The sequence below is a fragment of the Paenibacillus sp. BAC0078 genome, from assembly GCF_054483875.1.
On record NZ_JBTLRW010000010.1, the window covers coordinates 1 to 115,343 of the forward strand.

Genomic DNA, 115,343 nt, shown 5'->3' on the forward strand with positions numbered 1-115,343 from the left:
TTTGCTGTCGAATTTTTCTTTTTCCTTGTTGTATTCGGCCTGCTTGGCGCCGAGCTGCTTGTTCATTTCCGGGGCAAGTGACTTGTTGAGGCCTGCGGTCATCTCGCCCGGGATCGCCAAGCCCGGCAGCTTTTTGGCGGTGGGGGTGTTGCTGCCTTGCAGCTCTGCGCCCGCCTTCAGGGTCGAGCCATCTGGCTCGGGATAGATGTCATTTTCACCAAACGGGTTGTTGATCTGGCCCATCTCCGCCTGCTTCGCCGCACCTACTTGCTGCGACGCTTCCTGGCTGAAGCCCTCTACTTGAGAGGGATCAGCTTCGCCTGTCATGCTGATGCCTGGCGGCTGGGCTGCGGCGGAACGGATTTCGCTCATAATGGCTTCAGGATTTCCGTCCGAGCCGGAGGAGCTGATGTTCATCCGTTCGAGGTTCCCCGGAGCTGCGGCTCCCCCGGAACGCTCGCTCTTATAGCTCTCTGGAGTAGAGTGCTTCAGTGGCACCGGCTTTCTCCGGGCTTGTATTACTTTCCCCTTGAGTCCCGTCGGTGTGGGGATCGCCGGGAGAGACTGCTTCGTCTTTTGCTTCTGCTTCTCAAAAGCTCCTGCAGAGACCTCCACGGCCTGGGCATACGCATCGCCCATTTCGGTAGGCTGAACCTGGGTGAGCTGATCCAGGATTTGCCCCGGATCTTCACCGCGGATGTTGACCTTCTTGGCTTTGGCGGGGGCTTCCTTGCTGTCCCCGGCTATAGCGCCGAGGGCATCTCCCAGTGAAGGTTCCTTTGATGCGGCTTTTACGGCTTTTTCAGCTTTCTCCGAGGCGTCCTTAGCCCCCTTGCTCCCTTTGCCATCTTTGCTGCCCTTGCCGTCCTTAGTTTCCGCTGATTGTGATTCAGCCTGCTCTACAGCCGATTCTTTTACGTTACCCTTCTCACTTGAAGCAGCTCCCGCTCCTTTCTTCTGATGAACCTTTGCCGTTTTACCTTCTCCACCCGTTTGTCCAGCAGCCGAATTCCCAGCGCCTTCTACACTGCCAGCCGAAGCTCTCCCCTTTACAGAGCTTTCCAGCAGATTCTTCTTTAGAAACCCCATTATTTTCTCGCTTGGCATAGCTTTCTGGCTTGGTTGCTGCTCAAGAACAGCGCTGCTATGTTTCATAGCCGCCTGTGCCACACTCTGAGTCTGCTGCACCTGCGACTGCGCCTCACTTGCCGGCTCCACTTTAACCACCAGCTTCTCTTCCCCCTGTGCAGGCTGAGCGGGTTGTACGGGTTGAAGCGTTTCTGCAGCCTGCGCCCCCTGACTCTCGATGGGCTTTTCCAGACCTCCCCCTCCCTTCCCCTCCTGCTTTCCGTCTGCCTCGCTATCCGTCTTCTCCTCTTTCTTGCCGTTCTTCTTCAGCTCAGATAACAATTGAACGACGGCGCGATTGCCCAGGGTCCGCTGGAGCGCCATCTGATCCTCCCGGGTCAACGAAGCTGGGTTCTTGCGGATACGCCGGATAATCTCCACCGGGTCCGGCTGCCGCGCAGCTGCTGGCTTCACGAACGTCTGTGGATAGTTGTATGGTTTATGGTTAACGGAAGTATTCTCTTTTTCCTTGCTCACGGTTGCCTGAGTCTGCAAGCTAGGTCCCCCCTCTGTAAAAATCAGTCCTATAGAAGATGTAAATTCTATAGCGCTTTTTACAGCCGGGATTATTAATAAATCTATTTTGAATTGTTTTCAAAAAAAGCGCATGCCAAGAAGAAACTACTTTCTGTCCTCTGAAAGAGGCGGCGTTCGTTCTCAAAAAATAGAAGGATAAATTATATTCTGGAACCTACGTGACTTCGAAATGCAATACTCTGGGCTCACTTTGAAATTGGGGAATCCCTCCCTGTATAATCATCCAATCTACGACGGAAAGGCTACCAGCCCTTTATAAGGGGATACTTTCCTACTATTTTCCTAGAACCGTCTGTTCCTGCCCGGAATAGAGGGAGATTTTCCCGTTATCTTGATGTTCGCTTCTTTTTTTCACCCGTTCTGATGCTTGTTCGAAAATAGCCTTTTACTCTCTCTCGTTCAATCAATCACTAATTGTTAGATTGACCCTGAATATTTCGCATATTTATTCATTGCCCTTCCCTCCCTTCACTTCTTACACGCGCAAATAGGCGGCGCCCCCTCCGGGAGCAACCGCCCGTCTTACTTACGACGAAGCACTTCAATCTGCTTTCTTCATTAACAGAGGCTCGTTATTTTTTATCTACCTGCAATAGAGTGACAGTCTTCAGGGTATAAGTATGAGCGAGTTTGTCTTCCTGGAGGATATTAAGCTTGGTCAGGCTGGCGATTTTGGCCGGGTCCGCCCGGGAGAGCAGCCGCCATACCTCCGGATCGGATAAGGTTTGATACAGTTTCTCGTCATCATATTCTTTGCGGTTCTGTGTGACCAGCTTCACTCTGTAGGCGCCTATTTCGCTGTCCGTCTCCCCCTTTTCCGCGCAATAGTCCAGGATATCCTGGCGAAGCTCTGCCAGTTCCTTCTCAATCTCCTTCTGCTTCCCTTTGAGCTTATAATACTGCTGCACCTTTTTCTCCATGCGGCTTCACGCTCCTCTCCAGACATATGTATGCCGGATTGGCTCGTCAATTCCTTAATATTCACATTCTATTTTCACATGTATTGCAGGGATAAGGGCAGAGAAGAACGTCAAATGAGTGGAGGGCTCTCCATGAAGCTGATTCAGGATTACTGATGGTTTGGTGGTGAGCAGCTCACTACTATCATACACACGGCAGGTGGATCATGCTTCAACCTTATCTTTTTCCTATCTCTCACGCATTTATGTTTTTTCCGCTGGCGGCGCTGCTCTTCACGCTCCCCTTTCTTATTGTGCAATACCGGCGGCATGGTTATATCAACAAGGTCAGAGCGCTGGTGCTTTATCTGCTGCTGCTCTATTTGCTCAACGCGTTCTTTCTTATTATGCTGCCAATGCCTTCTTCACGGCATAACGCACCGCCTACAGGCTCAATGATTCAGCACATCCCTTTGCAGTTCATTCAGGAAATCAAGCAAAACACCGCCCTGAAGGCAAATGATCCTTCATCCTATCTGAAGCTTTTTAGCGACCCGGCTTTTCTGCAGGCAGCGTTCAATGTGGCCCTTGTCGTACCCTTTGGCTTGTTCCTGGGCTACTATTTCCGCACCCGATGGGTAGTTTGCATTTTGCTGTCCTTCGCATTGTCCCTTTGTTTTGAGGTTACACAGATTACGGGAATCTATGGATTTTTCGATTATCCTTACCGTATCTTTGATGTCGATGATTTGATTACCAACACACTGGGCGGCATTGTTGGGTACAGAATTGCGCTGTGGGTGTCGGGGCTGCTGCCGCGTATCGAACAGCTTGACAGCAAGGTGGATCTATCCGCCAAAAGAGTCACATATACGCGCCGGGGCATTGCTTTTATGCTGGATGCGATGGTCTGGATGCCTGTCGCTCTGGCGCTCAATTTGTGGTCAGTGCAAGGTGCCTACTGGATAACAACCGCCGTGTATTTCGTGCTGCTCCCCTGGTTGACTGGCGGGCGGACACTGGGAAAATGGATCGTACGCATTCGCATAAGCGGACTAGAGGGACGCAGCCGTTTAGGGGAACTTGTGGTGAGATACATCTTGCTGTATGGAATTCTGATTGGCGGAATCTGGTGGCCGGCCGACTTGCGGGGTCTGGCTCTCTTAACAGATTTTGTTTTTCTCTTCCACTTAATCATCCGAATTTTCAAGCGGAACCCGCAGCTGGTCTATGAAAGGTTAAGCCGGACCCGCAGCGTAATCACCTGGCCGGAAATGCCGCACAGTTCAGGCTCAGATACTTTAGCAGACTCCGCGTGATCATAGTTCCGCCTTGCACGGAGAAATTTCTTTTTACAAGACCTGAACGTATAATGAAATCTATAAGGCGTATCCTCTCAAACTACATATCTATTAGCAAATGTAATCACACGCTGAGCAGAGGACTCGCCCCAATAAATTTAGGGAGATGTAGATATGGGAACCGTCAGCACTGCAAGTCAATTGCCACGAAGCTTTCCAGAAGCGCAAGGAGTACCCTCAAGTGCAATATCCGCTTTTCTGAACGCCATTGAGGAACAAAACATCGAGCTGCACAGCTTCATGCTGCTGCGTCACCGCAATGTTGTAGCGGAAGGCTGGTGGTCACCTTACAAGCCAGAGCTGCCTCATACACTCTTTTCACTTAGCAAAAGCTTCACATCCACGGCAATTGGCATCGCTGTTTCAGAGAGGCTGTTATCACTGGATGACAAGGTAGTCTCCTTCTTCCCTGACGAGGCTCCAGCAGACATCTCCCCGAATCTGGCGGAAATGAAGATCAGCCATCTGTTAATGATGGGAACCGGCCATACCTTCGATACTACAATGGACATGCAGCGCAGCGCGGATGGCAATTGGGTCAGAGCCTTTCTGGAACTCCCTGTTGAAAAAACACCCGGGTCTCTGTTCCTCTACAATACCGGTGCCACTTACATGCTTGCTGCCATTCTGCAAAAAGTAAGCGGTCTCACGCTGCTGGAATACCTGGAGCCACGCTTATTTTCTCCGCTTGGCATCAAGAGCCCCACCTGGGAGTCCTGTCCACGGGGAATCAATGTCGGAGGATACGGGCTGAGTGTAACCACGGAGGAGATTGCAAAATTCGGCCAGCTCTATTTACAGCAAGGCATGTGGAATAACGAGCAAATCCTGCCTAAGGAATGGATCGCCGCCGCAACCTCCAAGCAGATTGAGAATGGAAACGGAAGCCCTGAAGCCAGCAGCAGTGACTGGTCTCAGGGCTATGGTTATCAGTTCTGGCAATGCCGTCATGATGCGTACCGTGCTGATGGAGCTTTTGGACAGCTATGCATGGTTATGCCACAGCAGGATGCGGTAGTTGCTATCACAAGCGGAACAAACAATATGCAGAGAATCATGGATGCCGTATGGGATCATCTCCTGCCTGCCATGAAGTCTGAGCCTGAGACTCTTCCGGACAACCCTGCAGCGGCAGCACTTGCAGATCAGCTTAACAGTCTGAGCCTTAATCCCCCAGAGGAGCAGCGGTCTTCAGAGCTGGAGAAGGTACTTAGCGGACAAATATATAAGCTGGAAGAAAATATGTATAATCTGGAAACCTTTGCGATTGCTTTCAGCGGCACTGAAGCAATATTGACGCTATACGGTATGTTCGGCGAGCAGACTGTTGCCTTGGGCCGTGGTAAATGGGCTGCAAGCACCGCCACAATTTTGGACAATACAGTCAACCTGATCATGTCCAGCTTTACCTGGACACAGGAGAATAAGCTGTTGCTGACCCTGCGGTTTGTAGAAACTGCTTTCTGCATCACACTGGAAATAGCTGTTGAAGAGTCTACTATTGTGGTTTCACAGCAATTTAATGTTTCCTTTCCACCGGAAGATCAGACAATAATTCTAGTGGGCCATCTGGAATAATCTATTGAATGCAGGCAGCAAGTCAAAGGCCATATCTCCCAATTACCGGGATGATATGGCCTCTATTTGTATCCACTGTTATAGCAATTATTCCTGTTAAGCTTCCAGCTCCAAAACTACCGGACAATGATCGCTGCCAAGTATGCTGGAATCTATTGCCGCCTTGGATAAACTCGGTGCAAGACGGGAGGAAGCGAGAAAATAGTCAATGCGCCAGCCGACATTACGCTCTCTCACCTTGGGCATATTGGACCACCAGCTATAGGCCCCTTCCTGATCGGGGTGGAAATATCTGAAGGTATCTATGAAGCCGGATTCCAGCAGAAGTGTCATTTTCCCGCGTTCTTCATCGGTAAATCCCGAATTTCCCCGGTTAGACTTGGCATTCTTGATGTCAATCTCCTGATGGGCGACATTGAGATCCCCGCAGACCAGCACCGGTTTATGCTTGTCCAGCTCCTGCAGATAGCTGCGGAACCGGTCCTCCCATTCCATTCTATAGTCCAGCCTGGATAAGTCGCGTTTGGCATTTGGAGTATACACATTGACTAGATAAAATCCATTGAACTCCAAAGTAATTATCCGGCCCTCAGGCTCCGAGTTCTCTTCCATACCATATCTAACGGAGAGAGGCTTGATTCTGGTAAAAACCGCAGTTCCTGAATAGCCTTTTTTGATCGCATAATTCCAATACAGTTCATATTCTTCTCCCAGCTCCAGAGCAATCTGCCCTTCCTGAAGCTTCGTCTCCTGCACACAGAAGATGTCCGCAGCAGTTTCTTTGAAATATTCATTGAAGCCTTTGCCTACACATGCCCTTAACCCGTTGACATTCCAGGAAACCAGCTTGATCATCGTCATTCTCCTTACCTATTAACTGAGTTATTCTCAGTTTACCATATTACAAGCTGTTTGGAGTTTCTGTCTACCAACTGATTCTAGCAATCTGCAAGCTATGAAGCCAGCCTATTAAATTGTGCTAAATTGAAGTTGCAATATCGGATTTCTAAAAAATGAGCTAGAGTATCACCTCATACTCTCATTATCATTCCCTGTTCAAGCATCTCCGGCTGGTAATCAGCCGGGGACGCTTTCTATATGTCCGAGCTTACATAGCAAATGATTCTTAAAACTCCGCTTCAGGCATCGGTCCGGTATAGACCGATTGCGGACGGAAAATCCGGTTGTTCTCTGCTTGTTCCATAATATGCGATGTCCAGCCGACGATTCTTCCGGCAGTGAAGGTTGGTGTGAAAATCTCTGGTGCAAGATGAAGCGCGCGCAGGATAGCGGCGGCATAAAATTCAACATTGGTGAACAGCCGGCGTCCAGGCTTATATTCATCAAGCAGACGGATCGCAGTTGCCTCCACATGAAGAGCCAGGTCAAAGGAAGCATCATTGCCAATCATCTCTTGAGTGGCAATCTGCAGCGCTTCGGCGCGCGGATCTTTGGTTTTGTAGATCCGGTGTCCAAAGCCCATGATTTTCGTTCCGCTGTTCAGCGCATGGCGGAGCCACGGTTCAGCGCGTTCCTTCGTTCCAATATCCTCCAGCATGGAGATAACCTCATAAGGAGCTCCGCCATGCAGCGGACCTTTCATCGCCCCAATAGCCCCGCTTACCGCCGCACACATATCCGATTCAGTGGAGAGAATCACACGGGCGGCGAAGGTTGAAGCATTCATGCCATGCTCCATGCAGAGGATCATATACGCACTGAGAGCCTTCATATGGGCATCTGTAGGAATTTCGCCAGTCAGCATATATAAGTAATTGGCGGCGTGCCCAAGCTCTGATAACGGTTCCACAGGCGTTAATCCGTTCAGCTTACGATATCTATAGGCAATAATGGTCGGCAGAACCGACGTCAGTCTCATCCCCTGCTTCTGTGTGGGCGGCCAGGCTGTGTTGCCTTCCCCCAAGGCAGCTACTGCGCTTTGGAGCACCAGCATCAGCGGCACCGATGCAGGCAGCAGGTCAATCATCCGGCAGAGATATTCCGGCATTGTCCGCGCCGCAGCCATTTCTTGCTTGAGCAGCTCCAGTTCTTCCGCTGACGGCAGATGCCCATTCCACAGTAAATGAGCTACTTCCTCGTAGCTGCGGGTCACTGCCAGCTCTTTGGCCCAATACCCCCGGTATACCAAATAGCCCCTCTCGCCATCCACCAAACCGATATCCGTCTCCCCTGCCACTACGCCTTCCAATCCGGTCACTTTTGCCATTGTTTGTTTGCTCCTTTTCCGGTTCAAAAAGTTAACATCATATTAGGAGTATAAACGCCAAATGTTACATTGCATATTTATAGTTTTTTATGAATTCATAAAATAAATTTATCATCACTCTAGCACATGCTGTTCCATAAGCTGTTTTAGCTTGGCTTCCGTGTTAGAATCCCCGGCAGGCGTATAAATGCTGCAACGCAGATCAGTGCTGCCCTGGACCTGGAGCGAGGTCAGATGAAACAGCATTTTCCCTGCCTTGGCATGACGGAATTCGAGCACCACATCGGGGGCTGAGCTGACCTGGCTCTCTTCCCACAGCGCATTGAACTCCGGATGCTGCCCCTTCATATCCGCGATGAAATCATCATACCAGCGGTCCTCCACATACTGCCCGTAATAGGCACGGAAGATGGCTAAATAACCTCTGACGAACTGCTGCCAGTTCACCGCCAGTCGCTTAAATTCCTTACGGGCGAATAATAATGCAATCATATTACGTTCCTCCGGCGCCAGCTTGGCGAAGTTCAGAAACACATGCGCCGCCGCCTCGTTCCAGCCCACAATACCGCAGCGTCGGTCTGAAATGATGGTGGGACAGGTGGTAAGCTCATGCAAAATTTTTTGCAAGGACGGACTGATAACAGATGGCTCCTCTTGCGGATAAGCGGCCGCTCCAGCGCTGTTCTCCAATGCTAATGCAAACAAATAGCTCCGTTCATCCTTGGTCAGTTGCAGAGCCGCAGCGATGCAATCCAGCACCGATGGCGATACCTTTATATCCCTGCCCTGCTCCAGCCATGTATACCATGTATTGCTCACTCCTGCGAGCTGCGCAACCTCTTCCCGGCGCAGCCCCGGGGTTCTTCTGCGTGTGCCCTCAGGCAGTCCCACGGAGGCGGGAGATATGGCCGCACGCCGTGATTTCAAGAAATCCGATAGTGCTTGAAGCCGCGTTTGATTGGACATGATGTTAACCCCTCTTCTTTATCCTATGCTGAGAATAGTAGTAATTATACTATGATAAATGACAACTTGTAATAGGATAAGATCCATGGAAAAATACAGGCATACCCCGTGCAGGGGATTTGCTTTCGAAGCTATTTAAGATGAACGTAAAAACCAGAAAATCTAAAGTTCAACTTATATCAAAAACTTTTAGGAGGATGCTTATGGAACGCGTAGTTATTACCGGTATGGGCCTCATTTCACCGCTTGGAAATTCTGTGGAGCAGTTCTGGAGCCGTCTGGTTGACGGTCAATCGGGGATTTCACCGATCACTTCATTTGATACAACACATTTTAAGACCAAAATTGCCGGAGCCGTGCGGGACTTCGATCCCGAGACAAGATTTGGGCGTAAGGAGGCGCGGCGGATGGACCGCTTCAGCCAGTTCGCGCTGGCTGCCGCAGAAGAGGCCTGGGAGCATTCCGGGCTTCAGCTCAGCAAAATTGACCGCGAGCGGCTGGGCGTATATGTAGGCTCCGGTGTTGGTGGCATTCAGACGCTAATGGAGCAGGGAGATTTGCTGCGGGAGCGCGGACCGGAGAGGATCAGCCCGACCCTCATTCCTATGCTCATCTCCAATATGGCGTCAGCAATGATTAGCATTAAGCTGGGGGCGCTAGGGCCGGCTCTATCTCCGGTTACTGCCTGCTCAATAGGCAATACAGCGATTGGCGAAGCCTTCCGGCTGATCCGCTACGGCAGCGCCGATGTTATCCTTGCCGGAGGTGCAGAGGCTGCGATTTCCGAAATCGCGCTGGCCAGCTTCGGAAATGCGACGGCATTATCCACGCGCAACGATGAGCCGGATAAGGCGAGCCGTCCTTTTGATGTCAGCCGCGACGGGTTCGTCATCGGTGAAGGCGCAGGCATAGTTATACTGGAGTCACTCTCTCATGCCTTGCGCAGAAACGCCGTCATTTACGGCGAAGTGATCGGTTATGGCGCAACCTCGGATGCCTATCATATGGTGGCTTCACATCCCGAAGGAATCGGAGCTTATCAGGCGATGAAGCTGGCGCTGAACGAGGCTGGCATCAAGCCCGCAGAAGTGGATGTGATCAGTGCCCATGCGACCAGTACTGTGGTCGGAGACCGCTCGGAGACGATGGCGATCAAAAAGCTGTTCGGTGAAGAGGCCTACCGTATCCCTGTGACAGCGAACAAGTCGATGACCGGACATGCTTTTGGCGCAGCCGGTGGCCTAGAGGCCATCGCACTGGTCAAAAGCATCCAGAACGGCATCATCCCGCCTACCATCAATCTGGAAGAGGCTGATGAGCTTTGTGATCTGGACTATGTGCCAAATGTTGCCCGTACCGCCAGCCTGAATATCGGGATATCCAATTCTTTTGGCTTCGGAGGCCACAACGCAGTTATTGTCCTGCGGAAATATGAGGAGGAATAACAACAAAAAACCTCCAGATTACCGCTCATCACGATAATCTGGAGGCATATAACGTACATTCCGTACTCAATAATGGGCTGCGCGACTAGCTGTTACTTTTTCTCCACAGATACATGACTTCCCCAAATGGAAATGCCTGCTTCCGACACCGCCGTGAACGTCATCACCTGGCTGCCCGTAGCCTCATTCCATTCCCGCAGGAAAACACCGCTGTACACAGCACCATCTATCGTCAGTTCCGCAGTATGCTCATCGCTGAGCTTCCAGGTTCCCGTTGCCGCTCCCGTTATCTTCCCGTCAGCCTTTAGCTCAATGAGCCGTGATTGAGCAATCTTCGCTGTGATCTCTTTGCCGTGATTCACAAGCTTGTACTCTCCAATGACGTCTTCGGCTGTGTACTTTCCTATCTTCTCGCCGCTGTAGCGGTGTGGAGCAACAACCGGCCAGCCGTCCTTGTTCATGAACATCTGATGCACGCGCACCTCATGCTCCTCTCCCCTTCCAGGGAAGCGGGTATGAAAAATCAAATAATATTTCCCGCTCTTGGCATCATAATATGCCGAATTGTGGCCGGGAGATACATAGCCTGCTCCGATTGCTGCCGGTTCGCCCTCCGTATTCAAGAATTCGAAATTGCCCATCAGCTTCACCCCGTAAGGCGAATAGGCCTTATCATCGAACAGCACTCCCTTTGTGCCTTGCGCATCTAGCATCGCTTTGCCTTCGGAATCTTCGAATGGACCGTCCGGATTCTTCGAACGGGCTACACGGATATTATAGCCTCCCTTCGCATCCAGCCCGCCGTAGGACAGAAAGAGATAATAGTAATCCGTTTCAGGACTGTACAGCATATATGGCCCTTCAATCCGGGCATGGTTGGCGCCGAGCAGCTTCTTGCCATACCCCTGGTCCGGCAGCGGAAAGCCAGTCGCAGCATCCAGTTCCATAATGAAGATGCCCCCGGAGTAAGACCCGTAGACCATCCACAGCTTGCCGTCCTCATCATAAAACACATCAGGGTCCACCACATTTGGCTTCATAGTGGCGTCGTACCTCTCTCCGTCATTGCCAATGCCAGCCATGCCGGACTTCAGAATGATCCCCAGATCCTTGTAGGGGCCTTCAATCTTGCTGGACACGGCGATGCCCATTGCTGACAACGGTGAATCTCCGCGGCAGGCATTATAATACATATAGAATTTCCCGTCCGCGAGTTGAATGACATCAGGCGCCCACAAGGTATCGGTCTGAGCCCAGTTCAGCGTAGCGCTTAATTCCTCGGTAACATTAGGAATGAGCACATTCCCGTCCTCCACTCCTGAAGAAATCTGCTTCCAGTCCATCAGGTCCTTGGATTTGGCCGAAGCCAGGTGGGAGCCGAATACATAATACGTATCATCCACCTTGATCACTGATGGATCATGTACGGATACATTATTAAACTCAGGGGCACTACTGCTGCTGCACGCTGTTAATAAGGATAAGGATAGCGCTGCGGTTAACGTTCGTTTTTTCATTTTCCAGCCTCCTATGTATACCCTTACATTTTGCTGTGAAAAGCTGAAATAGTCAATACTTTTATTTAGATATATTAGTACTATTTCATGTTTAATTAAACATAAAGGCTCCATTCTGCGCAAAAAAGCGCCAAGCCGACTTAACGGCCTGACGCTGATTCATCTGCAATGCTCCTGCAGCTCTAAATTAATATTCGCTGGGGTTTTCAACCAAAATCGGTTGAGGATAATTGTTCTTCAGTTCACGATGCTGCTTCTTCACCACTGCAGGCGGTTCTACCGCCGGCGCCATCGGGTGCATCAGCCAGGATTTCACCAAATGCGAATCGGATACCTTGTACATTGGCGGCTCCTTCTCCATATCAACCTTCATGGCGTAAGTGCTGCGAAGTGCAAAGGCATCCCCCTTCGGAGGTTTGATCAGATCGGGAGGTGTTCCGGGAATCGCTGTAAGCATGGAGCCCTTGCTTTCGAGACTTGGCATGGAGGCAAGCAAACCCCAAGTATACGGATGTCTTGGATCATAGAAAATTTCTTCAGCGGTACCCATTTCGACAATTTGTCCGGCATACATAACAGCTACACGGTCTGCCATTCTTGCTACGACCCCAAGGTCATGGGTGATGAAAATAATCGAGGTATCAATTTTCTTCTGCAGATCCTTCATCAGATCCAGAATTTGCGCCTGAATCGTCACATCGAGCGCGGTTGTCGGCTCATCGGCAATCAGCAGCTTAGGGTTCGCTGCAAGCGCCATGGCAATAACAACACGCTGGCGCATCCCGCCGCTGAACTCATGCGGATACTGCTGAAAACGCCGCTCCGGTGAAGGGATTCCCACCAGGCCAAGCAGCTCAATAGCACGATTGTAGGCGGCATCTTTGGACATGTTCTCATGCTTGAAGAGCACTTCTGTAATTTGTTTGCCGACCTTCATCATCGGATTGAGCGAGGTCATCGGATCTTGGAAGATCATCCCGATTTCTTTACCGCGAATCTTCTGCATCTGCTTCTCGCTTTTGTTAATCAGGTCTTGACCTTCGAACAGAATCTGTCCGCGTTTGTATTGACCCATCGGCTGAGGAACCAGCTTCATCACGGCCTGGGAGGTTACACTTTTGCCTGAACCGGATTCACCTACAATCGCCAGAGTTTCTCCTTTATTCACATGAAAGCTGACACCACGGATTGCTTGTACTTCTCCTCCGCGTGTTCTGAATGATATAGCCAGGTCCTTTACCTCTAAAAGGCGCTCCATCCTGTCACCCTCTCTACTTCTTTTCAAATTGTGATAATGATTCTCAGTACGCAAACAAGCAATAAGTATTATTTTATCTATGTTTATGCGCTTACGTCAAGATTTTTTCTGAAAACTACCATATTCCGCAACAATTTTGTCATGTATTCTTGTAACGTTCCCTGCTACCCATAAAAGCTAAACGCTCATGAACCTCTGCCAGCCCTCCAGCAAATTGCCGTGAGCCCATTCCAAATGCCCTTCACTGTCGTATTTGCGCGAATAACATTCGATGAAGTAAATCAAGTCAATGTACAGGTCGTACAGCTTTTTGCGGGCGGTCTCGTTCGGGCTGTCAAAGCCCCCGCCATAGCCGCGGCAGAAGTGCCTTGTATCCTCAACATAACGGAAGTAATATTCCATAAGATGGTCGCCCCAGAGCGCGCGCTCCCAATCAATTAGGGCAACAATCCGGCCATCGCGCACGAACACATTCCCATCCCATAAATCCCAGTGCACCAGACGCGGCTCTGTCACAGCATCGAGTGCGGGCAGCAGCTTGGCCATCTCCTCCTCAATCGTCTCTCTCGGGATTGGAAGCGGCGCATCCAGACGCTGTGCATCATCGAGCAGAGCTGTCACCAGACGGCCAAAGGTATCACGCCAGGAATCATCCGAAATATGAGAAGGCGCATTATACATGCCAAAACGCTTTCCGCGTATTTCATTAATGAACCGGTTATACCGGCCCAGCTCAGACTCAATCGCTGCTCTCGCTTCAGGTGTCAAGGTATCCTTGAGATCACTGTAAGGCTCGCCCCTGACCTTCTCCATGAAAAAAAAGTTGAACGGAATTACAGTCCGGCTGTTGTCGTAGATGTACACTTTGGGGACCGGCACTGTTCCTTTGGAACGAATCAGCCGCAGCAGGTCAACCTCCGCCATCATAATATTACGCTCATAGCTCAAAATCTCAGTATCATCTGACGGAGCAACCTTGAGAATCGTCTCTCTGCCATCCGAGAGGAGCAAGTCATACGCAGCGTTAAAATATCCGCCGGTCAGCTCCTTCCGCTGTAAGATGGTTACCCCGCTTCCAAAAGCGGACTTAACGATCAAGTCCTGCTGCTCAGAAGTCAGTTTGCTTTTTGTTGCGCTTTCCAGGAACATTCCCTCCATTGTCTATACAGGCAAGAAGGCCGGAGTCTCTGTAGAGAATCGGCCGCCTGTTTTGCTATACGGTTGTTTCTATATTACCATCAAAAGTCTTCAAGGTCTCTGTCAGATTATCGAACGCCCAGTGCACATGATTCTCGTCCTTGTATTGCCGGGAGTAACATTCAACAACCAGAATCAGATCAAGGTACAGATCATACAGCTTGATGCGAAGCTGTTCATTAGGACTGTTAAATCTGGCCCCATACCCCTCAAAGAAAGCCTGCGAGTTCTCAAAATGCCGGAAATAAAACTCCAGCAGCACATCTCCCCACATGGCCCGCTCCCAATCAATGATCGAGACGACAACTCCGTCTTTGACAAAAATATTGCCATTCCATATATCCCAATGTATCAGCCGGGGCTCAGTCACTTCTTCAAGCGCAGGGAGATATTTCTCAAGGCTCCGCTTGATCGAATCAATCGAAGCCGGCAACACGGCTTGCAGCCGTTCAGCATCAGCAAATACACTATCCATCATAGCCGTAAATGTCTCACGCCAGCCCGCACCTGTCTCCCCGTCGTGCTGGACGAAGAGGCCAAACTTGTCTCCCTTGATCTCATTGATCAAACGCTGATAACGGCCCACTTCGTACTCTATAGAAGCTCTTTGTTCCTCCGAAAGACTATCCTTCACTTCAGAGTAAGGCTGGCCTTCAACCTTTTCCATGAAAAAAAACGGGCACGGGATCAGCTCGCAGCTATCATCAAAGCTGTACACGGCAGGAACCGGAACAGTTCCTGCGGCCTGCACCATGCGAAGAGCTTCCACTTCGGCGTACATAATGTTCTTTTCATAGCTTAAGGTCTCTGTCTCCGCTGCAGGGGCAACCTTTAGAATGACATGCTGGCCATTGTTCATTTCAATATCATAAGCTGTATTAAAAAATCCCCCGGTCAGCTCTGTGCTGTTGATTATGGCCGTCTCCGTCCCAAAGGTGCTTGCTACTAAAGTACTTAGCTGCGAATCTGTTAATTTGACTTTAGTGAAGCTCTCCATGCTTTAGACCCACCACATTTCCGCAAGTGGTTCCTCAATCAGTACCTGGCGCAAATTGTTCACGGCTTTGGAGAAGCCCTCTTCAATGGACATCAGGCCATCCTCATGCTCAATGCTGACAACGTAGTCGTATCCGACCAAACGGAGAGCACTGATGATGTCTGCCCAGACCTTCACATCATGGCCGAAGCCGACCGAGCGGAACTGCCAGGCGCGGTCCAGCATATTCGTATAAGGCTGCATATCTGTCAAGCCGTACTTGTTCACATTCACCGGATCAATGACGGTATCCTTGGCATGGAAATGATGAATGGCGCCTTGACGTCCAAGAATGTGAATCGCCTGTACGGGATCAATGCCCTGCCACCACATATGGCTCGGATCAAGGTTCGCACCGATCACTTCCCCTGCCGCTTCTCTCAGACGGAGCAGGGTAGCCGGCGTATGCACAGAGAAGCCTCCATGCAGCTCAAGGCCGATCTTGACCCCATGCTCGGCAGCAAAAGCACCCCATTCGCTCCAATACGGTATCACCTTGTTTTCCCACTGCCAGGCCAGAATCTCCTGATAGTCATTCGGCCAAGGAGCTACCGGCCAGTTCGGATATTTCGCCCCCTCATGATCGCCCGGACAGCCGGAGAAGGTGTTCACAACGGGAACTCCCAGCTTCTGTGCCAATTTGACGGAGTTGACGAAATCCTCATGATCCTTGCGGGCAAGCTCCTTCTGCGGATGCAGCGGATTGCCGTGACAGCTGAGCGCACTGATCATAAGGCCGCGCGATTCCACCGCAGCTTTGAATTCCTTCAGCGCCGTCTCATTCTCCAGCAGCAGCTTGGGATCGCAATGGCTGTTCCCCGGATTGCCTCCAGTGCCGATTTCTACAGCCTTCAGCCCTTTGGATGCCACATAATCCAGCGCATCCTCCAGCTTGCGCCCCCCGAATAGTACCATAAATACACCAAGCTTCATATCCCTACCCCTTTCGTGGATAATTTGTTTCCTTTTTATGGTTAGATTAAGTTCATCTTATATCGGTTAGTTCCCGTATATGTCGAAATCCTTGATGGTCTGATTTGTCTCAGCAGCCGCGAAAATAGCTTCGATCAGCTTCAGCACACGCAGCACCTCGGAATTCTTGACGATAGGCTCTGCCGTGCCTTCAATGACGTCCGTGAAGTTGTCATAGAAGCTGGAAGGCAGCTCAGCCGCAGGCGGCAGCGCCTCGGTGATCGTTGACCCTTCCGAAGGAGGGGCCATCGTCTTGGTCAGGCCTACTCCGGCACGGATTGGCGTTGGCTCTAGTCTCTCGCTCTCATGGTTGCGGGCGACAATTCTTCCCGTCAAGGACCAGTCTTCGATAATCGCTGTTCCTTCTGTACCCTTCACATACCATCTTGGCAGTGTAATAAAGTTGGTGGTGCCTACTTCAACAATTGCTTTGATTCCATTCTCAAATTGCAGAACCGCATCAAAGCCATCATCCACTTCATTGCCGAGAATGAAACTCAGATTGCTGCTTACGCTGGCAACCTTGCTGTCAATCATGAACAGCAGCTGGTCCAGCAGATGTACGCCCCAATCCAGCAGCATGCCACCGCCCTGCTCCTTCACATGCCGCCAGTCACCGGGAATGCCGTTGGCGCCATGCACGCGCGATTCAAGCTGGAACAACGGGCCAATTGTCCCCTTGTCATACATTTCCTTAATGATCCGGAAATCCTCATCCCACCGCCGGTTCTGATGAACCATCAGCACACGTCCGGCTCCCTCTGCCGCCTTGACCATCTCGGTGAACTCATCCGAGGATAAGGCCACCGGCTTCTCGCAAATCACATGCTTGCCTGCTCTGAAAGCCGAGATGGCAATGTCCTTGTGCACATCATTCGGCGTAGCGATTAATACAACCTCAACACCCGGATCAGCCAGAACCTCTTCATAGCTGGCATAAGCGGGATATCCCGCCGCCTCCGAAGCGCTGCGGCGGTCCTGCAGCAGATCGAACGTTCCAGCCACCTTCAGGCGGCCGTTCTCTTCAATCAGTTGTGTGTGATAACTTCCCATTCCACCGTAGCCTACGATAACTACGGAATGTTTGTCTGAACTCATGGTCTCCACTCCTGTTACTAACAATGTGACTTATACAAGCTGAACTCAAAATCATCATAATAGGGGCTGGGCGTAACTGCGGGGAATGTTTGGACTTCCGGCCGCTGTTGTATCCAGATTTCTTGATTCATGCCGCTTTTAGCAGATGAAATCCGGATACAAAGGCGAACGCTACCGCTCCTCCAGTTCCAAACTTCCCCTCCGTCACTTCTGCCCCTATTAATTTTTTTCAGTTCGCTCGTACAGCTATCCCTTAGTTGTCCGAACTTCCGTCAAAATATACCGCGCGGCCCGTACGTGCCGACTCATAAATCGCTTCAAGAATTTGTGTTACAACAAGAGCCTGCTCCGGCTTAACGACCGGCTCTTTATCTTCACTTACCGCTTCCAGCCACAGGCGGGCTTCACGATCTGATTCATTTTCCGCTTCCCCGCTGTAGAAGGCTACACCACCGGTAGACAGGTCGACCTTGGTTTCATACAGGTGCCCGGCACGTTCGCCGTTGAGACGAAGACCGTCCTTCATGTCCGCGCCGCCTTCGGTTCCTGCGAGCAAAGTTTTAGCTTCTCCGAATTCGGATACATTAAGCGCCCAGCTGGATTCCAGAGTTATGGTAGCTCCGTTCTCCATAGTGATGTAACCAAACGCGGAGTCTTCTACCTTGAACTGTTCCGGGTCCCAAGGGCCGAAAGCATTGGCTGCATTTTTCCGCTGCCCCAGCTTGTGGAAGGTTGAACCGACAACCATATGCGGTTTGTAGTTATCCATCAGCCATAAGGTCAGGTCAAGCGCATGGGTACCGATGTCAATCAGCGGGCCTCCGCCCTGCTTCTCTTCGTCAAGAAACACACCCCAGGTTGGAACGGCACGGCGGCGCAGCGCAATCGCTTTGCCATAGTAGATATCGCCAAGCTCTCCGCTTTCGCACAGACCCTTGAGGTATTGACTGTCCGAACGGTAGCGGTTCTGGTAAGCGATGGAAAGCTTTTTGCCGGTGCGGCGCGCAGCGTCGAGCATTTCCTGAGCCTGCGCTGCAGTCTTGGCCATTGGCTTTTCACACAATACATGGTTGCCTGCTTCAAGCGCAGCTACTGAAATCACAGAGTGACTGTCATTCGGGGTACATACATGCACAATGTCAAATCCGCCTGCTGCCAAAAGCTCCCTGAAATCAGTATACACAGCGGCATCTTCTGTACCATAAGTTTTCGCCGCTTCCTGTGCGCGTTCCTCTATGATGTCGCAGAATGCCACCATTTCGGCATTTTTTTGACGGGACAAGCTTGGCATATGTTTACCGTTTGCGATACCACCGCAACCGATAATAGCAATTTTTAGTTTGTTAGACATGAATTTTTCCTCCTTGGCTTGCGTATGTTTTAACCCATTTCATGCTGTCCGTGACGCTCTCAAGCGGCGAACGGCTGCAATAATCCTGCTCCACTACCGCCCATTCCACGCCCGCTGCAGCAGCAGCCTCCACAATCGCGGCCAGATCCACTTCCCCTTCTCCCAGCACAACCGTCTCTGGCGAGCCGTCTTCACGTTTCTTCATATCCTTCAGATGGATGATCGGCAGGCGTCCCGCATACTTGTTGATGTATTCCACAGGATCATAGCCGCCGTAATACACCCAGCAGGTATCCATTTCCACTTGCAGAAGCTCCGCAGGCACTTCCTCGAAAATGCCGTCAAAAGCAGTGCGTCCGCCAAAATGCTCCGTGAATTCAAAATCATGATTATGATAAGAAAGAACAGCCCCGCGTTCTTTGCACTTCTCTCCAATAACCCGCAGGTTAGCAGCAACCTCTTCCCAATTACGCTGCTCTTCCGTCAAATAAGGCACAATCAGATTGTGGTTGCCTATTTCAAGGTTATAGCTGATCTCCTGCTCTGTATCATTCAGCAAGGCGTCATACGGACGGTGTGCTCCAATGGCCACCAGTCCCGTCTCCTGAAGCAGTGCCTTCACTTCCTCTGCCGAGCGGCCAAAAAAGTGAAAGAATTCCACACCGCTGTATCCCAGCGCCGCCACCTTGCGCAATGTTCCTTCGAAATCCTGTTCCAGTTCTTCTCTCAGCGTATATAGCTGCAAACCTATCTTTAGCATCTTCATCTCACTCCTACCTGGGTTTAAATTCACTTAACCTGAACAAAAGGGTTGCACTGCCCGAATGTTCCTTATTCACTTCACCTATCCACGCATTTCCACAAACTGGTTTATCCGGCCTTCAGAGCCGAAATACAGCTTCCTCCACATCTTATATATGTTTTTTGCTCAGGTACATAGTAATATGAAAGCGTATATAATAAAATGAATAATATGATTAAAACATGAACAATCTGCTTATCTTTTAAAAGACACATTACGCTGTCCAGGAGGACCTATGACACCTAATTTACTATGCCATGTGCTTTCCGCAGGATTCTCATTTCACCGCAAGCCGTTCCATATGTCCCGCAGCGAAGGCGTCCAGTATTATCTCCTGCGCTTGCAGACAGAGGGACGCAGCCGGACCATGATTGACGGCACGGTCCAGAGCGTGGAGAACGGCGATCTGATGCTGTTTGGGCCAAAAGATCCCTACTACCTGAGTATCGACAAAGAGACCCATCCGGTGGGCAAGCCGCGGGTCGAAAGCGGCGATTATCATATCTTTTGCGGAGGGCCGTGGATTGAAGAGTGGTGGACCCGCAAGCAGCGGCCTGCGCTTCTGCATGTTCCCCACAGTGAGAACTTTCTTGGCCTGTTCCGCCAAATTGTGCTTGAGCAGCGGAGGCTTTCTGACTCCTCACCGGAAATTTCCGCTTGTTATCTGCAGATTCTCTGTCTGGAAATCGACAGGCTGATGTCTGAGCAGCCTGCGGTTTCGGCCAAGGGCTACCTGGCTTACCGCATGAAGCAATATGTAGAGGAGCATGCCGCGTACCCCTTCCACCTTGAGGATGTGGCCGGATATGTGGATATTTCCGTCTCGCGGGCGGTTCACCTGTTCAAGGAGGCTTTTGGCACCACGATTGTGAAGTATGTAAATGACGTCAGGCTGGAAATGGCGCGGGAGAGAATCACCTTCAGCCCTATGCCGCTGGAGCATGTCTCCGAAACCTGCGGCTTTGCGAACTATACCTATTTTCACCGTGTATTTCGGAGCCGTTTCGGGATGTCTCCTAAGCAATACCGCATCTACAGCCGCGAGAAAATCTAGGGATTGGATATGTAAAAGGAGCGTCATCCTGGAAGATCCGCTCCTTGTGTTTGACCTTATTCAGTTGCTGGCGTTTGCCGGGGGTGATTCGTTCATGCTGGGAGATTGCTCCAAAGTCCTGATTTATTCTGCGGTTACGTTCTGCGCACCAGGTGCCTGAGCGTTCCGCTTTAAGAAGAGCTTTTTGCGTTTTTGTGCGTGCCATGACGGCAACACTCCTTAATATATAGTTTATCGGCATAAGGCTTGCTGAAGCCCGCCGATATTTTAATTTTAACATATTCCTGCAGTTATTTCCCGGTATAGTTGATTATAATTATTTGCCGCGCTCCCTTCGGCTTGCAGTTGCGGGTCCGGTTACAGTATCCTTGATGTGTACAAGGACTGGGAAAGGCTGTAATTCAACAGATGCGGAGGAGAATCAATGAAATACGATATTTTATATGAAGGCGCTTTTGCAATGCTCAAGGTGCATTTGAATCCGGGAGAGAGTGTCAAAGCGGAGATGGGGGCAATGGTCGCCATGTCGCCGAACGTTGAGCTTAGAGGCACTGTGGACGGCGGACTGATGCGGGGTCTGGGCAGAATGCTCAGCGGGGAGAAATTTTTCTTCCAGGAGCTGACGGCGACAAGAGGTCAAAGCGAGGTGCTGCTCTCCCCCGGTTCGATCGGTGACATTCAGGCGATTGAGCTGGACGGGTCGTACAAGCTGTATGTGCAAAAGGACGGCTTCCTCGCCGGTACTCACGGCATTCAAGTCAATACGAAAATGCAGAATCTGACGCGCGGCCTGTTCTCGGGCGAAGGTTTCTTCATCATTGAGATCAGCGGCAGCGGGACCGTGTTCCTCTCTTCGTTCGGAGCCATCCATGCCATTAACCTGGAGCCGGGCGAGGAAATGATCATCGACAATGGGCATCTGGTGGCCTGGCCGGATTATATGAATTACAAGGTGGAAAAAGCCGCCTCCGGCTGGCTGAACAGCTTAACGAGCGGTGAAGCTCTGGTCTGCCGCTTCCGTGGCGAAGGTGTTGTGCTGGTGCAATCCCGCAATCCGGGCAGCTTCGGAACATGGATTAAATCCTTTGTGCCGTCAAGACCATAAGCGATCAATATGTAATGAATAGAAAACGGCATTTCAGAGCGCTGGCCGCAGGCTCTTGAAATGCCGTTTTGTTGTTAAGATTGCAGCAATATAAGTTGAACTGCCCTTTTTATGTTTTCTTTAGTTCAACTCAGCTATTCCAACAGGCGGTCCAAATGATAGGAGACCAGCCTCACGATATCTTCGGGCGTAACCTGCTCGGGGTGGATCACATGATGCAGTACAAGACCATCCACCAGACCGTGGAGCACCTTAATCTCCAGCTCCAGGTCCAGGCCCTTCCTCAGCATCTGTTCAGTGTTCAAATACTCTATCATCTGACGGAAGCCTTTATGCAGCCCATCATGCACTTCCTGCTTCAGCGCCTGAATCTCCGGGTCGGTAACCGCTCTGCCTACAAAAGCCAGCCAAACCTCCGCCTCGGCCCTGCGCTCCTCATCCAGCGGCATCAGCTCGCCAATCAGGCACTCAACATCCTTCCGGGGATTGCCTGTGGTCTGATAACCTACAATACGGCTGTAACCCCGCTCCGACACCAGCCTCATCGAGAATGCGAGCAGATCGGACTGGCTTGCGAAGTAGTGCCGCAGCGAACCAAGCGACATTCCGGCTTCTCTTGCAACATTCCGGACAGAAGCGGCTTCCAGCCCTTCGCGGCGGATAATGCGCCACGCGGCTTCCGCCAGCCTGTTGCGCCGTTCATCATGGTCTACTTTTTTGGGCATTGGGACCTGCTCATGATACTGCCTGGCATTCCTTTTCGCCTTTGCAGCCGTTACGTTTGCATGTATTGTAAGTACCCTTGAAATCCAGCCGGTGATCCGTAACGATAAAACCGTACTCACGCTCCAGCCGCCGTTCAAGCTCAAGGAGCCAGTCATCCTTGATTTCCTCCAGCCTGCCGCAGACATTACAGATCAGGTGGTGGTGCATATGGGCATGGTCATCACCGCGCAGATCGTAGCGGGCAACGCCATCGCCGAAATTCATCTTTTCTACAATATGAAGCTCACAGAGCAGCTCCAGCGTACGGTATACCGTCGCAAGTCCAAGATGCGGATAGCTGCTTTTCACCAGCATGTATACCTCTTCCACACTTAGATGGTCTTGCTCATTATCAAGCAGGACCTGGACTATGGCCTCACGCTGAGGGGTCAATTTATAATTTTGCGCAGCGAACTGCTGGCTGATCTTAGCAATTGGGTCCATCTTTAATCTCCCACCTTTCAGGAAGCACAGACTTGGAATTTAATTAGTAATCGTTACGATATAAGCATAACAAAAATACCCGCCAAAGAAAAGTGCACTGACCACATTATAACATTCCTCCGGGGAATTCAGTACCAGCCATCAAAAAGAAACGGTTTTGCCGCCATCTGAAAGAAATTCACCTGGCATTCCTGTAGATTAAGCATCCGCCCAAACCGTTCAAAGCCCCCGCTCCATACTTTAAATAGACAGATGATTTAACAAAGTGAGGATGGTTCGGATGGTAAAAGTAAACCTCAAGAAACCCCAGCTTCTTGTAACTGGACGTGTTCTGCGCCAGGTCGCCTGGAGGATGCTGCCTTTTTACCGGAAAATCGCCGGCAATCGCAGCTTCGCTTCGCAATGGACAACCGCTGTCGTTACCTCTGATCTTAGTAGGATGGGCAGGCTGCTCGCCCGCATTCCGGCACTTGCTAAGGTGGAGCATTTCGGAACAAACGGCATCGGCTACTTCATCTCCTTTCCTTTTCCGCCGCCGGTTGATTACTATACGAACGGAACGACAATCCTGCCGGGCTCGGTGCAGTTTACGTTTGATACAAAGGCGCACCGCAGTATAGCCCTGGCCGTGATCCCGCTGTACCGCAAGCTGGCTGTAAGCCCCTCCTTCGCCAAAAGCTTCGCAGCCGCAATCCGCCGGAAGGACAATAAAGCTGTAGACGTTATGGTCCGCGGGCTGGTCAAGGCCGATTCACTGAAATCAGTGACCATAGAAGAGCATGGAGTAGCGCTGCTGTTCCATACCAGGTTCAGTGAATATTTCTACCGGAACCTGCTGTTTCAAGAAACAATGTAGACATTCGTGTGGAACAAATATGAAGGAGTCTGCAACCTTTCCATATTCTGCTCCGTCAAGGGAATTGAACAGGCCAAGCGGCCTTAACCCTACTGATAGAGGTGGAATTCAGATGATGATCAAAAAAAGCTTTTTTGCAGCAATTACAACCGTTTCGCTTCTCTCGTTCTCACTAGCAGGGCAAATCTTTGCCGCTGACAGCAGCTTCAAAGACATTGACACCGTAGCCGGCAAGGACAAAATCAGCTCCCTGAAGGAGCAAGGCCTGATCAAAGGGATTTCCGATACCCAGTTCCTGCCCGGAGCCAAGGTAACAACAGCTCAAGGCATACAGTTTATCTCCGGCGGCCTTCAGCTTAGCCTTGCGGCAATAGATTTCACCAAAGCGCCTGTAGCCAGCGGAATTTTCACAAAAGTAAAGGACAACGCCTGGTACGCGGATGCCTTCATCAACGCCCACTACAATGGCATCGAAATTGCTCCCGATATTGATCCTTCGAAGCCGATCACCAAGGAATTGTTCACTAATCTGCTGATTCAAGGGATCGAGAAGGTTGGCAATCTGCCGATGATCAAGCTTGTTCCTGTAGAAATCAAGGATGCGGATGCCCTTGAGCCTTCCTATCAGGGAAGCGTTCAGCGCTCGCTGAAATACAATATCAACACTCTGGATGCAAACGGCAAATTTAATCCAAAAAGCGAAATCACACGCGCTGAAGCGGCTGTTATGGTGTACAACGCTTTGGAATACCTGAAAACCAGCGCAGCGCCGCAAAGCTAATATCGAGGCAAAAGCTCCAACAACAAAACGGCAGTCCGGGTCGGGATTCCCCGCCTGAACTGCCGTTTTTATTATTCCTCACCGCTTAACCGGTTCAAAAACTGCAAGGCCCGCAGATTCCTTGGATGCTTCAGCACCTGCTGCGGCGTGCCCTGCTCCAAAATAACGCCATTATCCATCATAATGATCTGGTCCGCCACATCTGCGGCAAATTTCATTTCATGCGTGACGATAACCATCGTCATACCCTCGGCGGCAAGCTGCCTGATCACCTTCAGCACTTCGCCCACTAGTTCGGGATCAAGCGCTGAGGTTGGCTCATCAAAGAGCAGCACCTCCGGCTCCACCGCCATCGCCCGGGCAATGGCCACCCGCTGCTGCTGGCCACCCGACAATTGATGCGGATAGGCATCCCCCTTGTCTGCCAGGCCAACCTTGGTCAGGAGCTCTATTCCCCGCTTACGCGCATCCGCCTTGGAGCGCTTCTGAACCGTAACCTGGCCCTCCATCACATTGCCAAGTGCGGTCATATGCGGGAACAGGTTGTACGATTGAAAGACCATACCTGTCCTTTGACGAAGCGCCAGTACCGAACGCAGCTGGATTTTACTAGTAGGTGCAAATTCAAGCTGCAAGTCATCCAGCTTCAGGCTTCCCCGGTCAGGCCTCTCCAGCAGGTTGAAGCAGCGCAGCAGTGTTGTTTTGCCGGAGCCTGAAGGCCCGATGATCACCTGCACCTTACCGTGCTCCACGGTGAGATTCACACCCTTCAATACATGCAACGAACCGAAAAATTTATGCACATCACGGATTTCTATCACGGGATATTCCTCCTTATCTTGCCGAGTAGCGGTCAAGCCGTTTCTCCAGGTAGCTTTGCAGCACTGACAGCACGGAACAGAACAGCAGATAGAACAACGCAGCCTCGGTGTATAGGAGCATCGGTTCATAAGTGGTCGCCGTTATTTGCTGTGCGGTTTTGAAAATTTCCACATAAGTAATCGTAGCAGCAAGCGAGGTATCCTTGACCAGACTGATAAAGGAATTGGATAAAGGCGGAACCGAAACACGCGCTGCCTGCGGCAGAATGATCCGCCGAAGCGCCTGTCTGCGGGTCATTCCAACAGAAAATGCCGCTTCCCACTGACCTTCAGGAATGGACAGCACCGCAGCCCGCACAATCTCGGAGGAATAAGCGCCTACACTGAGCGTGAAGCCAATCGTAGCGGCAGTAAACGGATCGAGGATGATACCCACAGCCGGCAAGCCATAGAAAATGATGAACAACTGAACCAGCAGCGGTGTTCCGCGGATGATCCAAACATAGAATCGCGCAATCAGCTTCGGCAACGTCCACGGCGAAAGCCGGATGAGTGCGGTACACACGGCAAGCAGCAACCCCAGAATGAAGGAGACCACAGCCAGCGGAATGGTAAAAGCCACCCCGGCTTTCAGCAGGGGCAGCAAGGAATCCAGGAAAATTTGTATTTTGCGATCATCCATTGATCAGACCTCCTTCCCGGAAATTCAGGGACCAGCACTCCCGAACACACCGGTAATTTATTTGGATACATCAGCACCGAAATATTTCTCGGAAATTTTCAGGTACGTTCCATCGCTTTTCATAGCTGACAGCGCTTCGTTTACCGCCTTCACCAGCTCATCATTGCCTTTCAGGAACGTAGCCGCACTATGTGAGCCTTCAGCGATTTCATCGACAACCTTAATTTTCACATCCGGTCTCTGCTTTTTCAGATCCAGATAGGACAGGCCATCGTTCACGGTTGCATCAATCCGGCCCGAGGTCAGCAGGTCAATGGCTTGGTTGAAGCCCTCAATGGCGACAATCTCAGCACCGTTCTCACGGGCGATAGCGGATAGATTGCTGGTTAGTGACTGGCCGGCTTTTTTGCCTTTCAGGTCTGCAAAGGATTTGATGTCTTTATTCTTCTCGCTGACAATCAGCACTGCCTTGGAGACAATGTATGGATCGGAAAAAGCATATTTCACCTTGCGTTCATCCGTAATCGACACCTCATTAAAAATCACATCAAACCGCTTGGCATCCATACCGGCAAAAAGGCCATCCCACTGCGTCTCAAAAAACTCCGGCTGAACCCCCAGCCGTTTGGCTACCTCCTCGGCGATTTCCACGTCAAATCCCGTCAGCTTGCCGGAGGTATCATGAAAAGTAAAGGGAGCATACGTGCCTTCGGTGCCAATGCGCAGCTTACCACTCGCCTTTATGGCTTCCAGGCTGTTCTGCGCTGCCGGGGCAGCCGTTGCCGCACCTTCGCTTGGCGTAGCAGACTGCACTGCCGCATTATTGCCCTTATTATTGCCGCAGGCCGCCGCCAGTAACACCGTAAGCAGCAGCAGGATGGTCAGGCTTATTTTTTTCATGATCTATGTCCCCTCTCATCTGAAAAATCTTCGGGATTAGCATCCCCAAAAACTACCCGCTCACTCAGCTCGTCCGTTGACATCAAGCCTGAATATGATATATTAATTAGCAATTGTGAATTCAATATCGACCTGTTATTTCACTAGGGGAGTCTGCCGACTGAGACGAAGCCTTAAGCTTCGGACCCTTGGAACCTGATCTGGATCATACCAGCGGAGGGAAGTGGAACAGAATTGCTCAGCGGTACCGCTTCATGCTGTCTAGCTGAACCTTTCAGACCCATTTGTCTCCTCCAGAGACGGATGGGTCTTTATTGTGTCCATTAAGTATCGCTACATACGAAGGAGGCTTGCTTACATACGAATATGATCTCTATTACTAACCTGTCCTATTCTTTTGATGCATCATCCGGGGCTCCGGTATTCTCCGGGCTATCCATGAACGTCAGCCAGGGCGAATTCATCTCCATTGTCGGGGCCAGCGGCTGCGGCAAAAGCACGCTCTTCAAGATTATTGCCGGACTTCTGCCCCACTCCGGCGGTGAGATCAGCATTCACGGTCACCCCTCTGGGGATCCTTCCTCGCGCTTAGGGCAGGTTGCCTATATGCCGCAGCAGGACCTGCTGCTGCCCTGGCGGACTGTGCTGGACAACTGCCTGCTGCCTTGGGAGCTGAAGCAGATTGGCAGCAAGGCTGAGGCCGCTGCGCAGATCCGTGAAATGCTGGTCCGCTTCGGCTTGGCAGGAACGGAGACAGCCTATCCCGCAGAACTGTCAGGCGGGATGCGCCAAAGGGTTGCCCTGCTGCGCACTCTTGCCGCCGGGAATGAGCTGATGCTGCTGGATGAGCCGTTTGGGGCGCTGGATGCGATTACGAAACGCGAGCTGCACCGCTGGCTGCTCTCGCTGTGGAGCAGCCTTGAGAAGACGGTGCTGTTCATCACCCATGATCTGGAGGAGGCCTTGCTGCTCAGCGACCGGATCTATCTGATGTCCGGCGGCGCAAACGGCGGCTTGCAGGAGCTGGCTGTAGATTTGCCGCGCCCGAGACATTACAAAATGAACTATGAACCGCAGTTTGTCGCCCTGCGGGAGGATTTGGAGCGGAGGCTATATGAGAGCCGCATTTTGTAGAAAAGCACTTAGGAATTACGGGCCTTTTGCTATGCTGGCAGTGCTTACTTTTATCGCCTGGGAGATCGTATCGCGTCTGGGGCTGATCCCCTCGTTCATCCTCCCTGCTCCTTCCGCAATCTTCATGGCGCTTGTCCGGCAAAGAGGGCTGCTGTTCGGAGTGCATTTGCCCGCGACACTAGAGGAGGTACTGCTCGGGTTTGCCCTGTCGGTGTGCTGCGGCTTGCTGCTCGGGACCGGGATGCACATGTTCACTCCGCTGGAGAAGGCGCTATACCCTCTGCTCGTTATCAGCCAGACGATACCGCTGATTGCACTGTCGCCAATTTTTATTATGTGGTTCGGCTATACGCTATGGAGCAAGGTTGCGGTGGTGTTCCTGACCGCCTTTTTCCCGGTGGTGATAGGGACCTATGATGGTCTGCATAAAAGTGGGGCGATATACCAGGAACTGCTGCTGACCCTTGGCGCGAACCGCTGGCAGATCCTGCGGAAGACGCAGATTCCGCCGGCGCTGCCTCCTTTTTTCTCTGGACTCAAGCTCTCCATTGTCTACTGTGTGATTGGGGCAACCATCGGCGAATGGCTGGGCGGCAGCAAGGGACTCGGTTATTTCAGCCGCCGGATGGCCGGAAATCTGCAGAGCGCAGAAATGTTCGCCGCCGTTGTCCTGCTGTCTGCGATCGGTGTCGCCTTGTTTCTAAGCATAACCTTGCTTGAAAGGATCATTTTGAAGAAAAGAGGTATTTATCGGTGAAAATTATCCGCTACGTAAATTCTGTAAGGAAAAGGAAGCTGTCCCTAGCTCCCCTCATATTGCTGCTGTGTCTTGGACTGGTTGCCAGCGGCTGTGGAGCCAGCAATAATGCTGCCCCTTCCGGTTCTGCTCCGGCTAAAGAAGACGCTCCGCGCCACAAGCTCACCATAATGCTCGACTGGTATCCGAATGCAGTCCACTCCTTCCTGTATGCCGCACAGCAGAATGGCTATTTCGCCGAAGAAGGTCTGGACGTGGATATCCAGATGCCTGCTGACAGCAATGACGCCCTGAAGCTGGTGGCCGCAGGAAAAGTTGATCTGGCCCTAAGCTACCAGCCGCAGGTGCTGATGGCCCGTGGCGAGCAGATTCCGGTCAAATCAGTTGCAGCCATCGTGAGGCATCCGCTGAATCACCTGATGGTTCCGGCTGACAGCGGCATCAAGAGCCCCAAAGATCTGGCGGGCAAAGCAGCCGGTTATTCCTCCGTCCCGCTCTATGAAGCGATGCTGAAAACTATGGTCAAGACCGATGGAGGCGATCCTGGTGCCGTCAATCTGATTGACGTGGGCTTTGACCTGATTCCCGCTATTTCCACCGGACGGGTGGACGGGATTATCGGCGGCTTCATTAACCATGAGCAGCTCATTCTGGAGAAGGAAGGCCATCCCGTAACCTCACTTGATCCGACGGATTACGGCGTACCCGACTATTATGAGCTGGTTCTTGTCGCCAGCGAGCAGGGTCTCCAGAACTCAAAGGCCGAGATCCAGAAGTTCATTAATGCGGTACGAAAGGGACAGAAGTTTGTGGAGGAGCAGCCGCAGCAGGCGCTGGACCTCCTGATCGCGCATGAGGATGCCACAGCTCCGCTCGACAAGGACATTGAAACTAAAAGTCTGCAAATTCTGCTGCCGCTGATGGATGCGGGCGATCAGCCGTTTGGCTATCAGGACCCTGAATCCTGGGACAAGGTGCAGAAGTGGCTAAGTAACAACGGGCTGCTGACCGGAGAGGTCAATAGCCAGGAGGCTTTTATTAATTTGTAGGGTATAGCGTTAAAAAACTTTTAGGAGTGATAAATAATGTCATTTTTATCCAGAGTACGGGAAAGCAATCCGCTGGTGCATAACATTACGAATATCGTGGTGGCGAACTTCAGCGCGAACGGGCTATTGGCCTTGGGCGCTTCGCCCTTTATGGCCGATGCGCATGAAGAAGTAGCAGACATAGCGGCTATGTCGGGGGCTGTCGTGCTCAACATCGGCACCCTGAACGACTATGCCATCAGCTCCATGCTCCTGGCCGGACAAGCCGCTAACCGCCATCAGGTGCCAGTGGTACTTGATCCGGTGGGTGCCGGAGCCACCGCGTACCGTACAGAGGTTACGCATAAGCTCGTGAACGGCATGCAGATTACCGCGCTGCGCGGCAACGTTGCCGAGGTGGCCCATGTAGTCGGAGAGAGCTGGAGCATTAAAGGCGTGGATGCCGGAGCTGGAGACGGCGATGTGGTCGCACTCGCGGTAAAAGCTGCACAGAAGCTGAATTGTGTCGTGATCATCACCGGCAAGGAGGATGTCATCACAGATGGCAGCAGTACCTATGTGGTCAGCAACGGGCATCCCATTCTGACCAAGGTTACCGGTACAGGCTGTCTGCTCAGTGCGGTTGTGGGCGCTTTTCTGGCGGCCAGCGGCGGAGCCTGGCTGGAAGCGGCGGCGGAAGCCCTCTCCTTCTATGGCGTTGCTGCCGAGATTGCCGCCGAGCGGACGAACGGCCAGGGTCCGGGCAGCTTCCAGCCCGAATTCTTAAATCAACTGGCTCTCGTTACTCCGGAAATATACACCGAACACTCCCGTGTACAGCGGCTTGGACAATAACGGCAGGCTATCAAAGGAGAATTTATGATGTCAAAAGTATTCAAGGCATTAACTGTCGCCGGTTCCGACAGCGGCGGTGGTGCCGGCATTCAAGCCGACCTCAAAACCTTTCAGGAGCTTGGGGTATACGGCATGTCCGCGCTTACGGCGGTGACGGCACAGAACACGCTGGGCGTCCAGGGCGTATATCCGCTCGAAGCGGAAGCTGTTGCTGCCCAGCTCGATTCGGTAGGAAGTGATCTGGTGCCGGATGCGGTCAAAACAGGCATGCTGTTTAGCAGCGGGTTAATTCGCGTGGTGGCCGACAAGGTCCGGCAATACGACTGGACCAAGCTTATCGTCGATCCGGTGATGATTGCCAAGGGCGGTTCCCCCCTGCTCCAGCAGGAGGCCGTACAAGCGCTGATTACCACGCTGCTGCCGCTAGCCTTAGTCGTCACGCCGAACATTCCTGAAGCGGAAGTCCTCACCGGGATGACAATCGCCTCTATGACCGACCGCGAAGCAGCCGCCAAGCTTATTCATGCAATGGGACCGCAGTACGTGGTGCTCAAGGGCGGCCATGATGAAGAAACAGCCCTAGTGACGGACCTGCTCTATGACGGGCAGGAATTCGCCTATATGGAGAGCCCGCGCATTCATACCCGGCATACGCATGGAACGGGCTGCACCTATTCGGCAGCGGTTGCCGCCGGATTGGCCAAGGGTCAGGGGATCGCAGAAGCAACCCGCATCGCCAAAGCTTTTATCCAGGCGGCGATTGAAGACAGCTTGAACCTTGGAGCGGGACATGGGCCAACGAATCATTTTGCTTATCAGAACAGACTTCGGGGGGGTGCGGCAATGAACCGGATCAGCAGTGAACACATGCGGGGAATGCTGAAGCTGTATTTCATTATGGGCAGTGTGAATTGCCGGAGATCACCACTCGATACTCTTGCGGCGGCCATTGAAGGCGGTGTAACCATGTTCCAGTTTCGTGAAAAGGGCCAAGGCGCGCTGACCGGACAGGCATACTTCGAGCTGGCGAAGCAGCTTCAGCGGAGCTGCCGGGAGCATAGTGTCCCTTTTATCGTGAACGATGATATCGAGCTGGCGGTTGCCCTTGATGCGGATGGCGTTCATGTCGGCCAGAGCGATGCGCCGGCCCGTTCCATCCGCCAGCGTCTCGGAGCGCACAAAATCGTCGGCGTCTCCGCCCATACCCTGGACGAAGCGCGGCAGGCAATCGCTGACGGAGCGGACTACCTGGGAGTCGGCCCCGTCTATCCGACCAGCTCCAAGGATGACGCCGAAGCCGTTCAGGGAACTGCTGTAATTGAGGAGCTTCGGCAGAGCGGGCTCACTATTCCCCTCGTTGGCATCGGCGGGATAACGGCAGCGAATACCCCCCCGGTGATCAAGGCTGGCGCAGATGGTGTTTCCGTGATCTCAGCAATTGCCGGTGCGGAGGACATCAGCGGAGCAGCGCGGGAATTCCTGCGGGCGATACAGCCTTAGCAGATTTAGCATCAGCCTGCGGGTCCACCGCTTGGCCCGGATTGAACAAAAAGCACAGCAGCCTGAAATGCGGCGCTGTGCTTTTTGTTCCTTTTAAATGAGGTGTTATTCGCTCCATCTTCCCATCACAACCGTGTTGTAGTAGCTGCCGTCAGACAGAAGCTTGTCTTTTAGCAGCACGCCTTCAACTTCGAATCCCAGCTTGCGGTAGAGGTTAATGGCGCTGCTGTTGATCTCCAGCACATACAAGGACATTTTGCGGATGCCGCTGGAATCGGCCCAGGCAATCGAGGTTTGCAAAAGATTATTCCCGATGCCGTAGCCCCAATATTCCTGCAGCACTCCTATTCCAAACTCCACTTTATGCGCTAGCCGTTGTAAACTATTGCCTTCACATCTGGAGAATCCAGCGATTCTGTCATTCACAACCGCCACCAGAAAAAGGTTCCTGTCATTTGCGGTATCCCTTTGAATGAGCTGTTCAAAACCTTCTGCATCAATATAACCCTCACCGCGTACACGGTCCAGGTTCTCTGTCTCTCCATCAATCTGCAACCGGACCTCAGAGAGCTCCTGTGCATCTGCAGGCACTGCGGATCTTATGGTGTAGCTTAATCCGTTTCGGGTGAATTGCTGTGGCTCAATTTTCATGCTGTACCCCCCTTCCCATTCAATTAGTTAATTTACATCAGCCTGATATTGGCGTATTATCCAGAAGGAAGTAACTAATATTCAGAAGCTGGTGATTTACAATGTCAAGAGGTTTCGGATCGGTGGGCAGCGGCGGCCACGGCAAATTGAAATTCGCTGATGATGAAGTGAAGCCCAATCTGTCCAAAGCGCTGCTGCTGCGCATATCCAAATATTTCTTGCCGTACTGGAAGCAAACGCTCCTGGTAATGGCTGAACTAATTGTATCCGCTGTACTGGGTCTGCTGCCGCCCCTGCTGATCCAGAAAATTATCGACGTGGCACTGCCTGATAAAAACCTTGAGCTGCTCATTGTGCTCGTTGTCGCTTCGCTGGGTACGACTGTCGCAACCGGTCTGCTGGGTGTGCTGCAGAATTATTTGAATTCTTTTATCTCGCAAAATATTGTCCATGATATGAAAAACCAGATGTACCGCCATTTGCAGAGGATGCCCCTGCAGTTCTACTCGGGAGTCCAGCAAGGCGAAGTGATCACGCGCATGACGAGCGATATTTCAGGCGTTCAAGGCGTGTTCAGCAGCACGGTTGTCAATTTTGCCAGCAATCTGCTGATCCTCGTCGCCACTACCGGGACATTGTTCCTCATGAACTGGAAGCTGGCGATCCTCGGTGTGCTTGTCGTCCCTCTGTTTGTAGTGCCCACCCGAAAAATGGGCAACGTGCGCTGGAAGCTGGCCAAACAGACCCAGGAAAAAATTTCCGAGCAGAATCAGGTGATCCAGGAAACGCTCAGCATCAGCGGATATCTGCTAATGAAGCTGTTCACCAAGGAAGCAGCGGAGTATGCAAACTTCACCACCATCAACGCTGAAGCGACACGCCTGCAAATCCGGGAATCCATGGCCGGCCGCTGGTTCCTGATGGTGCTGTCCACCTTTACCAGTATTGGTCCGATGCTGATTTATCTGTATGGCGGTTATCTTTTTATTCAAGGCGAGCTGTCCATAGGAGCCATTGTCGCCTTTGTCGCACTGCTGGGCAGACTCTACGGGCCTGTGATGCAGCTCACGAATCTGTATGTAGATATCAAGCGCTCAACAGCACTTTTTGAACGGATTTTTGACTATTTTGACATGGAGCCGCTGATTGTGGATGAGCCCCAAGCAATGCCGATCAGCGCAGCAGGTAAAAGCATCGAATTTCAGGATGTCTATTTTGCCTACCAGCCGGATAAACCGGCCATACGCGGAATCTCCTTCACCGCTGCCGCCGGAACACTGACTGCACTGGTCGGGCCCAGCGGGGGAGGCAAAACTACGATCACGAACCTCATTCCGCGCCTCTATGAAATCCAATCGGGAGCCATCACCATTGGCGGCAGAAGCATTCGTGAATTTACACTAGAGTCGCTGCGTTCGCAGATTGGCCTCGTGACGCAGGATACCTACCTTTTTAACGGAACCATTCGCGAAAATCTTGTATATGCAAACAGCGGCGCCAGTGAACCGGAGATCATTGCCGCCTGCCAGGCCGCCTACATCCATGACTTTATTATGGGTCTGCCGGATGGTTACAGCACCGTAGTGGGCAACCGGGGAATCAAGCTGTCCGGCGGCGAGAAGCAGCGGATATCCATTGCCAGAGTGCTGCTCAAGAACCCTCCGGTCATCATTATGGACGAAGCAACATCATCACTTGACACAGCATCTGAGTTCTATATTCAACAAGCGATGTTCTCCCTGCTGCAGGGCAAAACCAGTATCGTCATCGCCCACAGGCTCTCCACAATCATGGCGGCTGATCAAATTCTGGTCGTCCAGGCCGGCTCAATCATCGAGGAAGGCACACATCAGTCACTGCTGGAGAAAAATGGCGTGTACAAGGACCTGTATGACAAGCAGTTTGAGCCAAAGGTGTTGACTTAGCAGAACCGGGTTACTTGGACTCTGTGGTACGCAGCGGTTTCAGCTTTTTCATCCAGCCGTTGATGTGATCATAGGAGCCTGTTTTGATCGTATTCAAGTAAGTGTCCACAAACCCTCCGTCTCCGGAGGTCTGTCCCGCCAGCTTATAGAACTCAGGAAAAAGAGCCTTGGCTTCATCCAAGCGGTCCAGCACAAGATAGGCATCTAGGAGCACTTCCAGGGTGCCTTCGGTTGGATCTGCCTTGTAATTCTTATCCCCTTGCAGCAATTGCTTCTCCCAATATTGACGAGTTTTTGCCGCGTTAGGAACATATTGATTACCCTTGAGCTCATACGCGGCAAATAACGTGGGTCCCAGCGGCATCTGACCGGAATAAGGGCTTGCCAGCAGCTCCGGGCTGCCGTCCTGATCCACATCCTCATATTTCAGCAGAACATTGTCATGCACGGTAACCTTCATAGCTCCGTCTACTTTTTCCAGAACGATATAGGCCGACTCTGGACGGTTATCCGCCAGACTGAACATAAATGTAGGCCGGTTGTTCTGCATAAGTGACTCTGTCCAAATGTTCTTCGCTTTATTCGAGATATAGCCGCCTTCAATGGTCAAACCGGCCTGCTGGCTGTCAAAAAGAACCTCCTGCTTATTCGTTATCAAAAATTGCGTATAGTCAAAATCGCCGCTGTTCCAGTAATAAACCTCATAGGTCTGCCCGTCCAGCGAAGCGGATTCCTTATGGACAAAACCGGAATATTTCTTCTCAATTGACACAGCAGGTGAGGGTGATGCTGTCAGAGATGGCTGAGCGGATGCAGCCGCTGAAATGGTTGGCGAAGCTGTAGCTGTTGCCGTTGCCGCGGGAGTTTCCGTTGGGTCTGCTGCCTGTTTAGCACCTGATGACGAGCACCCCGTAACTATCAATAAAGTAATAAAAAAGCTCACATATTTTTTCATTCGGGTCTCCTCCACAATGATTCAGTCGTTTAGACGGTCAAGAAGCTCTGACAGCTCATCGTTCCCCAGGTGCCTCCACTGCCCTCTTTCCAGTCCGTTCAAAGTAATATTCATAATACGTATTCGCTCCAGACGGAGTACACGATAGCCCAGCTCCTTGCTCATGCGGCGGATTTGCAGATTAAGTCCCTGGGTAAGAATAATTCCGAATTGGGCTTCGCTTATCTTATAGGTCGTGCATGGTTTGGTCCGGGTCCCCAGGATTTCTACGCCTCCGGCCATGTTCTCCAGGAATTCTTCAGTCACGGGTTTATCGACGGTAACGACGTATTCCTTTTCATGCCCGTTCTCCGAGCGCATCATTTGGTTCACAATACTTCCGTCATTCGTCAAAAGGATCAGACCCTCGGACTGTTTGTCCAGCCTGCCAATGGCGAAGATCCGGGAAGGATATCCGACAAAATCAATAATATTCCCCTCCACCTGACGCGCCGAAGTACAAGTAATGCCTATAGGCTTGTTAAGCGCCAGATATACAGGCTCTCTTTCGACAATAGTAATGGGAGCACCGTCTACAGCAACAATGTCCTCCGGCTCCACATTGTCTCCTTTTTCACATACCCTGCCGTTGATCGTAATCCGTCCGGCGGAAATCATCCTGTCGGTTTCTCTGCGCGGGTATAGCCCTGTTTCACTTATGTATTTGTTAATTCGCATGCATACGCCCGCTTTCCTGTTCTCTAAATAAAAGACACCTGAAATTTCCTTGTTATATCTTACCATTTCTCAGGACTGATGTCAGGTGAACGCACAAACAGCCTATCAGAGTAGCTCTGGCAGGCTGTTTGTATGCAAATACTATTTAAGGTCCAGGGATTACTTCGGCTGAATATAACCTTCAGCTTTCAGCAGCTCCGCGATCAGAACAGCACCGCCCGCTGCGCCCCGTACCGTATTATGAGACAGGCTGACGAATTTGTAGTCGTACAATGAATCCTCACGGAGTCTGCCGGCCGAAATTCCCATCCCGTTCTCGATGTCACGGTCAAGCCTCGTCTGCGGACGGTTATCCTCTTCGAAATAAGTGATGAACTGCTTAGGTGCGCTTGGCAGCCCCAACTCCTGAGGACGGCCCTTGTAGCTGTTCCAGCGTTCAAGAATCTCTTCCTTGGATGGCTTCTGCTCAAAGGATGCAAACACCGCAGCCATATGTCCGTCAGCGACAGGCACACGGATGCATTGGGTGGTGATGACTGGCTGTTCGCTTTTGACAATACCATTGTCGGTCACGTTTCCCCAGATCCGCAGCGGCTCCTGCTCACTCTTCTCTTCCTCGCCGCCAATGAACGGAATTACATTATCAATCATCTCCGGCCAATCGGCAAAGGTCTTGCCGGCCCCGGAAATCGCCTGGTAGGTTGTAACGACAACCTTCGAAGGCTTGAAATCATGCAGCGCATGCAGTGTAGGCATGTAGCTCTGAATGGAACAGTTAGGCTTCACTGCGATAAAGCCGGTTTCGGTTCCCAGACGTTTCCGCTGCTGGGCAATAACCTTGAGATGCTCCGGGTTGATCTCAGGAATCACCATCGGAACATCCGGTGTCCAGCGGTGTGCGGAGTTGTTCGAAATAACCGGCGTTCCGGTGCGTGCATACGCCTCTTCCAGCGTCTTGATCTCTTCCTTCTTCATATCTACGGCGCAGAAGATCAGATCCACATCTGCAGCCACTTCCTCTACCCTCGAGGCATCCTGAACCATGATGCTCTTGACAGCCTCCGGCATCGGTGTGGACAGCTTCCATCTGTTATTTACCGACTCTTCATAGGTTTTCCCAGCCGATTTGGCGCTGGCGGCGATAGCCGTCACTTGAAACCAAGGATGATTCTCAAGAAGTGCAATAAAACGCTGACCCACCATGCCTGTACCGCCGACAATACCCGCTCTCAACTTACTTGACATAAGAAATTCATTTCCTTTCAAGCAGCACGTCGATAAGTGCTTTTTAATAACCGATTATAAATGATATATGCAGCTTACACAATATGTGATTGTAAAGTATATGTTTCCATAGGCAGAAATGACTTAAGAGGCTCCCAGACGTTTGGCCAATTCGCCAAGATCCTGGCCTTTGAGTGCACCTTCCACGAGTGCGGGCAGCAGAGCCGGAGTACAGGCAAAGCAAGGTGTGCCGTCACGTGTAAGCTGCGCAGCCAAACGCTCGTCGTAGGAAGGCTTGCCTTCATCCGACAAGGCCAGCAGCGTCATCGTGCGGACGCCAGACTCGCGCAGCTCACGCATCCGGCGCACCAGCCCGGCCTGGTTGCCGTTCTCATACAGATCCGACACAATAATGAACAAAGTCTTCTTCGGCTCTTCAATGAACTGCTCGCAATACTTCACCGATTTGTGTATATCCGTTCCGCCGCCAAGCTGGATGCCAAACAGCATATCCACGGGATCGTTGGCGCACTGCTCCGTCAAATCCACCACCTCGGTATCAAAAACCACTACACGGGTATTCAGTGCCGGGATGCTGGCGAAGATGGAGCCGATAACCGAAGCCCAGATGATGGAGCTTGCCATCGAGCCGCTCTGGTCAATATCTACAATAACGGTCCATTCCTTGCTCCGGCGGGCCCGGTCAAAATAAAAAAACCGTTCGGGGATCAAAATCCGCCGCTCCTGATCATAGTGCTTCAGGTTCCGCTGAATCGTCAGCTTCCAATCCAGCCCGCTGAGCGAAGGCAGCGGCGAATGCTGGCGCTTGTTCAGCGCCCCGGTAACCGCACGACGGATATCTGTTTCCAGCAGCTTGACCAGATCGTCAACCAGCGCCTTGACGAGCAATCTTGCCGTATCTTTGGTTTTCTCCGGGATCTTGCCCTTCAGAGACAAAAGCGTGCCCACGAGCTGGATATCCGGCTTCACGGCAGCCAGCAGCTCCGGCTCAAAAAGAAGCTGCTTCCAGCCCCTCCGCTCCATCGCATCGCTCTGGATGATCGACACCACATCCTCCGGGAAATAGCTGCGCACATCTCCGAGCCATTTGGAGAGATGCAAGGCGGCATGCCCCGTTCCGGCGCCTTTGCCTCTGCCGGAGGAAGACCCTGTCCCGCCGCCACCGTCTGTATCATCATAAATGGCGGCAAGCGCCGCATCCATAATCAATTCCTCATCAGTCAGGCTAAGCTGGCCGCCTTCGCCATAGGCTGACAATGCTTGTTCTGCTTCCTGGCCCAGAATGAGCCGCCAACGGGCAACTGTGCTCTCCTGCTTGTTCTCATTCACCATCTAAAAATCCCCGAAGTCAAAATCATTCAAATCGTCCAACATCTTGGCTTCATCCTCCTTCAGTTCTCCGGTGAGAATCTCAGCCGCCTGCTCGACATCCACACCCCACAGCTCGCCCAGCAGCTCAGAGATCATCGTCTTCTCGCGCGGCGAAAAGGTGCTGAATGCCCGCCGCAGGAACACCAGCGCCCGCTTGAATTCCTCATCCTCCAGAGCGTTGATGTAATCATTAAGCTGTTCCCAGAGGCTCATCCGGGACAGCAGTCCATAGCGGTTACGCATGGACAGTCCTTCGAACCATCCCGCACCGAGATCGGCGGGAATACCAGGCGACAAACGACGCGAGACCTCGGAGGCGACGTCTGCCGCCGAGATGGCGCCGCGTTCCATCAGTATCGCACAGGCAAAACCGGACAGACGCGGATTCCGGTCATCCCGCTCCGCGAGATGCAGCAGCTCTTGCAGCCATAATGCTTCATCCACCGTCTCGCTGTGCTCCAGCGAGATCACGTTAAGCTCATTCATGGCAATAAGCATTTTGCCGGCGGCTTCATCATTGCAGCTGCTGGCATCCAGCAGGAACAGACAGCCGCGCCGGAACATCTCCTCCATGAGCGGCACAAGCGGGGCGGTGTCTACCTTGCGGATGTCGCCGAACCCGATGATCGTTGCCAGCTCACGGGCGGCTGCCGCAATCCCGACAACGTCGCGGCTGTCAACTGCGAGACTCTGCAGCACCCGGCTGCTCTCCTCCATCTGCGCAGTCATGCCGCACTCACAGGCCAGCCGGATAAGCGCCGAGGCTTCGGCAATGGAGCGGCATTCCTGCAGCTTCTCGCGCAGCACATAAGCAGCCGCCACTTCAACGGTTTCACCGAGCAAGGTCGATTCCACGACCTGAATCTCCACCTCGGGCGACCACTGGATGATCCAGTACTCAGCCCATGTGGCTCCTTCCTGCCCGCTGGGCCTGTTCTTGGCAAAAGAGATGCCGAGCAGGCCCAGCCGGTGGAACAGAATGGAGCGGTGCAAATCCAAATAAGCCGCCTCCTGGCTGGAGACTCTGCGGTTCTCTCTAAGGTCGAGCGACAGCTCGCTGGCTACAGTCGTTTTGTATTTCTCCAGCTTATAGCGCTTCAGCAGCCGGTTCAAATCATCCTGGATTGGCGTCTGGCTGACGCCATCGGCAAGGTTGCCGATGGCTGTGCCGACATCCACTCTTGCCAGTCCATCGGCGACGGCCGACAGTTCGCCGTGCCCAAGCAGCGTCTGCGCGGCATCGCGCAAATCGCGCAGCGTAGGCGCACTCCCGTCGTGCAGCGCGGCCAGCGACTCCGCCAGCCGCACCGCCTCGATCACCTCGGCGGTGGAGCGGTGTGTACCGCCGCTGCGCACATGGCGGGCCACCGTAGACAGATAGAGATGCGGCAGCTCCTCAGGCCGTCCGGCCGTCATCGTCTCCCACATCATCTCAAAATAATGCGGCGCTCCGTTACCCGCGCCATAACCCGACATCGTGGACAGCTTGTAGTAAGAGTATGGCATCAGCGTCAGCTTGGTGCTGCGCGAAGGCAGCCCCGCCAGCTCGGAATCAGTCATGGCCTCAGTTAAGTCGGCAAGTGCTGACGCATGATAGGCGCCGCAGATAACCACAATCTTCTGCGGATCATGTCCGGCGGCAATAGTCTTCTGGATCTGCCGCCGCATGTAGGCTTCGCGCAGCGCATTATACGAATGCTCCTTCGGCTGCTCAAGCTGTTCCTTGCCTTCCGACAGCTCGCGCATCTGGGCGGAGAAGGAAAGAATCGCCGCCCGGTACGCTCCGGTATTTGCGTTATGCTCGAAATTACGCTCCCAGTACATATCATAATCATGTTCTCCGGCAAGCCGGGCAATCCGGCTGTAGATGGACTCCGGTTCCTGAATGTCTTCACTTGCAGGTTCACCGGATTCAACTGCCTCAGGCTTCGTTCCCCTCCCGGAGATTTCTTCCCGTCTCATGGCATCCTGTAGACTTAGGGTAACCGAGGAAGGAAGATCAATAAATGCCGCTTCGGCCCCGTTCTCTTTCGCCCATTTCATGCCCTGATACTCCGGGGAATAGACGGCAAAAGGCCACAGGACGGTTCGTACCGGCAATTCCTCGGTGAAGGCTAGAATCGCCACCGGAGGTTTCGTCACCTCATGCGTCAAATGACGGATCTCACCGGTCGCATCGCTAGGGCCTTCAATAAGCACTGCGGTCGGCTGAAGCTCATTCAGGTAATCCAGTACATGCTTCGCGCCGCCCGGAGACAAATGCCGCACCCCGAAAATATGTACCCCGGCTTCAGCAGTCACCTTCACTCGTTCATCTCCTTACAGGCCTGATACAGGCCGCGCCATTCCGCTCCTTTTTTCTTCATTACATTATCAAGGTATTCCTTCCAGACCAGCTTATCCTTATCATCATCCTTGACAATGGCCCCCTGGAGTCCGGCAGCAAGGTCGCTGTTGGTTAGCTCACCATCACCGAAGCTAGCCGCAAGCGCCATGCTGTTCGTCAAGAGTGAAATGGCCTCTGCGGTGGAGATGACTCCGGTCGGTGTTTTCACCTTTTCCTTCTTGTCCAGCGTCATGCCGCTGCGCAGCTCGCGGAAGATCGTAACTACCTTAAGCAGCGCTTCGTCAGCCGGAACGGCAGCCTGCAGCTCATAGGAGGACGCGATTTCCGCGACTCTCTTCTTCACAATCGACAGCTCTGTTTCGATATCTGACGGCGCGGGCAGCACAATGATGTTGAAGCGACGCTTCAATGCCGCTGACATTTCATTGACCCCACGGTCCCGAGTATTGGCTGTGGCAATAATGGAGAAGCCTTTGCGCGCTCCGGCCTCCTTGCCCAGCTCAGGTACGGAGATCGTCTTCTCCGACAGAATGGAGATCAGCGCATCCTGCACCTCTGAGGCGCAGCGGGAGATTTCTTCGAAGCGGGCGATCCCGCCATCCTCCATCGCACGCATAATCGGGCTTTTGACCAGCGCTTCCGGGGTAGGGCCGTTTGCCAGCAGCATGGCATAGTTCCAGGAATAGCGCACATGCTCTTCGCTTGTCCCGGCAGTTCCCTGCACAACCAGCCCGGAGTTGCCGTAGATCGCCGCAGCCAGATTCTCAGACAGCCAAGATTTGGCCGTCCCCGGCTCGCCGATCAGCAGCAACGCCCGGTCTGTGACCAGCGTAGCCACAGCCATCTCAATCAGACGCGTATTGCCGATATATTTCGGCGTGATCACCGTTTTGCCCGCCTTGCCTCCGGCAATGAAGGTCAGCACTGCGCGCGGAGACATCTGCCAGCCTGCGGGGATTTTTCCGGTATCCTCCTTCTTCAGCGCTTCCAGCTCTTCACGATACAATATCTCTGCCGGCAGCCGCATATAGTCTTGAAGCTGCTCTTGTTTCGTTGACATGGACACCTCTCCTTTAAACTGTTTGAATTATGCAGAACTTTCTGCCCTTTTTATATTTTCTTTAGTTCAACTGATCCATTTTCAAGAGCTTCATTAACCAGCCGCTACATTTTGCTCCGCAGATGGATAATCAAGTGCTCAAGCTGCCTATGGCTTTCATATCTGTATTTCGGAAGCAGCGCTTCTATGCGGCTGATGTAGTCAGGCGGGAAACGCAGCATCTGATTAAGCAGATAGTAATCGAACATATAAGGATTAAATGACTTGTCATTCTCCAGGACATCTATCAGCAGCTCCTGGCGCTGAGCTTCTGTCATACCCGAACGTTCCAGCCCGATAAAGATATGACTAATAGCATCATGGCTACGCCGTTTGTTCTGTTCCTGAAGCTTGTTCAGCAAATAGCTGCGCACTCCTTCATGACCGGGGCGGGCAAAGGCGCACACCAGATCCAGCGAATTGCGTTCAATGAACCAGTCCAGCCAGTGCGGGTCCCATTTCGCGGCAATGGTCTCCGCTGGCAGCATTTCATGTGCATAATACTCCCTCTCGCTTAGCTCCCAGCTCGCCTCATAGACAACTCTCTCCACGTTCACAATTTGCCGTTCGATCGTTTCCAGAAGCTGCTGGGCACGCTGCACCGCATTCTTGGTTAGCTTGGATTTCAGCTTGTTCACCATCGTGCCGCCGAACTCTTTATACAGGTCTGCAGGTGTCAAAAGCTGCTGTGCTGCCCGGAAATAATTCGGCAAATAGCGGGAATTCAGCTTCTCCAGCTCCTGCAGCTCCGCAAGTGCCGGCTCGGACGAAGCCAGTTCCTTGTATAGCGCCGCCCGATCAATCAGCGGCATCCAGCCAAGTGAAGAGAAGCGGTGATATTCCTTGATGACATAGCTATAAATTTCATCAAGCTGTGAATTCCGCTCCTCATAGAGTGCTGTCAGGAAAGGCTGAATTCCATCCCAGACGGACTCTGTTTTCTTCTTGTCCCCATTCTCCACCGGAGCTTCGCGCAGCTCCTCCATAAATAGAGTGGACAGCCTTGCACCTAGCTCTGCGGAGGGCCACTTGGCTAAAGCATCCGCCACCAGCGCCCGATCCTTCTTCGCGGTAAAAGCTTCGATCAGCCGCTCCCCGCCCTGCAGCGAGCCGCCTGCCGCCAATGCCGCAAACGCCGCCTCGCGGATCACCTTTTTCTTATCCGTGGTCCACTCAAGCAGATCTGAGGTGTACTCTTCATGCCCGCCAAGGCATTCGATCGCCGCTACCCGGATATCGTCACTGCCGCTTTCGGCGGCTTTGAAGATTTCACCCAGCAATCCGTCCCCGCCTACCTTGCCGATCACCTTCAGCTTGCGAACCTCGCTTCGGCCGCCGGCCGGATTAAAGGTATCCAGCAAATAATCGGCGATAGCCGGGCCATAAGAAGGGAGAATCTCCGTCATGGCAAAATCGGCAATTTCCGAATAGGGATCGCTTAACGCCGCAATTGCCAGCGGAAGCAACCGCAAATCCTGAAATATCCCTTCCTTAAAGGCATCAACAACAATCTCATGTCTGCCGCCCCCGGTTGTAGTTAGGGCCTGCCGCACTGCGGCCAGCTTTCTGTAAGGCAGCTTAGTTTCCAGGGCAAAGCTCCGGGTCCGCAAAGCTCCGGGAGTCCCGTCAGAAGTGCTAACCCCCTGTGTATAGAGCACAGATTCCAGCAGCAGGGTCAACTCCTGCAACTGCACGGCCGGGGCAGGCTCCTGCCCTCCTGCGGGTTCGAGCAGGGAAGCGATGCCTTCGCCAAGCCGTTTAAAGACAGCGGCCCGCTCTCCAAGCTGCTGAAACTGCGGAAGCAGCCGTTTCAGGCGGAAGTCTCCGGCGGCCAGGTCACTGCCGGCAATATATAGCCTTCTGACCTCTTGATGAAGCTCTTGCAATAATGCTGTACTCATGGGCTATCCCCCTATAGATATATATAAGAACGGAATATTTTAATACAATAGCCGGGTGATCTCGCCGTCTTTAATGACGGTTAGCGGCTGGGCTACCAGACGTCCCTGATCCAGACGGTGCTCGAACATTACCAGGATATAACTGTCAGCCAGCGATGAAGCAGGCAGGAAAGGCAGCAGATTCACAGTGCCTTGGGGCAGGGATGGAATATCCTCAAGTACCAGAGAGCTGCCAGACTCATCCGTGATCACATACTGCCCGCTCTCCGTTACACCCAGGCTGGCTGCATGCAGCAGCAGCACAGGCGTTTTGTCACCAAGCGGATTCTTTAATTGATTTTTGACCTTCTTGACAGCTTCTGCGTAGGAGCGGTGTGCTCTTTCCGATACAAGGGCTAAGTCATCTGCTGAGACAGCTCTGCTCGTCATCTCCTCATAGCGGACCCTGGCATTCATATCACCTGGATACTTGTACAGCATAGGAATCCGGGCAATTTCAAAAAAGCTGTCTTCCTCCCGCATCAGCTTAGCCGCTTTGTAAGGGCGATAGGTCACTGTCCGGTGAATCTCGCCGTTTGCAGGCTCTATCCAGTAACCCAAATCCACGTACTCCTGCCGGGCGAGATCATCATAGCTGTAGAAGGCCAGTTGAAGCAGCTCCGCTGCTTCCTTCACCAGCCCGTATTCCTTCAGCTCGGACAATTGCCAGGCATGTCCAAGCCATTCATCAATTGTAGATTCATGATCCAGCGCCAGCTCCGGATCCTCTGCTCTGGCGGTCAGATAGACCCGGCCTTTCTTGATAAAAGCATGAAGCCGGGTCAACTGCTCCATGGCATATGTATAATTCTCTTCAAGGTCCTGCCCGCCCCCAAGCAGCAGCGCAAGCCGGCGCAGTTCAATCTGCGCTCCGGACAAATAATAGTTGCCGAGCTGCTTCACATGCTCTTGAATCATCTTGAGCGTCTTACTGTCAATGGTGGACAATCCGCCGCGGATCAAGGACAGCACCAGCTTTTCCAGCAGATCCAGTCCTTCGAGCTGTGCGGTGATTTTTTTCTTGAGCGCGGATTTATTGACCTTCTTCGGCTTGCTCCCCCCGCCTTCGGCTGCCTGCTTCGCCTTGTTCTCCTCCCGCTTCTCCGCCTTCTCGCGTTTGGAAGCTATATCCTCCGGCACAGGTGCAGGTGTGAATGTCTGTCCTTCTGTATAAGCATAGAGCAGACCTAAAGCGTGCTTGCAGGGAAATTGACGGCTGGGACAGGTGCAGCGGAAAACGGGATTCTCCGGCACAATGAAGTCCACAGAACATTCATAAGGGGTTTTACCGCTGCCGGCGCACTGTCCGAAGAGCAATTCACTGTTCTCAGAAATATGCAGCTGTATGAAGCTCTTCTTGCGCACCAGTCCCATACCGTTCTTGATAGCGGCGGCGTTGGGTGCGAGTGAATCAACATAGGATGATGTGAGTTCAGGCAAATGGGTTTCCTCCCGACTGGATTAAGTGGCTGAACAGCCAGAATAATTGTGCGTTGCTGAAACATGTTCTGTCATTGCCATAATCAGGGATAAGAGCACATGTTTGCATTCATCATAGCAAAAATGCTTGCCGGTTCCAATCCTGAGCACCGATTCATGGGAAAAATAGTCATATTGTCCCAGATCGCATTAGGACTACAGAGTATAGCCGCAAGTAAAAAAAGGACTCCTAAGAGTCCCCTGATTCGGGTTTTATCCAACTTTCCGCGAAAACCTATTTAAACCAGCCCTTTTCTTTGAACCTGGTAATGGCTTCAATCCGGTTGCCCACATCCAGCTTGTCGAGAATGACGGAAATGTAGTTGCGGACCGTTCCGGTTGTAATGTATAGCTGGCTGGCGATCTCCTTGGTGTTTTTGCCGTCGGCGATCAGGCCCAGCACCTCCTTCTCCCGCTGTGTCAGGGGATTGGATTCGCTGCTGTAAGCCTCGTCCATAAGCTCGGGGGCATACAGCCGTTTGCCGGCCATCACGCTGCGGATCGAAAGCGCCAGCTCCTCGCTCGGACTATCCTTGAGCAAATAGGCATCCACACCGGTTTTGACGGCGCGCTCGAAATACCCGGCCCGGGCAAAGGTGGTCAGAATCATGATTTTACAGCCCGAATCCTTCAGCGCTTCCGCCGCTTCAAGACCGCTCATCGCCGGCATTTCAATATCCATGATGCAAATATCCGGCTTGTGCTGCTGCACCAGCTTCACGGCCTCCTCGCCGTTCCCGGCCCGGCCCACCACCTTCATGTCATCCTCCAGATCAAGCAGGGAAGCCAGTGCCCCCAGCAGCATGCGCTGATCTTCAGCGATTACAATTCTGATCATTGTCCCTCTACCTCCAGTTCAGCCTGCATAAAAACATTGGGCACCTTAATAACAATCGTTGTCCCTTCATGGGCCACAATGTCCATACTGCCGTTAACAAATTCAAGCCGTTCTCTCATTCCCTGCAGTCCATGTCCTTTATTGTAATGATTCGCCGCCCCAAAGCCAGCTCCGTTGTCATGCACCCTGATAACCAGATCGGTGCGGGATGGCTCAATAAGGACCCGGCAGAGAGTGGCGCCGCTGTGCTTCACCACATTCGTTACGGCTTCCTTAAGACACATGCTGAGCACATTCTCGGTAATTAGTGAGGTATTGGTCAGCTTCGGATTGCCTTCGAGCTGAAATTCAATCTCCGCCGCCTGCAGAAACTGCTGAATCCGAATCAGTTCGTCTTCGAACCGGATACCCCGCATCTGCGTAACCATCTCCCGGACCTCCTTGAGCGCGCTTCTGGCCGTCTGGCGGACATCGTTGATCTCAATAATCGCCTGCGCCGGGTTTTTATGGATTAATTTGCCGGCGAGATCGCTTTTGAGTCCGATCAGGGACAGCTTCTGCCCCAAGGTGTCGTGAAGATCACGTGCGATCCGGTGGCGTTCTTCCATTTTGACTAGCTCGGAAATCCGTTTATTGGCATCCTCAAGCTGGCCCTGCAGCTTATCCTGGTTGTTGCGGTTATACGTCGTCGCAGGCAGCAGCACCACAGCGATCATACTGACCAGAACGAACGGAAGCTGCGCGATAAATACGGGATTGCCAGTGATCAGCTCATAGTTGATCGCCACAATCGTCGTCAGCAAATGAATGGAATAGAAGGTGAAGAACCCGGCCCGCTTCTGGATATTCCCGATAAAAAAAGCCAGGAACAGCGCAAAATACATATATCCGAACAGCAGAGTCATCGTAATCGAGACGAGAATCTGCACACTGGTCCAGAAATAGACCACCCACCCCTTAGACTTGAACGAAAGCACATAACAGGTGAAAAATATCGCTACCATGAACACGCCATATATCCACTGGTTCTGGTCAACAGAGGAGAAGCGGAAGATGAAATAGAACGGCAGAATGTAAAAAACGACCCATACATAAGGGCTGAGGCCAGTGCTTTTATGGAAAATGTGATGCCACTTCTGCATGTCAGCCATCCTTTTTGCCTGCAAGTTTGTACCCCCATTCTAGCATAAACCCGATGGCAACAGGCAATATGCGGCAAAAAAGAGAAAGAGCAGCACCGGCTTTCGCTTTTTCCGGTTACTGCCTTCCTCTATCTGCATAAATTGAACTTGAAAAATAACCAAAAAGGGCAAAGTGACGGAGGGGAAGTTTGGAACTGTAGGAGCGAACGCGTCCGCCTTTGTCTGCGGATTTCCACCGCGAAGAGCGGTATAAATCAAGAAATCTGCAGACAACAGCGGCCGGAAGTCCAAACATTCCCCGCAGTCACGACCAAAACCCGAAAATGGAAATATCTCAAGTTCAGTTTATCCGCTTCCCATCTATTCGCTCTGCAATCCCGGCTTGATTCTCTTCAAGCCTTCGGCCTGCTGTTTGCTCTGCCGTTTTCTGGCTCTGAGCTCCTTGAAGCTGACAAACATTTTGTTCTCCTCATCCCACAGACGGAAACGCAGCGCCTTCAGACTTGTAGCAATCGTAATGGTTGTGGCATGCTGCAGCGGTGGCGAGGCGTCGTGAGCCCGCTCCAGGTTGTAGTTCGGCACCTTCGGGCTTAAATGATGAACATGATGGAAGCCGATGTTGCCGGTAATCCACTGCAGCAGCTTCGGCAGCTTGTAGTAAGAGCTTCCTTCCACAGCGGCGGAGACATAGCTCCATTCCGCATCATGCTCAAAGTAGGTATCCTCGAATTGATGCTGCACATAGAACAGCCAGATTCCGAGAAAGCCGGAAAGGAATACAATGGGGAGCTGAACCAGCAGAAAAGCCTGCCAGCCGATGGCCCAAATCAACAGGCCGTAAAGTGCCGCAATCAAAACATTGGTTAGATAGGTGTTCATCCGTTCCTTGCGTTTTGCACCTCTGGCATTAAAGCGGTATAGAATCACAAATACAGCAATCGGACCAACCACAAACAGGGTTAGCGGATGGCGGTAGATCCGGTAGTACAAGCGTTTCCAGGGATTCGCAGCCGCATATTCATCGGTAGTCATGATCCAGATATCGCCGATTCCTCTTTTATCGAGATTGCTGCTCCCGGCATGGTGAATTGAATGGCTATGCTTCCACTGGCGGTAAGGCACAAGCGTTAATACGCCTGTAATCGTCCCGAGGATATCATTGGACTTGCGGCTTTTGAAGAATGAGCCATGACAGCAATCGTGGAAAATAATAAAGGTGCGGATCACAAACCCCGCCGCAGGAACCGCTAACAGGAGTGTCAGCCCATAGGATACGGAAAGGCTGAAATATGCGGCTGTCCACAACAGCACCAGCGGCAATAGTGTGTTCGCGAGTTGTCTGATGCTCGAACCCCGGTCTGTTTGCTCGTAGGGGGCCATGCTTTTTTTCAAGCTGGATAGCTGGGACGTCTGGTTGGTCGTCATCTTGCTCGTTTCCTCCTCGGATGCATCCGGTTAAGGATACATTCATCTAACATCATTATAGAGAAGGAAATGTCACCCCGGTAAGACATAAACATCAACGATTCAGCATGACATTTGTCACATTCATTAGGAGGACATCTGCCGTACAGACCTCTTGTCCTTCTTTCGGATCATCGGCAGCAGAACCAGCATAGCGATCAGGAACAGCACTCCGCTTCCGGCAAATACCGTGAACAGCGAGGAGGCTTCCTTCAAATACCCTGCAATAGACATGCCGATGACCATAAAGCCCATAAACAATGGTCCCATGATACCGCCAACCCGCCCCATATAAGCACTCCCCGTATTTTGCATAAGCAGCGTATTGATGCCAATGTGTATGCAGGGATAAAAGAATCCGGTCAGCGTCTGAAGCACAATGGTCAGCGCAACATGGTGTGACCAGCCTACACCTATGGTTCCCGCGGCACTGGCGAGCAAGCCAGCAGCGAGCATGATTTGCGGCTTCACCTTGCGGCCGGCCGCCATGATCAGCGCACCTCCGACCAGCATGGAAGCCCCATTCGCCATCATTACCCATTGCAGGAACCCGCTATCCTTGCCCAGATTCTCAATGATGACAAACACCCCAAGCGGTTGAATCAATCCGGCCGCCAGCCCTGCGAAGGCAAACGCTGCTCCCAGATTCTTCAATACACTGCTGGAACGCACATACCGCAGTCCGGCTGCCACTTCAGCAATAATTCCGCTTCGCACAACTTCGCCGTTCTCGATTGCGTCCTTAGGCAGCAGGCTGAGAATCAGCGCCGAGCCGGTAAACATTGCCGCCATAATGACCAGAGAGACCTCAATCCCGTAATGCTGATAAATATAAGCCCCCACCACCGGACCAATCACCATAAAGAATGCTGTCAGCGACTGGAACATCGCCATCACGCGCTGAAGCTGATCTTCCGGCACATGCTGTTTGAAGAGCTTCATCGCCGAAGGCTGCGAGAACTGTGACAGAACGGCAGATGCAAACGTAGCCAGCAGTAGAACTCTCCATGCCCCCCCCGCTACCACAAGCAGAACAACCAGGACGGACACCGCTGAGAGCCCATCGCTTAAAATCATCGTTCTTTTCGGCCTCCATCGGTCGGCAAAGGTCCCCCCGATAATCGCAAACAGAAAGATCGGGGCATATTCAACCACCGAAATCAGGGATACATAAAACGGGTCATTATTTGTTATTTCTGTTACATACAGCAGAATGGCAAAATTGCGTACCCAAACACCAAGCTGCAGCAATACTCTGGACAAAACAATCGTCCTCACATACCGGTTCTTCAGCACTTCAATACCCCTCCATAAAAATAAACAAATTATATATACGTCTATTAATATATAGACATTCAGTTATTTTGTCTACATTTAATTAAACAAACATCTAATTTGTTTACTTTTTACGCTCCGATCTGGACGCAAAAAATCCTTTATGCCAAGCGCCGGAAACTTAACTGGACGCTTCACATAAAGGATAGGTTGTGATTACTCGTGCTTATTGGCGGCAAAGGCTAGTTTGCCTGCTGGGCATGCTCCTCGCGGTATTCCGTCGGCGTTTTACCGGTTGCTTTTTTGAACACCTGGGTAAAGTAGCGCGGGTCCTGATAGCCGACCAGTGGTGCTACCTGATAGACCTTTACATTGCTGCTGCTCAGAATATATTTGGCCTTCTCCATCCGGCAGTGGGTCACGAACTCCAGGAAGGTATAGCCGGAGATTTGCTTGAACAGTGTACAGAAATGGCTGATGCTCAGATCGGCCACCTCCGCGACCTCTTCGATGCTGAGATCCTTGTGGTAGTTGGCCTCGATATACCGTTTGGACTTCTCAACCACACTCCGGCCATCCTCACGGGAGGTTGTCTTGCTGCTCACCAGCATCCACTCACGGAATTCGATCTTCAACGCGGCTATCATGGAGGCTAGCGTACCCAGCCCGTGCATTCTGCTGAGCAGACCTTCCAGTGACCAGTCCGAGTGCATATTCAAGTGCTCGAATTGTCTGTACAGTACAACGATCATTTCAATAATCAGCCGTTCAGCCAGCTCCTGCGGAAGACTCTGGGCTTCAATAAAAGCGGCCATTTCATCGAACAGACCGAGCATCCGCTCCAGATTCAAGGTACGGATACTCTCGATCAGCGCAAGCTCCAGCTCCTTGGGGTACTTCACCTCCCGGCTGCCGGTCACCGTTGTCTCCTCATCAATGAACACTCCCGCCTGACCGGAGTAGAAGCGCTGATACAGGGCCTTGCTGGCGAGCGGGTACACCGTGCTCAATTGGTTAATCCCCCGTGTACTGCGGCTGATTCCGACCGAGCAGTTCAGCTTGGAATATCTTTTGATGCCGGCAATCAGTTGCTCGCCAAGTTCTCTTTTACCGCCGCCAAGACTCCCGGGAAAAAGCAGAATCCACTCTCCATTATAGAAAGGGAATACGGAGAGTACTCCATTCTCAAGCGACCATTCTTCCAGGATATTGCGCACCGCGAACAGCCAGAGCCGTTTCTCCTCCGCACTCCACTGTGCCGTCAGTTCCGAGTAGTCGTCCAGACGGACTACCGCCATGAAATATTCGCCCTCCAGCTCGCTGTTCTCCAGCCATTTCAAGTGCTGCAGCGGCCGCGGATTGCCTTGGGTAAACTCGGCGAGCATCCGCTCCCGGGCCAGCATGGATAAGGTCTGCACCGAAAGCAGCATCTGTTCATTCTCTTTCTGGCGATCGAGCTTCGCTTTGGCCCGGGTCAGCATTTCCGTCAATTCATCATGATCAATCGGCTTCAGCAGATAATCAAAAGCACCCTGCCGCAGCGCCTCCCGGGCATATTCAAATTCCCCATAACCGCTGATAAAAATAAAAATCAGGCGGCTACTCCGGGGCAGCACCTCCTTCATCAGCGCAATACCGTCAATAACCGGCATGCGGATGTCGCTGATGATAATCTGCGGCGAAGTCTCTTCAATCAAACGCTGCGCCATTTCCCCGTTTCTCGCTTCACCAACAATCGTCAGGCCCAGTTCCTCCCATGGAATAGCTACCTTCAAACTGCGCAGTATAATCGGCTCATCATCCACCAGCAATACTTTGTATTTCTCATGTTGCGCACACATCAGGGCAACCCCCCAGGCTTATTGAATGGTCGAGCTTTGAATCAAGTTCCAGTACTGCTTCGATGCGGATTGCAGCTGCTTCAGCGCCTGATCCGCCTGCAAACCTCCATCAATCATCTCTTCAATGACACTCAGGAATGTTTTCTTGACTTCCGGCGACATCAGATTGTCATACGGCACGAAGCTCATCTGGTTGTCTTCCATGATCCCCATGACCTGGGCAAATACCGGTCCCGTCTTCTTCGGATCAAAGGGAATCCGCATGGATGGAATTCTTAAGCCTTCATAGACAATCCGCGTCTGTATTTCCTTGGTATAAAATCCCTTGAGCAGCGCAAGCGCCGCTTCCCGCTTAGCTCCGCTCAGACTTGAGGAGAGCCCGATCCCAATCGTATACCCTCCCGCCATTGAAGGCTCTTCTCCGCTCTTTAGGGCAGGGAAGGGAATCACACCGACCTGATTCTGAAAATCAACAGGGGCTGTGTCTCCTGAGAACAGATTAATGTCCCAGTTCCCGTTAAGATACATGGCGGCTTTTCCGCTAGTGAACAGCATGACTGCATTCTCCGTTGACAGATCATTCGATGAAGGACTGAATGCCCCTTCGGATATCCACTTATTGAGATGCTTAAAGGCCTCCGTATACGCGCTGTTCTGAAAGCTGGCTCCATCCTTCCCGGTGACCAGCTTCTGGATCAGATCGGGCCCGGCATAGCGGTCCATTAAATAATGGGCGAATATTCCGGCAGGCCAGCGGTCCTCATTGCCAAGTGCAAAGGGAATGTAGCCCGCCTGCTTCAATTGCAGAATCGCCTGATCCAGCTCTTCGACCGTCTCAGGAACTTTAATGCCCAGCTTGTTGAAGATGACTTTGTTAAAATACAGCGGCTCTGCATTCCCTTCGATGGGCAGCCCGTAAATATGATTGTTAAACGTCCATAGATGAAGGTCCTTGAACTGATTCTTCAGGCCGTTCTCCTCAGTGAACTCCGTCAAATCCATGAGCCGGTTGGAACGCACATAAGGCTCGATCTCCGCACCCCCGAAGAGCACAAACATATCCGGCGGCGTTCCTGTAACCATCTCGCTTTTGAGCTTTTGCTCGCGGTGGATGGTCTGGTCCAGGCCTTCAAAATTCACTTTTACATTGGGATGTGCCTTCTGATACTCCTTCACAACCTCCTCGAAGATCGCCAGCAGCGGCCGGTCATGCTCCTTGATCCAGAAATGGCGGAAGGTCAGCGTTATTTTCTCCTCCGTGTTGTTCTCAATCGGTTCTCTGCCCCCTTGCAGAATATAAAACACCGCGCCTGACATCAGCATAATGTAAAGGAATATCCAGCCCCATTTACTTAGCCACCTTACGGCCCTTTGCTTCTTTTTCATCCTGCGTCCTCCTGTCATGGCTGAATTTTCGGTATACGGATGCAGATTGTCGAACCGAAGCCCGGGGATGAACAGACTATAATGCCATAGGGATTGCCAAACCGGATTTTCAGGCGCTCATGCACGTTCTTCAGGCCTACGCCGCTGTCGCTGTATTTCTTCGGATTGCTCGGTTCCTTGTCCCACAGACTGGTCAGGGTTGCAAGATCAAAGCCTGGCCCGTTATCCTTGACGATAATGATGATATCCTTCCCGGTTTCCTCGGCTTCAATGGTAATCACACCGTGCTCTTCCATCTGTTCAATGGCGTGGTATAAAGCGTTCTCTACAATCGGCTGCACGATCAGCTTCTGTGTCCTTAGATTCTTTAGCGAATCGGGAAGCTTCAGCGCATAGGAGAACTTGTCTTCAAAACGGAACTTCTGTATATCGAGATAATGGCGAACATGCTCAAACTCCATTTGCAGCGGAATCAGCTCCTGATTCTGGCTGATGCTGATGCGCAGCAGCCTGCCGAGCGAGACAACCATTTTGCTGATATCCTTATTGCCCGCCAGCACTGCCATAGAGTTGATCGACTCCAGCGAGTTATAGATAAAATGCGGATTAATCTGCGCCATGAGCGCCTGCATTTCTGCTTCCTTTTTACGGCCCTGCTCCGTCTGCACCTGACCGATCAGCTCGCTGATCTGTGAGCTCATCCGGTTGAAGCCGTCAATCAGCGAATCGCTTTCATCATCAGCATGCAGCGGCATCGAAATCGGCGTGAAGATCCCCTGCTTAACCCGCTTCATCCCATTCACCGCGCTGTTAATGCTGCGCACAAGCCTTCGCACGAAATAATGGTCGAAGAAAAAGGCGGACACCAGGGAAATAGTACCCAGGATAAGCGCGATGTTGCGGATCGACGCCGACTCCGAAGAAATCAGATTCATCGGTGTAATAGCCGCCAAATACCAGTCCGAATTATGTGAAGGCAGGAAAGTAATCAGAGATTTCTCCCCTTGATAGTAGTCAATGTAATAGTCCTTCTCCTGGGTATAATTAACTTGTAAAAAAGGAAAATCCGTGCGCTGCCCGATGTGTTCACCCGATTTGTCAAAGACGATATTTCCCTGTTTATTGACAAGCAGTATATCCCCCTTCTTCAGCGTATTGGCTTCCCAGAAAATTTGATCAAGCAAATCCGGCTTTACGTACACTACCAGATACCCGATATCCTCCAGCGAATAATAATCCTTAATGATTCTGGCCTGCACCAGCACCGGGTTGCCGGAGGATTCGGAGCCGTTCTCCCCGGGACCGGACCAGACGGGACGCCCTTCGGCGCTCTCCATTGCCCCGTACCAGACCTGCTTGCGCATATCCGCAAAAGACATGGGAGCATTATATTGATACAGCAGACGGTCCTTGCCGTAAAGACTGAATGAGGTAATCATCGGATGATTGATCAGCAGGTTGTTGATCTCCTGCTTGCGGTCATAGGTCAGCACAAAATCCGGCTGCTTCAGAGACTGCTGAATCGCCGGCTGCGTGATGGCCGAATTGGTTATGGATGAAATTTCACTAAGCGCAAACTTCAGCTTGCGGTCTGTTTCGAGAAGCGAGATCCAATAGAAATTACTGGATTTCTTCTCCATAGCATTGGAAAAATTAACATAAGTAACGCTGCCCATCACAATGACGGGGATGAACACGAGAAGAATAATAGCGAACAAAATTTTGCGGCGGAGCTTCATATGGCCGTTCCCTTCCTCCTGCTGTCCTATGTCCTTATTATTCTTCACGGCAATCCCAATTTCCTTTTACAACCATTTAAATTGCAGCCATCTACAGAAATGAATTACAGTAAATCAGCTCTTAACCGCACCGGAGGTGAGTCCGGCAATAACCCAGCGGCTGAAGAGCAGGAAGACAATGAGCAGCGGCAGAGTCGCTGTAAAGGTAGCGGACATGATCATTCCATAATCCAGACCGTCACGGTTGGAGAACAACTGCTGGAGCGCAATCTGGATCGTAAAATGCTCCTTGTTCTTCAGAACGACAAGCGGCCAGAAGAAATCATTCCATACGGTCATGAAATTCAGAATGCCGAGCGTAGCCATAGCCGGGGTAATGACCGGAATCGCAATGTTCCAAAAGATGCGGAAATGTCCCCCGCCGTCGATCCGGCCCGCTTCAATGAGCTCCGTGTGCACCGCTGTGGAGATGTATTGGCGCATCCAGAAGATCCCGAAGGCATTCACCATCGCCGGCACAATCAGCGCCTGGAAGCTATCAATCCAGTGCAGCTTCGCCATAATGACATAGGTCGGCAGTACACCAAGCTGCTGCGGAACGAACAGGGTGCCAATAACGAAATAGAACAGCACATTTTTGAGCGGAAAGTCATATTTGGCAAACGCATACCCGGCCAGCGTGCAGAAGAACACAACCGAGATCGTCACCATCGACGCAACAAACAAGGAGTTGCCCAGCGCCTGGAAGAAATCCGCCTTATCCAGCACACGCTTGAAGTTATTAACGAACTGGTCTCCTATGGTCAGCAGCGGCGGCACATGAAAGACAGCGCCCTTATCATTGGTACCTACAACAAACATCCAATAGAACGGGAACACGGACACCAGCGCTCCGATAATCATTAGAACATAGAACCAGATTTTGCCGAAAAGGCCGAGATCGTCCGGTTTCTTTTTCGTCATTCGCAGTGTGCTCACGCTTTTCTCCCTCCTGTATCTCCGCCCATACGGCTTGAGGCCAGCATATTAAGCAAGGAGAAAATAATCGTAACGAGGAACAGCAGAACTGCCGTAGCCGCCGCCGTACCAAAGAATCCATTGCGGAACGCTTCGCTGTACAGGTAAGTAACCATTGTAATCCCTTCCTGCCGTGTCGAGCCGGTTCCGGATTGGCCCAGGAATACATATGGCTCGGTGAAGAGCTGCAGGGCACCAATCGTTGAGAGCAGGGTAACAAAAACAATAAACGGACGCAGCAGCGGCATTGTAATAAAAGTAAACTGCTGTCTTCTGTTCGCTCCGTCGATGCGGGCCGCTTCATACAGATCCGTCGGTATGCTCTGCAGACCGGAAAGGAAGATAATCGCGTTATAGCCCGTCCAGCGCCACATGACCATCGTGGAAATGGCGATTTTGACACCCCACCAGCCCGAGTTGAAAGCCATGCTGTCCAGGCCGAGGCCGTTCAGCATCCAGTTGATCATCCCGTTGTTTCCGAACAATGTGCTGAACACGAGGGTAACAGCAACGATAGAGGTGATGTTCGGCATGAAATAGAGAATGCGGAACGTTTTCTTGAACTTGGTCATGCCGGAATGCAGCAGCACCGCAAGCAGCAAGGCCAGAATAAGCTGCGGCACGGTTCCCATGAGGCCCATAATGAGCGTGTTGGAGAAGGAGATCCAGAAGGTTGGATCACTCGTCACCAGATCATAGTTCTTCAAGCCGACGTATTTCATGGGACCCAGCGCATCCCATTTGAAGAAGGATAAATAAATTGTGAAGAAAATCGGGTACAGTCCGAATATCGAGAACAGAATAAAGAACGGAGAAATAAAGGTATAAGCAGTAATGCGGCTCCGTCTTTGTTCAGTTAAAAATGGGCGTTTGCTCTCGGCATGCGGACTCACGAGTACGGGTTCAGCCATGTCACACCTCCAAGGAAAATTACATTTTTAAATCCGGATTCATAGAGGGTGCTTCCCTCCATGAATCCGGACGATCATGAAAACCAAAACCTTAATTGAAGGACTTAGCCGCGTTCTGCCAAAGTCTTCGCCTGTTTAACAGCTTCATCCCACTCTTTGGCCGGATCGGCTTTCTTCTCCAGCACGTTTTTCAGTGCATTTTTGAAGAAGGTATCAGTCTGGTCATGCAGAGGACCATAGTATACAGGTTTTACGCGGTTTGCCGATTTACCGAATTCAACTGCAGTCTGCTGACCGCCGAAGAAATCATCCTTGAAGTCCTTAAATGCCGGATCTTCATACAGCGCAGGAATGGAAGGCATCAGACCTTTGGTCTTGAACGATTCAAGCTGGTTGTCTTTGTTAACCATCCATTGGATGAAGTCATAAGCTTCCTTAGGATGCTTGCCTTCCTTCGGCAGGGTGATGAACGAACCGCCCCAGTTGCCGGCGCCTTCAGGAAGCTGGGCAATTTTCCACTTGCCGGAGGAATCCGGCGCATTGCTCTTAATGTTACCGGCCATCCAGGCAGGTCCCATAATAACTGCGAACAGACCGTCGCTCATGCCTTGACCCCACTCAGGAGACCACAGCATAACATTGCTGATCCAGCCTTCTTGAATTCCTTTTACCGTGAAATCATAAGCTTTTTTGACCTGAGGATTCTTGTCGCCGATAAATGAGCCATCCGCTTTGCTGAAATAAATTTCATCAGCGGATTGGTCACGCAAAGCGTTATAAGTCAGATCTGTCAGATCGACAAATGGCTTGCCGATTTTGTCCTTGTAAGCTTTGGCTACAGCGGCGAATTTATCCCAGGTATCAATGGCTTTGCCGAAGCCGTCCGGGTCATCCGGCAGTCCGGCAGCTTTGGCCAAGTCTGTGCGGTAGTATACAACTGTAGGACCAATATCGGTCGGCAAGCCCAATTGGAAGCTGCCATCCTTCGAAGAAGCCTGCTTCCACTTCCAGTCCAGATAGTTGGCCTGAATATCCTTGGCGCCGTAGTCATTCAAGTTATAGAATTTGTCCTGAGCGCCAATAAAGCGTTCCATGAAACCGATTTCAAGTTGGAAAATATCAGGTGCGCCCGAACCGGCCGACAAAGCTGTCGTGAGGTTGTTGTGGTGCGCTGTCTGGTCACCGGTGTTCTGAATCTTAATTGTAATGTTCGGGTGCTGTTTGGTGTACTCCTTCGCCAGATCTTCGTAGTTGACGTTACCGAGCGTCCAGAAGGAGAGCTCAATCTTCTCAGCAGGGTCTGCAGCCTTTTCAGTAGCAGGAGCGTTTGAGCTTTTTGCGTTGTTACCCGAATTATCTTTCGCTGTGTTGTTCGCGGCGTTGTTGTTGCCTCCGCATCCCGCCAGTGAACCGACGAGCAGAACGGCAGCAAGCGTCACCGCTAGGTTCTTTGCTTTTTTCATTCTCTGTACCCCTCTCAAAAGTTTCTCTTACAAAACTTAGTGTACAGTAGGCAATCTATTTTTTTGAGGAGGTAAACTTCCGATTTATGGTGGAAATACTTACGAAAGGGGATTTTTACAGTTTGACCAGCATACGTTGAGGATTCTCCTCCAGTCTCCCCGGCATCTGGATTTCTCTGCTGCACACAGGTATACTATTTTTAAATATAAGAAAGTATAAGTTTCACCCTATACTTTGTCCTTATATTTCTCGCTGAAACGGATACCGTCCTTTTAAGGACGGCGTAGCCGTTTCTACTTGTTTACAGACTTCATTTATTATGCAAAAGGAGCGTACATCCATGCCTATCAACCGCCCATTACTGACGGATAGTGATCTGCAGGAGGCCGTAGACCGCAAGCTGCCGGTACGGGTCTTCCAGGATGATCATCTGGTGAATTCAGGGGCCACCGTTGTCCGCTTCACGGATTCGGAGGTTGTTATCCAGTCACGGGTCAGTGATTTGACCTACTACTCACGCCAGAGCTGCCAGTTCTATGAAGTCAGACCCTAGCGAAACGGAGTGAATACTGCTTGGTGAACCCATTCGTAAAGAGCATTGCCACACTTGAAATTCCTGTCACCCTGATTGAGCAAGCCACCGAGTGGTACGTGAAGTTTCTGGGCGTGCAGATTCAACATGAGTCCGGCCACGATGCAATGCTTCAGCTCCCGGGCGCTCCCGGTGCTCCGCAACTGTATCTTGTAGCTGCCGGCGATCAGACAGAGCGGCTGTTCTTCCAGAACGGCAATACCGGCACAACCCACGGAATCATTGATTTCTATACGCCGGAGCTGGAGAGCTTTCATCATTATCTTATTGAAAACGGGGTAACTGTAACCGGCATTCATTATTTTAACGGCAGTGACGGGTTCGGCGGCTTCGGCTTCAGCGATCCCGACGGCAATCATTTTGGAGCAACCAATCTGGACAATTAAGGAGAAATAGCTCCTTATATCCGCACCAAGAAGCCGGACAATGGACCACAAGGTCGAATTGTCCGGCTTCTATCTTTTTATACCATTATAAGCTCCATAGGCTACTTCGCTATTTCTTCTTTTCGCTAGATGCCTTCAGCTTCTCATTCAGCACATCCTGAAAGCTCAGCGTCTTGTCACCGGATATTTGCGGCTTAGCATCGGCCACGGGCTGAGGTCTGAAATAATGATGATTGAAAGCCATAAGATTATGTACCGTCATATTCATATCAATTCAACCTCCTTCGTAGTATCCACAAATTTTGCGTATCTGCGCAGCGTCTTATTTCCTATATACCCCGCTTCGGCCCATCCTAAACAGTTTTTTGCACATCAATGCTCACAACCTCCGGCCCGCATAACGGGACGGAGGTTGTGAGCATACCATTTGTATTTACATTATGATTAGGGCATGAGTTCATCTATTTCAGCGCTGACCAGGAGGCTCCATTCAGATGCTCCAGCTCATCCTGGGTCAGCCGGAAGCTCATTGCCCCAATGTTCTCCCGGGCATGACGGACCTTGGAAGCGCCCGGGATGGCAACCACCGTATCTCCGTTGTAATGAATCAGCCAGTTCAGGGCAATCTGGCCGGGGGTAACCGCATATTTATCGGCGAGCACCGTCAAGCTGTCAATCAAGGGCTTGCTGCGGGCCATACTGTTATCGTCAAGACCGGATTGCATCCGCCGTACACGGGAAACGGCCCGGATCTGTGCAGGGTCCTTGTGGAAGCGCCCGGTCAGAATTCCTTGCTGGAGCGGAGAATAGGCAATAATTGAAATGCCCAGCTCTTTTGCCGCCGCCATAGTTCCGTTCCGGTCTATTTTGCGGTCCAGCAGATTGTACTTCACCTGATTGGAGACAAGACTCAGATCATATTGCCGCAGCAGCCTGTGCGCCTCCGTCATCTGCTTCGCCGAATAATTGCTGACGCCGACGTAGCGGATTTTACCCGCCTTCACCAGTCCTGCCATCGCCTTCATCTCACTGGCAATCGAAGATAAGGAGAAGGGCTGATGAATCTGATACAGATCAATATCCCGCCCGCCGAGGTGGCGGATGCGCTCATCAATCGTGGAGGTTATGGAGCTTGCAGTGCGCATGAGCGGCCACCACTTGGTGGCAATCAAAGGGGTCGCATGGGGGCTGCCCTCCTTCTTCAGTTGATCCAGCACATGGGCCAGCGCTTCCTCTGATTTTCCCCCTCCGTAAATCTCTGCCGTATCGACCCAGTTCATACCGCCTTCCAGGCTTGCCCGCACAATCTCCAGAATGTCCGATTCGTCCAGGTTGCTCCAGTACCGGCCAACGATGCCTTTCCCCCGGCTGAATTGCCAGCATCCCAGACCAAGCGGTGAAACGGACAATGAGGAATGTCCCAACGGACGCAAGCTTGCTTTTGCCAATTCAGACTCCATAAATCATCCTTCTCTCCAAGATATAGTAACCACAGCTTAATTCCTGACCCACCGGGTGTCAATTCAGTGAGCCTTTAGACTTCTGTACAAAAAATAGCAATCAGAAATAAAGGATGATATGGTATAATTACCCTGCCCCGCTGCTCCAACAAAATTAGTGATTTCGGAAACACAATCATAACGGAGGGAAGTCATGTTAAAATTTTTTGGTTTCTTACTGCTATACCGTCTGGTAGGCAACCCTTTTCTTGCGATCATTATCCTGCTCGTTATCTTGTATTTCCTGGACCGCCGATATGTCGGCCTATTCCCGAGCTTCACCAAGCCGTTCCGCCGAAGCCGGCAAATTTCCAAATTGCGGACTACCATTTCACTGAATCCGAACGATGTGTCGGCCAAATTCGATTTGGCAAGACTGCTTACAGAACGCAAGCGTTATACAGAATCCAAGGAGCTTCTTGTGCAAATCGCTGACCGTTATGAGCAATCCGCCGAATACTGGGTGGAGCTCGGGTTTGTAAATCTCAAGCTGGGCCAGCTTGCCGAAGGGGAAGCGCAGATGCTGCAAGGTCTGGATATTAACCGCAAAGCCCAATATGGCCAGCCTTATCTGCGTCTTGCCGAAACCTTCCGCAACATTGACCATGATAAAGCTCTACATTATGTAGGTCAGTTTCAGGAAATCCAATCTTCCTCCAGTGAAGCCTACTACTTGGCCGGTTCCATGTATAAGGCACTGGGCAGAGATGAAGATGCCAAACGCGCTTTTGCCGAATCGACGGCGGTTTACCGCTCACTGCCCAAATACAAGAAACGCCAGGAACGCGGCTGGGCGCTGCGCAGCTATTTTGCGAAGCTGCGCTAGATTTGCTGCTACATAGCTCTATAAGCAAAAAAACCTCCGGTTCTGCACGTACACATGTGCACCGGAGGTTCTTTAGTGTTCAATTACATATCCAGCGTTTTCGGCTTGTCATCAGAGGCTGATCCGCTGAACGGCCACCAGTTGGCCCGGCCGAACATCCGCACCATAACCGGCACGAAGAACGGCAGGAATACCAGAGCGTACAGCGCAAGACCGGACAGCACCACTGTAGCGATCTGCATCATGGACAGCACCCCGGAAGGAAACATGGAGGCAAAGGTTCCGCCCAGAATGACTACGGCTGACAGAATTACCGTACCCATGTTGCGCATGGCGTGCAGGATGGCCTCACGTACATCCCAGGTTTTGTTCTCATTGAAGCGGTCCATCAGGAAGATGCTGTAATCCACCCCGAGCGCGATCAGCATCACGAAGCTGAAGAATGGCGTGGTCCAGGTGATCCCGGAATAATCCAGCATGTGAACAAAGATTGCCTCAGTGATCCCAAGCGCACTAAAATAAGTAATCAAAAGTGAGATGATCAGATACAGCGGCATAATAATCGAACGCAAGAGCAGTACCAGGATGATGAAAATTCCGCCGAGCATCAGGACAACGGTCCGTGTATAATCCTCGTTGGATATTTTCTTCAAATCGCTGAAGGTGCTGCTCACACCGCTGATAGCCGTTTCGGCATTTTCCAGCTTCGTGCCTTTGACGGCGCGGTCTACCGCCGCCTGGACCCCCTCGATGCTGTTAATCGCCTTCTCGCTGTAAGGATTCGCAGCGAATACCACATCCAGCGTCATTACCTTCCGGTCACCGGATAGATAATTATCGAATACCCGCTGCAGGTCAGCCGCTTTCATGGCTTGCTCCGGCACCAGGAAGCCGCTCAGCTCATCGTCCTTGGCGTTCTGAATCTGCTTGAGGTAATCCTGTGCGGAATTAAGGCCGCCCGTGATCTGCTTGAGGCCGTCGGCACTGTCGCTGAGTCCATCGGTCAACTGGCCGAGCTGACCGGTTAGCTGGCCGAAGCCGTCTGCCAGCTTCTGTTGCCCTCCCTGCAGCTCATTCAGTCCTCCGGAAATGGCCGGAATCTTGTCAACAATCTGGCCTTGGCCCGCTGCCGCCTGCTTTAGGCCGGATTGCAGCTGGGCGATTCCCGCCACCAGCTTATCAAGACCTTGGGCCAGCGCGGTCTGTCCGGCAGCCGCTTTGGCGTAGCCGGCATTCGCCTCGTTTAGCCCTGCTGCAGCTCCCCCCAGCTGTCCGGAGATTTGGCCGAGGCCTCCGGCAAGCTTCGCGGCTCCCGTGCCGCTCTGCGTTACGGTGCCTTTGATCGTCTGGTAGTTCACATCCTGCAGGAGATCAGGATGCGACGCTTCCAGACCGGTAAAGGAAGCATCCAGGCCTTGCAGTGCGGCTGCAACCCCTTGAAGCTGGGTCTGCAATTGCCCCAGCCCTCCGTCCAGCGCGGTCAGGCCTGCACCAATCTTCTTGTAGCCTACCAGCAGCGCTGCATTGGCATCGGCCAGCTTCTTGGCGCTGGCTGCTGCCTGGGCCAGACCGGCTTTTATCTCTCCGGCACCTGCGGAGCCGCTATTGATGCCTTTCTCGATACGCGAGAGGCCGCCGCCCAGGGCTTCGATGCCTTTTTTCAGCTCAGCCGTACCTTCTGTCAGCTTCGCGCTGCCCGATACGGCCTCGTTCAGCTTCGGCTCATTTCCCTTAAGCTGCTTGCTTGCCTCTTCAAGCCCCGACTGAATCTTGGTCAGCCCTTCATTACTCTTACTCAGCCCGTCAGTGAGCGTAGCCACTTGAGTCGGGATCAGGAAATCATTGATTTGCTCCCCGGTTGGACGCGACATGCTGCGCACTGCTTTGACGCCATCCACCTTTTCCAGCTCACGGCTGATTTTCTCCGCAAGTCCCATATATTCCGAAGTGTCCATGCGGTCATCGTTTTTAATCACGATTTTGCCGGGCATGGATTCACCTGGGCCGAAGCTTTCGGAGATAATATTGAAGCCTTTAACCGAAGCATAGTTCGAGCCGATTTCATCCATGTTGTTAAAAGACAGCTTGCCGCTGTAGGTAAATAGAAACGGTACAACGATCACCGCAACAATCAGCAGCGCGGCCCAAGGTCTTTTCAGGGAAAAGGAGCCTGCCGCCCCCCAAATCCGGCTCTCGCTGTGCTCCAGTTTGCCGCGTGACGGCCAGAACAGCTTTTTACCCAATAACGCCATAAAGAAAGGCACCACGGTAACAAGTGCGAGCAGCATCACAGCTATTCCTACAGCCACTGCCACCGCCGAACGGTAGAGCATGAATTTGGACAGCCCGATCGCCAGGAAGCCGACAAATACGGCAAGCCCGGAGTAGAACACTGTGCCGCCCGCCTTGCGGTAAGTAGCAATTATGGCGCTCTTGGTGTCTTCAGCGGTAGCCAGCTCTTCCTTGAACCGGCTGATCAGCAGAATGCAGTAATCCGTCCCTATCCCGAACATTACGGCCACCATAAAAATTTGCGTAAACGTCGATAAAGGAAAATCATAGCGGTCCACCAGGAAGGCCACCACGGATTGTGACACAATATAGCTCAGTCCCACGGTCAATAGCGGCACAAACGGCGCTACGAACGAACGGAACACGATGAACAGAATCAGCAATATAAAGATAACAGTAATGTATTCCGATTTCTTCAGTCCGGCTTCCGAGCTGACAATCGTATCCTCTGTGATCAGCCCTTCACTGGTCAGATAGTGATCAGCGCTCACACCGCTCAGCAGCTCATTCACCTGATCCGGCAGCTTTTTGACAGCTTCATCCCCGCCTTTGACCATCAGCGCAGCCATTAACGTCTTGCCGTCCTTGGCAATCAGCGTGTCCTTCAATTCCTCTTGGGAAAAAGGATCGGTAATCGAGTCGATCTCCAGCGCATCCTTCTGCGCCGCAAGCTTCTCAATCCCCTGCTTAATGCTCGCTGTATCTTCAGCGGTAAGGCCGCCCGGCTTGTTAAATACAAGCGCAACCTGGTGCAGGGTTTCCCCGCCTTTGGCATTGGCCACTTCCCTCATAATTTCAGCAGCTCTTGTAGAGCTATAGCCGTCCGGAACACTGATTTGCCCTTTCTCACGCACCAGATCGGACATGGCCGGAGCGTTCAAAAATAAAACAACCGCTGCGGCGATCCACACGGCAATAATAGCCCATCTTGCTTTAAGTATGGTCTTCAATTCGCTTTACCTCCCGTTTCCTGCATTAGAAATGCCAGCCTCTCAAACATCGCAATGAACTTCTCGATATCCGGCTTATTGAAATGGGCAAAATATGGGGAGATGATCTCATGGACCTGTTTCTCCGCGGTGTGATATCTGCTTCTGCCCTTGTCTGTCAGTGACAGATACACCTGGCGGCGGTCACTTTCGTCACGGGTCCGTTCAATCAGTTCGGCTTCTACCAGCCTGTTGATAATCGCGGTAATCGAGCTTTTTCCTACTGCTACAGCTTCCGCCAGAAAAGTTGAAGTACAAGGCTCCTGGCTGTTAATCAGCCGCAGGATCTGAAACTGGTCGTTGGTCAAGCCCTCGGTCATACTCTCCCTGATCTGTGCCTGAATTTGGCGGGTCACTATCATATAAGCGTCCACATAGCGGTCAATCCAAAGCTGTATCTCCTTGTTCAAAGGGTGCACCTCCTTTTGTGAAAAATAGTTCATGTATAGAATAGTTTCACAGTAAAACTATATGGTTTGCCACTGTAAAAGTCAATTAGTTTTCTGAAAAAAAGCCACTCCGCATCTATATGCGAAATGGCTCATATTACATTCCCTTTTATTCTTCGTCCTCGACTTCCTCGACCTCATACACGCAGCGGAACATTTCGATTCCAGCAGGATTCTCTCCAAGACTGTATACCATGAATCCCAGATTACGGTAAAAGTCCGCGGCTATCTCGTCCTCCGTCTCTGCCAGCAAATACCGCGGATTTCTCGCCGCCAGCAGCTCCAGAATCATACCGCGAGCGTAGCCTTTTCCTCTATTCTCCGGAAGAACGGCAATGTGGCGGATTTCAAGAGAGCCGTCCTCGGTTTCTTCAAAGCCCACCAGTCCCACCAGCAGCCCCTCTTCTTCCCAGCCGCAGAGCTGCTGTGCCGCCTTGCTGCCATATTCGGCTGAAGCACGCCACAGCGCATCCGGCTCATCAATTACGGCATAGCTCAGAAGCTCCTTTACTTCATCCGTCTCTATATGTTGCTTCAGATCAACAAGCATATTTATCTGTTCTCCTTCACTATAGCTATCCAACATTTGATCACGATGCCAGCTTACCTTTTAAAGATTCGGGCATGTGCAATTATCAAAAGCAAACCGTACCCAATACACACTCCCAGCAAATTAAGCAGCAAATCGTCGATGTCAAAGCTGCCGACGCGCAGCAGCATCTGCATGGTCTCAAGCACCAGAATACCCGGAATCGCGAGAAGCGCCAGCCGGATAAAGGATTGCAGATGCCGTATCAGCAAGGGCAGCAGCAGGCCGTAAGGAGCAAATACTGCTACGTTGCCCAGCAAATTTATCAGCCTCATGGAAAAGGACACTCCATTACCCAGATCAAAGTACAAGCGCACGGTTCTCAGCGGTACAAGGTTATACTGGAGCGGTCCCTCTGTATGTACGGTTCGTCCAAACCCGAGAAACATCCAGTAGACAAGTGTGGCGGTGTAGACAATCAGCAGAACCGCCACAAGTCCCTTCCAAATCCCGCGCGGCTGCACAATTCGCGCCTTAGTCCGAGTCCCTGCGCCTCTTCGCTTCGCTGAGCTAGAGATTGCTCTCACGCTTTACAATTTCAATGCTGCCGTCTTGTTTCGCTATAATTGCCAGGTCAGCAATACCGATGAACAGCCCATGCTCTACAACTCCGGTGATGCTCTGCAGGGATAGGGCCAGCTCAGGAGCCGAGGCAATCACTCCAAAACGGCAATCCGCGATATAATTCCCGTTATCCGTCTTATACAGCTCATCCCCGCTGCGCCGGAGCTCTACTTTGCAGCCCAGCTTGGTCAGCTCGGCAACCGTCCATTCCCAAGCAAAGGGGACGATTTCCACCGGCAACGGAAATTTGCCAAGTGTACCTACGGCTTTACTCTCATCAGCAATCACAATCATCCGCGTGCTGTTGCGGGCAACAATTTTTTCACGCAGCAGGGCGCCGCCTCCGCCCTTAATGAGCTGCAGCTCCTGATCAAGCTCATCCGCTCCGTCAATCGTCAGGTCCAGACCGTCAATATCGCCGAAGGCAACCAGCGGAATGCCCAGCTCACGGGCCTGCTCCTCCGACGCCTGCGAGGTTGCGACAGCCGTGATCTTCAGCCCCGCCTTCACCCGCTCGCCCAGCTTGCGGATTGCATAGTACGCCGTTGAGCCGGTACCCAGACCGACCTTCATGCCATCCTCCACATACTCCACCGCTTTTTCCGCTGCAAGCTGTTTCACATTGATACTCATTTTATTACCCCCATATTATCCGTTATAATGTTCCAAGTAGAAGAGCTAGATGCCAACAAACCGCCAGGAGGAATCCAAGATGAGAACCGAACACCAGATCCAAGCCAAAATCAATGAACTGACACTCCAGCGCAGATCCTTGGAGTCCCGTCTGGCTCCGCTGGCTGCAGACAATCCGCAGCGGGAACCGCTGAATGCCCAGCTTACCCGGCTCGAGGATATGATCCTGATGCTGGAATGGGTGCTGAACGCGCCCACCGGCAAATATCACGCTTAGTATGCTTCAGATCAACATTTTACCGTAACATAGGCTGTCGGGATCGCCTATGTAAGGACCGAACAATTCAATCGGCCGGTAGCCGTGCTTCTCATAGAGCGCTATCGCTTCCGGCTGTTTGATGCCTGTCTCCAGTCTAATCTCTCCGCAGCCCGCTGCTTTAGCTTTCTGTTCCAGGTTCAGCAGCATTTTGTTCGCAATCCCCCGCTTGCGGGTATCCGGGTCCACGTAGAACCGCTTCAATTCCATTACAGCATGGTCTGGAGCAAGAGGACGCAACCCTCCGCAGCCTACAGGCTTGTCTTCCAAATAAGCGACCACGAAGATCATTTCCCGCACCTTCGGATCGGAGAAATCAACAACATAAATGGTCTCATGCGGATACCGTGATTTCAGCTCGACATCCAGACGTTCGATTAACGCCCGCAAATCCCGGTTCTCGGGATCAACCACCACAAAATTCACATCCGCACCGGTTGCCATACTTTCTCCTCCATATCATCCTTTTATTCTCGCAATCATTATAAATAGGGCTGAAACTCTGGCATGCTGTTAATAAAGACTAGCATGTTCGGTTTCCTCCTTCACCGCAGCTTCAAGCCGGGTGATCAGCTCCTTCTCCCCCTTGCGGACCGCCTTGTCCGGGAAAGAAGCAGGCATAATCCGCTCACCGCGCAGTGCAGCCTGACGAATGCTGCCCAGCATCCAGCTCTGCGCGCCCGAAAGCGCCATCTCACCGCTGCCGGCCGGAACACGGCACAGCGCAATCGTCTTATCGGCTTCTCCTGCGGAGATCCCTCCATCCGCCTCCGAACGTACAGTGAACTGAAACAAGGGGACGGCTTCCGCCCGCTCTTCATTGTCCGCGAAGGACTGATGGTAGACGGAGTACATTAAACTGCTGATACGCCCGGCGGATTCCTCGGCCTCTTGCCTTGAGAGCAGCTTACTGTTCTGGAAGGCTATGATTCCGGCAGCAAGCAGCAGAAACAGAACAGCCCCCGCAAATAACATCATCATTCCAATCACCTGTCATTTCACAATATAGGCAACACCGCTTCTATATTATCACGTAGAGAACACACCGGGGAATGGGCCAAACTAGCAGATCATAACTTTTTCGGCGCATTCTATAAAGTTATTTTGAAATATTCATATTAACAGTTGAAACTTCAGGCAGCATGATTCATAATGAAGTCGTGCATACTGTTTGTCAATCCATATGAAACCAAGGGAGGATACCACGAAATGAAGTTTTTCTTGGATACCGGAAATATTGAAGAAATCAAACGTATTACCCGCCTCGGATTAGTGGATGGCGTTACGACGAACCCGTCGCTGATTGCCAAAGAAGGCAGACTGTTCAAAGACGTAATCAAAGAAATCGTTGCAATTGTGCCGGGTCCGGTCAGCGCAGAGGTTATTGGCCTGAAAGCCGAAGAAATGCTCAAGGAAGCTTACGAAATCGCCGAATGGGCACCAAATGTCGTGATCAAGCTCCCGATGACCGAAGATGGTCTGGAAGCCTGCTATGAATTAACCAAAAAAGGCATCAAAACCAACGTTACCCTAATCTTCTCCGCAGCTCAAGGCCTGATGGCCGCCAAAGCAGGCGCTACTTATATTAGCCCATTCGTTGGGCGTCTGGATGATATCGGCGTTGACGGCATGAAGCTGATCTCCGATCTGAAGACGATTCTGACCAACTACGGCCTGAAATCGGAAATTATCGCCGCCAGCATCCGCAATATTGCCCATGTGGAGCAAGCAGCCATTGCCGGCGCACATATCGCCACAATTCCAGGCTCGCTGCTGCCTTCCCTCTGGAAGCACCCGCTGACAGATAACGGCATCGAACGTTTCCTGAAAGACTGGGAAAAAGTGCCGCAAGCCTAAGAACATTCAGCTATATCTATCAAGCTTCTCTCTGCATCTGTGGAGAGAAGCTTTTTTTGCTTTGCATTGACCAATTTACTTGTCTTAATTATAATTGTCATGACAAGTATTTTGAAAGGAGAATGCTTATGCCCCGTCTCTCGCCTCAGCAATTCCTTGGGTTTCTGCTGGGCTCGACCCACCGGAGGATTGCCAATAGTTTTGCCCGGGTGCTGAAGCCCTACGACATTACCCCTGAACAATGGTCCACTCTCCTCATAATCTGTGGCCGTGAAGGCATCAATCAGAAGGAGCTTGCAGCCGAGGCCGCCAAGGACCAGCCGACAACCGCCCGAATTGTAGAATTGCTGCAGAAAAAAGGCTTTATCCTAAAAACGATGAGTCCCACGGACCGCCGTGCTTTTCAGCTCTATGCCACAGATGAAGGGAAAGCGCTGATTGACAGCACTTTGTCCCTGGAGCAACAGGCCGTTGCAGCAGCCGTTAAAGGGCTGAATCCGGAACAGCTTGAAGAACTCCGCAGTATGCTGGAACTGATCTATAACAACACCGGAAATTCAACACATGAATAGGAGAAGAACCACTTGAATCAATCATCTGAACGACTATGGACCCAATCATTTATCATTCTAACCCTATGCAATCTGCTGCTGTTCACCGGTCTGCAGATGACCCTCTCTACACTCCCGGCTTATGCTGAAGGGGTGCTCCACGCTTCTTCCGTACAGGTTAGTCTTGTCACCAGTCTCTTCGCGCTAAGCGCCATTGCTTCCCGCCTCTTCTCAGCCAAGGCCTTAGAGCACGGCGGGCGCAATTTGCTGATCTTCCTTGGACTGGCAGTAATACTAGTTGCCGTAATCGGCTATTACTGGGCCGGAAGCATGCTTGTGTTCCTGCTGCTGCGCATGCTGTTCGGCATCGGCTTCGGCATGGCCAGCACCGCCTTTCCGACGATGGCCTCTGATATTATCCCTATCCGCCGGATGGGTGAGGGCATGGGCTATTTCGGATTGTCCACCAGTGTGGCGATGTCTGTCGGTCCGCTGATCGGACTCAGCCTGCTGCAAGGTCCAGGCTTTGTCTCGCTGCTGCTCTCTACTTCAGCGGCACTTGCGCTGATCTTTCCTCTGGGGTACCGCTTAAGCACGAAGCTGCCGGCACATCACAAAGAGCCCGCCGCAGCCAAGCTGCCGGAAACTAAGGGCGGAGCCTTCCGCAGACTGCTGATCCCTAGCCTGCTGAATTTCCTGCTCTCCATTTCCTACGGGGGGCTGCTCGGATTTCTGGCTCTTTACGGGGCCGAGGTTCACCTGGAGCACATCGCCTACTTCTTTATGTTCAATGTTATTGCTATTGTTATTGTGCGGCCGTTATCCGGTAAAATTTTCGACCGCTACGGTCCGGCGGCCCTGCTGATTCCCGGCAGCCTGTTCATCATTGGCGGCTTGCTGCTGCTCTCCTTCGCTACAACGACCTTCGCGCTTTTACCGGCGGCATTATGCTACGGTCTTGGCTTCGGCTCGATGCAGCCAGCACTGCAGACCTGGATGATCCAATCTGTGGAGCCGCGCCAGCGTGGAATGGCCAACGGCATGTTCTTCAACTCCCTGGACCTTGGAGTAGCGATTGGCTCCATGATACTGGGCTCAATCGCCCTTTATACCAGCTATGCTGCCATGTACCGTTACTCGGCGCTGGCTCCTGCATTGCTGCTTCTGATCTACAGCGCGATTCTGCTCGTTAAGCGTTACAGCGGCCGCACTCCCGCAGCCATAGACTCTCGGGCCGCCGCAGGCAGGAAGTGATTGGGCTGTCCCAGACTGTAAATATGCAGCAAATGCATCGCCCGTGTACAAGCCGTATAGAACAGCTTCCGCTCGCTTTCGCGGCCATATCTTTCTTCTGAGCCATCGTAAATAATGACGGCATCGAATTCTACGCCTTTGGCCAAGTATGCAGGAAGCACCAAAGTACCCTTTTGAAAATTAGGAGTATCCTTGGTAACCAGTCTCACCGGCAGGCTGTTCTGCAGCTTGGCATGTACACGTGCGCTCTCCTCCGCTGTTTTGCAGATCACTGCCACATAATGATAGCCTTGGGAATGCAAATCAAGCACATCCTGCTCCACCGAAGCCAGCAGCTTTTCCTCAGTGTCTACCACAGTCAGCAGGGGGGACTCTCCCCGCCGGTTGAACGGCACAATCTTCTCTCCTCCGGGAATCATTGCCCGCGTGAACTCTACGATCTCATAGGTGGAGCGGTAGCTGCGGGTCAATGAGACCACTTCCGTATTCTCCGCACCATAGATACTGACCAGTCCGGCCAGCTCGCCCAATACCTCGCCCTGGGCGTAGATCGCCTGATTCAGGTCGCCGAGCACGGTCATTTTGGCCCGCGGGAACAAGCGGCGCATGAACTCCAGCTGGAACGGGGAATAATCCTGCACTTCATCAACAATGACATGGCGGATCTGTGTATTAGTGCGGAAGCCTTGGCTTAATTCTTTTAGATATAGAAAAGGCGTGGCATCTTCATAGGCCAGCTCATTCATATTTAGAGACTCTACAGTTTGACTGCAAATATCATCCCAAGCCTCGGGAAGCTCCCTGCCGCTGTCCAGACTCTCCATAAGCTCACGGTCTTGAAAAAGCCGGCAGTACAGCGCTTTGACATCCACGAACCGTCCGCGTTTGGTCCAGCCGCGCAGCGGCTTCAGGCGCTGGCTGACGATATATCTGGCCAGCAGGCTTTTTTCGGTATCGAAATCATCAAAGCTCTCATTGTGCCCGCCGCCCTTGCGGCGCATCGTCTGGTAGGCGCGCTGATACTCGCTGGAGTCCAGCAGCTCGATTTGATCCTCCACCCAAGCGGCATTTCGTTCTTCCATGCTGAATGCAGCGATTTTTTTGAGCAGCCAGCCTGTCATCAGCTCTATCCGGTTCGCCAGCGTAATGTTGGCATCGTAGGAGTAGAACTGCCGTTCCATCTCTTCTTTGCCGACAACAGCCTGGCCTTGAAACATAAGGGGCTTAAAGAGCATTCCCTCACGCTCCAGCAGATTGACATAGCGGCGGATGACACTCAGGAACTGCACAGAGGATTTATAAGTAATCCCTTCGCGGCGCGTGGCAGCATCAGACCCTTCAGGCGCATTCAGCAGACTTTCGGTCTGGCTAAAGACATCCTCAAGCTGAAACTCCTGGCCCAGCCGGTGCTCCAGATACATCTGGAAGGTGGTCTGTTGCATATTTTCTTCACCAAGCTCGGGCAGAACAGTGGACACATAGCTGTTGAACAGCGGATTCGGCGAGAACAGCAGCATCTGATCGGCCTGCAGCACCTCGCGGTATTTGTAGAGAAGGTACGCCACGCGCTGCAGCGCCGCTGAGGTTTTCCCGCTGCCGGCAGCCCCCTGGACCACCAGCATCCGGCTTTTGTCATTGCGGATAATCGCGTTCTGCTCCTTCTGGATGGTCGCCACGATACTCTTCATCCGGTCATCTGCACTGTGGCTGAGCACCTGCTGGAGCAGCTCGTCACCTATGGTCACCCCTGTATCAAACATGACTTCTATATTGCCGTTGTCGATGACAAATTGGCGTTTCAGCTCCATCGTCCCGGTTACAAGACCGCCCGGTGTATCATATGCAGCCGGACCCGGCGCCCCATCGTAATACAGGCTTGAGATCGGCGCCCGCCAGTCGTAAATCAGGAAAGTACCATCGTCCTCCATCAGCGAACCGATGCCCAGATAGATCTTCTCCGCTTCTCCATCAGGGGCCTCCGAGAAATCAATCCGGCCGAAATAAGGCGATAACACCAGCTTTTTATATTTTTTAAGCGCTTTGCTCGACTGCAGATGATGGCGCTCACGTTCGTTCAGGATTTGGGACTGCTGCCGCAGACTTGTCGAGGTTTCCCCCAGATCATCCGGGCTGCTGAAGTTCACCGTAACCTCTTCCCAGAAATCCTTGCGCATATCCACAACATCGCTGCGGTGAAGACCAAGCTCCTCGGACAGCCGCCGGATATGGGCCGACAACAGCCTGGTGACCCCTGTTACCCGCTCCTGTTCCTCTATCCATTCACTATCATGTTTCTCCACTGCAATTCATCCCCTTAATCTTTTTCATTCGCCGGCAACCGGTTGATCTGGTCAGCCAGCTTGTCAAGGCGCTCGAGCTGATACCCGTAGTCATAGATCGCTGCCGCTACTACGGACAACCGCAACTGCCCAGATTTCTCAGCGTCATAGCTCTTGATTGCCTCCTCCAGAAAGCTGTCATTATCATTCCCCAGCGGATTAGTCTCACTCGCTCCCGGCTTCAGCTTGTTCTCGAATTTAAGCAGAATCGTCTCATGATATTTAATGAGCTGCTCCAAATGACGGTCGAACAGCTCATCCGTCCGTTCCGTCCGTTCTGCCTGGAAATAATGCCGGTCCACCGCCTCAAGCACCTCGAAGCCCTTCTGCAGGGAAGTGAGCAGATTCTTGTAGACAACCATTTGCCGGGTCTCGCTGAATTTAGCGCTCCCAAGCTGCTTCTGCTCTTCCTCGAACAAGGCGTATTTATCCGCAAGCGACTTGATGGAATCCTCCAGTGTTTTTTTCTCGTCGCGGAAGACACTTTCCTTCATTTCATGCGACACCGCCGTCCGCAGCAGCAGCGACAGGCTGCCAAAGACATTCTCAATCTGCTGGATATACTGCTTACGCGGCTTTGGCGGAAAAACAGTAATATTAATTATAAATGCAGCTACAATGCCCGTCATTGTAAGCAAAAAGCGGGTCAATGCAAACTGCCACTGCCCTGAGGCATCCATCACTGAAATGACGGTTACGAGCGTCAGGCCGATGGTATCGGCCCGTTTCAGCTTCATACTGATCATGATCACGAGGATACATACCAAACCGACCGCAATCGGCTTGTTGGACAGCAGCATTTCCCCCAGCAGAGCCAGAATTGCCCCCATTGTGCTGGTCAGAATCTGGTCCAAAAAATATCTCCACGATCTGTAAATGGAAGGCTGCATGGCAAAAATCGCCGCAATGGCCGCACCTGCCGGAGTAGGGAACTTCAGCAGAATGGATAAATAAAGGGCAAGTGTCACGGCCAATCCTGTTTTGAGTACGCGGGCGCCAAAGGCCAAATTATTACCCTCCTCGAAGTATGGTGAGCATAGGCTTCACTGAATTATGTATAGATTGATGTGATTCAGGTCATTTCTATACAGGTACAGACATATTTACCCATTACAGCAGACGAGGTGAATCTATGAGCAACCATATCACAAAAATAATTGTCGCAGCAATTCTGCTCGGCTTGGCGCAAGCTGCGTCTTTTGCAGAGAGTGCTGCCGGCAGATTACCTTCCGCTGCGCCGGATAAGGCGTTTCACGCTAAGTCGGAACACCGCCACCCTCCTGGCAAAGAGAGAGGCTTCCGGGCGGGAGGATATTTCATCCTTAACGAAACGTCCAAATTGCTCGAAATGGACCGTGCAGAGATTGTCCGCAGCCTGAAGTCGGGAAAAACTCTCTACACACTGGCCCGGGAGAAAAAAGGCTGGAGCGAGGAGCAGTACCTCCAGAAGCTTAGCGAAGCAGCAAGTCCCAGGCTTGAGGAAGCCATAAAGAATGGCCGTCTTACCCAAGCTGAAGCCAATAAGCTGAAGGAAGGGCTGCCCGCTCTGCTGAAGCTCAATATTAGCCATGCCGAGCAATTCCACGAATCCAAGACCTCAGAGAAGTCTGCAAAAACTCCTTGATGGATGCAGGCAAGCGGTGTATTCAGCCGTCTCAAAAGCATGCGGACACCCTGCGGGCTACTCGCGGGTATCCGCTTTTCTTATGCCAGCTTTAGCTTTCTGGAATTGCGGTAAGCCTCAAAAATAGTGATGCACAACATAAGCCAGGCTCCGCTGGCCGCATAGCCCCCAATGACATCGCTCGGGTAGTGCACCCCCAAATAGATGCGGCTCCAGCCGATGCCCCCCGTCATGAGAACTGTGAATACAATAAGTATGCTTCGTTCCCGTCTGTTCCGCATATGCCGCCAGAGCAAATAAGCAAGCACACCATACAGGGAAAAGGCAGCCATCGAATGGCCGCTTGGAAAGCTGTACCCCGCCTGTTCGATCAGCCGGTGAATACTCGGTCTTTCCCGGTGAAACCATCCCTTCATCATTGTATTCAGCAGCTGTGAGCCTAACCCGACCGCCAGGAACAACACCAGCTCAATACGGTGCTTCAGCACAAAAAAGAGCAGCGCCATCGCCAGCAGGGAAATCCCGACCGCCAGCTTGGAGGAGCCGACCAGGGACAATCCTTTCGCCAGTGAAGTGAGCGCAGGCGATTCCGCCGATTGTACAGCATGAATGATTGAGTTATCGAAAAACGCGATCCTGTCCAGCTTCACAAATACAGCAATCACCATAAAAGCTAGCATAAACCATAAAAAAAAGCGAAAACCTCTGGACCAGTATTGATTTTGCAACATAACTTCCCCCTTGTCTATGTCTAAGCCGCTTGAGCGTATTTTCAGAGTCGGGCTTCCCCGTGGTATAATGTTACATGAAGTCAATTTATAAAAAGATGGAGTGCTGCCATAGTGGAACCTCTAAAATTGCAGGAGCGCTTGTTGAATCAATGTATCTCAACCAAGGTTCCCGTGACGATCTTTACAACCAACGGAGTCAAAATGCAGGGACTTGTAACCTCTTATGATGCCTATACCATCACTTTGGAGGGCCAGGGCGACGGCAAACAGAATGTGCTTTTTAAATCAGCCGTGTCCACGGTTGTGCCGTTTAAACCCGTTTCACTCAAATGAATATGTCCGCTTAGCAAAAGGAACACCGAAGCGTTAGCCTCCGGTGTTCCTTTTGCTTGAAATATAAGGAATTCTACAGAGACGGGTTAGTAAGGATTATTGTGCAGCAGACATCCATGCCGCTCTTTCGCGGCACTTCAAACGATGATATTTCATAGAAGGCCCTCAATTTGGCTTCGCCAAATTCGAGGCTTCCATAACAATGTCCTCTGTTCGGACATCGTTATTTCAGGATAGACACCTTAAAGTATGCGGGCTTTACACATACCGGCTTGGATACCTCTGCCTCATTGCCTGTGAAGCTCAGCCGTCCGCTGTCCCGGTTAACGCTGAAGACCACCAGGTTATTGCCGTCACGGTTGGCCGCGATCAAATAGCCGCCGTCCGGGGTTAGAGCGAAATGGCGCGGATGACCGCCGCGTGTGGGTACATGCTCCACAAGTGTAAGCTGAGCGGTTTGCGGATCAACGGCATATACCACAATGCTGTCATGGCCGCGGTTAGAGCCGTACAGATAACGTCCATCCCCGGACAAGGCAATTTCAGCGCAGCCGTTATTTCCCGAATAACCTTCAGGCAGTGTAGATACGGTAGCCACCGTTGTCAGAGTACCCTCTGCGCTGTCATACAGGAAGGAAGTAACCGTGCTGTCCAATTCATTGATCACATATGCGGACTTGCTGTCCGGGTGGAATACGAAATGGCGCGGGCCTGCTCCCTCATGCAGCAGCGTGTCGCCCAGGGCTTCCAGCGTCTGCTGTTCCCGGTTAATCCGGTAGGTGCGGATCAAATCAAGACCAAGGTCGGAGACGAACAGAAATTTTTCATCCGGACTAAAAATAGCGGAATGCGGGTGAGGCTTGTCCTGCCCCGGAAGGTTTCTTTGACCCGTATGTACCGCAGTATCCGTCAAACGGACAGGCAGCCCCTCCTGATCAAGCTGCAGCAGGCCCACCAGCCCGCCGTGATAGCTGCATACAACAATATATTCATTGCCCGATTCTCTTGAAATATGGCAAGTCGTTGTTTGCGCCTTCCCCTCAGCAGGCATGGTTGCAATCCGCTTCAGCTCGGTCAGCTTGCCCGCCTGCGGATCAATGGCAAAGGAAATAATCTCGCCTTCCTTGCCCCCGTCTGCCCCCGGCTTCTCTCCAATAGCATGCAGCCGCAAGCCTTCAGCATCTACATTCACAAAGGTCGGATTCGTAAGGCCTTGGGCCGTATCCAGCAGTGTCAGCGTACCTCCAGCCTCTGCATTGAATTCAAACACCTGAACCCCGCTCTCCGCAGCGCTTGCGTAAGAGCCGGTAAATAACAGCAGTCTAGTATTTTCCTTCATCTCAGTAATCCTCCTCCACTAGTCATCAATTATTTCATCTTTATAATTTACATTTTTTCTGCGGCTATGACAAATCTAACGGAAAAATTGACACAAATTATTTCAAAAATTAGGCTTCTCAAAGCACTGATGTTGTGTTATAATGAAAGCGCTAACATTTTTGATTCAATTTTTTTATAAAGGGGGAACATGAATGAGCAGCCTGCTGGAAGCCAGAAATGTATATGAGGACTTCGAGGTGGAGACGGACATTCTGTTCTTTAAGGTCGGTGACCATGATTTGGTCATCTTTCACGGCAGAAACTATAACATTAAAAAAAGAATGACTGCCGAGCAATTAAACCGTTTAGTATCGAACGAAAGTTTTTATCATGTGTACGGGGGCTGTTATGTTAACCTTAACAAGATCAGCTCCATTGAGGACGATTGCATTTATTTCGGCGAAATGGGCCTTTATGCCAAGTCCGTCCGGGTTCCCAGACGGAAGCAGGAAGGCATACGCCATCTGTTGAGAGGCCTCAGCTCTTAAGCGGATACATATCCGCTTGTACGGGAGAGGCAGGATTCCCGCTCTCCTTCAAAGCCGGCAGCGTATGGGCGACCATACGCTGCCGGCTTTTTCCTTGCAAGACAGCTCACCTGCGCTTCACAGATACAAGCCGCCCGGCTTGTATCTTAAGGGAATCTTAAAAAGTAAATCCGCTTTTTTATACTTTCTTAAGGTTTGGAATCCTGATTTCTGGTAAAGTTGTAGAAAGACAGGCAACACCTATATTGAAGGGAGTCATTAATTATAATGGACAAAAAAGATTTCAATGAAAATGAACACCTGAACAACAATGAAGCACCGGAGGAGAGCAACACTTCCGATATCAATGAAGGAGCTACTTCCGAGCCCGAAGCTGTACCGGCAGCGGAAGAGGTAACTCCGCAGGAAGCTGTCGAGGTTTTCGAGGAAGCCGATGAAACAGCCCGCAATGAAAATGTGCCCGTTATGAACAGGATTGGAGACGGCACACCTCCCTCCACCCCATCTGCCAAAGGCGGCAAGGGCTGGATGGTCGCTTCGCTTGTTCTCGCTGCGGCCCTGATCGTTGTTCTAATCGTACGGCCTTTCCAAAAGGACGACAGCAAAATAGCCATTGCTACCGTGAATGGAACGGATATCACCAAAGAGCAGCTTTATGATAAATTGGTTGAAGCCGGTGGTAAATCCACTCTGCAGAACCTGATCACTACTACACTCGTTGACCAGGAAGCGAAGAAAGCCAATATCAAGGTAACAGACGCTGACATTGCGCAAGAGATTGAAGATCTGAAGGCCCAATTCGGCGGCGAAGAAGGTCTGAACAGCGCCCTTCAGCAAAGCTCCATGACGCTGGATGACCTGAAAAAGCAAATGCCGCTTCAGGTGGAAATCCGCAAGCTGATTGAACCTAAGGTTAAAATAACCGACGAAGATATTTCCAAATACTATAATGATAACAAGGCTTCCTTTAAGCAGGAAGAAGAAGTCCGCGCTTCCCATATTCTTGTAAAGACCAAAGAAGAAGCCGACGCCATTGTCAAGCAATTGAAAGAAGGAGCGGACTTTGCCACACTGGCCAAAGAAAAATCCGCTGATACCGGCTCCAAGGACAAAGGCGGCGATCTTAATTTCTTCAAAAAAGGTGATATGGTTGCCGAATTCTCCGATGCCGCCTTCAAGCTTAAGGTTGGCGAAACAAGTGGTGCAGTCAAAACCAATTACGGCTACCATGTAATCAAAGTAACCGACCGTAAAGAAGCCCATGAATATACGCTTGCCGAGAAGAAAGACGAAATCACCAAAACGCTGAAAGCGCAAAAGGTATCCGAAATGTCCGCCACTTGGCTGCAAGAGCTGACAGCCAAAGCCAAGATCACCAATTCGCTTACCGATGCGAAGACGGATGCATCCGCTTCTCCTGGCGCAAGCGCAGCTCCAGATGCCAGTGCTCCGGCAGCTAGTGAAGCTCCGGCCACCAAGTAAGACAGATCAGCGGGAACTTTATAACACGCACAAAAAAGAGACAGGCCGATAATCGCCTGTCTCTTTTTGTGCTTGGCTTAATGAAGCTGCTTATTTAATAACCTTCACGCGGTCTTCAACCGGCTGGAATTCTTTATCGCCAGGAGCAGAAGCCGTCTTGCCGAAAGGCATTTGGGCGATCAGCTTCCAGTCAGCCGGAATGCCGAAGGTGGATTTCACTTCATCGTCAATCAGCGGGTTATAATGCTGCAGCGAAGCTCCAAGACCCTCTTCAGCGAACGCGGTCCATACAACGTGTTGCAGGATGCCGGAGGATTGGTTGGACCAGATCGGGAAGTTCTCGGCATACAGAGCAAAGCTCTCTTGCAGATGCTTCACAACAGCCTGATCCTCGAAGAACAATACAGTACCGTATCCGGCTTTGAAGGAGGCCAATTTCTGTGCAGTGCCTTCGAATTGTTCAGGCGCAACAATTTTACGCAACGTTTCTGTTGTAATATCCCATACCTTGTCATGCTTATCTCCAAGAAGTACTACCGCTCTGGAGCTTTGGGAGTTGAATGAAGTTGGGCTATGTAATACTGCCGCCTCTACGATCTCTTGAATCCGGGCATCGGAAATTGTGGACTCTTTGCTTAGTGCGTAGATGGAACGTCTGCCTTGTACGGCTTCCAGGAAACTTTTAGACATAATATAACTACCTCCATTTAATATAGTAACTTACTTTTTTAAATCTTAACACTTATATTCCATTAACACAATACCCATTCGCAATTTATTGTCGCTATCTTGAGAAGATTTATTCACTATCCACTATTTTCAATAATCACAATCCCATGTTTTTGAAACAGTTACTAACTTTTCGATATACAATCCTGCTGCAAATAAGCTACAATGATTCAGCAAATGTGCAGAAGAAAGGTGAAGATAACATTGCTGAAGATGAACGGCTTTTGGGAACGCGGAATATCAAGCGCACTGGCACTATCTACGCTGCTGACAGCAGCTATAATACTCGGAGGCTGCAAGGACGGCTCCCCTTCCCTATCCCCGAATACTGCAGCCGTAGAAGCGGAAGCAGCCGGATCAGATCCGGTATCGTTCTGGGTGGCTACAGATACCCACTATCTGGACAAAGGCCTGGAGGATGGCGGAGAAGCCTTCCAGACCTATGTAAACGGCGGTGACGGTAAAATCCTGCCCTACAGCGATGAGCTTATGGAAGCTCTCGTCTATGATGTGCAGCAAAAAAAGCCGAAATTCCTGATTCTCAGCGGGGACCTGACCAATAACGGCGAAGCAAGCAGCCATAAGAAGCTGGCAGAGAAGCTGAAGCGTGTCGAAGAAGCGGGAACCGATGTCTATGTCATTCCAGGCAATCATGACTTGAATAATCCCTGGGCAAGATCGTTCAAGGGTAACAAACAGGTCGTGACAGAGCACATCACCCCCACTGATTTTGCCGGCTTGTATGCCGATTTCGGCTTGAGTGAAGCCCTCTCCAGGGACAAGGACAGCCTTAGTTATTTCGTCAACGCCGCCCCGGGGCTATATCTCTTGATGATCGACAGCAGCCAATATGCCAACAACGAGAGCTACGGCTTCCCGCAGACGGACGGCCGCATCCTCCCTTCTACCCTTTCCTGGATGGATGAGTGCAAGAAGCTGGCGGCAGAGCAGCATGGTTCCATTATTACGGTCATGCACCACAATCTGCTCAGCCATACCTCCATGTCCGTTTCCGGCTTCAAGCTCAACAACAGTCAGGAAACGATGAAGACGCTGCGCAAGGACGGACTCAATCTGGTGCTGTCCGGCCATATCCACATGCAGGATATTGCGCATACCGGAGACTCGCGTAATTCGGACAGCTCTGCGGAAGCCCCGGTATATGATATTGCCACCAGCGCGATGGCCGTGAACCCGCACCAGTACGGAGCGATGACCTTTAGCCCCCTATCCCGGGAAGTAACCTACAATTCAACTTCGGTAGATGTGGAGGGCTGGGCCAAGGCAAATGAAATAACCGACCCCAATTTGCTCAACTTTAAAAAGTACGCGGAGGATACATTTGCGAAACAATCTGCAGGCAAGGCCATGAAACGCCTGCAGGACTCCACCTTCAGCGCCAGTGACAAAAAATCTATGGCCGAAGTTATGGCCAAGCTGAATGTGAAATACTTTGCGGGAACCGCCGCAGAATCTTTGGAGGAGATTACAGCTATGCCCGGCTACAAGCTGTGGGCGAGCATGGACGGCGGATTCATGTCCGGTTACATCCAGAGCATGGCTGCGGATAAAGAGTCCAGCAATGTGTCGCTTAAGATGGTTCTAACCAGGCAGTAGGCTGGCGATTCCTGATTTACATTGAGCAGTTCTATCTGCTTACCGAATATGCATGTACGGCAAAAAGCCGAAGCCTCTGTTTACGAGGTTTCGGCTTTTTGTTTATTTACTATTTAAGGACGGTCAATGTAAATGTAGCCATCCTTATCTTTTTCCACCTTGGCATGAAGCGCCTCTGCAAGCACACGAAGCGGCACATAAGCGTCTCCGTATTCGTCAACGAATACCGGCTGCGGGAGCTTCACCGCTTTGCCGTTAATCAGAGCCTGTGCAGAGCCGATTTTGAAGACCAGCTTATCGCCGTATACATCATCTGTAACATTGATGGCACGGTTCGCTCCATCCCACTCGACTACTGCGTCCAGGTCTTCCGCCAGATAGCGCAGCGGCACATAGGTTGTGCCCCCTTCGACAATCGGATAATAATAATCGTCATCCGGAGCGATGGTCAGGGACTTGCTGGTAATGCCAAAATCATTCTTAAGCAGATTATACACAGATGAGCCTTGCTCGAAGCTTCTCAGAGTCTGCCCTGGGGTAAGATTTGCTGTGGAGAGATCAAGCGCTCCAGCCGTGCTGATCGCGTCGGCAGTCACCGGACCGTTAACGTTCCAGGTCTGGGTCTCTACCTTGAAGGAGATGCTCTGAATCGGCAGATCCTCACTTGCAGGAAGCGCGACATTCAGCGCGACATTTTGCTTGCGCACATGGAAACCGCTGTCCACAAACAGATCAACATTCAGCTTCGTATCCTTGCTGAGGACTGTTTTCAGCTCAGGAGTTGATTTATAGAGGTTCTCAAGCTGCTTGTCGTAGACAAGAAGCAGAGCATCTACAGCCAATTTGGCTGCATCATGCGCTACAGTAACGACTCCTTCCTTGTCCTCCAGCGGAATTTCACCAAAGCCCAGATCGCTGAGTTCACTGGAATCTATGCCATTCGCCTTCAGAATCGGATAGAGATAATCATACAGGCCGCCGATAAGTGCGGTAAAACCTTCCGTATCCTTGGAGACAGCCTTCAGGAAGCTTTTCACCAGGGCAGGCATTTCATCACCCGTAATCTCCGTATGTAGCTTAGTCAGATTCAGTTGCTCGCCATATACAGATTCATTTACGGAAGCGACGCTGATCGCACCGGGATTCGGAAGATTCTTCACCACGAACTGTGTAAGGAGCTTGGAAATTTCCTTCGCTTTGTCCGGGTTGAGTCCTTCTACGCCCACAGTCTTTTCATAGTCTTGAACCGGGAAGTAAAATGGCTGTTTCGCTCCTTCAGCGGTAAAGACAACAGCCGTCTTGTCGATGAAGAAGTTAAACGGAATGGATACTTGCTTGTAGCCGATAGTACCGGTTGCGGAAATATTGCCGTTGTCCTGAAGCTTCATTTTGCTGATGTTCAGGGAGAAAGAATTGATGAGATCTACTACTTTCTGATCATCTGCGCTAATGCCTGCGGCAGGTACAGCTTTCAGCGACAATGTCGTGCTGGACTCAGACGACTTCACATCCAAATCTCCCAGCAGCGCCTTGTTGACGTCAAATCCGGCTACAGTCTGGCACCCTGCCAGAATCAGCAGCAGGGCGAGAATCGGGAGCAACCACTTTGTTCTTGATTTCATTTTCCTCATAGCATGTCTCCTCTAAGCTTATTTTGTAATATATATCCATCAACTCATATAGAGGAAGGATTGTTCTCATGCTGCCTGCTGGACTTGCGGAATTATAATAGAAATAAACTTCGCCAATCTATAGATACCCATTCCTGAAAAAAAAGAATCTTTACCGCGGCCAGCACCGCCAAATGTACCGGATAGAAGGACCACCAAATCCAGCGCGGCAATCTTCTTTTCTCCAAAAGCTTCCAGAATCCAGGAGCCGCTCCAATCAGTATTGTAGGCACTATACTGAATAGCTGCACGAACCAGCCATAGTAGAAAAGAAAGATGCCATTCAGCACAAAATGCGCGAGAATCAGCCAGTAGGAACGGGCATAGCGGAAGACCAGCACCAGCAGCAGGCCATAGGCGTTATAATCCAGCGGCAGGCGGTCCATGATCAGGAAAGCCACGATTACTACTGGAGCTCCGTACCAGGGATTGGGCAGCTTATCCAGTATAGCAAGCACTACAGCGGACAGCAATAAGGTGAACACCACATTCCAGCCGCCGGGATCAAGCGCCAAATTATAAGGAATCTGGGTGATCAGCGCAATCCACAGCAGCCGCCGCAAATATCTTGGCCTTGATGATGTATGTATATGCCCTTGCACCAGCGCGTAGCAGTAAATTGGAAAAGCAATTCTCCCCACATATCTCCAGGCAAGCTCTCCGGGGAAGAATATGTAGCCGATATGATCAATCAGCATGGTCAGCATTGCGATAATTTGCATTTGTGGCCTCCTGTTGATGATTATACTGCCGGATATCCTCTGCAATCGTTATCATTTTAATTGATTTAAACACATATATCGGCAAAACGCCCGGGCAAAATGAGACCTCACCCCAATAGCGCAAAGTCGTAGCAGGAATTTCCGTTTCCTGACTCAGCAAATAGCCTCCGTAAGCATGATTAAAACATTATAGCAGAGGTGTAAGCTTTTTTCTAAGAAAGTAATACAACAAGGACAATGTCCCCAGGATGAAGTGGAAAAAGGAAACCTACTTTGTGAGTTTACTTATTTTTTTGGTGTTTAGATGGAAAAAGGAAACTTAATCCTCCTTATTTCCCTCCATTTAGTGATTTTAGAAGGAAATAAGTGGACTTTTTCCACTAACCTACCTCGGGGGGGGGGCATTCAGCGGACTGAAGTGGAGCAGGCCATGCTTGGTGAATTTTCGTAAGGAATTGATGATTAAAACAGGGAGCGAATATGAGTTATGGCGTTTTTTTACGTACCAGTCTATTGCGTACCAAAGAGACCAGAAGCAGCAGTGCCGGGAACAGCAGCCCGGAGGTTGCCACATAGACCGGCCAAATCTTCCCGTCCCACTCAGCCTGGTAGATCATGTCAGGGTAAACAGAAATGCTCAGGATCACCGCGATGATCGCCAGCGGCACCACCAGCACCCGGTAATCGCTGACGCGCAAGACCCGTGCCAGTCCGGCTGCACCGGCATAGAAATACAGTGTCAGCTTGCAATACAAGGTGATGAACCAGATGGCGGCCATAAATACTTCGAGTCTGGTGATAAAACCGCCGACATTGAATTTTTTGGCCAGCACATAGCTTGGGTACATTTCGCTTGCCGCGCTATCCCCGATGACAAGCACTACTGTGGTTGTGAGGATGAGCAGAAAAACGTTGCCAAGTACTGACCCAATTATAAAAGCGCGGCCTGCCTTATCCTTGCTGCTAACCCTGGAAGGAAAGATCATCAGCAGAAAAATCAAGGGAAACGCCGAGTAGGAAGCGTACAGGATGCTTCCATGCATGATCCCGCTCCATGAGGTTGTGAGGACAGGCTGCAAGTTCTCAAGCCTCATCTCCGGGGTCAGCATAACAAGCAGAAACAGAAAGAGCCCGGCTACAACCGGAAAAAATATTTGTGCGGCCCGGCCCAGAGTCACGATCCCGAGCTGAACTCCGATGGCTGTAATGACTGTAAAGATCAAATTGAAGGCCAGCGCCGGCGTTTCCGGCATAATCTGTGTAACCAGGAATTGCCCCATATAATAAAGCACCTCAGGTAAGGAGATCAAAGCCGTTAACACCCAGAACAAAGAGAAGGCAGCACCCAGCCATCTGCCCAGCAGCTTCTCATTCAGGGCGACCCAGTCCAGGTCAGGATATTGCCCCGCAAGCTTGCAGTACAGTCCGATTAAAAGCGCAGCCATGCCCATCCCAACAAGAACAGACATCCAGGCATCCTGCCGGCTGTATTCAACCAGTGTGGATGGAATAACCAGTATCGTCGTTCCGATTGTGAACAGAGTAACCAGCAGCATAAACTGAAACGGTGTGATTTGTTCGGGCATCTCCTTCATGCTCACTGGACCAGGGAAAACACGGCATCGCTTACCGGCTTGTACATCACTAACAGCAAATCCAGCGGATTGGGTATCGACATTCGCAGGCTTTTGGCCACTCCCAAGCTAAATGCCACAAACATAAGGATGCAAAAGACCCACAGATCCCGCTTCTTGTCCTTCTTCGCAATAACCGGAATCTCAACAACCAGTATGACCGCAAAAATCACTACGATCACTGCCAAGTTCCACATCCTGACTCACTCCTTTTTCTTAAGCTCTGTAATGAACGAATTGCTCTCCGTCCCCGTTCTTCTGATCTTGATATCCACCTTGACCGTTACAGGCAGCTTGGGAAATTCCTCTTCCCAGCGATCCTCCACCTTGGCCCAGTAACGCGGATTCGAGCGGTGGATCGCCGAACCAAAACCCAATATGTCCGTCTTGTACTCCATCTGCAATTTGCGGATCATCCGCTCCACAAACAGGGTAACCTTCTTCTCTGCTTCACGCTCCAATTTGTAGATTGTTTCCGGTTTGGTCAAATCAATATCACATTGCACCTCACTGACGCTCTCTTCTTGCATAATCCGGACTTCAATCTGTGCTTTTCCATTCCGGACACTGCCCTTCACAGTCCCCTTAGACCGCACAATGTCGAGGCCGATATTTCCGCGTCCTCCATCCGGGCATGGCAGCCAGCCTAGTGTGCGTTTTACATTGTTCGTAACCAGGTTGTAGGCCTTGCTCTCATCTTCATTGAGCCATCCGATCAGCTTATCCTTGTTGAATATCCCGAGCGTAGACACTTTGATTTTGGTTCCGCCCGTAACCTGGTCGATATTGGACAGGAAGTTTCCCTTCTCCGCATCGCCAAGGATCTGGACTCCGGTCAGCACCGCATCCTTCCCTTTGGTTACAATGCTCGCAGCCAATTCATCCAAGAATACACCAGAGGATGGCGACCACTCCTTCTGGGAGATTTCAAGCGAACGGTATATCCGCTCGGCCGGCTCCTTTTCCAGTCTCGGCAATACGCTGAGCACCTGCTCCGCTTTGACATCCTTGGAGACAACAACATAGAAATCGGGACGCAATTGACGGTTTCTTTTGAAAAAATCGAGGATATACTGAATGCCGTCCCGTGCCACCTCCTCGCTGATCACGAGCACCCGTAAATGGGATAAATAAACACTCCGCGAGGCGACAGTGGTCATTCTACGGAATGCCTCGGCCACGGTAATCCCGCTTCCCTTGTAGATAACGGCAGCTGCTCCGCTCCCCGCTTTTTTGGCGGCTACCGCTTCCGGGATGACGAGTTGTGCCGACACTACATATTGCTGATCATCCTTTTTGTCGATACCGACTCCCAGGGTGATGCCCAGATCGTTCAGCTCATGGCGGCTCCAGCAGCCGGTCAGCAGTAGCGATGCGATAAGCATCACCGCCAGAAGCAGTCCTATTCTCCGGTTCATGATTTCCCCTCCTCCGGAGCTTTGGAATTGTCCGCCTTGTTAGCCTTACCCGCGTTATTCGCCTTACCCGCGTTGTCCGCCTTATCCGCGTTGTCCGCCTTATCCGCCTTGACTGCCGAATCGTTCTGAGCTGTACTGCTCTGCTGGCGGTAAAGATTGGTCGGGGCGAATAGATAGGGACGGTGAATCATTCTCCACCAAGGTGTGCGGACCAGATTATCTTCCTGGTCGGTCAGATTAAACGGAGCAAACGGGGCCATATAGGGAACGCCAAACGATTGCAGGTGGCACAGGTGAAGGACAATGTAAATCAACAGTACGAAAATGCCGAAGAGGCCAAAGGAGGCAGCCAGCCCCATGAAACAGAACCGCAGCATCCGGGTCGTGATGCTCATCTCGATGCTTGGAAAAATAAAACCGGCGATCGCAGTAATTGAAACGACGATAACCATTGCCGCCGAAACCAGCCCCGCTTCAACCGCAGCCTGGCCCAGCACCAGTGCGCCAACAATCGAAATGGCAGTGCCTACCGCTTTGGGCATCCGAATGCTCGCTTCCCGCAGCAGTTCAAACGTCACTTCCATACTCAGCGCTTCGACAAAGGCAGGAAACGGAATACCCTCGCGCTGCGCGGCCAGGCTGATCAGAAGCGGCGTGGGAATCATCTCCTGATGAAAGGTGGTGATGGCGATATAGAGCGCGGGAGCCAGCATTGAGATAAACAGCCCGATAAACCGCAGCATGCGGAATAAACCAAAGTCCGAGCCATGGTAATAATCTTCCGGGGACTGGAAGAACTGCGTGAACAGGGCGGGAACGATCAGCACAAACGGAGTGCCGTCGACCAGAATTGCCACTCTTCCTTCCAGCAGTGCAGACGCCACAACATCCGGCCGCTCGGTATTATAGACAGTGGGAAATGGCGACAGGCTTCTATCCTTGATCAGCTCCTCGATATAATTGCTTTCCAGAATGCCGTCAATATCAATCTTCTTTATCCTTTCCCTGACCATGGTTACGACCTTGTCCTCCGCGATTCCCTTGATAAACATCAAGGCGACAGTGGTTTTGGTGACACGGCCTACCCGTTTGGTCTCCATCCAGAGGTTAGGGTCCTTGATTTTTCGCCGGATTAAAGCAATGTTGGTGCCAATGGATTCATTAAATCCTTCCTGCGGCCCGCGGATTACACTTTGTGCTGTAGGCGACGATACCTGACGCTGCTCCGCTCCTGCCGTGTCAACGGCGATTCCCTCGGCCTGTCCGTCGATCCCGATAAAGGTATACCCCGACAGGATGGCCATGCTGAGCTCCTCCAGATCGGAGATGGTGATAATATCACCGATCGCAATGGCATATTTGTAGATCCACTCAGTGGTATACTCCATCAGGTTGTCCACCGCGGGTTCCGGCTCATACGTATACTCATGCTGATTCAGCTCGTTGATCAGCTTGGTGATGCGATCCTTCTGTGCAAGACCTTCCATAAAAACAACGGCGATTCGCACTTTTTCTGTACCAAGCCGGAACTGCCGGATGCGTAAGTCGGTGCTCCCACCCAGAGAAGAGCGAATTTGCTTCATATTGTGTACAAGCGAGTCGGTCAATGCAGTCTCGTTCATAAGCTGTGAATCTCTCCTCCGGCCCGTAAATTTATTGAACCTTCTCTGGCCCTACTACCGTCCGCGCTGGTTCCTGTGAATAATTTTTCCAGCCGCATTCAATAATATACCCGTATCCACTAGAACTCATGGAGTGAGGCACTATGCAGAATGAAAAGATCACAAACCGGCAATTTACCATATTGGTCGGTTTTTTTATAGTCGGCGACTCCATTCTGCTCGCTCCGGGATACCTGGTCGCGGAAGCCAAACAGGACGCCTGGATCAGCGGCTTGCTCGGCATGATAGCCGGCTGTCTGTTCGCTGTGCTTTATACAGCGCTGCACCGGAAGTTTCCTAAGCAAACGCTTGTACAATACAGTGAGAACCTGTTCGGAAAATGGGCCGGCAAGCTGATCTCCCTGATCTATCTCATCACACTGTTCATTTTCCCGTGTTTCATTGTGTGGGATTTAGGTGATTTTCTTATTACCTTCGTGATGGTGGAGACACCGATTGAGATCATTGGCATTATTTTTTTGCTGCTGGTCATTTCAGCCAGCCGGTTGGGTATCACCACCTTGGGGCGGGCGGCAGAAATCTTTTTCCCGTTTTTCGTGGTGTTGTTTCTGTTGCTCATTGCCTCTGTCAGTCTGGATATTCATCCGTTGAATCTTCAGCCGGTCATGGAAAAAGGAGTCCGTCCGCTAATCCGCTCGCTGATTCCCTTTATGGGTTATCCCTATCTGGAATTAAGCGCCTTTCTGATGCTGATGCACTCGGTGCAGAATCAGGCGGGGGTCAGGAAAAGCTTTATCATCGGAGTGTTGTTCGGAGGAATGGTTCTGGCTGTGCTGGCCTTGATGGCCGTGCTTGTCCTTGGAGTGGAGACAACCATGCACCGGATGTATCCAAGCTATCTGCTGGCCCAAAAAATCAATATAGCCGGCTTTTTCACACGAATGGAAATCCTAATCGCGTTTCTGTGGTTTGTTACGATTTTTTTCAAGCTGACGCTGATGTTCTATGTGGTTTGCACGGGTTTCGCCGAGCTGCTCGGGTTGAGCAATTACCGCTCTCTCTCCTTCCCGCTGGCCTCTTTAATGGAGTTGTTCTCATTCATCTTTGTCCCCACCACCAGTTATTTGCCTGTATTCGACCGTGCGGCATGGTGGGTGCAAATGGTGGTAGCCGGTCTGCTGGTGCCACTGCTCCTGCTGATTGCAGCAGGCTTCCGCAAACAGAGCGGCGGCAAGCCGCGGAAGACTTAACCGGTATCAGGCTGCAGGCGCCAAATTGTAATGAAACAGGGGGAAGCAGAGCAAACCACAGCAGCAGCCGCAAGTATCTCTGCCTCTAACACTCAGACCTCTCAAAAATCCCCGTCAATGCTGCTCCGAAACCAAGAACCATTATTATCCTTTCTTTCATACATTCATTTACATTTTGAGCATAACGCTATAGTATTGCATTAGTTGGCCGACAGTTTATTAAAGCAGTTGGGAGGTAGCAATATGCCTAAAACGATATTAGTTGTAGATGATGATGAAGATATCGTAAAACTTATCACAAAAAGTTTAAGGTGCGAGCAATTTGAAATACTTCCGGCATATTCCGGAAAAGAAGCCTTATCTGCGTTGGAAGAAAATCACATTGATTTCATCGTTCTTGATATAGTAATGCGTGAAATGGATGGGTTTGATGTCTGCCGAAGTATCCGAAAATCTAGTAATACCCCAATTCTGTTTTTAAGTGCGCGTGATAAAGATATTGACAAAATCGTTGGATTTGAAATAGGAGCTGACGATTATATGACTAAACCTTTCAGTATTCAGGAGCTTACCTCCAGGATAAAGGCCCACTTCAGAAAAGTTGACAGGCTGCTTAAAGAGTGGAATGAACTTAGTCCCAATTCCGAAAGGGCGGATTTTCCGCTCAAATTGAACGATAAGGCGTTTGAAGCCTTCCTGAATAACAGGAGGCTCGACTTATCAACGAAGGAATTTCAAATATTGTCCTTTCTTATGCGCCACCCCAATAATGTATTGACCCGTGAGCAGGTATATGAAAATGTCTGGGGAGACGAATACGGAGAAATAAATACCGTAACGGTTCATATAAAAAATATTCGTAAGAAACTTGGTCCTGAATATGACTATATTAAAACAATTTGGGGCATAGGATATAAATACACAGAAAGAGAGTAATAGTATGAAACTGAAAATAAAACTTCCCCTTATGTTCCTGATGATGTTTATAGTTTTTATGACTTCAATTGGAATATATCTGAAGCTTATCTTTGCAGCATATTCACCTATTCGAAGTTCATTGCTGAACCCGCAATATATAGGCTTACTTCTGCCCATATTTGCCATTGCCTGTTTCATATTTATTATTCTGATTATCTATATTCATTTTTGCATAGAAAAACCAATTCAGTTGCTGAATACCAGATTAGAAGAAGTAAATATTGTGCACACATTGCCTCCACTTGCGCTAAGGGGTAATGATGAAATCGGAGCCCTTTACAAACACTTTAATAATATGGAAGAAAGACTTCGACTTGCGCACAAAGAGCAAAACGATATGATTGCGGCAATTGCCCACGACTTAAAAACACCCTTAACATCTATTAACGGTTTTGCTGAACTGCTAAGTACGCACAAGGATCTACCAAAAACTGAAAAGCAGGAATATTACGAGTTGATTCAAAAGAAGTCGAAATATATGGTTGAACTCATCAATGACTTCTCCAGTTTCACCAAAGAAAAACTCGATTTAGAATCTATGATATTCAAACCTATAGATGTATCAAAATTATTCGAAAACATTGCCCAAGAATATGAATATGAGCTGAATGGACTTGACTATGAGCTTACTTGTCGTCATTCATTTGTAGGAAATATGTTGTCGATGGCCAATGAAACGATGATACGTCGGGTTTTCGGCAATCTCTTCAGTAATGCTGTAAGATATGGGGGGAAGAATGAATTACAAGTGTATATGACCGGATACCCACAAGGACGGTATGCCTACTTTCAAATTGAAGATAATGGAATTGGAGTGCCGGATAAGGATATATCTTCTCTATTCTTCAAATTTTTCACTGTGGATAAATCGCGGCAAATCCAGAACGGCGGAATGGGACTTGGTCTTGCAAGCTGTAAATCCATTATTGAACATTATGGTGGCGAAATTTATGCATATCGTTCCAAGTATGGAGGTTTGGGGATAAAGTTCAGCCTTCCCCTTGTGGTATAAAACTAATTTTTTTACCAATTTTCTTTATATCAAAGTTAAAGGCCGCTGCCAGCTGTGTGAACTGGTAGTGGTTTTTTTTAATTATCAGTGCTTCATAATTCTTTATACTCTCTTTACAAACATTTATTTTCTTTTTAGGGAAACTTTATCTTTGCAATGTAAAGTTTACTTGTAGTCGAAAAACACTACAATAAATCGAAAAGGAGAATATTGCAATGTCAATTGAATTCAGCCGTTGGCCCGATAACTACATGATGTCATATCAAGTCACAAAAGCTCTGGGTATGGCAAGCCTTGGTGCTACGGATGTCACCGAGATTTACGAAGCATGCAGAAAAATCGACCCAAATGATAAGGATACGTGGCATAGGGAATGGCTTATAACGGCTCAGGCACTGGAAAAGCACGGCAAGGAGTCCGAAGCCATAGGAAACTGGTATACAGCGCGAAACTGTTACATTCGCGCCTGTAATTACTACCGAATCGCGGAATATGCTGTGATGAGTGATGACACCGAGAAAATCCGTCTATTTAAGAAGGTAAATGAACTCTTCGAAGCTGCCGGAAAATACTTCGATGTTCCCCCGGAGAAGGTCCAAGTCGATTACGAAGATATCAAGCTGGATGGGTACTTCTTCTCCCCTCCCTGGATAAAAGGTCCGAAGCCGACAGTTTTCGCTCTCAACGGTGGCGACGAGTGGTCAATTGAGAACTATTTCTGGCTAGGTCCCGCCTTTATTTCGTGTGGATACAACTTTCTGGTCTATGACCAGCCTGGCACCGGCCTATCAATGTATGAAAAGGGAAAAGGGAGGAGAGCTGACAGCGAGGCTTTTCATTCACGAGCAATCGATTTTCTTTTAAAACGGCCGGAAGTCGATCCCGATAAAATCATCGTGCATGGTGAGAGCTTTGCGGCATACGACTCTCTGCGATTTGCTTCGTTCGATCACAGAATTGCTGCCGTCATCTCCGACGGCGGCACACACGCGTTCGACTGGGATGCAATGCTTAAATGGATGCCACCGAGTTTGGCTGCGCATGGCATGAGAATTCTGGGGGCAAAAAGTTTGGATGACTTTGCGGGCAATCCGCGTTTTGCCTACGATCTCGAGGGCGTACTCCACCAGATAGAATGCCCGCTTCTTGTGATGCACGGTGCGGAAGAGATACTGGTTCAGCCAAATCCGCTAACACAAGCCTTGAAGAATTACGAGCAGGCTGGCTCTAAACACAAGACGTTCTTCGCTATAGAGGATAGACGACTTGGCGGATTAGAACACTGTCAGGTTGACAACATCAATGTGTTGCACGAGGTCGTGTTGAACTGGCTCTGCTCGATCGGGCTTGGCCCAACTGCACCTCGCCCAAGTGATCGCTAGGACATCACTAAGTGAAACGGGCCATTAGTATCGAATTCACTCATTCATAGTTGAGAGCCACCAAATGCTAAAAAGAACCGCTCTGCACCTACAAGAGCGGTCCTTCATTTCTGTCTATTTACTTTATAGATTAAGCACGCTTACGCTGTCTTCGACTTGTTGTAAATATCAAAGCCTACCGCCAGCAGCAGCACCAGCCCCTTGATGCCCTGCTGCCAATCGACACCGAGGCCGACGAGCGACATACCGTTGTTCATTACGCCCATAACCAGGCCGCCGATGATGGCTCCGACCACCGTTCCAATCCCGCCGGAAGCGGAGGCGCCGCCGATGAAGCAGGCTGCGATGGCGTCCAGCTCGAAGTTGGTTCCGGCTTTTGGAGTTGCAGAGTTCAGACGGGCCGCAAAGACCAGACCGGACAAGGCGGCGAGTACGCCCATATTGACGAAAACCCAGAAGGTGACGCGTTTGGTTTTGACGCCGGAGAGGCTGGCTGCTTTCTCGTTGCCGCCCAGTGCATAGATGTGCCGTCCCATCGTCATGCGATTCATCACAAAGGAGTAAATAACAATCAGAACCATCAGGATGACCAGAATGTTCGGAATCCCGTTATATTGGGACAGCACGAAGGTGAACAGGTTGATGACGATTACCAATGCAGCCGCTTTAGTGATGGACAGCCATACAGGTGATTGGTCGAAGCCGTATTTCGCAGAGGTTTTACGGTTTTTGAATTCCTGATAGACAACAAGGACTGAGAGAATAACGCCCACAACCAGAGTCAGCCCGTTCAGCGAGCTACCGCTGAGGAAATCCGGGATGAAGCCCGAGCTGATTTTCTGAAAGGATTTTGGAAAAGGAGCGATAGACTGGCCGTTCAGCACAATCATCGTCAGACCGCGGAACAGCAGCATGCCCGCCAGGGTTACGATAAATGCGGGAATTTTGATATAAGCGACCCAGAAGCCCTGCCATGCACCAACGAGTGCCCCCATCAGCAACGAGAGAATAACGGCCAGCACCGGATTCATGTGCATATCCACCATCATGATTGCCGACAGCGCGCCGATAAAAGCGGCCACCGAACCGACCGAAAGATCAATATGACCGGTAATAATGACCAGTACCATACCGATAGCCAGCACCAGGATGTAGCTGTTCTGCAGGATGAGATTCGTAATATTCAGCGGCTTGAGCAGAATGCCGTCCGTAAGAATTTGAAAGAAAATCGAGATGAAGATCAAAGCAATGATCATGCCGTATTGGCGGATGTTCTTTTTAAAAATATCGTTTATGGCTCCCATCGGTGTTACCCCCTGCTTCGTGTCATATATTTCATCAGTAGCTCCTGCGTTGCATCCTCACGCTCCACCTCGCCGCTGATGCGGCCTTCGCACATCGTGTATATCCGGTCGCACATTCCGATAATCTCCGGCAGCTCGGACGAGATGACCAGCACCCCTTTGCCTTCTGCCGCAAGTCCGTTAATGATCGAGTAAATTTCATATTTGGCTCCCACATCAATACCGCGTGTAGGTTCATCCAGAATGAGGATGTCCGGCTGGGCGTAGATCCATTTGCTGAGGACCACCTTTTGCTGATTGCCGCCGCTGAGATTGACTGTCTTCTGCAAAATACTCGGTGTTTTGATATTCAGCTTCTTGCGGTATTCCTCTGCGACCAGCACTTCCTCGTTCTCATTGATCACACCTCGGCGGGACAGCTTCTTCAGGCTGCTGAGCGAGATGTTCCGCTTAATATCGTCAATCAGGATTAATCCATAGTGCTTGCGGTCTTCGGTCACATAGGCGAGTCCGTTGTCAATGGCCTTGTTGATGTCATTCAGATGAACCTCTTTGCCGTGCATATAGATCTGGCCGCTGATCCGTTTGCCGTACGATTTGCCGAAGACACTCATTGCCAGCTCCGTCCGTCCCGCACCCATCAGACCGGCGATGCCGACCACTTCCCCGCGGCGGATATGGAGATTGATCTTGTCCAGCATTTTGCGGTCGGTCTGTGTCGGGTGATATACCTCCCAGTCACGGATCTCAAAGATGGTCTCTCCAAGATTCGGTGTCCGCTCCGGGTACCGGTTCGTCAGATCGCGTCCAACCATGCCCTTGATAATGACATCCTCCGTCACCGCATCAAGCTTCATATCCAGAGTGCGGATCGTCTGCCCGTCACGTAGGATCGTCACAGAATCCGCTACCTTCTCGATTTCGTTCAATTTGTGTGAAATGATAATGGAGGCGATTCCGCGTTTCTTCAGCTCTAAAATCAAAGCAAGCAGATTCTCGCTATCATCCTCGTTCAGCGCCGCTGTCGGTTCGTCAAGGATGAGCAGCTTCACCTCTTTGGACAGCGCCTTAGCGATCTCCACAAGCTGCTGCTTGCCGACGCCTATCGTTGATACCTGGGTAAACGGCGATTCGCTTAGGCCGACGGTCTGCAGCAGCTCCTTGGTTTTCACCGTCGTTTCATTCCAGTTGATTACCCCGCGCTTCGCTTGCTCATTGCCGAGGAAAATATTCTCCGAAATCGACAAATACGGAATCAGCGCCAGCTCCTGATGGATAATGACAATGCCCAGGCCCTCACTGTCCTTAATGTCCTTGAATTGGCATACCTCGCCACCAAACAAAATATCCCCTTCATACGTTCCATGCGGATAAACCCCGCTCAGCACCTTCATCAAAGTGGATTTACCCGCCCCGTTCTCTCCGCAGAGCGCGTGAATCTCGCCGGCTTTGACCTGCAGGTTCACGTTCGATAGCGCTTTGACTCCGGGGAAGGTCTTCGTTATTCCCTTCATTTCCAAAATAATCTCACTCATTTGCCTCTCACCCAGCTTTCGTTGTGACTGTAGAAGCGGCGGCGGCTGGCAGCCCCCGTACAAGGACTGCCGCCGCATCTTCCGCCTCCGCTATAAGGATTACAGCCGGTTATTTGCCGAGCTGATCTTTGGTATAATAGCCGCTATCCACAAGCACTTTGTCTACATTGCTGGCATCTACAGAGACCGGCTCCAGCAGGTAGGAAGGTACGATTTTAACCCCATTGTCGTAGGTCTTCGTATCGTTGACTTCAGCCTTAGTTCCTTTCAGCACGCTTTCCGTCATTTCTACCGCTTTTTTAGCCAGCTCGCGGGTATCCTTGAATACAGTCTGCGTTTGTTCGCCGGCCAGAATGGATTTGACCGAAGCCAGCTCTGCGTCCTGTCCGGTTACAATCGGAAGCTTCTTGTCTCCCGAACCGTAGCCTACACCTTTAAGAGAGGACAGAATCCCGATGCTGATGCCATCGTAAGGAGAAAGAACGGCATCAAGGTTGTCGCTGGCATAGTTTGCACTCAGCAGGTTATCCATCCGGGCTTGAGCGGCTGCACCGTCCCACCGTAGAGTAGCAACTTGATCCATCGTTGTCTGTTTACTGCGCACGACCAGCTTGCCGGAATCAATGTAAGGCTTCAGGATGGACATCGCACCGTCAAAGAAGAAATAGGCGTTGTTGTCATCCGGTGAACCGCCGAACAGCTCGATGTTAAACGGCCCCTTGCCTTCCTTCAGGCCCAGCTTTTGTTCAATGTAGGAGCCTTGCAGCACCCCAACCTTGAAATTGTCGAAGGTGGCGTAGTAATCGACATATTCACTTTTTTTGATCAGCCGGTCATAAGCGATGACTTTAACGCCTGCATCATGTGCTTTTTGCAGCACATCTGTCAGCGCCTCGCCGTCAATTGAAGCGATTACAATAGCCTTTACGCCTTTGGTGATCATATTCTCAATCTGTGATACCTGATTCTCAACTACGTCTTCCGCATATTGCAGATCCGTACCATAACCCAGCTTCTCGAATTCTTTTACCATGTTGTTGCCATCGTTCACCCAGCGCTCCGAGGACTTGGTTGGCATGGCGATCCCTACCTTGCCGTTCGTGCCTTCCGAGCTTCCGCCCGCGCCGTTGCCGCCGCTGTTGTTGCCGCAAGCCGCTAAAATCAATACAAGTGCCAGTGTCAACATCATCCATGAATATTTTTTCATATGTGCACTACCCCCTGAACTGTTCTGTTGTCCTTAGCGGATACCTTCCGCTTGACAAGTTGAGTATAGCAAGGGGGACAGGGAGGCGTATTTACACTCAGGCTACTGTTTTTATAAAAAAACAACCTTTGTCAGCGTTTTCATTTAGAAAATGAATAAAGCCGCGCTCCTCAGGATAAGGAACGCGGCTCCAGCCGAAACGGTATTTATTGGTTTTTTTATTGGATGCTCAAGTTAAGTCCTCTTCGCTCCGCAGCACGCCTTTACGGAATTGCAGGGGAGAGACGCCGGTTTGCTTCTTAAACGCAGTGCTGAAATAATGCTGGGTTTCGTAGCCTGTGCGCTCGGCCACCTCAAGAATGCTCAGCTCTGTCGAGTGGAGCAGCTGCGCTGCTTTGCGGATGCGGATTTGCGTCAGGTAGGTTCCGAAGGATTCGCCCAGCTCCTGCTTGAACAACCGGCTAAGATAGACCGGCGAAGCCTGAAGGCTGCCGGCTATGGATTCCAGGGTAAGCCCGTATTCACCGTAGTGCTCCAGCATATACTGCCTGGCTCTGCGGACCAAAGGCGACAGCGGCTGCTCCTGCGAAAGGGCCGTTCTGCATTTGCGATAGGCCGCAGCCAGCCCGGTAATATCACCTTGTACGGCCTGTGTTGCCACTTGGGCAGCGATTTTGAGGTTGCTCCGCACCACCGCTTCAGCCCCGGCCAGCACCTTCTCTCCCGCAGCATCCCAGAGCAGAATGATGATCTGGCCGGCGGCATCGCGAAAAACGGCCTTGGGATAATCCTGCAGCAGCTCCGAGACGATATTCTCAATCGCGAACAGAAACAACTGCCGCTCCTTCTCCTTCAGTCCTGACGGATGGGCTTCCCATCTCCAGCGGATGATGCCGATCAGCTCCGGCCGCTCCTCTGGCAATTGCAGGAAACGCAGCTGCTCTCTGATTTCGCTCTGGCTTAAGCTGCCTTCCAGCCACTCCTGGCAGAAGCGTTCCCGCAGCAGCGGAAAGTTCTTGAGAATCTGACGGGAGGCCTGCTGCAGATGCTGGCTTTTTTGCTGCTCAAGCTGCAGCTCATCCCTGACACCGCGCAGCACCTGCATGAGCTGCTTCGGCTCTGCGGGCTTGAGAATGTAATCATTCACCTGCAGGCGGATCGACTCCTGGGCATACGAGAACTCATCATGTCCGGTGATCACGATGATTTTGCAGTGCGGCAGGTGCTCTCTCAGCTTCTTCATCAGCTCGATGCCATGCATGATCGGCATATTCAGATCGACCAGCGCAATATGCACTTCATTGCGGATAGCCAGCTCCAGAGCCTCTTCGCCGTCCTCCGCTTCCGCCACCACCTGCATGCCAAGCTCTTCCCAATCCACACATTGTCTAATGCCGTCACGGATAATCGCTTCGTCATCGGCAATCAATACCTTCCAGTCATCCATGCGCTCAAGGTTCCTCCAATTCTCATTAATCATCCGGATAGCTGCTGCGGACCACCGGATGGCGGACAGTCACTACCGTTCCTGCGCCCTGTTCACTTTCAATGCTGAGTCCGTAAGGCTCGCCGTAAGTGAGTCTGATCCGGGCCTGCACATTCAGGATGCCATACCCGCTCCCCGCGCTGCCCGGCAAGGGCTGCTCCGTTTCAGCGGTATCGAAGGCTGTGCTCCCCACTGCCTCCAAACGCTGCTGCAGCATGACAAGGCGCTCATGTGGCATACCTGCTCCGTCATCGCGAACGGTTAAGATCAGATCGCCTTCCCGCTGGGTCACCTCGATGGCAAGCTGTCCGGGACCGCGCCGCTCCTTGATTCCGTGATAAATTGCATTTTCCACAATCGGCTGCAGGAGCAGCTTCAGCACATACAGCTCCTGTAGCTGAGGTTCTACATGAATACTGTAATTCAACTTGCTGCTGTAGCGGACATGCTGGATTTTCAGATAGCTTACGATATGCTCCAGTTCATCGGAGAGTGGAACAAGATCACTGCCCTTGCTGAGACCCAGCCGGAACAGCTTGGAGAGAGATTGCACCACCTCGGCAATATCCTCCGCCCCTTTGCTACGGGCCATCCAGTGTATAGTATCCAAGGTATTGTACAGAAAATGCGGCTTGATATGCGCCTGCAGACTGCGCAGCTCCGCCTCCCGCTTCTGCCGCGCCTGCAGCTCCGTCAAGGCAAGCAGCCGGGAAATCTGAGCGAGCATGGTGTTGAAGCTGCGGCCGAGCAGGCCGATTTCGTCAGAGCGGTTGCCCCAGTAGCGAATCGTCAAATCCCCCGACTGCGCCTTGCTCATGAAGGAGGCAAGCTGTCCAATCGGACGGGAAATGGAATAGGCCAGATAGAACGAAGCGGTCATGCCCAGCAAGCAGACAACAAATACGAAGGTGACGACATTAAAGGTAATCTCCCGCACCCCAAAGGCTGACTCTTCCATCGGGAACACGCCCAGGGTCGTCCAGCCCGTAAAGGATGAGGTTCTGTAGATCAACTGCAAATCACGGCCGTCTACCCGCTCTGAAGTAATGCCTGAGGTTCCGGTGAACAGGCCTGCAGGGATGTTTTTCATAAAAGGATGCTGTGGCGCATAGATCAGTTCTCCCCGTTCATCGAACACTGTCAGGTAGCCGGTTTTGCCCAGTGTAACGTCCTTGGCCGTTTCAGCAATGACACGCAGCTTCAGATCCACGAGCACAACCCCCTGAACGACTTGTGTCTCTGGATCAATAATCGCCCGGACGGCTGACACAACCTCGCTCTCCTTGTATTCCACATGTGACATGACCGCGCGGCCGTAGGGATGCCCTACAATTTTGAAAATTCCTTTATTGGATACGGCTTCCTTGTACCACTTCTCGCTAGTCAGACGCGTACCGGGGCGGGTATACATTTCGTTGCTGATGAAATCTCCATCCCGGTTAACGAGCATGATCCCGGCAATCTCGGAGCTGAGTGTTGTAAAGCCCTGAAGAAACTTGCGGATGTTATATTCTGCTGACTCCCCTTTGACTCCCGTGCCTGCGGCTTGTGCCGGATTCTTCATCGTGCCCTTCAGAAACGCCTGAACCCCCGGGTCAAAGGAGATCAGATAGGTGATTTTCTGCAGATTCTCTGCATCATTCTCCAGCGCCGAGTTGACCTTGCCGATCAGTTGCATCGTATTCTCGTTGCTCTGCTGCTCCACAATACGGTCAACGGTCCAGCCAATCAGCAGCCCGAGCCCGATCGACGGCAGAATACTGATCAGCAGAAAATGGATAATCAGCTTATAACGGATCGGCAAATTGTTGAACTTCAGCTTCTCCACGGTCAGGCTGCCTCTTCGCATCCGCATTTCCTCCTCTGCAGCAGCCTATTTGGCATAGTAGTTGTCCACATTGGCCCGGGTGACCACGTCGATTCCGGTATCCACCGTATCCGGCACGGGCAGCGGCTTGTTCCCGAGATATGCATTCGGATTCTCGGCCAGATTACGGTGCAATTGGAACAGCTCCATTAAAGACCAATAGCCCATATTCCAGGTTCCCTGCGCCATCGTTGCCGCGATCTTCCCTTCCTTCACCAGATCAAGCGTGCCTTTATCCGTGTCGAAGCTGATAATCTTCAGTGTTGACATGCTGCCCTGCTGCGCTTCCACCGCTTCAGCCACACCGATCCCGCCATTCGACTCTGTGGCAAAAATCCCCGCAAGCTGCGGATACTGGGTCAAAAGCTGCTCCGCCGCTTTCCGGGAAGCGACTTGGTCACCACGGCCATCCTTCACCGCCACCAGCTTCATCCACGGAAATTCGCTGCGGATGGTGTAGCTGAATCCTTCAGTCCGTTCCTGATGATTATGCTGGTCAGGGGTTGTAATAATCGCGACCTCGCCTTTGCCTCCGGTAAGCTCGGCCATCTTCCGCGCCGCCTCGACCCCTGCATTGTAATTATCTGTGCCAAGGAACGAATAGGCTTTGCTGTTCGGCGCCCCCGAGTCAAAGAGCACCACCGGAATGCCGCTCTCCACCGCCTTGTTGATGGTAGCCGTAAGCAGCTTGGAATTTACTGCTGATATCGCGATGCCGGCGGGTTTCTTGGCAATGACCTGCTCCAGCACCGTCATCTGCTCACTCGCGTTATGCTGCGTCGAGCCGTGATATTCTACGGAGACGTTCAACTCCTCTGCCGCATCCTCGAAGCCCTTCAGCACGCTTTTCCAGTAATCAATGCCGATCTGAAACGTAACCATCACGTATTTGTCTGCGATATTGCCGCGCAGTCCGGTTGTTTCCCACGGGTCTGCGGGTTTGCTCTGCAGCTTGTAGTTCAGCACATAAATCAGGAAAATGCCAATCAGCAGCACATAGACAAGCCACAGCTTTTTCACAGGTGTAACCCCTTTCAAAATAAACTAGGATGAGATAAAAAAGCAGGATCGCTTATAACAAAGGATCACTGCTTTTTTATATTAAATCTTTGGTTCCTGGCCGTCTATAACAATATATTTACGGTTCTTCTATCCTGAAATAACGATGTTCGAACAGAGGACATTGTTATGGAAGCCTCGAATTTGGCGAAGCCAAATTGAGGGTCTTCTATGAAATTTCATCGTCTGGAGTACCGCGAAAGAGCGGCATGGCTGTCTAATACATCAATTCTGCGGCGTAGCCTTCTCCCTCCAGCAGATCATACTCCACCATACGGTAGTCATCCAGCAGCGCCTGCTGGTCAGCAGTCAGCCCGGAGAGCACACCGGAAGCGCCGATCAGCACGTTTTTACTCAGGCCGGGAAGCTCTGTCTGAATCTGCTCCAGCATTTTATAGTAAGGTGTCAGCGGCTGGCCCGACAGCTTAAATACGGTAGGTCCAAGATAAGCGGGGCTGATCGTGCCCAGCGGCTTCTTGCCGATATCAAAATTAGCGAGAATCATCAGCTTAGTCTCATGTTTAAGTCTCGGCTCCTTATCCCAGCCCGCATCCGTATAGATTCCCTCCGACAGCGCCGGAAGATGATCCCCCCAGAACACAGCAATCGTTGGCCGCTTAATCGTCTTCAGCTCCTGCTGCAAAAGGCTAAGCGCCTCATCGGTCAGCTTGGTGTCCTGAACATAGGTTTCAAGCTCATCTTTCCGGTCCTCCGGTCCTCCTTGTACGGTAATGGTATTGGGACCATTCAGACCTTTGGTAAAGGGAAAATGATTCTGCATCGTTACCAAATGCAAAAAGGTCGGGTTATCCGATGCCTTCAGTTCACTGATGGCCTCCTGCACAGCGGCTTTGTCGGAGATGTAACCATTCGGTGTCATCCGCTCGGCATCCGGCAGATCCTTCTCGCTCGTGAACCGGTCAAAGCCAAGCACTGGATAGACCCGGTTGCGGTTGTAGAACGTATCGTCGAACGGATGCAGCGCAAGCGTCTGGTAGCCCCGCTCCTTCAGGATGCTGACGATGGATGGCAGCGAGGACATTTTGACAATCCGCTGCTGGTAAGGAATCGAGCCGTCCCCCAGAAAATACATCGACAGCCCCGTCAACGCCTCAAATTCAATATTCGCCGTATTGCCGCCGAACTCAGGCGAGAGCAGGAATCCGGCTGGCGTGACACTCTCTTGCTGGTGAATAAACTTTAGCGGATCTTCGCTGAATTCAAGGCACGGCAGCCGGGTAGGATCAAAGAACGCCTCATCCATCATGAACATGATATTCGGCTGCTCCGCCGGCGCTTTTGCAGACGCTGCATCCGGCAAGACGCTGTATTTTGCAGCAATGTCTTCTATAGTCTTGCGGCTGTAGCCCTCAGGCTTCTCTAGCAGGTTCTGGCGCAGATTCCCGGCAAAAGCAAACACAAAGCCATTTTCCGAGTAATTCACCTTCTGGTTCCAGAAAATATTCTGGTAATTCAGCGAGGAGGCGAACGTTGCCTGCCCGCTGACCAATAGAATAAAGCCGGCAATCATACCAGCGGAAACGGCTGTAAACAAGAGTCGCAGCGGCAGTTGAATTTTGACTTTGGGCAGCTTGACGATTAGCCAGATCCCTCCGGCGACCAGCAGAGCCGCAAGGCCAATGGCCAGCGGAGAGATCATGCCTTTGGTGATTTTGCTCATTTCAGAGGCATTTTTCAGCAGCATCAAATCCCAGGGGAATAGCGGCTCCCCCGTCGTGTGCTGTTTCTTGTAGTTGGCAATGCCCAGCAAAAGGATCAGTACTGAAGCAAGCGCCGGCCCCGCATAGATATTGGGTAAAACCACCGAAAAGGCCAAAAGAATAAAGAAAAACAACAAGCTTCCACATGCATACAGCCAATAGGATTGCCCAATCCATGTAAATACACTCATGAAATCCATTTTAAGTGAAGCTGCCTGCATAAAAAAGTTCAGCACAAAACCTCCCAGCAGCAAGCTGAGAAGGAATATTCCTAATTTTTTGGAAGGTATAAAATGACGCAATGCAATCCACTCCTATCTGTCTAAACGAATAGTATACACCTCTTTTCTTAAAGGAGGCTTAAAAAGCGGCAGCAAAAAAACAGGGCGCAGAAAAAAATCTCTGCCCCCCGTATGCACCTGCTATCTATACGGATAGGATAAACTATTTCACGTACAAGCGGCCGGTTTCTTCCCAATATTCGCCTGGCGCGAGGCTGAATAGACCAATTTCTTCTGCAGGCAGATTCACCTTAGGTGCATTGACCAGATTGATCTGCGGCTCTGGGCAGAAGAAGCCTTCTGTTGCGCCGTTGTTCCAGATCATCCATTGCTTGTAGGAGGTTCCGACATCATATACAAGAGTAACTCCGGCTTTGCTGTCCGTAAGCTCCATGCGGTTGCGTCCATTCTGGGCCACAGCGGTGTAATGGTTGTCCATCGGCGCGTAGAAAGGATATAACCCTTCGTCACGCATTGCAACCTCATCGGCAGTAAGCTCCTGGAATGCGCCTGTCGGCAGCATGCGGTTATTAAGCTCCCAGCGTTTGCCAAGTGTCAGCTTCACGCGGTAATCCTGCGGCGAGCTTCCAGGTGCGAACGGTGCATTAATCGCCGTGTGGAAGGCGAGCAGGCAAGGCATAAGCTCCTCCCCATCATTATGCACCTGCAAGTGCTGGGACAAACCTCCTTCTCCCAGGCTGTAGCGCAGCTTGATCGTGTATTTGAATGGAAGGTACTGGTAAGACGGATGATTTTCATCCACTTTAACCGCTACAGTCACGAAGCTTTCATTCTTGCTGGCGCCGAATTCCTCAACCTGCCAAGCCGCTGTATGTAAGAACCCGTGCAGATGGTTGCCGGTTGCTGCTTCATTGACCGGGAGCTGATAGGTTTGTCCATTCCACGGAAATTTCCCATCCTCATAACGGTTCGGCGGAAACAATACCGGGATGCCATGAATCCCCGGATTAGCCTTAAACGCTTCCATCTCTTCCGCACCCGGCTCATGCAGGAAACGGTAACCGTTTTCGGTATCGCGGAAGCAGATCAGGTTGCCGCCGATTCCGGGCAGTACCGCTGCCTCATAACGGCCAGCTTTCAGCCAGATTGCCGCTTCTCCCTCGTATTGTCCTTCAAATGCTGTAATTGACATTAAATGTTTCTCCCTTCCATAATCTCAAAATGACTCTCTCCTAGATAGATTACCACATCTGCCCAGGAGGTAAAATGTCATTTTTACAGTTGTTCAACCTCCACGCTCATCACATGTTCGATTTTCTTCACATCATAGTAAATTTCTGTAACATATTCACGGTCAGGGGCAGAGATCAGCATTTCGATCACCTGTCTGCCATCCTCAAGATCCTTAATCGTCGTGCGCCGGATGATCCGTCCGTTTTTTTTCGATTTTCTGGAGTCTGCCGCCTGGCGCTGCTCAATTTTTTGAATCACGTCAGTCAGCACATAATTCGGCTGCATAATAATTCTGACGGAAATTTCATGCTTGTTCAGCACCTGCGGCCCCATAAGCTTGATCAAGTACGGTACGGCATTCACTGCGAACATCAGTAGTACGACAGCATAACCCGCTTCCACAAAAAAGCCCGCGCCGACCGCGATGCCGATCCCCGATGCTGTCCAGATCAGCGCCGCCGAGGTCAGGCCGGAAATGGCATCCCCGCCCCGGCGCAGGATCACTCCCGCTCCCAGGAACCCGATCCCGCTGACAATCTGCGCCGCCAGACGCATAGGGTCCATACTTGGATGATTCGTTCCTCCAAACTTGTCGTATGCGTGAATGGAGACGAGCGTCACCAGACAGCTCGCAATACTGATGACCATACTGGTCCGAATTCCCAGCGGCTTCTGTTTCAATTGGCGGTCGATGCCGATGAACAGCCCGAACAGCATGGCCACAAGCAGTTTAACAATTGATTCTGTGTGCAGATTAATATCCATAAGTGCCCTCGTTTCTAAGACAGATAGGAATAGTATACCTGAAAAATGCAGCAAATGTGCAGCCCTTTTCACAAACAGAAACGGCATCCCTGGTCTCCGCAGAGGCTTCTGTCGCTGGGAGCGGCACGAAACATGCAAGAGACGGAATCCGTTTCTTTAGGTGATATTCAGTTAAACTTTAGATTCCATACTGGGGTCTGGTCGTAACTGCGGGGAATGTTTGGACTTCCGGCCGCTGCCCGTCTGCAGATTTCTTGATTGTTACCGCTCTTCGCGGTGGAAATCCGCAGACAGCCTATGCTTTCGATGCCAGCTTTCCTACGGAAAGCTCTTAGGCGGACGCTACCGCTCCTACAGTTCCAAACTTCCCCTCCCTCTGCCCTTTTTATGTTTTCTTTAGTTCAAGTGATATAGAAGAAACCATTAACCAAATGGATTGCTTGTCGTCCGCAACACCTGGGAGAGATACGCTAGCGTCAGGCCTTGGCCCCACCCTTGAATCCTCTTCTTCGGCACTTGACGGTATCCGTCGATATCATTCATCACGGCTGTGCCCGCAGATACCTCGGTCACTGTGCCATCTTCCTTGATTCTGGACAAAATCCCCTGAAGGGCAAGCTGCGAGTATTTGTTATAGAGCCTGCCCTGCATCAGCACCGCAGTAGCAATCCCCGCCGATGCCGACATTTCCAAATAAGAGGTCTCATCATCAATTACGGTATGCCATAAGCCCTCAGGCGACTGTAGGCGGACAAGCGCCGCAAGCTGGTCGCGCAGCGAGCCTTCAATAATCATAAACGAGGGATGAGTGACCTCTACCAGCCGCAGCGCTTTGGCCATCGTTAATGCCGCCCAGGAATTGCCGCGTGCCCAGTAGATGCCCGACATATTATTCTGATTCACATGATCCCAGCCATGATAATACAGATTGGTATCGGAATTCTGCAGAAACTCCTCGTGCCCGTGGTACTGGACCAATCCATCTTCGATATATTCCCGGTTATCGAGCAGATAGCCCATGCGCAGCAGAAAATATCCGGCCATGAACATCGTATCCACCCAGGCCTGCTGAGGGAACACATGGCTCAGGGAATTCACTGTATGCTGGAAAATCCCTTGTGCGAAGCGCTCCGCCTTATGCCGCAGAAACTCGGCCATCTCTAAGGCGATGTCCAGATACTTCTGCTCCCCTGTAGCCTGATACAGCGTGATCAGACAGTGTCCGATGGACACGCCATTTACGGACAGCTTGGGCAGACCCTCGGCAATGTTGTCATCGACCCATGTCTTGAGCGCATGTAAATATTCTTCCTTGCCCGTTGCCTCATAGGCTTCGCATATTCCGTAAAAAGCGACGCCTCCCGGCCAATCCCAGGAGAAGTCCATGCGCAGGGTACGCTCCACCACACAGTCGATGGTGGCTTTGATTTGTTCTTCATCGTAGATAAAAGCTGGCATTCTTTTCCACACCTTTCTCTTTAAATAAGCTGAACTTTAAGTCCAATTTGAAGGGCTGGTCGTAACTGCGGGGAATGTTTGGACTTCCGGCCGCTGTTGTTCACAGATTTCTTGATTGGAAACCGCTACTCGCGGTTGAAATCTGTGAACAAAGGCGGACGCTTTCGCTCCTCCAGTTCCAAACTTCCCCTCCGTTACTTCGGCCTCTTCATTATTCTTCAAGTTCTTCTTATGTGGTGTTTATCACCACTTAATCTCATTCACCCTGGCGCAAGTGAATGATAAGGTCGTTCAATCCGGCCTCGCGGATGCCCTCGACCACAAGCTGTGCCAGGAGGCGCGCGCCAAGGATCTGAAAGTGCGTGTTGTCCTGCACACCGGCGGGGTGACGGAGATACTCCCCGGGATAACTCCACATGAACAGCTCCTTGCTGCCTTCCGGTCCATAGGCTTCAAAAAGCTTGCGGCTGCGCGGCTCCAGATCAATCAGCGGCACCTGCTCCTCAGCCGCAAGCTCCCGCATTGCCGGCAAATAATCGCCATGCGTGTCCACAATGCTACCCTCACGGTCGAACCGCCGCCGGTGCATCGGGGTAACAAGCACCGGATTCGCGCCAGCGTCCCGGGCGGCGGTAATCATCTGCAGCAGATGCTCCTTATAGGTTGTATAAGGCTCGGTATGACGGGCTTCATCCGGTTTGGAGTCATTGTGGCCGAACTGGATGAACAGATAATCGCGCGGCCGAAGCTCGGCGGCGATCCGCTGCAGATGGCCCTCGCTGATGAAGCTTTTTGTGCTGCGTCCCGATAAGGCGCGGTTATCCACGACAACGCCGGGCTTAAAGAACTGCCGCAGCAATTGGCCCCAGCCCGCATAAGGATAACCCTCCTCGCCTTGATCCGTAACGGTTGAATCTCCGGCAAGCACAAGTGCCAGCGCTTCGCCATCCGCTTGAATGTCCAGAGCGTTAATCCGCGGAGCCGGCCCAGAGAAGGAAAGGCTCAGTTGCCCTCCGCTGACCCGCACAGCGAAGGCTTCCCGCATATACTGCCCTGCCGGCACGTTCAGCGGTTCGAGCACATGCTTTCCCGCCCCGGCAGTAATCACTGTGCTCGTATCGGCGAGAGAATCGCCGACCAGCACAGTGACCCTGTAAATCCCGTCCGGCACATCTGCAAGAAATTTCGCTTTCTGCGGGATACAGCAGTCATTATGCAGCGTGTCACTTCCACCGCGAAACCGCCCGAACACCACCGAACCGGGTGTGAAGCCATAGCCCTGCCCGGCGGTATACACTGTATCCGGTTTCACCTTGGTGTAGCCGGAAGCCGCAGCCTCCAGACCAAAATCAAAACAATAGCTTTCCACGTTACCGCACACCTTTCCCCCAGCGTTTTTCTACTCCGCCTGCCATCAGCAGCCGATGACTAGCCTTTCAGCCCGCTGGTGCTGATGCCGTCGACGATCTGCTTTTGGAAGATGAAGAAAATCAGCATCACCGGCGTAAGGCTCAGCACGGACATCGCGAACATCGGTCCCCAGTTGGATACGGATTCGCTGTCGAGGAACATTTTGAGTCCCATAGACACCGTATATTTGGCCGGGGAATTGAGGTAGAGCACAGGTCCGAGCAGGTCCTCCCAGCGCCAGTAGAAGGAGAAGATTGCCGCCGTTGCCATCGAAGGACGGATCAGCGGAAGAATGATCTTATAATAAAGCCGGAATTTGCCGCAGCCGTCAATGGTCGCCGCTTCATCCAGCTCGGCCGGAATCGTGCGGATGAACTGCAGCATCAGGAAGATAAAGAACGGTACACCGAAGAACTGCGGGATGACAATCGGCCGGATGCTGTCCAGCCAGTTCAGCTTCGTATAAATAATATATTGCGGGACAAGTACGACGTCCGATGGCAGCATCAGCGTCATCATCATGATCCCGAACCACAGGCCGTGGCCGACAAATTTGTTGCGGGCGAAGCCGAAGGCGACCAGCGACGAGGAGAAAACCGCGCCAACCGTAGCCACCACAACGATAACTAAAGAGTTCTTAATGAAGACACCGAAGGAATATCCGGCGACGCCTTCCCAGCCCTTGGCGTAATTGCCCCATTCCCAGGGATGCGGAAGCAGCGTCTGCGCAGTAACGAACACCAGCCGGCTTTCTTTGAAGGAGCTCATGATCATCCATAAGATCGGGTAGATCATGATGATAGCGAGACCGCCGATAAGTATGTGATAGATCGGCCATTTGATTTTATTCTTCGCCATGGCTCACTTTCCTCCTCCCGATTCGTAGAAGACCCATGATTTCGATGTTTTGAACAGAATGCCTGTCAATATTCCTACCAGCAGCAGCATCACCCAAGCCATAGCCGAAGCGTAGCCCATGTTATTGAACATGAAGGCCTGGCGGAACAAATACAGAGAATAAAGCATCGTTCCGTCCATTGGGCCGCCCTCGCCCTTGGAGATAATGTAGGCTGGCACGAAGGTCATAAATGCGCTGATCGTCTGCATAACCATATTGAACAGGATCACGGAGCTGAGCAGCGGCAGGGTGATTTTGAAGAATTTGCGGAAAAAGCTTGCTCCATCCACACTCGCCGCCTCATACATTTCAGTCGGGATATTTTTCAGCCCCGCCAGAAAGATCAGCATGGATGAACCGAATTGCCATACAGATAATGTAATCAGCATGAAGAGCGCCGCATTGGGATTTCCGAACCAGCTTACCGGTCCCACCCCGAAAAAGCCAAGCATGCCGTTGATGATTCCCGTATCGCTGAAAATATTGCGCCACATGATGGATACGGCGACACTGCCGCCGATAATGGAGGGCAGATAGTACACGGTGCGGTAGGCGCCTACCATACGTGATTTCGTATTGAGAATCATCGCTACAAACAAAGCAAAGCCCAGGCGAAGCGGTACACCAACGAAAACATACAGCAGCGTTACCGTTAGAGAATGTACGTATTTCGGATCACCGGTGAACATTTTGATATAATTGTCCAGCCCCACCCAGCGTGGAGGGGCGAACAAATTATATTTGGTGAAGCTCAGGTAGAGCGAGATGATCATCGGCACCAGCGTGAAGCATAGGAAGCCGATCACAAACGGACTGATAAAGGCATAACCCGTTAAATTTTTGCGCAGCCGCTGTCCAAACGGCTTCTTCGCTCTGTAGGCCTGCGGATTAGCGGTAAGAGGATTGCTCACAGCCAAGGTCTCCAACTCCAATCTTGTTAGAATCACAGTATGGTCTTACACTCAGTTAACGGCTGGCGAGAATCTCTGTAGCCTCTTTACGGAACTGGGCAGCAGCGGCATCCGGCTTAATCTGTCCGAAGTTCATTTGCTCAGCAAGGTCAGTCAGCAGGGCTACTACTTCCGGCGAGCCTACTGGCGGGCTCATTGGAGAAGTCTTAGGCTCCATATCTGCGACGAATTGGAATACCTGCTTGCCGGCATCCGTCAGCTCCGTAGCCAGGGATTCTTTGATTTTGCTGGAAATCGGTACGCCGCGCTCACCCTTGATCAGCTTGTTGGCTTCAGCACTGTTGGTCCAGAAATCAATAAATTTAGCAGCTTCTTCTTTGACTTTGGAATTGGCTGTAATCGACCAATACATACTTGGCTGCATGTACAGCCCTTTTTCCATATCCGGTCCCGGCATTTGTGCCAGTGCCATCGGACGGTTAACAGCGATTTGCAAGGCCACATATTGGTTCGACCACTGCCAGACGCCGATGCCTGTTCCCTTAACAATGTCCGACTCTTCGATTACACCCTTGTTCTGGCTCAGTTTGTCTTGTGACGGAACTGCACCTTTCGCAATCAGGTCTGACAGCATCCCGAAGAAGTCGGTGAACAGCGCATCATCTTCATAACCAAGCCCGGAGCCGTCTGTGTTGTAGAGCGACAAGCCTTTGGTGCGCAGATAGTAGTTGAAAAAGACATCCGCTGCCATCGAGCCGTCAATGTAGAGCCCGGCAGATTTGGCTTTCAAGGCGATTTCCTTGTATTGATCCCAAGTCCAATTTTCCGGAATCGAATCCACGCCGGCCTTTTTCAAGAGCGCAGGGTCATAATGAAAACCTAGCACGTTGACACCCAGCGGAATCCCGTACTGCTTGTCTCCGATTTTACCGGTAGCCAGGACATTTTCGTTCACGTCGCCGACCTGAATGCTTTTGTTCAGATAAGAGGTCATATCCTCCAGTTGCCCATTCGAGCCATATTGATTGATATAAGACACATCCATTTGCACGATATCGGGTAAACGGTTGGCTGCGGCCTGAGGAGCAAGCTTTTTCCAGTAATCATCAAAGGAAGCATATTCCGGTTCAATCTTTACGTTAGGGTTCTGTTCTTCATACATATCAATGACCTGCTGTGTATAAGAATGACGCGTATCCCCGCCCCACCAGGCAATCCGTAGAGTTACCGGCTCTGACGAGCTGCTGGCGGCTGGTGCTGACGCCTGGTTGCCCGCGGCGTTTGTGGCTGCCGAATCCTTGGCGTTATTGCTGTTGTTTCCGCCACATCCGGCCAGCAAGGATAACAGCATGGGAACGGCCAATAATGCGAATCTCTTTTTCAAATTCAACTCTCCCCTTTTCGTAAAATGATAGTGAGCAGGAAGACCAGTTCCACTGGTAACGCTTCCATGTGTAAATTTTCGCAAATCCTGGCCCATTCTTGAATACAAAAAACCGTTATCTTTGTTCAATAATCAGGTTCATTCACCTGTCCCATTCACTTGCGGCTTCATAAAATCCGTAGGCGTCCTGCCGGTCACCTTCTTGAACACCTGGCTGAAATACTGGGCATTGCCGCCGAAGCCGTACAGCTCCGCCAATTCGAACACCTTAACGTCTCCGCTGCGGATAATATGTTCGGAGGCTTTGCCAATCCGGTAATGGGTCACATAGTTGGAAAATTTCTCGCCGGTCACTTTTTTGAAGATTTTCCCAAGGTAATCCGGGTTCATGTACAGCATTTCAGCGGCGACCGAGCTAAGAGAAAGCTCCGAATTGCAATAGTCCTCCTCAATAATGCGGAGCATCTTGTCCACGATGGAGGATTGGCGGGTCACGAAATGGCGGTCATACATCTGGGTAAGACGTCCGGCCTCTTTTTTGACAAAAGCTTTCAGACTGCTCAAATTGCCCAGCTCTGCCAGCTCCGCCAGTCCTGAAGTAAAAGTGCTCCGTTCCTCAGGTATGCATAGTCTGATCATCGCCGAATAGAGCTGGAGCACATAGGAGCGGGTCACATTGATATCAAAACGCTGCTCTGATAATACGCCAAATAACCGTTCCAGCTCGGCTTCGACTGCGTTTTGATCCCCCGCCTTAATTAACAGGCAGATTTGCTCCTCCTCCAGATCAATCTCATTTTTGCCGCTCAGCTCATCTGCCGGGATGTCGCTCCCTGTGATCAGACTACCCTCCTCCAGATAAAAACGGTGATTCAGGCACTGCAGGGTCTGCCGGTACAGAGAGCGGGAGTGGATCATCCGGCCCTGGTCGCTTACCGCAATTGTGACATGGATTTTATAGAAATTATGAAAAATCTCCTTCACTTCAGCAATCCGCTCGAGCAAATCGGCCTGCTGCCCCCCATCTTCCGGCTGCTCCAGCAGAATCAGCACATGGGAACCGATGGTCGTGCTGAGGAGCACCTCAGAGAGCATGTCTTTTGCAATATTTTGCAGCGCGAACAGATGCTCATATTCAAAGGAACCCTCCAAATGCAGCAGAATCAGCCTTACGCTTTTGTCGTCGAGCCGGGTGCCAAACAGCTCTTGATAGTAGTCGAGATCATAACTGCCATAGGTTTTATTGGAGATCCATTCCTTTAGAAACTGCTCTTTGACATGGGGCAGCACCTTGGTCAGCCTATGCTTCATCTCGGTGACGAACCGCTCACGGCTCTTTCGCTCATCAAGTTCCTTCACAAGCTCTATCAATGCTTCATGAATTTGCTGCTCATTGCAGGGCTTCAGCAAATAATGCTTGACCCCGTGCTGCATGGCGGTGCAGGCATAATCGAAATCCTTGTATCCAGTCAGCATAATGAACTTTATGGCGGGGAACTTTTCACTGCAGCGCTCTACCAGTCCTAGTCCATCCAGCCCCGGCATCGAAATGTCGGTGATCACAATATCAGGGGCCAGTGCCTCAATTTTCTCCAGCGCCTCAAGCCCGTTGCGGGCCGTCCCTGCAAGCTCAGTTCCCGCCTTCTCCCAATCCACCACCTGTGAAATTCCTTCCAGAATCAAGCGTTCATCGTCAACAAGCAGCAATTTATACATGTCTGACCTCTCCTCTCAAATAGGGGATACGCACATGAATCGTTGTCCCTTCTCCCGGCTGGCTTTCAATTTCCATTCCCCATCCCTGTCCAAAAACAAGCTGCACCCGCTCCGTTATATTTGCCAGTCCGATCCCTTCCCCCCGGGTCTGGATTTTACCCTGCAGCAGCTCCCGAATGAATTCACCGGTCATTCCCGGACCGTTATCCCTGACCTTAAGATCAAGCGTTTCCTCCTGACGGGCAATGGAGATTGAAATCGTGCAAGGCTCAATATTCGGTTCAAGCGCATAACGGATAGCGTTCTCGACCAGCGGCTGCAGTGTCAGCTTGGGAATCAGAGCATCCTGCAGCTCCTCCGGGATATCCATATGAAAATCCAGCCGCTCCTCAAACCGCGTGCGCTGAATAGTGATATAGCTTCGGACAATGCTAAGCTCCTTCTCCAGCGTAATCAGCGGATCTTTCAGCCCGATGGAGCTGCGCAGCAGGAATCCCAGCGCCTCCACCATTTCTGAAATTTGGGCCTGCTTGTTCACCTTCGCCAGCCAGTTAATGGACTCCAGCGTATTGTAGAGAAAATGGGGGTTGATTTGCGCCTGCAGCGCCTTCAGCTCCGTCTCCCGGATCACCAGTTGTTTGGCATAATTCTCATCAATCAGCTCTCTGATCCGGCGGATCATCATTTTGAAGGTGCGGTATAGCTGGCTTACCTCATCCTGGGCCGTTTGTGAGACGAACCCAAGCGCTTGCTCCTCCAGATTATCCAGATCGCCTTTTTCGATCCGCTTCATTTTCTCCGTCAGCTTGGAGATGGGCCTTACCAGACTCCGGGCCAGCCGGTAGCCCAGCAGCAGCCCCAATAACAAAATGCACGCGAAGACGAATACAACCAGTCTTTTGACAAAAGTAATCTGCTTGAACATTTCATTAAAGGGGGTAGCATTGATGTAGGTCCAGTTCATGTAGGAGGAGCCGGTCTTGACTACAAAATACGTCCCTTTGCTGTAGCTGGCAGTACGGTAGGATTCAGGCCGGTGTACCTCTTTCGCCAGCTCCTGGGGTAACAGCAGCGGCTTT

The 115,343-nt window shown here is 51.4% G+C and carries 101 protein-coding genes, 2 pseudogenes and 1 riboswitch (1 of these 104 running past the window's edge); of the genes and pseudogenes, 30 read left to right on the forward strand and 73 right to left on the reverse strand.

The window, feature by feature from the left end; genetic code table 11:
- Both ACX1DY_RS18655 and ACX1DY_RS18660 read right to left on the reverse strand, forming a co-directional pair.
- Positions 1 to 1,623, reverse strand: a pseudogene (locus ACX1DY_RS18655) (HNH endonuclease); the annotation flags it as partial.
- 614 nt (positions 1,624 to 2,237) lie between these two features.
- Positions 2,238 to 2,585 carry a hypothetical protein gene (locus tag ACX1DY_RS18660; protein WP_458965709.1) on the reverse strand — a complete coding sequence of 116 codons (348 nt, stop codon included), beginning with the start codon at positions 2,583 to 2,585 and terminating at the stop codon, positions 2,238 to 2,240.
- A 206-nt stretch (positions 2,586 to 2,791) separates the two neighbouring features.
- On the opposite strand from ACX1DY_RS18660, the gene ACX1DY_RS18665 reads away from it, so the two are divergent.
- On the forward strand, positions 2,792 to 3,883 hold the full coding sequence (locus ACX1DY_RS18665) for a VanZ family protein (RefSeq protein ID WP_458965710.1): 1,092 nt from the start codon (positions 2,792 to 2,794) through the stop codon (positions 3,881 to 3,883).
- 156 nt (positions 3,884 to 4,039) lie between these two features.
- Complete coding sequence (locus ACX1DY_RS18670; protein WP_458965711.1) at positions 4,040 to 5,503, forward strand: serine hydrolase domain-containing protein; 1,464 nt, start codon at positions 4,040 to 4,042, stop codon at positions 5,501 to 5,503.
- A gap of 96 nt (positions 5,504 to 5,599) precedes the next feature.
- On the opposite strand, the gene ACX1DY_RS18675 is transcribed toward ACX1DY_RS18670, so the two are convergent.
- The 3 genes from ACX1DY_RS18675 to ACX1DY_RS18685 all read right to left on the reverse strand — a co-directional run bounded on the left by ACX1DY_RS18675 (position 5,600) and on the right by ACX1DY_RS18685 (position 8,696).
- Positions 5,600 to 6,355 carry an exodeoxyribonuclease III gene (locus ACX1DY_RS18675; protein WP_458965923.1) on the reverse strand — a complete coding sequence of 252 codons (756 nt, stop codon included), beginning with the start codon at positions 6,353 to 6,355 and terminating at the stop codon, positions 5,600 to 5,602.
- A 274-nt stretch (positions 6,356 to 6,629) separates the two neighbouring features.
- Complete coding sequence (locus ACX1DY_RS18680) at positions 6,630 to 7,730, reverse strand: citrate synthase (protein WP_458965712.1); 1,101 nt, start codon at positions 7,728 to 7,730, stop codon at positions 6,630 to 6,632.
- A 114-nt stretch (positions 7,731 to 7,844) separates the two neighbouring features.
- Positions 7,845 to 8,696, reverse strand: a complete 852-nt coding sequence (locus tag ACX1DY_RS18685) for a helix-turn-helix transcriptional regulator (RefSeq protein WP_458965713.1) — start codon at positions 8,694 to 8,696, stop codon at positions 7,845 to 7,847.
- A 203-nt stretch (positions 8,697 to 8,899) separates the two neighbouring features.
- On the opposite strand from ACX1DY_RS18685, the gene fabF reads away from it, so the two are divergent.
- Positions 8,900 to 10,141 (forward strand): beta-ketoacyl-ACP synthase II, encoded by a 1,242-nt coding sequence (gene fabF / locus ACX1DY_RS18690; protein WP_458965714.1) that lies wholly within the window; start codon positions 8,900 to 8,902, stop codon positions 10,139 to 10,141.
- Between the two features lie 92 nt (positions 10,142 to 10,233).
- Here the strand turns inward: fabF and ACX1DY_RS18695 are convergent, their stop codons facing one another.
- The 8 genes from ACX1DY_RS18695 to ACX1DY_RS18730 form a co-directional block, all read right to left on the reverse strand.
- A complete protein-coding gene (locus ACX1DY_RS18695; protein WP_458965715.1) occupies positions 10,234 to 11,658 on the reverse strand; it encodes a glycoside hydrolase family 43 protein in 1,425 nt (474 codons plus the stop codon).
- 187 nt (positions 11,659 to 11,845) lie between these two features.
- Positions 11,846 to 12,916 (reverse strand): ABC transporter ATP-binding protein, encoded by a 1,071-nt coding sequence (locus ACX1DY_RS18700; protein ID WP_458965716.1) that lies wholly within the window; start codon positions 12,914 to 12,916, stop codon positions 11,846 to 11,848.
- 177 nt (positions 12,917 to 13,093) lie between these two features.
- Positions 13,094 to 14,065, reverse strand: coding sequence for a phosphotransferase family protein (locus ACX1DY_RS18705; RefSeq protein WP_458965717.1), 972 nt, complete (start codon positions 14,063 to 14,065; stop codon positions 13,094 to 13,096).
- Between the two features lie 64 nt (positions 14,066 to 14,129).
- On the reverse strand, positions 14,130 to 15,110 hold the full coding sequence (locus ACX1DY_RS18710; RefSeq protein WP_458965718.1) for a phosphotransferase family protein: 981 nt from the start codon (positions 15,108 to 15,110) through the stop codon (positions 14,130 to 14,132).
- A 3-nt stretch (positions 15,111 to 15,113) separates the two neighbouring features.
- The gene (locus ACX1DY_RS18715) at positions 15,114 to 16,082 is read right to left on the reverse strand and encodes a sugar phosphate isomerase/epimerase family protein (protein WP_458965719.1); all 969 of its coding nucleotides are present in this window, start codon (positions 16,080 to 16,082) and stop codon (positions 15,114 to 15,116) included.
- Between the two features lie 66 nt (positions 16,083 to 16,148).
- A complete protein-coding gene (locus ACX1DY_RS18720; protein WP_458965720.1) occupies positions 16,149 to 17,219 on the reverse strand; it encodes a Gfo/Idh/MocA family protein in 1,071 nt (356 codons plus the stop codon).
- A 253-nt stretch (positions 17,220 to 17,472) separates the two neighbouring features.
- Positions 17,473 to 18,570: a Gfo/Idh/MocA family protein gene (locus ACX1DY_RS18725; protein ID WP_458965721.1), complete on the reverse strand. Its 1,098-nt coding sequence runs from the start codon at positions 18,568 to 18,570 to the stop codon at positions 17,473 to 17,475.
- On the reverse strand, positions 18,563 to 19,330 hold the full coding sequence (locus ACX1DY_RS18730) for a sugar phosphate isomerase/epimerase family protein (RefSeq protein WP_458965722.1): 768 nt from the start codon (positions 19,328 to 19,330) through the stop codon (positions 18,563 to 18,565). Before ACX1DY_RS18730 ends, ACX1DY_RS18725 begins: the two co-directional genes overlap by 8 nt.
- A 277-nt stretch (positions 19,331 to 19,607) precedes the next feature.
- Between ACX1DY_RS18730 and ACX1DY_RS18735 the strand changes: the two genes are divergently transcribed.
- A complete protein-coding gene (locus ACX1DY_RS18735) occupies positions 19,608 to 20,426 on the forward strand; it encodes an AraC family transcriptional regulator (RefSeq protein ID WP_458965723.1) in 819 nt (272 codons plus the stop codon).
- A 424-nt stretch (positions 20,427 to 20,850) separates the two neighbouring features.
- Positions 20,851 to 21,531: a TIGR00266 family protein gene (locus ACX1DY_RS18740; protein ID WP_458965724.1), complete on the forward strand. Its 681-nt coding sequence runs from the start codon at positions 20,851 to 20,853 to the stop codon at positions 21,529 to 21,531.
- Positions 21,532 to 21,665: 134 nt separating this feature from the next.
- Here ACX1DY_RS18740 and ACX1DY_RS18745 read toward each other — a convergent pair whose 3' ends face one another.
- Positions 21,666 to 22,256, reverse strand: coding sequence for a TetR/AcrR family transcriptional regulator (locus ACX1DY_RS18745; protein WP_458965725.1), 591 nt, complete (start codon positions 22,254 to 22,256; stop codon positions 21,666 to 21,668).
- A 10-nt stretch (positions 22,257 to 22,266) separates the two neighbouring features.
- On the reverse strand, positions 22,267 to 22,740 hold the full coding sequence (fur, locus tag ACX1DY_RS18750) for a ferric iron uptake transcriptional regulator (RefSeq protein ID WP_458965726.1): 474 nt from the start codon (positions 22,738 to 22,740) through the stop codon (positions 22,267 to 22,269).
- 280 nt (positions 22,741 to 23,020) lie between these two features.
- On the opposite strand from fur, the gene ACX1DY_RS18755 reads away from it, so the two are divergent.
- Both ACX1DY_RS18755 and ACX1DY_RS18760 read left to right on the forward strand, forming a co-directional pair.
- Positions 23,021 to 23,596, forward strand: a complete 576-nt coding sequence (locus tag ACX1DY_RS18755; protein WP_458965727.1) for a hypothetical protein — start codon at positions 23,021 to 23,023, stop codon at positions 23,594 to 23,596.
- 112 nt (positions 23,597 to 23,708) lie between these two features.
- Positions 23,709 to 24,377, forward strand: coding sequence for an S-layer homology domain-containing protein (locus tag ACX1DY_RS18760; protein ID WP_458965728.1), 669 nt, complete (start codon positions 23,709 to 23,711; stop codon positions 24,375 to 24,377).
- Between the two features lie 71 nt (positions 24,378 to 24,448).
- Here the strand turns inward: ACX1DY_RS18760 and ACX1DY_RS18765 are convergent, their stop codons facing one another.
- Genes ACX1DY_RS18765 through ACX1DY_RS18775 form a run of 3 tightly spaced genes read right to left on the reverse strand, consistent with a single transcriptional unit; the run spans position 24,449 to position 26,780 of the window.
- Positions 24,449 to 25,198 (reverse strand): amino acid ABC transporter ATP-binding protein, encoded by a 750-nt coding sequence (locus ACX1DY_RS18765; RefSeq protein ID WP_458965729.1) that lies wholly within the window; start codon positions 25,196 to 25,198, stop codon positions 24,449 to 24,451.
- 13 nt (positions 25,199 to 25,211) lie between these two features.
- Positions 25,212 to 25,880 (reverse strand): amino acid ABC transporter permease, encoded by a 669-nt coding sequence (locus tag ACX1DY_RS18770; RefSeq protein ID WP_458965730.1) that lies wholly within the window; start codon positions 25,878 to 25,880, stop codon positions 25,212 to 25,214.
- Positions 25,881 to 25,937: 57 nt separating this feature from the next.
- On the reverse strand, positions 25,938 to 26,780 hold the full coding sequence (locus tag ACX1DY_RS18775) for an amino acid ABC transporter substrate-binding protein (protein ID WP_458965731.1): 843 nt from the start codon (positions 26,778 to 26,780) through the stop codon (positions 25,938 to 25,940).
- Positions 26,781 to 26,915: 135 nt separating this feature from the next.
- Positions 26,916 to 27,019, forward strand: a riboswitch (TPP riboswitch).
- A gap of 127 nt (positions 27,020 to 27,146) precedes the next feature.
- Here ACX1DY_RS18775 and ACX1DY_RS18780 point away from each other — a divergent pair.
- From ACX1DY_RS18780 to thiE, 6 genes and pseudogenes are all read left to right on the forward strand, one after another.
- Positions 27,147 to 27,914: an ABC transporter ATP-binding protein gene (locus tag ACX1DY_RS18780; RefSeq protein WP_458965732.1), complete on the forward strand. Its 768-nt coding sequence runs from the start codon at positions 27,147 to 27,149 to the stop codon at positions 27,912 to 27,914.
- Between the two features lie 31 nt (positions 27,915 to 27,945).
- A complete protein-coding gene (locus ACX1DY_RS18785; protein WP_458965733.1) occupies positions 27,946 to 28,671 on the forward strand; it encodes an ABC transporter permease in 726 nt (241 codons plus the stop codon).
- Entirely contained in the window at positions 28,668 to 29,720 is a 1,053-nt protein-coding gene (locus tag ACX1DY_RS18790; protein WP_458965734.1) for an ABC transporter substrate-binding protein, read from the forward strand. Before ACX1DY_RS18785 ends, ACX1DY_RS18790 begins: the two co-directional genes overlap by 4 nt.
- Positions 29,721 to 29,756: 36 nt before the next feature.
- Complete coding sequence (gene thiM, locus ACX1DY_RS18795; protein ID WP_458965735.1) at positions 29,757 to 30,554, forward strand: hydroxyethylthiazole kinase; 798 nt, start codon at positions 29,757 to 29,759, stop codon at positions 30,552 to 30,554.
- Between the two features lie 27 nt (positions 30,555 to 30,581).
- Positions 30,582 to 31,373: pseudogene (gene thiD / locus ACX1DY_RS18800) on the forward strand (bifunctional hydroxymethylpyrimidine kinase/phosphomethylpyrimidine kinase); the annotation flags it as partial.
- A 57-nt stretch (positions 31,374 to 31,430) separates the two neighbouring features.
- A complete protein-coding gene (gene thiE, locus ACX1DY_RS18805) occupies positions 31,431 to 32,054 on the forward strand; it encodes a thiamine phosphate synthase (RefSeq protein WP_458965924.1) in 624 nt (207 codons plus the stop codon).
- Positions 32,055 to 32,159: 105 nt separating this feature from the next.
- On the opposite strand, the gene ACX1DY_RS18810 is transcribed toward thiE, so the two are convergent.
- Positions 32,160 to 32,705, reverse strand: coding sequence for a GNAT family N-acetyltransferase (locus ACX1DY_RS18810; RefSeq protein WP_458965736.1), 546 nt, complete (start codon positions 32,703 to 32,705; stop codon positions 32,160 to 32,162).
- A 101-nt stretch (positions 32,706 to 32,806) separates the two neighbouring features.
- Between ACX1DY_RS18810 and ACX1DY_RS18815 the strand changes: the two genes are divergently transcribed.
- On the forward strand, positions 32,807 to 34,630 hold the full coding sequence (locus tag ACX1DY_RS18815; protein WP_458965737.1) for an ABC transporter ATP-binding protein: 1,824 nt from the start codon (positions 32,807 to 32,809) through the stop codon (positions 34,628 to 34,630).
- A 10-nt stretch (positions 34,631 to 34,640) separates the two neighbouring features.
- Here ACX1DY_RS18815 and ACX1DY_RS18820 read toward each other — a convergent pair whose 3' ends face one another.
- The 18 genes from ACX1DY_RS18820 to ACX1DY_RS18905 form a co-directional block, all read right to left on the reverse strand.
- Positions 34,641 to 35,585, reverse strand: a complete 945-nt coding sequence (locus ACX1DY_RS18820) for a hypothetical protein (protein ID WP_458965738.1) — start codon at positions 35,583 to 35,585, stop codon at positions 34,641 to 34,643.
- A 21-nt stretch (positions 35,586 to 35,606) separates the two neighbouring features.
- A complete protein-coding gene (locus tag ACX1DY_RS18825) occupies positions 35,607 to 36,302 on the reverse strand; it encodes a pseudouridine synthase (protein WP_458965739.1) in 696 nt (231 codons plus the stop codon).
- A 159-nt stretch (positions 36,303 to 36,461) separates the two neighbouring features.
- Positions 36,462 to 37,547, reverse strand: a complete 1,086-nt coding sequence (gene asd, locus ACX1DY_RS18830; protein ID WP_458965740.1) for an aspartate-semialdehyde dehydrogenase — start codon at positions 37,545 to 37,547, stop codon at positions 36,462 to 36,464.
- Positions 37,548 to 37,670: 123 nt separating this feature from the next.
- Positions 37,671 to 38,879, reverse strand: coding sequence for a VWA domain-containing protein (locus ACX1DY_RS18835; RefSeq protein WP_458965741.1), 1,209 nt, complete (start codon positions 38,877 to 38,879; stop codon positions 37,671 to 37,673).
- Positions 38,880 to 41,225 carry a DUF5682 family protein gene (locus ACX1DY_RS18840; RefSeq protein ID WP_458965742.1) on the reverse strand — a complete coding sequence of 782 codons (2,346 nt, stop codon included), beginning with the start codon at positions 41,223 to 41,225 and terminating at the stop codon, positions 38,880 to 38,882.
- Entirely contained in the window at positions 41,222 to 42,325 is a 1,104-nt protein-coding gene (locus ACX1DY_RS18845; protein ID WP_458965743.1) for an AAA family ATPase, read from the reverse strand. The genes ACX1DY_RS18840 and ACX1DY_RS18845 overlap by 4 nt, the downstream gene beginning before the upstream one ends.
- 104 nt (positions 42,326 to 42,429) lie before the next feature.
- On the reverse strand, positions 42,430 to 44,265 hold the full coding sequence (locus ACX1DY_RS18850) for a HEAT repeat domain-containing protein (protein ID WP_458965744.1): 1,836 nt from the start codon (positions 44,263 to 44,265) through the stop codon (positions 42,430 to 42,432).
- A 39-nt stretch (positions 44,266 to 44,304) separates the two neighbouring features.
- Positions 44,305 to 45,744 carry an SWIM zinc finger family protein gene (locus tag ACX1DY_RS18855; RefSeq protein WP_458965745.1) on the reverse strand — a complete coding sequence of 480 codons (1,440 nt, stop codon included), beginning with the start codon at positions 45,742 to 45,744 and terminating at the stop codon, positions 44,305 to 44,307.
- Positions 45,745 to 46,018: 274 nt separating this feature from the next.
- The gene (locus ACX1DY_RS18860) at positions 46,019 to 46,621 is read right to left on the reverse strand and encodes a response regulator (protein WP_458965746.1); all 603 of its coding nucleotides are present in this window, start codon (positions 46,619 to 46,621) and stop codon (positions 46,019 to 46,021) included.
- Positions 46,618 to 47,763, reverse strand: coding sequence for a sensor histidine kinase (locus tag ACX1DY_RS18865; protein ID WP_458965925.1), 1,146 nt, complete (start codon positions 47,761 to 47,763; stop codon positions 46,618 to 46,620). The genes ACX1DY_RS18860 and ACX1DY_RS18865 overlap by 4 nt, the downstream gene beginning before the upstream one ends.
- A 360-nt stretch (positions 47,764 to 48,123) precedes the next feature.
- Positions 48,124 to 49,188: a Delta(5) desaturase DesA gene (gene desA, locus ACX1DY_RS18870; RefSeq protein ID WP_458965747.1), complete on the reverse strand. Its 1,065-nt coding sequence runs from the start codon at positions 49,186 to 49,188 to the stop codon at positions 48,124 to 48,126.
- 126 nt (positions 49,189 to 49,314) lie between these two features.
- Entirely contained in the window at positions 49,315 to 50,523 is a 1,209-nt protein-coding gene (locus ACX1DY_RS18875; protein ID WP_458965748.1) for an MFS transporter, read from the reverse strand.
- 221 nt (positions 50,524 to 50,744) lie between these two features.
- Positions 50,745 to 52,343 carry a response regulator gene (locus tag ACX1DY_RS18880; protein WP_458965749.1) on the reverse strand — a complete coding sequence of 533 codons (1,599 nt, stop codon included), beginning with the start codon at positions 52,341 to 52,343 and terminating at the stop codon, positions 50,745 to 50,747.
- 18 nt (positions 52,344 to 52,361) lie between these two features.
- Entirely contained in the window at positions 52,362 to 53,729 is a 1,368-nt protein-coding gene (locus ACX1DY_RS18885) for an ABC transporter substrate-binding protein (protein WP_458965750.1), read from the reverse strand.
- A gap of 14 nt (positions 53,730 to 53,743) precedes the next feature.
- Entirely contained in the window at positions 53,744 to 55,468 is a 1,725-nt protein-coding gene (locus ACX1DY_RS18890) for a sensor histidine kinase (protein ID WP_458965926.1), read from the reverse strand.
- Between the two features lie 114 nt (positions 55,469 to 55,582).
- Positions 55,583 to 56,446, reverse strand: coding sequence for a carbohydrate ABC transporter permease (locus ACX1DY_RS18895; RefSeq protein WP_458965751.1), 864 nt, complete (start codon positions 56,444 to 56,446; stop codon positions 55,583 to 55,585).
- Complete coding sequence (locus ACX1DY_RS18900) at positions 56,443 to 57,396, reverse strand: carbohydrate ABC transporter permease (RefSeq protein WP_458965752.1); 954 nt, start codon at positions 57,394 to 57,396, stop codon at positions 56,443 to 56,445. Before ACX1DY_RS18900 ends, ACX1DY_RS18895 begins: the two co-directional genes overlap by 4 nt.
- 104 nt (positions 57,397 to 57,500) lie before the next feature.
- A complete protein-coding gene (locus ACX1DY_RS18905; protein ID WP_458965753.1) occupies positions 57,501 to 58,859 on the reverse strand; it encodes an extracellular solute-binding protein in 1,359 nt (452 codons plus the stop codon).
- Between the two features lie 341 nt (positions 58,860 to 59,200).
- On the opposite strand from ACX1DY_RS18905, the gene ACX1DY_RS18910 reads away from it, so the two are divergent.
- Positions 59,201 to 59,413: a hypothetical protein gene (locus ACX1DY_RS18910; protein WP_458965754.1), complete on the forward strand. Its 213-nt coding sequence runs from the start codon at positions 59,201 to 59,203 to the stop codon at positions 59,411 to 59,413.
- Positions 59,414 to 59,436: 23 nt separating this feature from the next.
- Positions 59,437 to 59,838 carry a VOC family protein gene (locus tag ACX1DY_RS18915; RefSeq protein WP_458965755.1) on the forward strand — a complete coding sequence of 134 codons (402 nt, stop codon included), beginning with the start codon at positions 59,437 to 59,439 and terminating at the stop codon, positions 59,836 to 59,838.
- A gap of 109 nt (positions 59,839 to 59,947) precedes the next feature.
- Here the strand turns inward: ACX1DY_RS18915 and ACX1DY_RS18920 are convergent, their stop codons facing one another.
- On the reverse strand, positions 59,948 to 60,106 hold the full coding sequence (locus ACX1DY_RS18920) for a hypothetical protein (RefSeq protein WP_458965756.1): 159 nt from the start codon (positions 60,104 to 60,106) through the stop codon (positions 59,948 to 59,950).
- 193 nt (positions 60,107 to 60,299) lie between these two features.
- A complete protein-coding gene (locus ACX1DY_RS18925; protein WP_458965757.1) occupies positions 60,300 to 61,298 on the reverse strand; it encodes an aldo/keto reductase in 999 nt (332 codons plus the stop codon).
- A gap of 193 nt (positions 61,299 to 61,491) precedes the next feature.
- On the opposite strand from ACX1DY_RS18925, the gene ACX1DY_RS18930 reads away from it, so the two are divergent.
- The gene (locus ACX1DY_RS18930; RefSeq protein WP_458965758.1) at positions 61,492 to 62,163 is read left to right on the forward strand and encodes a tetratricopeptide repeat protein; all 672 of its coding nucleotides are present in this window, start codon (positions 61,492 to 61,494) and stop codon (positions 62,161 to 62,163) included.
- Positions 62,164 to 62,246: 83 nt separating this feature from the next.
- On the opposite strand, the gene ACX1DY_RS18935 is transcribed toward ACX1DY_RS18930, so the two are convergent.
- The 5 genes from ACX1DY_RS18935 to rpiA form a co-directional block, all read right to left on the reverse strand.
- Complete coding sequence (locus tag ACX1DY_RS18935) at positions 62,247 to 65,405, reverse strand: MMPL family transporter (protein ID WP_458965759.1); 3,159 nt, start codon at positions 65,403 to 65,405, stop codon at positions 62,247 to 62,249.
- Positions 65,402 to 65,854: a MarR family winged helix-turn-helix transcriptional regulator gene (locus tag ACX1DY_RS18940; protein WP_458965760.1), complete on the reverse strand. Its 453-nt coding sequence runs from the start codon at positions 65,852 to 65,854 to the stop codon at positions 65,402 to 65,404. Before ACX1DY_RS18940 ends, ACX1DY_RS18935 begins: the two co-directional genes overlap by 4 nt.
- A gap of 148 nt (positions 65,855 to 66,002) precedes the next feature.
- Positions 66,003 to 66,443 (reverse strand): GNAT family N-acetyltransferase, encoded by a 441-nt coding sequence (locus ACX1DY_RS18945; RefSeq protein ID WP_458965761.1) that lies wholly within the window; start codon positions 66,441 to 66,443, stop codon positions 66,003 to 66,005.
- Between the two features lie 53 nt (positions 66,444 to 66,496).
- Positions 66,497 to 66,916 (reverse strand): VanZ family protein, encoded by a 420-nt coding sequence (locus ACX1DY_RS18950; protein WP_458965762.1) that lies wholly within the window; start codon positions 66,914 to 66,916, stop codon positions 66,497 to 66,499.
- 76 nt (positions 66,917 to 66,992) lie between these two features.
- Positions 66,993 to 67,673: a ribose-5-phosphate isomerase RpiA gene (gene rpiA, locus ACX1DY_RS18955; protein ID WP_458965927.1), complete on the reverse strand. Its 681-nt coding sequence runs from the start codon at positions 67,671 to 67,673 to the stop codon at positions 66,993 to 66,995.
- An 85-nt stretch (positions 67,674 to 67,758) separates the two neighbouring features.
- Between rpiA and ACX1DY_RS18960 the strand changes: the two genes are divergently transcribed.
- Entirely contained in the window at positions 67,759 to 67,956 is a 198-nt protein-coding gene (locus tag ACX1DY_RS18960; protein WP_458965763.1) for a hypothetical protein, read from the forward strand.
- 6 nt (positions 67,957 to 67,962) lie between these two features.
- Here the strand turns inward: ACX1DY_RS18960 and ACX1DY_RS18965 are convergent, their stop codons facing one another.
- Both ACX1DY_RS18965 and ACX1DY_RS18970 read right to left on the reverse strand, forming a co-directional pair.
- Positions 67,963 to 68,439, reverse strand: coding sequence for a GNAT family N-acetyltransferase (locus ACX1DY_RS18965; RefSeq protein WP_458965764.1), 477 nt, complete (start codon positions 68,437 to 68,439; stop codon positions 67,963 to 67,965).
- A gap of 69 nt (positions 68,440 to 68,508) precedes the next feature.
- Positions 68,509 to 68,976 carry a hypothetical protein gene (locus ACX1DY_RS18970; RefSeq protein ID WP_458965765.1) on the reverse strand — a complete coding sequence of 156 codons (468 nt, stop codon included), beginning with the start codon at positions 68,974 to 68,976 and terminating at the stop codon, positions 68,509 to 68,511.
- 228 nt (positions 68,977 to 69,204) lie between these two features.
- On the opposite strand from ACX1DY_RS18970, the gene fsa reads away from it, so the two are divergent.
- From fsa to ACX1DY_RS18985, 3 genes are all read left to right on the forward strand, one after another.
- A complete protein-coding gene (gene fsa / locus ACX1DY_RS18975; protein ID WP_019911390.1) occupies positions 69,205 to 69,852 on the forward strand; it encodes a fructose-6-phosphate aldolase in 648 nt (215 codons plus the stop codon).
- A gap of 128 nt (positions 69,853 to 69,980) precedes the next feature.
- Positions 69,981 to 70,424, forward strand: coding sequence for a MarR family winged helix-turn-helix transcriptional regulator (locus ACX1DY_RS18980; RefSeq protein ID WP_458965766.1), 444 nt, complete (start codon positions 69,981 to 69,983; stop codon positions 70,422 to 70,424).
- Positions 70,425 to 70,436: 12 nt separating this feature from the next.
- Positions 70,437 to 71,657: an MFS transporter gene (locus ACX1DY_RS18985; RefSeq protein WP_458965767.1), complete on the forward strand. Its 1,221-nt coding sequence runs from the start codon at positions 70,437 to 70,439 to the stop codon at positions 71,655 to 71,657.
- Here ACX1DY_RS18985 and helD read toward each other — a convergent pair.
- Together helD and ACX1DY_RS18995 are read right to left on the reverse strand one after the other, a co-directional pair.
- Positions 71,600 to 73,957, reverse strand: coding sequence for an RNA polymerase recycling motor HelD (gene helD / locus ACX1DY_RS18990; RefSeq protein WP_458965768.1), 2,358 nt, complete (start codon positions 73,955 to 73,957; stop codon positions 71,600 to 71,602). The genes ACX1DY_RS18985 and helD overlap by 58 nt on opposite strands.
- Positions 73,958 to 73,971: 14 nt before the next feature.
- Complete coding sequence (locus ACX1DY_RS18995) at positions 73,972 to 75,003, reverse strand: FUSC family protein (RefSeq protein ID WP_458965769.1); 1,032 nt, start codon at positions 75,001 to 75,003, stop codon at positions 73,972 to 73,974.
- A gap of 125 nt (positions 75,004 to 75,128) precedes the next feature.
- Here ACX1DY_RS18995 and ACX1DY_RS19000 point away from each other — a divergent pair, with 125 nt between their 5' ends.
- Positions 75,129 to 75,620 carry a hypothetical protein gene (locus ACX1DY_RS19000; RefSeq protein ID WP_458965770.1) on the forward strand — a complete coding sequence of 164 codons (492 nt, stop codon included), beginning with the start codon at positions 75,129 to 75,131 and terminating at the stop codon, positions 75,618 to 75,620.
- A gap of 80 nt (positions 75,621 to 75,700) precedes the next feature.
- Here the strand turns inward: ACX1DY_RS19000 and ACX1DY_RS19005 are convergent, their stop codons facing one another.
- Complete coding sequence (locus tag ACX1DY_RS19005; RefSeq protein WP_458965771.1) at positions 75,701 to 76,351, reverse strand: phosphatase PAP2 family protein; 651 nt, start codon at positions 76,349 to 76,351, stop codon at positions 75,701 to 75,703.
- A 111-nt stretch (positions 76,352 to 76,462) separates the two neighbouring features.
- On the opposite strand from ACX1DY_RS19005, the gene hfq reads away from it, so the two are divergent.
- The gene (hfq, locus tag ACX1DY_RS19010; RefSeq protein WP_019911399.1) at positions 76,463 to 76,684 is read left to right on the forward strand and encodes an RNA chaperone Hfq; all 222 of its coding nucleotides are present in this window, start codon (positions 76,463 to 76,465) and stop codon (positions 76,682 to 76,684) included.
- Between the two features lie 223 nt (positions 76,685 to 76,907).
- Here the strand turns inward: hfq and ACX1DY_RS19015 are convergent, their stop codons facing one another.
- On the reverse strand, positions 76,908 to 78,023 hold the full coding sequence (locus tag ACX1DY_RS19015) for a lactonase family protein (protein ID WP_458965772.1): 1,116 nt from the start codon (positions 78,021 to 78,023) through the stop codon (positions 76,908 to 76,910).
- Between the two features lie 193 nt (positions 78,024 to 78,216).
- On the opposite strand from ACX1DY_RS19015, the gene ACX1DY_RS19020 reads away from it, so the two are divergent.
- Positions 78,217 to 78,552 carry a LytTR family transcriptional regulator DNA-binding domain-containing protein gene (locus ACX1DY_RS19020; protein ID WP_458965773.1) on the forward strand — a complete coding sequence of 112 codons (336 nt, stop codon included), beginning with the start codon at positions 78,217 to 78,219 and terminating at the stop codon, positions 78,550 to 78,552.
- Positions 78,553 to 78,819: 267 nt separating this feature from the next.
- Complete coding sequence (locus tag ACX1DY_RS19025; protein WP_458965774.1) at positions 78,820 to 80,034, forward strand: foldase protein PrsA; 1,215 nt, start codon at positions 78,820 to 78,822, stop codon at positions 80,032 to 80,034.
- A 90-nt stretch (positions 80,035 to 80,124) separates the two neighbouring features.
- On the opposite strand, the gene ACX1DY_RS19030 is transcribed toward ACX1DY_RS19025, so the two are convergent.
- Positions 80,125 to 80,724: a nitroreductase family protein gene (locus tag ACX1DY_RS19030; RefSeq protein ID WP_458965775.1), complete on the reverse strand. Its 600-nt coding sequence runs from the start codon at positions 80,722 to 80,724 to the stop codon at positions 80,125 to 80,127.
- A 252-nt stretch (positions 80,725 to 80,976) separates the two neighbouring features.
- Between ACX1DY_RS19030 and ACX1DY_RS19035 the strand changes: the two genes are divergently transcribed.
- Positions 80,977 to 82,380: a metallophosphoesterase gene (locus ACX1DY_RS19035; protein WP_458965928.1), complete on the forward strand. Its 1,404-nt coding sequence runs from the start codon at positions 80,977 to 80,979 to the stop codon at positions 82,378 to 82,380.
- A 113-nt stretch (positions 82,381 to 82,493) separates the two neighbouring features.
- On the opposite strand, the gene ACX1DY_RS19040 is transcribed toward ACX1DY_RS19035, so the two are convergent.
- The 6 genes from ACX1DY_RS19040 to ACX1DY_RS19065 form a co-directional block, all read right to left on the reverse strand.
- On the reverse strand, positions 82,494 to 84,011 hold the full coding sequence (locus ACX1DY_RS19040) for a copper amine oxidase N-terminal domain-containing protein (RefSeq protein WP_458965776.1): 1,518 nt from the start codon (positions 84,009 to 84,011) through the stop codon (positions 82,494 to 82,496).
- A gap of 92 nt (positions 84,012 to 84,103) precedes the next feature.
- Positions 84,104 to 84,772 (reverse strand): TraX family protein, encoded by a 669-nt coding sequence (locus ACX1DY_RS19045; RefSeq protein ID WP_458965777.1) that lies wholly within the window; start codon positions 84,770 to 84,772, stop codon positions 84,104 to 84,106.
- 485 nt (positions 84,773 to 85,257) lie between these two features.
- Positions 85,258 to 86,358, reverse strand: a complete 1,101-nt coding sequence (locus ACX1DY_RS19050) for a GerAB/ArcD/ProY family transporter (protein ID WP_458965778.1) — start codon at positions 86,356 to 86,358, stop codon at positions 85,258 to 85,260.
- An 11-nt stretch (positions 86,359 to 86,369) separates the two neighbouring features.
- On the reverse strand, positions 86,370 to 86,603 hold the full coding sequence (locus ACX1DY_RS19055) for a hypothetical protein (RefSeq protein ID WP_458965779.1): 234 nt from the start codon (positions 86,601 to 86,603) through the stop codon (positions 86,370 to 86,372).
- A 6-nt stretch (positions 86,604 to 86,609) separates the two neighbouring features.
- Positions 86,610 to 87,824, reverse strand: coding sequence for a Ger(x)C family spore germination protein (locus ACX1DY_RS19060; protein ID WP_458965780.1), 1,215 nt, complete (start codon positions 87,822 to 87,824; stop codon positions 86,610 to 86,612).
- Entirely contained in the window at positions 87,821 to 89,446 is a 1,626-nt protein-coding gene (locus ACX1DY_RS19065) for a spore germination protein (protein WP_458965781.1), read from the reverse strand. Before ACX1DY_RS19065 ends, ACX1DY_RS19060 begins: the two co-directional genes overlap by 4 nt.
- A 143-nt stretch (positions 89,447 to 89,589) precedes the next feature.
- On the opposite strand from ACX1DY_RS19065, the gene ACX1DY_RS19070 reads away from it, so the two are divergent.
- From ACX1DY_RS19070 to ACX1DY_RS19085, 4 genes are all read left to right on the forward strand, one after another.
- A complete protein-coding gene (locus tag ACX1DY_RS19070; protein ID WP_458965782.1) occupies positions 89,590 to 90,696 on the forward strand; it encodes a GerAB/ArcD/ProY family transporter in 1,107 nt (368 codons plus the stop codon).
- A 243-nt stretch (positions 90,697 to 90,939) separates the two neighbouring features.
- Entirely contained in the window at positions 90,940 to 91,632 is a 693-nt protein-coding gene (locus tag ACX1DY_RS19075) for a response regulator transcription factor (RefSeq protein ID WP_458965783.1), read from the forward strand.
- 4 nt (positions 91,633 to 91,636) lie between these two features.
- Positions 91,637 to 92,686 (forward strand): HAMP domain-containing sensor histidine kinase, encoded by a 1,050-nt coding sequence (locus ACX1DY_RS19080; RefSeq protein WP_458965784.1) that lies wholly within the window; start codon positions 91,637 to 91,639, stop codon positions 92,684 to 92,686.
- A gap of 215 nt (positions 92,687 to 92,901) precedes the next feature.
- Positions 92,902 to 94,068, forward strand: coding sequence for an alpha/beta hydrolase (locus ACX1DY_RS19085; RefSeq protein WP_458965785.1), 1,167 nt, complete (start codon positions 92,902 to 92,904; stop codon positions 94,066 to 94,068).
- 140 nt (positions 94,069 to 94,208) lie between these two features.
- Here ACX1DY_RS19085 and mmsB read toward each other — a convergent pair whose 3' ends face one another.
- The 16 genes from mmsB to ACX1DY_RS19165 form a co-directional block, all read right to left on the reverse strand.
- A complete protein-coding gene (mmsB, locus tag ACX1DY_RS19090; protein WP_458965786.1) occupies positions 94,209 to 95,372 on the reverse strand; it encodes a multiple monosaccharide ABC transporter permease in 1,164 nt (387 codons plus the stop codon).
- A 5-nt stretch (positions 95,373 to 95,377) separates the two neighbouring features.
- Entirely contained in the window at positions 95,378 to 96,907 is a 1,530-nt protein-coding gene (mmsA, locus tag ACX1DY_RS19095; protein WP_458965787.1) for a multiple monosaccharide ABC transporter ATP-binding protein, read from the reverse strand.
- A 109-nt stretch (positions 96,908 to 97,016) separates the two neighbouring features.
- Entirely contained in the window at positions 97,017 to 98,114 is a 1,098-nt protein-coding gene (chvE, locus tag ACX1DY_RS19100) for a multiple monosaccharide ABC transporter substrate-binding protein (RefSeq protein ID WP_458965788.1), read from the reverse strand.
- Between the two features lie 229 nt (positions 98,115 to 98,343).
- Entirely contained in the window at positions 98,344 to 99,561 is a 1,218-nt protein-coding gene (locus ACX1DY_RS19105; RefSeq protein ID WP_458965789.1) for a response regulator transcription factor, read from the reverse strand.
- 25 nt (positions 99,562 to 99,586) lie between these two features.
- Positions 99,587 to 101,449, reverse strand: a complete 1,863-nt coding sequence (locus tag ACX1DY_RS19110; RefSeq protein WP_458965790.1) for a cache domain-containing sensor histidine kinase — start codon at positions 101,447 to 101,449, stop codon at positions 99,587 to 99,589.
- Between the two features lie 24 nt (positions 101,450 to 101,473).
- Positions 101,474 to 102,487, reverse strand: a complete 1,014-nt coding sequence (locus tag ACX1DY_RS19115; RefSeq protein WP_458965791.1) for a substrate-binding domain-containing protein — start codon at positions 102,485 to 102,487, stop codon at positions 101,474 to 101,476.
- Positions 102,488 to 102,743: 256 nt separating this feature from the next.
- A complete protein-coding gene (locus ACX1DY_RS19120; RefSeq protein ID WP_458965792.1) occupies positions 102,744 to 104,483 on the reverse strand; it encodes an LTA synthase family protein in 1,740 nt (579 codons plus the stop codon).
- A gap of 208 nt (positions 104,484 to 104,691) precedes the next feature.
- A complete protein-coding gene (locus ACX1DY_RS19125) occupies positions 104,692 to 105,681 on the reverse strand; it encodes an aldose epimerase family protein (RefSeq protein ID WP_458965793.1) in 990 nt (329 codons plus the stop codon).
- 83 nt (positions 105,682 to 105,764) lie between these two features.
- Entirely contained in the window at positions 105,765 to 106,487 is a 723-nt protein-coding gene (locus ACX1DY_RS19130) for an MgtC/SapB family protein (protein ID WP_458965794.1), read from the reverse strand.
- A gap of 423 nt (positions 106,488 to 106,910) precedes the next feature.
- A complete protein-coding gene (locus tag ACX1DY_RS19135) occupies positions 106,911 to 107,945 on the reverse strand; it encodes a glycoside hydrolase family 88/105 protein (RefSeq protein WP_458965795.1) in 1,035 nt (344 codons plus the stop codon).
- 256 nt (positions 107,946 to 108,201) lie between these two features.
- Positions 108,202 to 109,314 carry a rhamnogalacturonan acetylesterase gene (locus ACX1DY_RS19140; RefSeq protein ID WP_458965796.1) on the reverse strand — a complete coding sequence of 371 codons (1,113 nt, stop codon included), beginning with the start codon at positions 109,312 to 109,314 and terminating at the stop codon, positions 108,202 to 108,204.
- Between the two features lie 59 nt (positions 109,315 to 109,373).
- Positions 109,374 to 110,213: a carbohydrate ABC transporter permease gene (locus ACX1DY_RS19145; RefSeq protein ID WP_458965797.1), complete on the reverse strand. Its 840-nt coding sequence runs from the start codon at positions 110,211 to 110,213 to the stop codon at positions 109,374 to 109,376.
- 3 nt (positions 110,214 to 110,216) lie between these two features.
- Positions 110,217 to 111,101 (reverse strand): carbohydrate ABC transporter permease, encoded by an 885-nt coding sequence (locus tag ACX1DY_RS19150; protein WP_458965929.1) that lies wholly within the window; start codon positions 111,099 to 111,101, stop codon positions 110,217 to 110,219.
- Between the two features lie 118 nt (positions 111,102 to 111,219).
- Positions 111,220 to 112,548 carry an ABC transporter substrate-binding protein gene (locus ACX1DY_RS19155; RefSeq protein WP_458965798.1) on the reverse strand — a complete coding sequence of 443 codons (1,329 nt, stop codon included), beginning with the start codon at positions 112,546 to 112,548 and terminating at the stop codon, positions 111,220 to 111,222.
- 138 nt (positions 112,549 to 112,686) lie between these two features.
- The gene (locus ACX1DY_RS19160) at positions 112,687 to 114,264 is read right to left on the reverse strand and encodes a response regulator transcription factor (protein WP_458965799.1); all 1,578 of its coding nucleotides are present in this window, start codon (positions 114,262 to 114,264) and stop codon (positions 112,687 to 112,689) included.
- On the reverse strand, positions 114,257 to 115,343 hold the 3' portion of the coding sequence (locus ACX1DY_RS19165; protein WP_458965930.1) for a sensor histidine kinase. 689 nt of this gene lie beyond the right edge of the window; only the last 1,087 of its 1,776 coding nucleotides appear in the window; the start codon falls outside the window, past its right edge — the gene reads right to left on this strand; it ends in the stop codon at positions 114,257 to 114,259. The genes ACX1DY_RS19160 and ACX1DY_RS19165 overlap by 8 nt, the downstream gene beginning before the upstream one ends.

Bases quoted from the DNA above. Each gene is read 5' to 3' on its own strand.
- asd (WP_458965740.1), bottom strand. From the start codon at position 37,547: ATGTCAAGTAAGTTGAGAGCGGGTATTGTCGGCGGTACAGGCATGGTG.
- ACX1DY_RS18735 (WP_458965723.1), top strand. From the start codon at position 19,608: ATGACACCTAATTTACTATGCCATGTGCTTTCCGCAGGATTCTCATTT.
- ACX1DY_RS18665 (WP_458965710.1), top strand. From the start codon at position 2,792: ATGCTTCAACCTTATCTTTTTCCTATCTCTCACGCATTTATGTTTTTT.
- ACX1DY_RS18890 (WP_458965926.1), bottom strand. From the start codon at position 55,468: ATGAAGCTCCGCCGCAAAATTTTGTTCGCTATTATTCTTCTCGTGTTC.
- ACX1DY_RS18810 (WP_458965736.1), bottom strand. From the start codon at position 32,705: ATGAAAATTGAGCCACAGCAATTCACCCGAAACGGATTAAGCTACACC.
- ACX1DY_RS18785 (WP_458965733.1), top strand. From the start codon at position 27,946: ATGCTGGCAGTGCTTACTTTTATCGCCTGGGAGATCGTATCGCGTCTG.
- ACX1DY_RS18880 (WP_458965749.1), bottom strand. From the start codon at position 52,343: ATGTGTGCGCAACATGAGAAATACAAAGTATTGCTGGTGGATGATGAG.
- ACX1DY_RS19040 (WP_458965776.1), bottom strand. From the start codon at position 84,011: ATGAGGAAAATGAAATCAAGAACAAAGTGGTTGCTCCCGATTCTCGCC.
- ACX1DY_RS18970 (WP_458965765.1), bottom strand. From the start codon at position 68,976: ATGATGATGTTATTTGCGGGGGCTGTTCTGTTTCTGCTGCTTGCTGCC.
- ACX1DY_RS18945 (WP_458965761.1), bottom strand. From the start codon at position 66,443: ATGCTTGTTGATCTGAAGCAACATATAGAGACGGATGAAGTAAAGGAG.
- ACX1DY_RS18920 (WP_458965756.1), bottom strand. From the start codon at position 60,106: ATGAATATGACGGTACATAATCTTATGGCTTTCAATCATCATTATTTC.
- ACX1DY_RS19045 (WP_458965777.1), bottom strand. From the start codon at position 84,772: ATGCAAATTATCGCAATGCTGACCATGCTGATTGATCATATCGGCTAC.
- ACX1DY_RS19025 (WP_458965774.1), top strand. From the start codon at position 78,820: ATGGACAAAAAAGATTTCAATGAAAATGAACACCTGAACAACAATGAA.
- fur (WP_458965726.1), bottom strand. From the start codon at position 22,740: ATGGACCCAATTGCTAAGATCAGCCAGCAGTTCGCTGCGCAAAATTAT.
- ACX1DY_RS18720 (WP_458965720.1), bottom strand. From the start codon at position 17,219: ATGAGTTCAGACAAACATTCCGTAGTTATCGTAGGCTACGGTGGAATG.
- ACX1DY_RS19055 (WP_458965779.1), bottom strand. From the start codon at position 86,603: ATGTGGAACTTGGCAGTGATCGTAGTGATTTTTGCGGTCATACTGGTT.
- ACX1DY_RS19030 (WP_458965775.1), bottom strand. From the start codon at position 80,724: ATGTCTAAAAGTTTCCTGGAAGCCGTACAAGGCAGACGTTCCATCTAC.
- ACX1DY_RS19135 (WP_458965795.1), bottom strand. From the start codon at position 107,945: ATGCCAGCTTTTATCTACGATGAAGAACAAATCAAAGCCACCATCGAC.
- fsa (WP_019911390.1), top strand. From the start codon at position 69,205: ATGAAGTTTTTCTTGGATACCGGAAATATTGAAGAAATCAAACGTATT.
- ACX1DY_RS19070 (WP_458965782.1), top strand. From the start codon at position 89,590: ATGCAGAATGAAAAGATCACAAACCGGCAATTTACCATATTGGTCGGT.
- ACX1DY_RS19105 (WP_458965789.1), bottom strand. From the start codon at position 99,561: ATGGATGACTGGAAGGTATTGATTGCCGATGACGAAGCGATTATCCGT.
- ACX1DY_RS18760 (WP_458965728.1), top strand. From the start codon at position 23,709: ATGATGATCAAAAAAAGCTTTTTTGCAGCAATTACAACCGTTTCGCTT.
- mmsB (WP_458965786.1), bottom strand. From the start codon at position 95,372: ATGGGAGCCATAAACGATATTTTTAAAAAGAACATCCGCCAATACGGC.
- ACX1DY_RS19015 (WP_458965772.1), bottom strand. From the start codon at position 78,023: ATGAAGGAAAATACTAGACTGCTGTTATTTACCGGCTCTTACGCAAGC.
- ACX1DY_RS18770 (WP_458965730.1), bottom strand. From the start codon at position 25,880: ATGGATGATCGCAAAATACAAATTTTCCTGGATTCCTTGCTGCCCCTG.
- ACX1DY_RS18925 (WP_458965757.1), bottom strand. From the start codon at position 61,298: ATGGAGTCTGAATTGGCAAAAGCAAGCTTGCGTCCGTTGGGACATTCC.
- ACX1DY_RS18900 (WP_458965752.1), bottom strand. From the start codon at position 57,396: ATGGCTGAACCCGTACTCGTGAGTCCGCATGCCGAGAGCAAACGCCCA.
- ACX1DY_RS18885 (WP_458965750.1), bottom strand. From the start codon at position 53,729: ATGAAAAAGAAGCAAAGGGCCGTAAGGTGGCTAAGTAAATGGGGCTGG.
- ACX1DY_RS18710 (WP_458965718.1), bottom strand. From the start codon at position 15,110: ATGGAGAGCTTCACTAAAGTCAAATTAACAGATTCGCAGCTAAGTACT.
- thiM (WP_458965735.1), top strand. From the start codon at position 29,757: ATGTCATTTTTATCCAGAGTACGGGAAAGCAATCCGCTGGTGCATAAC.
- ACX1DY_RS18725 (WP_458965721.1), bottom strand. From the start codon at position 18,570: ATGTCTAACAAACTAAAAATTGCTATTATCGGTTGCGGTGGTATCGCA.
- ACX1DY_RS18960 (WP_458965763.1), top strand. From the start codon at position 67,759: ATGAGAACCGAACACCAGATCCAAGCCAAAATCAATGAACTGACACTC.
- ACX1DY_RS18905 (WP_458965753.1), bottom strand. From the start codon at position 58,859: ATGAAAAAAGCAAAGAACCTAGCGGTGACGCTTGCTGCCGTTCTGCTC.
- ACX1DY_RS18705 (WP_458965717.1), bottom strand. From the start codon at position 14,065: ATGTTCCTGGAAAGCGCAACAAAAAGCAAACTGACTTCTGAGCAGCAG.
- ACX1DY_RS18825 (WP_458965739.1), bottom strand. From the start codon at position 36,302: ATGCGAATTAACAAATACATAAGTGAAACAGGGCTATACCCGCGCAGA.
- desA (WP_458965747.1), bottom strand. From the start codon at position 49,188: ATGACGACCAACCAGACGTCCCAGCTATCCAGCTTGAAAAAAAGCATG.
- chvE (WP_458965788.1), bottom strand. From the start codon at position 98,114: ATGAAAAAATATTCATGGATGATGTTGACACTGGCACTTGTATTGATT.
- ACX1DY_RS18680 (WP_458965712.1), bottom strand. From the start codon at position 7,730: ATGGCAAAAGTGACCGGATTGGAAGGCGTAGTGGCAGGGGAGACGGAT.
- ACX1DY_RS19020 (WP_458965773.1), top strand. From the start codon at position 78,217: ATGAGCAGCCTGCTGGAAGCCAGAAATGTATATGAGGACTTCGAGGTG.
- ACX1DY_RS18910 (WP_458965754.1), top strand. From the start codon at position 59,201: ATGCCTATCAACCGCCCATTACTGACGGATAGTGATCTGCAGGAGGCC.
- ACX1DY_RS18845 (WP_458965743.1), bottom strand. From the start codon at position 42,325: ATGTCAACGAAACAAGAGCAGCTTCAAGACTATATGCGGCTGCCGGCA.
- ACX1DY_RS18835 (WP_458965741.1), bottom strand. From the start codon at position 38,879: ATGGTGAATGAGAACAAGCAGGAGAGCACAGTTGCCCGTTGGCGGCTC.
- ACX1DY_RS18685 (WP_458965713.1), bottom strand. From the start codon at position 8,696: ATGTCCAATCAAACGCGGCTTCAAGCACTATCGGATTTCTTGAAATCA.
- ACX1DY_RS18740 (WP_458965724.1), top strand. From the start codon at position 20,851: ATGAAATACGATATTTTATATGAAGGCGCTTTTGCAATGCTCAAGGTG.
- ACX1DY_RS19160 (WP_458965799.1), bottom strand. From the start codon at position 114,264: ATGTATAAATTGCTGCTTGTTGACGATGAACGCTTGATTCTGGAAGGA.
- ACX1DY_RS18755 (WP_458965727.1), top strand. From the start codon at position 23,021: ATGGTAAAAGTAAACCTCAAGAAACCCCAGCTTCTTGTAACTGGACGT.
- ACX1DY_RS18930 (WP_458965758.1), top strand. From the start codon at position 61,492: ATGTTAAAATTTTTTGGTTTCTTACTGCTATACCGTCTGGTAGGCAAC.
- ACX1DY_RS18745 (WP_458965725.1), bottom strand. From the start codon at position 22,256: ATGCCCAAAAAAGTAGACCATGATGAACGGCGCAACAGGCTGGCGGAA.
- ACX1DY_RS19125 (WP_458965793.1), bottom strand. From the start codon at position 105,681: ATGTCAATTACAGCATTTGAAGGACAATACGAGGGAGAAGCGGCAATC.
- ACX1DY_RS18820 (WP_458965738.1), bottom strand. From the start codon at position 35,585: ATGAAAAAATATGTGAGCTTTTTTATTACTTTATTGATAGTTACGGGG.
- ACX1DY_RS18965 (WP_458965764.1), bottom strand. From the start codon at position 68,439: ATGGCAACCGGTGCGGATGTGAATTTTGTGGTGGTTGATCCCGAGAAC.
- ACX1DY_RS18860 (WP_458965746.1), bottom strand. From the start codon at position 46,621: ATGATCAGAATTGTAATCGCTGAAGATCAGCGCATGCTGCTGGGGGCA.
- ACX1DY_RS19080 (WP_458965784.1), top strand. From the start codon at position 91,637: ATGAAACTGAAAATAAAACTTCCCCTTATGTTCCTGATGATGTTTATA.
- ACX1DY_RS18670 (WP_458965711.1), top strand. From the start codon at position 4,040: ATGGGAACCGTCAGCACTGCAAGTCAATTGCCACGAAGCTTTCCAGAA.
- ACX1DY_RS18715 (WP_458965719.1), bottom strand. From the start codon at position 16,082: ATGAAGCTTGGTGTATTTATGGTACTATTCGGGGGGCGCAAGCTGGAG.
- ACX1DY_RS18775 (WP_458965731.1), bottom strand. From the start codon at position 26,780: ATGAAAAAAATAAGCCTGACCATCCTGCTGCTGCTTACGGTGTTACTG.
- ACX1DY_RS19075 (WP_458965783.1), top strand. From the start codon at position 90,940: ATGCCTAAAACGATATTAGTTGTAGATGATGATGAAGATATCGTAAAA.
- ACX1DY_RS19130 (WP_458965794.1), bottom strand. From the start codon at position 106,487: ATGGATATTAATCTGCACACAGAATCAATTGTTAAACTGCTTGTGGCC.
- thiE (WP_458965924.1), top strand. From the start codon at position 31,431: ATGCTGAAGCTGTATTTCATTATGGGCAGTGTGAATTGCCGGAGATCA.
- ACX1DY_RS18980 (WP_458965766.1), top strand. From the start codon at position 69,981: ATGCCCCGTCTCTCGCCTCAGCAATTCCTTGGGTTTCTGCTGGGCTCG.
- ACX1DY_RS19145 (WP_458965797.1), bottom strand. From the start codon at position 110,213: ATGGCGAAGAATAAAATCAAATGGCCGATCTATCACATACTTATCGGC.
- ACX1DY_RS18815 (WP_458965737.1), top strand. From the start codon at position 32,807: ATGTCAAGAGGTTTCGGATCGGTGGGCAGCGGCGGCCACGGCAAATTG.
- ACX1DY_RS19050 (WP_458965778.1), bottom strand. From the start codon at position 86,358: ATGCCCGAACAAATCACACCGTTTCAGTTTATGCTGCTGGTTACTCTG.
- ACX1DY_RS19060 (WP_458965780.1), bottom strand. From the start codon at position 87,824: ATGAACCGGAGAATAGGACTGCTTCTGGCGGTGATGCTTATCGCATCG.
- ACX1DY_RS18780 (WP_458965732.1), top strand. From the start codon at position 27,147: ATGATCTCTATTACTAACCTGTCCTATTCTTTTGATGCATCATCCGGG.
- ACX1DY_RS18865 (WP_458965925.1), bottom strand. From the start codon at position 47,763: ATGCAGAAGTGGCATCACATTTTCCATAAAAGCACTGGCCTCAGCCCT.
- ACX1DY_RS19110 (WP_458965790.1), bottom strand. From the start codon at position 101,449: ATGCGAAGAGGCAGCCTGACCGTGGAGAAGCTGAAGTTCAACAATTTG.
- ACX1DY_RS18730 (WP_458965722.1), bottom strand. From the start codon at position 19,330: ATGCTAAAGATAGGTTTGCAGCTATATACGCTGAGAGAAGAACTGGAA.
- ACX1DY_RS19035 (WP_458965928.1), top strand. From the start codon at position 80,977: ATGAACGGCTTTTGGGAACGCGGAATATCAAGCGCACTGGCACTATCT.
- ACX1DY_RS18695 (WP_458965715.1), bottom strand. From the start codon at position 11,658: ATGAAAAAACGAACGTTAACCGCAGCGCTATCCTTATCCTTATTAACA.
- ACX1DY_RS19005 (WP_458965771.1), bottom strand. From the start codon at position 76,351: ATGTTGCAAAATCAATACTGGTCCAGAGGTTTTCGCTTTTTTTTATGG.
- ACX1DY_RS19065 (WP_458965781.1), bottom strand. From the start codon at position 89,446: ATGAACGAGACTGCATTGACCGACTCGCTTGTACACAATATGAAGCAA.
- ACX1DY_RS18850 (WP_458965744.1), bottom strand. From the start codon at position 44,265: ATGAGTACAGCATTATTGCAAGAGCTTCATCAAGAGGTCAGAAGGCTA.
- ACX1DY_RS18660 (WP_458965709.1), bottom strand. From the start codon at position 2,585: ATGGAGAAAAAGGTGCAGCAGTATTATAAGCTCAAAGGGAAGCAGAAG.
- fabF (WP_458965714.1), top strand. From the start codon at position 8,900: ATGGAACGCGTAGTTATTACCGGTATGGGCCTCATTTCACCGCTTGGA.
- ACX1DY_RS19085 (WP_458965785.1), top strand. From the start codon at position 92,902: ATGTCAATTGAATTCAGCCGTTGGCCCGATAACTACATGATGTCATAT.
- mmsA (WP_458965787.1), bottom strand. From the start codon at position 96,907: ATGAGTGAGATTATTTTGGAAATGAAGGGAATAACGAAGACCTTCCCC.
- ACX1DY_RS18700 (WP_458965716.1), bottom strand. From the start codon at position 12,916: ATGGAGCGCCTTTTAGAGGTAAAGGACCTGGCTATATCATTCAGAACA.
- ACX1DY_RS19000 (WP_458965770.1), top strand. From the start codon at position 75,129: ATGAGCAACCATATCACAAAAATAATTGTCGCAGCAATTCTGCTCGGC.